This is a genomic window from Devosia sp. (assembly GCF_017744655.1).
Classification (GTDB): domain Bacteria; phylum Pseudomonadota; class Alphaproteobacteria; order Rhizobiales; family Devosiaceae; genus Devosia.
In genome coordinates this window covers 1-112,778 of sequence record NZ_JAGIAW010000002.1, presented here as the reverse complement: position 1 = coordinate 112,778, position 112,778 = coordinate 1, and the positions used below count along the sequence as shown (strand labels likewise).

At 62.4% G+C, this 112,778-nt stretch carries 111 protein-coding genes; 35 read left to right on the top strand and 76 right to left on the bottom strand.

Annotated features, from left to right (window positions below; translation table 11 throughout):
• The first annotated feature begins 37 nt into the window (after window positions 1-37).
• Window positions 38-463 carry a response regulator gene (locus J7557_RS06525; RefSeq protein WP_291418541.1) on the top strand — a complete coding sequence of 142 codons (426 nt, stop codon included), beginning with the start codon at window positions 38-40 and terminating at the stop codon, window positions 461-463.
• An 8-nt stretch (window positions 464-471) separates the two neighbouring features.
• On the opposite strand, the gene J7557_RS06520 is transcribed toward J7557_RS06525, so the two are convergent.
• From J7557_RS06520 to rpiA, 5 genes are all read right to left on the bottom strand, one after another.
• Window positions 472-2,325: a PAS domain-containing protein gene (locus J7557_RS06520; protein ID WP_291418539.1), complete on the bottom strand. Its 1,854-nt coding sequence runs from the start codon at window positions 2,323-2,325 to the stop codon at window positions 472-474.
• Window positions 2,326-2,511: 186 nt separating this feature from the next.
• Window positions 2,512-3,888: a class II 3-deoxy-7-phosphoheptulonate synthase gene (locus J7557_RS06515; RefSeq protein WP_291418537.1), complete on the bottom strand. Its 1,377-nt coding sequence runs from the start codon at window positions 3,886-3,888 to the stop codon at window positions 2,512-2,514.
• Window positions 3,889-3,970: 82 nt separating this feature from the next.
• On the bottom strand, window positions 3,971-5,347 hold the full coding sequence (gene gor, locus J7557_RS06510) for a glutathione-disulfide reductase (protein ID WP_291418535.1): 1,377 nt from the start codon (window positions 5,345-5,347) through the stop codon (window positions 3,971-3,973).
• Between the two features lie 109 nt (window positions 5,348-5,456).
• The gene (locus J7557_RS06505; RefSeq protein ID WP_291418533.1) at window positions 5,457-5,972 is read right to left on the bottom strand and encodes a DUF2059 domain-containing protein; all 516 of its coding nucleotides are present in this window, start codon (window positions 5,970-5,972) and stop codon (window positions 5,457-5,459) included.
• A 32-nt stretch (window positions 5,973-6,004) separates the two neighbouring features.
• Window positions 6,005-6,703: a ribose-5-phosphate isomerase RpiA gene (gene rpiA / locus J7557_RS06500; protein ID WP_291418531.1), complete on the bottom strand. Its 699-nt coding sequence runs from the start codon at window positions 6,701-6,703 to the stop codon at window positions 6,005-6,007.
• A gap of 260 nt (window positions 6,704-6,963) precedes the next feature.
• Here rpiA and J7557_RS06495 point away from each other — a divergent pair, with 260 nt between their 5' ends.
• The gene (locus J7557_RS06495) at window positions 6,964-7,548 is read left to right on the top strand and encodes a L,D-transpeptidase (RefSeq protein ID WP_291418954.1); all 585 of its coding nucleotides are present in this window, start codon (window positions 6,964-6,966) and stop codon (window positions 7,546-7,548) included.
• 124 nt (window positions 7,549-7,672) lie between these two features.
• Complete coding sequence (gene moaA, locus J7557_RS06490; protein ID WP_291418529.1) at window positions 7,673-8,689, top strand: GTP 3',8-cyclase MoaA; 1,017 nt, start codon at window positions 7,673-7,675, stop codon at window positions 8,687-8,689.
• Here the strand turns inward: moaA and J7557_RS06485 are convergent.
• Both J7557_RS06485 and J7557_RS06480 read right to left on the bottom strand, forming a co-directional pair.
• On the bottom strand, window positions 8,686-9,090 hold the full coding sequence (locus J7557_RS06485; RefSeq protein ID WP_291418527.1) for a VOC family protein: 405 nt from the start codon (window positions 9,088-9,090) through the stop codon (window positions 8,686-8,688). The genes moaA and J7557_RS06485 overlap by 4 nt on opposite strands.
• Window positions 9,091-9,094: 4 nt before the next feature.
• Window positions 9,095-9,574: an Lrp/AsnC family transcriptional regulator gene (locus J7557_RS06480; protein ID WP_035086672.1), complete on the bottom strand. Its 480-nt coding sequence runs from the start codon at window positions 9,572-9,574 to the stop codon at window positions 9,095-9,097.
• Between the two features lie 285 nt (window positions 9,575-9,859).
• Between J7557_RS06480 and J7557_RS06475 the strand changes: the two genes are divergently transcribed.
• Together J7557_RS06475 and J7557_RS06470 are read left to right on the top strand one after the other, a co-directional pair.
• Window positions 9,860-11,386: a HAMP domain-containing sensor histidine kinase gene (locus J7557_RS06475; protein WP_291418525.1), complete on the top strand. Its 1,527-nt coding sequence runs from the start codon at window positions 9,860-9,862 to the stop codon at window positions 11,384-11,386.
• Between the two features lie 91 nt (window positions 11,387-11,477).
• Window positions 11,478-12,095, top strand: a complete 618-nt coding sequence (locus J7557_RS06470; protein ID WP_291418523.1) for a DUF6683 family protein — start codon at window positions 11,478-11,480, stop codon at window positions 12,093-12,095.
• On the opposite strand, the gene cobT is transcribed toward J7557_RS06470, so the two are convergent.
• Entirely contained in the window at window positions 12,076-13,098 is a 1,023-nt protein-coding gene (cobT, locus tag J7557_RS06465; RefSeq protein WP_291418521.1) for a nicotinate-nucleotide--dimethylbenzimidazole phosphoribosyltransferase, read from the bottom strand. The genes J7557_RS06470 and cobT overlap by 20 nt on opposite strands.
• Before the next feature lie 169 nt (window positions 13,099-13,267).
• On the opposite strand from cobT, the gene J7557_RS06460 reads away from it, so the two are divergent.
• The gene (locus J7557_RS06460) at window positions 13,268-13,969 is read left to right on the top strand and encodes a TIGR02281 family clan AA aspartic protease (RefSeq protein WP_291418519.1); all 702 of its coding nucleotides are present in this window, start codon (window positions 13,268-13,270) and stop codon (window positions 13,967-13,969) included.
• On the opposite strand, the gene dusA is transcribed toward J7557_RS06460, so the two are convergent.
• The gene (dusA, locus tag J7557_RS06455) at window positions 13,966-14,988 is read right to left on the bottom strand and encodes a tRNA dihydrouridine(20/20a) synthase DusA (RefSeq protein WP_291418953.1); all 1,023 of its coding nucleotides are present in this window, start codon (window positions 14,986-14,988) and stop codon (window positions 13,966-13,968) included. The genes J7557_RS06460 and dusA overlap by 4 nt on opposite strands.
• A gap of 140 nt (window positions 14,989-15,128) precedes the next feature.
• Between dusA and J7557_RS06450 the strand changes: the two genes are divergently transcribed.
• The 3 genes from J7557_RS06450 to J7557_RS06440 all read left to right on the top strand — a co-directional run bounded on the left by J7557_RS06450 (window position 15,129) and on the right by J7557_RS06440 (window position 18,464).
• Window positions 15,129-15,578: a universal stress protein gene (locus J7557_RS06450; protein WP_035086580.1), complete on the top strand. Its 450-nt coding sequence runs from the start codon at window positions 15,129-15,131 to the stop codon at window positions 15,576-15,578.
• 130 nt (window positions 15,579-15,708) lie between these two features.
• Window positions 15,709-17,082, top strand: coding sequence for an FGGY-family carbohydrate kinase (locus J7557_RS06445; RefSeq protein WP_291418516.1), 1,374 nt, complete (start codon window positions 15,709-15,711; stop codon window positions 17,080-17,082).
• 71 nt (window positions 17,083-17,153) lie between these two features.
• Window positions 17,154-18,464 (top strand): NAD(P)/FAD-dependent oxidoreductase, encoded by a 1,311-nt coding sequence (locus tag J7557_RS06440; protein ID WP_291418514.1) that lies wholly within the window; start codon window positions 17,154-17,156, stop codon window positions 18,462-18,464.
• Here the strand turns inward: J7557_RS06440 and J7557_RS06435 are convergent.
• Together J7557_RS06435 and J7557_RS06430 are read right to left on the bottom strand one after the other, a co-directional pair.
• Window positions 18,448-19,365, bottom strand: coding sequence for a DMT family transporter (locus J7557_RS06435; protein WP_291418512.1), 918 nt, complete (start codon window positions 19,363-19,365; stop codon window positions 18,448-18,450). The genes J7557_RS06440 and J7557_RS06435 overlap by 17 nt on opposite strands.
• A gap of 149 nt (window positions 19,366-19,514) precedes the next feature.
• Window positions 19,515-21,989 carry a glycoside hydrolase family 2 protein gene (locus tag J7557_RS06430; RefSeq protein WP_291418511.1) on the bottom strand — a complete coding sequence of 825 codons (2,475 nt, stop codon included), beginning with the start codon at window positions 21,987-21,989 and terminating at the stop codon, window positions 19,515-19,517.
• A gap of 236 nt (window positions 21,990-22,225) precedes the next feature.
• Between J7557_RS06430 and J7557_RS06425 the strand changes: the two genes are divergently transcribed.
• Window positions 22,226-24,208: an EAL domain-containing protein gene (locus J7557_RS06425; protein ID WP_291418509.1), complete on the top strand. Its 1,983-nt coding sequence runs from the start codon at window positions 22,226-22,228 to the stop codon at window positions 24,206-24,208.
• A gap of 123 nt (window positions 24,209-24,331) precedes the next feature.
• On the top strand, window positions 24,332-24,682 hold the full coding sequence (locus J7557_RS06420) for a DoxX family protein (RefSeq protein ID WP_291418507.1): 351 nt from the start codon (window positions 24,332-24,334) through the stop codon (window positions 24,680-24,682).
• Between the two features lie 139 nt (window positions 24,683-24,821).
• Here J7557_RS06420 and J7557_RS06415 read toward each other — a convergent pair whose 3' ends face one another.
• Window positions 24,822-26,678 carry an ABC transporter ATP-binding protein gene (locus J7557_RS06415; protein ID WP_291418505.1) on the bottom strand — a complete coding sequence of 619 codons (1,857 nt, stop codon included), beginning with the start codon at window positions 26,676-26,678 and terminating at the stop codon, window positions 24,822-24,824.
• A gap of 299 nt (window positions 26,679-26,977) precedes the next feature.
• Window positions 26,978-28,840, bottom strand: a complete 1,863-nt coding sequence (locus J7557_RS06410) for an ABC transporter ATP-binding protein (RefSeq protein WP_291418503.1) — start codon at window positions 28,838-28,840, stop codon at window positions 26,978-26,980.
• Window positions 28,841-29,145: 305 nt separating this feature from the next.
• Here J7557_RS06410 and pepN point away from each other — a divergent pair, with 305 nt between their 5' ends.
• The 3 genes from pepN to J7557_RS06395 all read left to right on the top strand — a co-directional run bounded on the left by pepN (window position 29,146) and on the right by J7557_RS06395 (window position 33,884).
• Window positions 29,146-31,782: an aminopeptidase N gene (pepN, locus tag J7557_RS06405; RefSeq protein ID WP_291418501.1), complete on the top strand. Its 2,637-nt coding sequence runs from the start codon at window positions 29,146-29,148 to the stop codon at window positions 31,780-31,782.
• A 269-nt stretch (window positions 31,783-32,051) separates the two neighbouring features.
• The gene (locus J7557_RS06400) at window positions 32,052-33,707 is read left to right on the top strand and encodes a HAMP domain-containing sensor histidine kinase (protein WP_291418499.1); all 1,656 of its coding nucleotides are present in this window, start codon (window positions 32,052-32,054) and stop codon (window positions 33,705-33,707) included.
• Window positions 33,708-33,710: 3 nt separating this feature from the next.
• Window positions 33,711-33,884, top strand: a complete 174-nt coding sequence (locus tag J7557_RS06395) for a hypothetical protein (RefSeq protein WP_291418497.1) — start codon at window positions 33,711-33,713, stop codon at window positions 33,882-33,884.
• Here J7557_RS06395 and J7557_RS06390 read toward each other — a convergent pair.
• Genes J7557_RS06390 through ccmI form a run of 5 tightly spaced genes read right to left on the bottom strand, consistent with a single transcriptional unit; the run spans window position 33,881 to window position 40,834 of the window.
• The gene (locus tag J7557_RS06390) at window positions 33,881-36,760 is read right to left on the bottom strand and encodes a bifunctional [glutamine synthetase] adenylyltransferase/[glutamine synthetase]-adenylyl-L-tyrosine phosphorylase (RefSeq protein WP_291418495.1); all 2,880 of its coding nucleotides are present in this window, start codon (window positions 36,758-36,760) and stop codon (window positions 33,881-33,883) included. The genes J7557_RS06395 and J7557_RS06390 overlap by 4 nt on opposite strands.
• Window positions 36,761-36,802: 42 nt before the next feature.
• Window positions 36,803-37,282 (bottom strand): cytochrome c-type biogenesis protein, encoded by a 480-nt coding sequence (locus J7557_RS06385; protein ID WP_291418493.1) that lies wholly within the window; start codon window positions 37,280-37,282, stop codon window positions 36,803-36,805.
• Window positions 37,279-39,252 carry a heme lyase CcmF/NrfE family subunit gene (locus J7557_RS06380; RefSeq protein WP_291418491.1) on the bottom strand — a complete coding sequence of 658 codons (1,974 nt, stop codon included), beginning with the start codon at window positions 39,250-39,252 and terminating at the stop codon, window positions 37,279-37,281. Before J7557_RS06380 ends, J7557_RS06385 begins: the two co-directional genes overlap by 4 nt.
• Window positions 39,249-39,725 carry a cytochrome c maturation protein CcmE gene (ccmE, locus tag J7557_RS06375; RefSeq protein ID WP_291418489.1) on the bottom strand — a complete coding sequence of 159 codons (477 nt, stop codon included), beginning with the start codon at window positions 39,723-39,725 and terminating at the stop codon, window positions 39,249-39,251. The genes J7557_RS06380 and ccmE overlap by 4 nt, the downstream gene beginning before the upstream one ends.
• Window positions 39,722-40,834 (bottom strand): c-type cytochrome biogenesis protein CcmI, encoded by a 1,113-nt coding sequence (gene ccmI, locus J7557_RS06370; RefSeq protein WP_291418487.1) that lies wholly within the window; start codon window positions 40,832-40,834, stop codon window positions 39,722-39,724. Before ccmI ends, ccmE begins: the two co-directional genes overlap by 4 nt.
• Window positions 40,835-40,938: 104 nt before the next feature.
• Between ccmI and J7557_RS06365 the strand changes: the two genes are divergently transcribed.
• Both J7557_RS06365 and J7557_RS06360 read left to right on the top strand, forming a co-directional pair.
• Window positions 40,939-42,015, top strand: a complete 1,077-nt coding sequence (locus J7557_RS06365) for a hypothetical protein (protein ID WP_291418485.1) — start codon at window positions 40,939-40,941, stop codon at window positions 42,013-42,015.
• The gene (locus J7557_RS06360; RefSeq protein WP_291418483.1) at window positions 42,012-43,958 is read left to right on the top strand and encodes an FAD-dependent oxidoreductase; all 1,947 of its coding nucleotides are present in this window, start codon (window positions 42,012-42,014) and stop codon (window positions 43,956-43,958) included. The genes J7557_RS06365 and J7557_RS06360 overlap by 4 nt, the downstream gene beginning before the upstream one ends.
• Here J7557_RS06360 and J7557_RS06355 read toward each other — a convergent pair.
• From J7557_RS06355 to J7557_RS06215, 29 genes are all read right to left on the bottom strand, one after another.
• On the bottom strand, window positions 43,955-45,166 hold the full coding sequence (locus tag J7557_RS06355; RefSeq protein ID WP_291418481.1) for a hypothetical protein: 1,212 nt from the start codon (window positions 45,164-45,166) through the stop codon (window positions 43,955-43,957). The genes J7557_RS06360 and J7557_RS06355 overlap by 4 nt on opposite strands.
• A 121-nt stretch (window positions 45,167-45,287) precedes the next feature.
• Window positions 45,288-45,761 (bottom strand): hypothetical protein, encoded by a 474-nt coding sequence (locus J7557_RS06350; RefSeq protein ID WP_051961055.1) that lies wholly within the window; start codon window positions 45,759-45,761, stop codon window positions 45,288-45,290.
• 59 nt (window positions 45,762-45,820) lie between these two features.
• Window positions 45,821-47,251 (bottom strand): HAMP domain-containing sensor histidine kinase, encoded by a 1,431-nt coding sequence (locus tag J7557_RS06345; RefSeq protein WP_291418477.1) that lies wholly within the window; start codon window positions 47,249-47,251, stop codon window positions 45,821-45,823.
• Between the two features lie 8 nt (window positions 47,252-47,259).
• The gene (locus tag J7557_RS06340; protein ID WP_291418476.1) at window positions 47,260-47,916 is read right to left on the bottom strand and encodes a response regulator transcription factor; all 657 of its coding nucleotides are present in this window, start codon (window positions 47,914-47,916) and stop codon (window positions 47,260-47,262) included.
• A 22-nt stretch (window positions 47,917-47,938) separates the two neighbouring features.
• Window positions 47,939-48,238, bottom strand: coding sequence for a hypothetical protein (locus J7557_RS06335; protein ID WP_291418474.1), 300 nt, complete (start codon window positions 48,236-48,238; stop codon window positions 47,939-47,941).
• Between the two features lie 97 nt (window positions 48,239-48,335).
• A complete protein-coding gene (locus tag J7557_RS06330; RefSeq protein WP_291418472.1) occupies window positions 48,336-49,073 on the bottom strand; it encodes a glycoside hydrolase family 108 protein in 738 nt (245 codons plus the stop codon).
• Window positions 49,063-52,812, bottom strand: a complete 3,750-nt coding sequence (locus J7557_RS06325; protein ID WP_291418470.1) for a glycoside hydrolase/phage tail family protein — start codon at window positions 52,810-52,812, stop codon at window positions 49,063-49,065. Before J7557_RS06325 ends, J7557_RS06330 begins: the two co-directional genes overlap by 11 nt.
• A 231-nt stretch (window positions 52,813-53,043) precedes the next feature.
• Window positions 53,044-53,460, bottom strand: a complete 417-nt coding sequence (locus tag J7557_RS06320) for a hypothetical protein (protein WP_291418467.1) — start codon at window positions 53,458-53,460, stop codon at window positions 53,044-53,046.
• A complete protein-coding gene (locus tag J7557_RS06315; protein WP_291418466.1) occupies window positions 53,457-54,347 on the bottom strand; it encodes a DUF2163 domain-containing protein in 891 nt (296 codons plus the stop codon). Before J7557_RS06315 ends, J7557_RS06320 begins: the two co-directional genes overlap by 4 nt.
• Entirely contained in the window at window positions 54,344-54,964 is a 621-nt protein-coding gene (locus J7557_RS06310; protein WP_291418464.1) for a DUF2460 domain-containing protein, read from the bottom strand. The genes J7557_RS06315 and J7557_RS06310 overlap by 4 nt, the downstream gene beginning before the upstream one ends.
• Window positions 54,965-55,158: 194 nt before the next feature.
• On the bottom strand, window positions 55,159-55,698 hold the full coding sequence (locus J7557_RS06305) for a phage tail tape measure protein (RefSeq protein WP_291418462.1): 540 nt from the start codon (window positions 55,696-55,698) through the stop codon (window positions 55,159-55,161).
• Window positions 55,688-55,879, bottom strand: coding sequence for a rcc01693 family protein (locus tag J7557_RS06300; RefSeq protein WP_035086598.1), 192 nt, complete (start codon window positions 55,877-55,879; stop codon window positions 55,688-55,690). The genes J7557_RS06305 and J7557_RS06300 overlap by 11 nt, the downstream gene beginning before the upstream one ends.
• Window positions 55,876-56,190, bottom strand: coding sequence for a gene transfer agent family protein (locus tag J7557_RS06295; RefSeq protein WP_291418459.1), 315 nt, complete (start codon window positions 56,188-56,190; stop codon window positions 55,876-55,878). The genes J7557_RS06300 and J7557_RS06295 overlap by 4 nt, the downstream gene beginning before the upstream one ends.
• 7 nt (window positions 56,191-56,197) lie before the next feature.
• Window positions 56,198-56,611 carry a phage major tail protein, TP901-1 family gene (locus J7557_RS06290; RefSeq protein ID WP_291418456.1) on the bottom strand — a complete coding sequence of 138 codons (414 nt, stop codon included), beginning with the start codon at window positions 56,609-56,611 and terminating at the stop codon, window positions 56,198-56,200.
• A gap of 11 nt (window positions 56,612-56,622) precedes the next feature.
• A complete protein-coding gene (locus J7557_RS06285; protein WP_291418454.1) occupies window positions 56,623-57,018 on the bottom strand; it encodes a DUF3168 domain-containing protein in 396 nt (131 codons plus the stop codon).
• Complete coding sequence (locus tag J7557_RS06280; RefSeq protein ID WP_291418452.1) at window positions 57,015-57,356, bottom strand: phage head closure protein; 342 nt, start codon at window positions 57,354-57,356, stop codon at window positions 57,015-57,017. The genes J7557_RS06285 and J7557_RS06280 overlap by 4 nt, the downstream gene beginning before the upstream one ends.
• Window positions 57,353-57,919: a phage head-tail connector protein gene (locus J7557_RS06275; protein WP_291418451.1), complete on the bottom strand. Its 567-nt coding sequence runs from the start codon at window positions 57,917-57,919 to the stop codon at window positions 57,353-57,355. Before J7557_RS06275 ends, J7557_RS06280 begins: the two co-directional genes overlap by 4 nt.
• Window positions 57,920-58,132: 213 nt before the next feature.
• Entirely contained in the window at window positions 58,133-59,353 is a 1,221-nt protein-coding gene (locus tag J7557_RS06270; protein ID WP_291418449.1) for a phage major capsid protein, read from the bottom strand.
• Between the two features lie 12 nt (window positions 59,354-59,365).
• Entirely contained in the window at window positions 59,366-59,842 is a 477-nt protein-coding gene (locus tag J7557_RS06265; RefSeq protein WP_291418447.1) for an HK97 family phage prohead protease, read from the bottom strand.
• Window positions 59,843-59,973: 131 nt separating this feature from the next.
• Complete coding sequence (locus tag J7557_RS06260; RefSeq protein ID WP_291418445.1) at window positions 59,974-60,165, bottom strand: hypothetical protein; 192 nt, start codon at window positions 60,163-60,165, stop codon at window positions 59,974-59,976.
• A gap of 66 nt (window positions 60,166-60,231) precedes the next feature.
• Window positions 60,232-60,579: a hypothetical protein gene (locus J7557_RS06255; protein ID WP_291418443.1), complete on the bottom strand. Its 348-nt coding sequence runs from the start codon at window positions 60,577-60,579 to the stop codon at window positions 60,232-60,234.
• A gap of 34 nt (window positions 60,580-60,613) precedes the next feature.
• Window positions 60,614-61,021 carry a hypothetical protein gene (locus J7557_RS06250; protein ID WP_291418441.1) on the bottom strand — a complete coding sequence of 136 codons (408 nt, stop codon included), beginning with the start codon at window positions 61,019-61,021 and terminating at the stop codon, window positions 60,614-60,616.
• Complete coding sequence (locus J7557_RS06245; RefSeq protein ID WP_291418439.1) at window positions 60,996-61,397, bottom strand: hypothetical protein; 402 nt, start codon at window positions 61,395-61,397, stop codon at window positions 60,996-60,998. The genes J7557_RS06250 and J7557_RS06245 overlap by 26 nt, the downstream gene beginning before the upstream one ends.
• Window positions 61,398-62,558: a phage portal protein gene (locus J7557_RS06240; protein WP_291418437.1), complete on the bottom strand. Its 1,161-nt coding sequence runs from the start codon at window positions 62,556-62,558 to the stop codon at window positions 61,398-61,400.
• Window positions 62,559-62,790: 232 nt separating this feature from the next.
• The gene (locus J7557_RS06235; protein WP_291418435.1) at window positions 62,791-64,032 is read right to left on the bottom strand and encodes a terminase family protein; all 1,242 of its coding nucleotides are present in this window, start codon (window positions 64,030-64,032) and stop codon (window positions 62,791-62,793) included.
• A 105-nt stretch (window positions 64,033-64,137) separates the two neighbouring features.
• Window positions 64,138-64,542, bottom strand: a complete 405-nt coding sequence (locus tag J7557_RS06230) for a hypothetical protein (protein ID WP_035086610.1) — start codon at window positions 64,540-64,542, stop codon at window positions 64,138-64,140.
• Window positions 64,543-64,641: 99 nt separating this feature from the next.
• Window positions 64,642-65,901, bottom strand: coding sequence for an Hsp70 family protein (locus tag J7557_RS06225; RefSeq protein WP_291418432.1), 1,260 nt, complete (start codon window positions 65,899-65,901; stop codon window positions 64,642-64,644).
• A 268-nt stretch (window positions 65,902-66,169) separates the two neighbouring features.
• Entirely contained in the window at window positions 66,170-66,793 is a 624-nt protein-coding gene (locus J7557_RS06220; protein ID WP_291418430.1) for a diguanylate cyclase, read from the bottom strand.
• A gap of 169 nt (window positions 66,794-66,962) precedes the next feature.
• Window positions 66,963-67,418 carry a YcgN family cysteine cluster protein gene (locus J7557_RS06215; protein WP_291418428.1) on the bottom strand — a complete coding sequence of 152 codons (456 nt, stop codon included), beginning with the start codon at window positions 67,416-67,418 and terminating at the stop codon, window positions 66,963-66,965.
• A gap of 226 nt (window positions 67,419-67,644) precedes the next feature.
• On the opposite strand from J7557_RS06215, the gene J7557_RS06210 reads away from it, so the two are divergent.
• The 7 genes from J7557_RS06210 (at window position 67,645) to J7557_RS06180 (ending at window position 72,742) form a co-directional block, all read left to right on the top strand.
• Window positions 67,645-69,810, top strand: coding sequence for a transglycosylase domain-containing protein (locus tag J7557_RS06210; protein WP_291418426.1), 2,166 nt, complete (start codon window positions 67,645-67,647; stop codon window positions 69,808-69,810).
• A gap of 125 nt (window positions 69,811-69,935) precedes the next feature.
• Window positions 69,936-70,187 (top strand): hypothetical protein, encoded by a 252-nt coding sequence (locus J7557_RS06205; protein WP_291418424.1) that lies wholly within the window; start codon window positions 69,936-69,938, stop codon window positions 70,185-70,187.
• Between the two features lie 166 nt (window positions 70,188-70,353).
• Entirely contained in the window at window positions 70,354-70,929 is a 576-nt protein-coding gene (locus tag J7557_RS06200; RefSeq protein ID WP_291418422.1) for a DUF1214 domain-containing protein, read from the top strand.
• On the top strand, window positions 70,926-71,471 hold the full coding sequence (locus J7557_RS06195) for a hypothetical protein (RefSeq protein ID WP_291418420.1): 546 nt from the start codon (window positions 70,926-70,928) through the stop codon (window positions 71,469-71,471). The genes J7557_RS06200 and J7557_RS06195 overlap by 4 nt, the downstream gene beginning before the upstream one ends.
• Window positions 71,471-71,806 carry a YnfA family protein gene (locus J7557_RS06190; RefSeq protein ID WP_291418419.1) on the top strand — a complete coding sequence of 112 codons (336 nt, stop codon included), beginning with the start codon at window positions 71,471-71,473 and terminating at the stop codon, window positions 71,804-71,806. Before J7557_RS06195 ends, J7557_RS06190 begins: the two co-directional genes overlap by 1 nt.
• 4 nt (window positions 71,807-71,810) lie before the next feature.
• Window positions 71,811-72,167 carry a VOC family protein gene (locus J7557_RS06185; protein WP_291418416.1) on the top strand — a complete coding sequence of 119 codons (357 nt, stop codon included), beginning with the start codon at window positions 71,811-71,813 and terminating at the stop codon, window positions 72,165-72,167.
• 2 nt (window positions 72,168-72,169) lie between these two features.
• On the top strand, window positions 72,170-72,742 hold the full coding sequence (locus J7557_RS06180; RefSeq protein WP_291418414.1) for an NUDIX domain-containing protein: 573 nt from the start codon (window positions 72,170-72,172) through the stop codon (window positions 72,740-72,742).
• A 149-nt stretch (window positions 72,743-72,891) separates the two neighbouring features.
• Here the strand turns inward: J7557_RS06180 and chrA are convergent, their stop codons facing one another.
• Both chrA and J7557_RS06170 read right to left on the bottom strand, forming a co-directional pair.
• On the bottom strand, window positions 72,892-74,082 hold the full coding sequence (gene chrA / locus J7557_RS06175) for a chromate efflux transporter (RefSeq protein WP_291418412.1): 1,191 nt from the start codon (window positions 74,080-74,082) through the stop codon (window positions 72,892-72,894).
• Window positions 74,083-74,097: 15 nt separating this feature from the next.
• Window positions 74,098-74,982 carry a hypothetical protein gene (locus J7557_RS06170; protein ID WP_291418410.1) on the bottom strand — a complete coding sequence of 295 codons (885 nt, stop codon included), beginning with the start codon at window positions 74,980-74,982 and terminating at the stop codon, window positions 74,098-74,100.
• A 277-nt stretch (window positions 74,983-75,259) separates the two neighbouring features.
• Here J7557_RS06170 and J7557_RS06165 point away from each other — a divergent pair, with 277 nt between their 5' ends.
• The gene (locus J7557_RS06165; RefSeq protein WP_291418408.1) at window positions 75,260-76,426 is read left to right on the top strand and encodes a DUF2336 domain-containing protein; all 1,167 of its coding nucleotides are present in this window, start codon (window positions 75,260-75,262) and stop codon (window positions 76,424-76,426) included.
• A 39-nt stretch (window positions 76,427-76,465) separates the two neighbouring features.
• On the opposite strand, the gene J7557_RS06160 is transcribed toward J7557_RS06165, so the two are convergent.
• The 3 genes from J7557_RS06160 to J7557_RS06150 are packed head-to-tail and all read right to left on the bottom strand — an operon-like array spanning window position 76,466 to window position 79,844.
• Window positions 76,466-76,813, bottom strand: coding sequence for a DUF1491 family protein (locus tag J7557_RS06160; protein ID WP_291418407.1), 348 nt, complete (start codon window positions 76,811-76,813; stop codon window positions 76,466-76,468).
• Window positions 76,813-78,039, bottom strand: coding sequence for a peptidoglycan-binding domain-containing protein (locus J7557_RS06155; RefSeq protein WP_291418405.1), 1,227 nt, complete (start codon window positions 78,037-78,039; stop codon window positions 76,813-76,815). Before J7557_RS06155 ends, J7557_RS06160 begins: the two co-directional genes overlap by 1 nt.
• The gene (locus tag J7557_RS06150; RefSeq protein WP_291418403.1) at window positions 78,036-79,844 is read right to left on the bottom strand and encodes a PAS domain-containing sensor histidine kinase; all 1,809 of its coding nucleotides are present in this window, start codon (window positions 79,842-79,844) and stop codon (window positions 78,036-78,038) included. Before J7557_RS06150 ends, J7557_RS06155 begins: the two co-directional genes overlap by 4 nt.
• A gap of 312 nt (window positions 79,845-80,156) precedes the next feature.
• Between J7557_RS06150 and J7557_RS06145 the strand changes: the two genes are divergently transcribed.
• On the top strand, window positions 80,157-80,453 hold the full coding sequence (locus J7557_RS06145; RefSeq protein WP_291418401.1) for a hypothetical protein: 297 nt from the start codon (window positions 80,157-80,159) through the stop codon (window positions 80,451-80,453).
• A gap of 145 nt (window positions 80,454-80,598) precedes the next feature.
• Complete coding sequence (locus tag J7557_RS06140) at window positions 80,599-81,027, top strand: SufE family protein (RefSeq protein WP_291418399.1); 429 nt, start codon at window positions 80,599-80,601, stop codon at window positions 81,025-81,027.
• Here the strand turns inward: J7557_RS06140 and J7557_RS06135 are convergent.
• The 11 genes from J7557_RS06135 to mbhE all read right to left on the bottom strand — a co-directional run bounded on the left by J7557_RS06135 (window position 81,021) and on the right by mbhE (window position 89,685).
• Entirely contained in the window at window positions 81,021-82,058 is a 1,038-nt protein-coding gene (locus J7557_RS06135) for an acyltransferase (RefSeq protein WP_291418397.1), read from the bottom strand. The two genes, J7557_RS06140 and J7557_RS06135, sit on opposite strands and share 7 nt — an antisense overlap.
• 73 nt (window positions 82,059-82,131) lie before the next feature.
• Window positions 82,132-82,629: a DUF6456 domain-containing protein gene (locus tag J7557_RS06130; RefSeq protein ID WP_291418395.1), complete on the bottom strand. Its 498-nt coding sequence runs from the start codon at window positions 82,627-82,629 to the stop codon at window positions 82,132-82,134.
• Window positions 82,622-82,987, bottom strand: a complete 366-nt coding sequence (locus J7557_RS06125) for a helix-turn-helix domain-containing protein (RefSeq protein WP_291418393.1) — start codon at window positions 82,985-82,987, stop codon at window positions 82,622-82,624. The genes J7557_RS06130 and J7557_RS06125 overlap by 8 nt, the downstream gene beginning before the upstream one ends.
• A 260-nt stretch (window positions 82,988-83,247) precedes the next feature.
• The gene (locus tag J7557_RS06120) at window positions 83,248-83,670 is read right to left on the bottom strand and encodes a MucR family transcriptional regulator (protein WP_035086627.1); all 423 of its coding nucleotides are present in this window, start codon (window positions 83,668-83,670) and stop codon (window positions 83,248-83,250) included.
• A 129-nt stretch (window positions 83,671-83,799) separates the two neighbouring features.
• Window positions 83,800-84,153, bottom strand: a complete 354-nt coding sequence (mnhG, locus tag J7557_RS06115) for a monovalent cation/H(+) antiporter subunit G (RefSeq protein WP_035086629.1) — start codon at window positions 84,151-84,153, stop codon at window positions 83,800-83,802.
• Complete coding sequence (locus J7557_RS06110) at window positions 84,150-84,461, bottom strand: cation:proton antiporter (RefSeq protein WP_291418389.1); 312 nt, start codon at window positions 84,459-84,461, stop codon at window positions 84,150-84,152. The genes mnhG and J7557_RS06110 overlap by 4 nt, the downstream gene beginning before the upstream one ends.
• Window positions 84,458-84,937 carry a Na+/H+ antiporter subunit E gene (locus J7557_RS06105; protein ID WP_291418387.1) on the bottom strand — a complete coding sequence of 160 codons (480 nt, stop codon included), beginning with the start codon at window positions 84,935-84,937 and terminating at the stop codon, window positions 84,458-84,460. The genes J7557_RS06110 and J7557_RS06105 overlap by 4 nt, the downstream gene beginning before the upstream one ends.
• Window positions 84,934-86,511 (bottom strand): proton-conducting transporter membrane subunit, encoded by a 1,578-nt coding sequence (locus J7557_RS06100; protein ID WP_291418385.1) that lies wholly within the window; start codon window positions 86,509-86,511, stop codon window positions 84,934-84,936. Before J7557_RS06100 ends, J7557_RS06105 begins: the two co-directional genes overlap by 4 nt.
• Window positions 86,512-86,513: 2 nt before the next feature.
• Window positions 86,514-86,891 (bottom strand): Na+/H+ antiporter subunit C, encoded by a 378-nt coding sequence (locus tag J7557_RS06095; protein ID WP_291418383.1) that lies wholly within the window; start codon window positions 86,889-86,891, stop codon window positions 86,514-86,516.
• Window positions 86,891-87,316: an MnhB domain-containing protein gene (locus tag J7557_RS06090; protein ID WP_035086635.1), complete on the bottom strand. Its 426-nt coding sequence runs from the start codon at window positions 87,314-87,316 to the stop codon at window positions 86,891-86,893. The genes J7557_RS06095 and J7557_RS06090 overlap by 1 nt, the downstream gene beginning before the upstream one ends.
• The gene (mbhE, locus tag J7557_RS06085) at window positions 87,313-89,685 is read right to left on the bottom strand and encodes a hydrogen gas-evolving membrane-bound hydrogenase subunit E (protein ID WP_291418380.1); all 2,373 of its coding nucleotides are present in this window, start codon (window positions 89,683-89,685) and stop codon (window positions 87,313-87,315) included. Before mbhE ends, J7557_RS06090 begins: the two co-directional genes overlap by 4 nt.
• 208 nt (window positions 89,686-89,893) lie before the next feature.
• Between mbhE and J7557_RS06080 the strand changes: the two genes are divergently transcribed.
• The 3 genes from J7557_RS06080 to J7557_RS06070 all read left to right on the top strand — a co-directional run bounded on the left by J7557_RS06080 (window position 89,894) and on the right by J7557_RS06070 (window position 93,428).
• The gene (locus J7557_RS06080) at window positions 89,894-91,975 is read left to right on the top strand and encodes a S9 family peptidase (RefSeq protein WP_291418378.1); all 2,082 of its coding nucleotides are present in this window, start codon (window positions 89,894-89,896) and stop codon (window positions 91,973-91,975) included.
• Window positions 91,976-92,072: 97 nt separating this feature from the next.
• Entirely contained in the window at window positions 92,073-92,681 is a 609-nt protein-coding gene (locus J7557_RS06075) for a superoxide dismutase (protein WP_291418376.1), read from the top strand.
• A 192-nt stretch (window positions 92,682-92,873) separates the two neighbouring features.
• Window positions 92,874-93,428: a response regulator gene (locus J7557_RS06070; RefSeq protein WP_291418374.1), complete on the top strand. Its 555-nt coding sequence runs from the start codon at window positions 92,874-92,876 to the stop codon at window positions 93,426-93,428.
• Between the two features lie 187 nt (window positions 93,429-93,615).
• Here J7557_RS06070 and J7557_RS06065 read toward each other — a convergent pair whose 3' ends face one another.
• Together J7557_RS06065 and J7557_RS06060 are read right to left on the bottom strand one after the other, a co-directional pair.
• Complete coding sequence (locus tag J7557_RS06065) at window positions 93,616-94,158, bottom strand: hypothetical protein (protein WP_291418372.1); 543 nt, start codon at window positions 94,156-94,158, stop codon at window positions 93,616-93,618.
• Window positions 94,155-95,663, bottom strand: coding sequence for a helicase HerA-like domain-containing protein (locus J7557_RS06060; protein WP_291418370.1), 1,509 nt, complete (start codon window positions 95,661-95,663; stop codon window positions 94,155-94,157). The genes J7557_RS06065 and J7557_RS06060 overlap by 4 nt, the downstream gene beginning before the upstream one ends.
• Window positions 95,664-95,770: 107 nt before the next feature.
• Here J7557_RS06060 and J7557_RS06055 point away from each other — a divergent pair, with 107 nt between their 5' ends.
• Entirely contained in the window at window positions 95,771-97,054 is a 1,284-nt protein-coding gene (locus tag J7557_RS06055) for a TIGR03808 family TAT-translocated repetitive protein (RefSeq protein ID WP_291418368.1), read from the top strand.
• 137 nt (window positions 97,055-97,191) lie between these two features.
• On the opposite strand, the gene J7557_RS06050 is transcribed toward J7557_RS06055, so the two are convergent.
• The 3 genes from J7557_RS06050 to J7557_RS06040 form a co-directional block, all read right to left on the bottom strand.
• A complete protein-coding gene (locus tag J7557_RS06050) occupies window positions 97,192-98,190 on the bottom strand; it encodes an asparaginase (RefSeq protein WP_291418366.1) in 999 nt (332 codons plus the stop codon).
• 118 nt (window positions 98,191-98,308) lie between these two features.
• Window positions 98,309-98,647, bottom strand: a complete 339-nt coding sequence (locus tag J7557_RS06045) for an SH3 domain-containing protein (RefSeq protein WP_291418363.1) — start codon at window positions 98,645-98,647, stop codon at window positions 98,309-98,311.
• Between the two features lie 119 nt (window positions 98,648-98,766).
• A complete protein-coding gene (locus J7557_RS06040; protein ID WP_291418361.1) occupies window positions 98,767-99,195 on the bottom strand; it encodes a hypothetical protein in 429 nt (142 codons plus the stop codon).
• Between the two features lie 236 nt (window positions 99,196-99,431).
• Here J7557_RS06040 and J7557_RS06035 point away from each other — a divergent pair, with 236 nt between their 5' ends.
• The gene (locus J7557_RS06035; protein ID WP_291418359.1) at window positions 99,432-100,295 is read left to right on the top strand and encodes an NAD(P)-dependent oxidoreductase; all 864 of its coding nucleotides are present in this window, start codon (window positions 99,432-99,434) and stop codon (window positions 100,293-100,295) included.
• 14 nt (window positions 100,296-100,309) lie between these two features.
• Here J7557_RS06035 and rhaM read toward each other — a convergent pair whose 3' ends face one another.
• The 6 genes from rhaM to J7557_RS06005 all read right to left on the bottom strand — a co-directional run bounded on the left by rhaM (window position 100,310) and on the right by J7557_RS06005 (window position 106,121).
• A complete protein-coding gene (gene rhaM, locus J7557_RS06030) occupies window positions 100,310-100,642 on the bottom strand; it encodes an L-rhamnose mutarotase (protein WP_291418357.1) in 333 nt (110 codons plus the stop codon).
• Window positions 100,639-101,640 (bottom strand): ABC transporter permease, encoded by a 1,002-nt coding sequence (locus J7557_RS06025; RefSeq protein ID WP_291418355.1) that lies wholly within the window; start codon window positions 101,638-101,640, stop codon window positions 100,639-100,641. The genes rhaM and J7557_RS06025 overlap by 4 nt, the downstream gene beginning before the upstream one ends.
• Complete coding sequence (locus J7557_RS06020; RefSeq protein ID WP_291418353.1) at window positions 101,637-102,614, bottom strand: ABC transporter permease; 978 nt, start codon at window positions 102,612-102,614, stop codon at window positions 101,637-101,639. Before J7557_RS06020 ends, J7557_RS06025 begins: the two co-directional genes overlap by 4 nt.
• On the bottom strand, window positions 102,611-104,116 hold the full coding sequence (locus J7557_RS06015; protein WP_291418351.1) for a sugar ABC transporter ATP-binding protein: 1,506 nt from the start codon (window positions 104,114-104,116) through the stop codon (window positions 102,611-102,613). The genes J7557_RS06020 and J7557_RS06015 overlap by 4 nt, the downstream gene beginning before the upstream one ends.
• 178 nt (window positions 104,117-104,294) lie before the next feature.
• Window positions 104,295-105,281: a rhamnose ABC transporter substrate-binding protein gene (gene rhaS / locus J7557_RS06010; RefSeq protein WP_291418349.1), complete on the bottom strand. Its 987-nt coding sequence runs from the start codon at window positions 105,279-105,281 to the stop codon at window positions 104,295-104,297.
• A gap of 36 nt (window positions 105,282-105,317) precedes the next feature.
• Complete coding sequence (locus J7557_RS06005) at window positions 105,318-106,121, bottom strand: DeoR/GlpR family DNA-binding transcription regulator (protein WP_291418347.1); 804 nt, start codon at window positions 106,119-106,121, stop codon at window positions 105,318-105,320.
• Between the two features lie 338 nt (window positions 106,122-106,459).
• On the opposite strand from J7557_RS06005, the gene J7557_RS06000 reads away from it, so the two are divergent.
• Both J7557_RS06000 and rhaI read left to right on the top strand, forming a co-directional pair.
• Entirely contained in the window at window positions 106,460-108,556 is a 2,097-nt protein-coding gene (locus tag J7557_RS06000) for a bifunctional rhamnulose-1-phosphate aldolase/short-chain dehydrogenase (protein ID WP_291418345.1), read from the top strand.
• Window positions 108,557-108,686: 130 nt separating this feature from the next.
• Window positions 108,687-110,012 (top strand): L-rhamnose catabolism isomerase, encoded by a 1,326-nt coding sequence (gene rhaI / locus J7557_RS05995; RefSeq protein ID WP_291418344.1) that lies wholly within the window; start codon window positions 108,687-108,689, stop codon window positions 110,010-110,012.
• Between the two features lie 275 nt (window positions 110,013-110,287).
• Here rhaI and J7557_RS05990 read toward each other — a convergent pair whose 3' ends face one another.
• Window positions 110,288-110,749 carry a DUF5680 domain-containing protein gene (locus tag J7557_RS05990; protein WP_291418342.1) on the bottom strand — a complete coding sequence of 154 codons (462 nt, stop codon included), beginning with the start codon at window positions 110,747-110,749 and terminating at the stop codon, window positions 110,288-110,290.
• 151 nt (window positions 110,750-110,900) lie between these two features.
• The gene (locus tag J7557_RS05985) at window positions 110,901-111,803 is read right to left on the bottom strand and encodes a LysR substrate-binding domain-containing protein (protein WP_291418340.1); all 903 of its coding nucleotides are present in this window, start codon (window positions 111,801-111,803) and stop codon (window positions 110,901-110,903) included.
• Between the two features lie 122 nt (window positions 111,804-111,925).
• On the opposite strand from J7557_RS05985, the gene J7557_RS05980 reads away from it, so the two are divergent.
• Together J7557_RS05980 and ybaK are read left to right on the top strand one after the other, a co-directional pair.
• Window positions 111,926-112,129 (top strand): hypothetical protein, encoded by a 204-nt coding sequence (locus J7557_RS05980; protein ID WP_291418338.1) that lies wholly within the window; start codon window positions 111,926-111,928, stop codon window positions 112,127-112,129.
• A gap of 37 nt (window positions 112,130-112,166) precedes the next feature.
• A complete protein-coding gene (ybaK, locus tag J7557_RS05975; RefSeq protein WP_291418336.1) occupies window positions 112,167-112,640 on the top strand; it encodes a Cys-tRNA(Pro) deacylase in 474 nt (157 codons plus the stop codon).
• Window positions 112,641-112,778 lie beyond the last annotated feature (138 nt).

The following is a 112,778-nucleotide window of genomic DNA, read 5'->3' as shown; positions in this document are numbered from 1 at the left end:
CGGTTCGAATGAAGTTTTCTCAGAAGCCAGTTTTGTGATGTCGTGCCGTATTCTCATTGTTGAAGACGAAATTTTCGTCGCTTCCGAAATCGAACAGGTCGTAGCCGAAATGGGCCACGATCCAGTCGGCATTGCCGCCGACAAGAAGAGTGCCCTGCGTTTTGCCGGCGATACCGAAGTCGCCCTCGTCGACCTCAACCTGCGCGATGGGCCGACGGGTATCGAGATTGGCAAGATTTTGGCCCAGACACATGGCGCAAGTGTCATTTTCATTACCGCCAACCCCGCTCAGCTCGGCAGTGGCGTGCCCGGCACAATCGGCGTGGTTTCAAAGCCGATTGCCGAGAGAGACCTGCGCGACGTCGTCGACTATGCCGTGGCGCGGCGTGCGGCCGCGGAAGCCAATCCGCCGCGGCGCCTCAAGCTTTTTGACTGGTCGAACGACAATCCCATCGCGACCTGAACGCCTGCCTATGCGTCTTCGGCCTTTTCGGTCGAGCGCAGCCGGCTGGACCGCGTAAGCGCGGCGAGCGGCAGGGACAGTTCGACCCGCAGACCATCCTTTTCCCAGAAGCGTTCGATCTCGCCGCGAAGCTGACCGCTTACGGATAGCTCGATGAGCTTGGAGCCGAAGCCGGATAGCTGGCTCGGTTCGGCGATCTCGGGTCCGCCGTGCTCTTTCCAGGTCAGATGGAATCGTTCCCCATCGGTGCGGCCGGAAAGGCTCGTCCAGCCATCGGGCCGGCTCAAGGCACCATATTTGGCCGCGTTGGTCGCCAGTTCGTGGAAGAGCAGCGCCAGCGGGGTCGCAGCAGCATCGTCGATGATCGTATCTTCGCCCGAATAGCGGACGCGGTTTTCGCCATCTTCGCCTTCATAGGGGCGCATCAGGCGGGTGACGAGTGCCGAGAGCGTCCCCTGCCCCGTCTTGCTGGCGGAGAGGTAGTTTTGCGGGCGGACGAAGTCATGCGCCTCGCCGAGCGCGAAGATGCGCTGCCGCAACTGCTCGGCGAAAGGCTTTACCTCGGGCTGGCCGCGGGCGGAGAGCGAGACGATGCCGGTGAGGACGGCGAAAATATTCTTGATGCGATGGCTCAACTCCTGCGCCACCAATTCGCGCTCCTCGGCAGCGAGGCGCGAGTCATGGATATCGGTACAGGTGCCAATCCACCGAATAATCTGGTCCGTCGCATCGCGAACCGGTAGCGCCCGTCCCAAAGTCCAGCGATATTCGCCGCTGTGGTGGCGCAGGCGGTATTCGATCTGGTAGGGCTCGCCGGTTTCCAGCGAGTGACGCCAGAGGCGCCAGGCGCGCTCCTGATCGTCGGGATGGAACATGTCATTCCAACCCTCGCCATTGGTCGAACCGAAGGGCACGCCGGTGAAATCGTACCAGCGAGCGTTGTAGTAGTCGTGAAATCCATCGGGGCGGGTGGCCCAGACCATTTGCGGCATCGTGTCGGCCAGGGTGCGGAATTCGAGCTCGCTCTTGGCGAGGGCCTCGGCGGCGCGTCGCTGATCAGTGATGTCGATGGCCACGCCCGGAAAGCGATAGACCCGACCCTCGCCATCCTTGCGCGGACGGCCCGACACCATTAGCCAGCGACGAACGCCATCTCCGCCGACCACGCGATATTCGCTGCGGAACTCGCTGCCGTCGACAATCGCTTGCTGCAATTCAGCATTCACGCGCGGCAAGTCTTCGTGCTCGATGGCCAACAAATATTGCTCAAGCGGCGCGCCGAGGCCGGCTACCTGGGAGTCGATATTGAAGAGGCGAGCAAAACGGTCATCAGCTGTCACGACATTGTTGATGACGTCCCAATCCCAGGTACCGACCAATGCCGAACTCGACAGTGCCAGTGACAGGCGCTCCTCGCTTCGCATCAATGCCTTTTCTGTGAGGATCCGATCGGTGGTTTCATGGACGACGCAGAGGGTGCCCATGGACAGCCCGTCGTCGCCGGCTATGGGACTATAGTGGAGGTCCATCCAGGCAGATTCAGGTTGCCCGTGACGACTCAGCACCAGTTCCTGATCTCGAAGCATCCAGGATTCGCCGCTGAGACCACGCTCCATATTGACGCGATTGAACTCGGCGATCTCTGGCCAGGCTTCGAGCGCCGGCATGCCGAAAATGGCGGGGTGGCGTTGTCCAGCGAACACCGCATAGGCATTATTGTAGATCAGAATACCCTGATACCCCACCAGCATGACCATGGGGGTTGAGGCGACCATCATGAGCCTTACGGCGCCCTTGAGGCTGTCGGGCCAGTCCGGGATAGGCCCCAGGGGGTTCTGGGTCCAGTCATAATCATTCAACAACTTGACTGTCGGGTCTCGTTCAAGCGCGGCTCGAGTTTCGGGCGCGGCGTGGGGAAACAGAGATCTCGGCATTACCTACTCACCTTAGCGGACCACTATCCTGTGCCCGGATGCGGGCAAAGAAAAGGCCGCGCAGCCCATAATGAACGCGCGGCCCTTATTTGGGTTCACCAATGGAGCCGAGAACTATTCGCCGGCAGCGCGGCGCTGAACGGGAGGCTTTTGCGAGTGCACTTCCTCAGCGACGAGGAAGGCCAATTCCAGCGCCTGGCTCGCATTAAGGCGGGGGTCGCAATAGGTGTTGTAGCGATCGGCCAGGGTGGTTTCGGTGACGGCCGAGAGGCCGCCAACGCATTCGGTGACGTCGTCGCCGGTCATCTCGATATGCACGCCGCCGGCATAGGTGCCCATTTCGCGGTGCACGTCGAAGAAGTTGCGCACCTCGGTGAGGACGCGATCGAAGGGGCGAGTCTTGTAGCCGGTCGACGCCTTGATCGTATTGCCGTGCATCGGGTCGCAGCACCAGACGACGGTGCGGCCGGCCTTCTGGACGGTCTCGATGAGGCGCGGCAGATGCTCGTGCACCTTTTCGGCGCCGAAGCGCGAGATCAGGGTAATGCGGCCGGCTTCGTCGGTCGGGTTGAGCCGGTCGAGGAGGCGCAGCAGATCGTCGCTGGCAAGGCTCGGGCCACACTTGATGCCGATGGGATTGTGAATGCCGGCAAAATATTCGACATGCGCTGCATCGGGCTGGCGGGTGCGATCGCCGATCCAGAGCATGTGGCCCGAGGTCGCGTACCAATTGTTGGTGAGGGAATCGCGGCGGGTCAGGGCTTCTTCATAGCCAAGCAGCAGGGCTTCGTGGCTGGTGTAGAAACTGGTCTGCTTCAGCGCCGGGGTGTTTTCCGGGTTGAGGCCGAGGGCCGCCATGAAGGTGATGGCGTCGTCGATTTTCTTGGCGACTTCCTCGAAGCGGACGTTCCAGTTGGACCCCTTCATGAAGCCCATGGTCCATTCGTGGATGCGCGTCAGTTCGGCATATCCGCCCATGGAGAAGGCGCGCAGCAGATTGAGCGTCGCGGCGGACTGGCGATAGGCCTGCAGCATGCGATCGGGATCAGGGACGCGTGCGGCCTCGTTGAACTCGATGGCATTGATGATGTCGCCGCGATAGCTCGGCAGCTCGACGCCGTCAATGATTTCGGTATCGGCCGAGCGGGGTTTTGCGAACTGACCGGCGACGCGGCCGACTTTTACCACGGGCTTGGAGGCGCCGTGGGTCAGGACAACAGCCATCTGCAGGAAGACGCGGAAGAAGTCGCGGATGTGATCCGCGCCATGCTCGGCAAAGCTTTCGGCGCAATCGCCGCCCTGCAGCAGGAAGGCTTCACCACGGGCAACGGCGGCGAGACGAGACTTCAGCTCACGGGCTTCGCCGGCAAAGACCAGCGGGGGAAAGGTCGAGAGCTGGCGTTCGGCTTCGGCGAGAGCCGCCGGATCGGGATAGGCAGGAACCTGCTTGATCGGCTTTTCGCGCCAGCTATTGGGGGTCCACGTGGTCATGGTCATCTCGCTCACCCGGGGGCATTCCTAGGGTGCGGGCGGTCTACCAAGCCACGCGGGCCCTGCCAAGGCCTAAGCAGGCCTAAGACGTCTTCTTGCCGTTCCGATAGGTGTAGCTCGGGGCCTTGAAGGTCACGAGTTCTTCGGCAGCGGAGGGGTGAAGCGCGATGGTGCGGTCGAAATCGGCCTTGGTGGCGCCCATGCCGACGGCAATGCCAACGAGCTGGATCATCTCGGCGGCGCTGGGCCCGAGGATGTGGACGCCGAGGACCTTACCCTCGTCCTTTTCGGTGATGAGTTTTAGGACCATGCGCTCAGTCTTGGTGGACAGCGTATTCTGCATGGGCCGGAAACGGGCGACATAGACGTCGATGTCACCATGGGTCGCTGCTTCTTCTTCGTTGAGGCCGACGACGCCGATTTCGGGCTCGCTGAAAACGGCGGTCGGGATGATCGAGTGGTCAACCGCCAGGGGCTTGTTGTTGTAGACCGTCTCGGCGAAGTACCAGCCTTCGCGGATGGCGACCGGGGTGAGCTGGGCGCGACCGGTGACATCGCCGACGGCATAGACCGAGGGTGCAGAGCTTTGCGAATAGGCGTCCACGGCGACGCTGCCATCGTCGTTGAGTTTTACGTTGGCGGTTTCGAGACCGAGGCCATTGGTGTTGGCGCGACGGCCGGTGGCGAACATGACCGCGTCAAAGGGGGCGGTGACGCCATCGCTAAAGGTGGCGTGGACGGCGTCACCCATCTTGGCGAGGGAGGCGACGGTGGTCTGATAGATCAGTCTGACGCCGCGGGTGGTGAGGCCTGCTTCAAGACCGATCCGCATATCTTCATCGAAGCCGCGCAATACGCGGTCACCGCGATAGATCAGCGTCGTATCGACGCCGAGGCCCGCGAAGATGGTGGCAAACTCCACCGCGATATAACCACCGCCCTCGATAAGAATGGTTTTAGGCAGGGTCGGCAGATCGAAGGCTTCGTTGGAGGTGATGCCGAATTCGGCGCCGGGAACATCGGGAATATGGGGATGCGAGCCGGTGGCGATCAGCAGGCGCTCCGCTGTCAGCTCGCGACCCGAACCCAGAAGCTTGATGCTATTGGGGCCGGTGACAACGGCACGCTCCTTGATGATTTCGACGCCGGGCTTTTCGAGATTGGCGGTATAGGCCGCTTCGAGCCGGGTGATTTCCTTTTCCTTGGCAGCGACCAGGGCCGGCCAATCGAATGATGCATCGACCTGCCAGCCGAAGCTGGGGGCAAGATCGAACTGATCGGCAAAGCGCGAGGCATAGACATAGAGCTTTTTGGGGACGCAGCCGCGGATGACGCAGGTGCCGCCGACACGGAACTCCTCGATGATGGCCACCTTGGCACCATAGGTTGCCGACATACGCGCCGCGCGCACGCCGCCGGAGCCGGCACCGATCACCAGAAGATCGTAGTCGTAAGCCATGGAAGTCCCCACATCATTCATCGTCAATTGACGATATATCTAGGCGTCTGTTGCGCACAAAAAAAGACCCCGCACATTGGCGGGGTCAATGGTCGGCAGAGGTGATCGATCAGATTTCGATGTTCTGGGCGCGCAGCTCGGCGCGGACCTTGGCGAAGAATTCGCGCTTGAGGTTGTTCGAGAAGACCTGCATGACGCGCTGGAGATCGGTGTTGATCTCGGAATTGGCCTGAGCCAGCTTCTGGCCGGTCGGGGTCTCGTAGAAGGCCACGATGGACTGCAATTCTTCGGAGGTGAAGCGCAGGGCATAGACGCGGGCGAACTGATCGAGAAGCTCACCCTTGCGACCGCGATATTCCTCGATGACCTTGGTGATCGCAGCATTGGTCTGATCGATGATCTCAGGGTTCTGGGTGACGATCTGCTGCATCGCCTCGACGCCGGTCTCGACGATGGTGACTTCATAGACACCGCCGCGATCGGTCAGGTCGATATACTTGCGCGCCAGCGCCAACTGTTCGGGCGGCACTTCCTGCGCGAAGGCGGGGGCTGCGAGGCCAATCATGCTGGCAGTCACCACGGCCGCGAAGATCGCCTTGGCGCCGCGCATAAAATCCCTGTTCATCCGGTTCCCCATCTGTCTGTTGCGGGCTGACGTCATTTGCCCTTGAAAAGTGTTTTTACGCCATCGGGCGCTGCCACATAAGCCTTGCTGCACATATTGAGAAAAAGTCCGTGCTGGACCACTCCCGGAATGTCGAGCAGATCGCGTGAAAGCGCTTCTGGCTGCGAAATGCGGCCAAAAAAAGCATCGAGGATCAGGTGTCCGCCATCGGTAAGGAAGACTTCGCCCTTGTCTTCACCGCGCAGCTTCAGCCCGCCTTCGGCCCCATGCGCCTTGATGACAGCATTGACGGCGTGGCGGGTGGCGCCGAGGCCGAAACGATTGACTTCGATGGGCAGCGGAAAGCGGCCGAGAGCCTCAACCACCTTAGTGCTGTCGGCAATCACGATCATGATATCGGAAGCCGCCGCGACGATCTTTTCGCGCAGCAGCGCACCGCCACCGCCCTTGATCAGGTTGAGATCGGCGTCGAGTTCGTCGGCGCCATCGACCGTCAGGTCGAGCCGACCCAGCCGATCGAGGTCTGACAGCGGGATGCCGAGGCCCTCGGCCTGGCGGGCTGTGACTTCGGAGGTCGGTACGCAGATCACGTCCAGACCCTGGGCAACCTTGCCGCCGAGGAGGTCGACGAAATGACGAGCGGTAGAGCCGGTGCCAAGCCCCAGACGCATGCCGGGGCGAACGTCTTCGATGGCTCGCGCCGCTGCTTCGCGCTTGAGATCTTCAGACATTGGCACCTCGCTAATATGCAAGCGTGATGCAGGGTCTGGGACCATGCTGTCAAGCCTTGCAAACCCGGGCGTTCACGCATTGGTGAATAGCGACTGTAGCGGCTCCGCAACACAATAAGGCACGGGTGCCACGGATGTGGCGAAAAGGTGACTGTTAACCCTTCTCGACTAAATTGCGGAAATGTAAATAGCGGCATTACTTGCGGTCACCCGAATCATTGAGCCGCATTCATTCAGAGGCCTGGAAGAGCATGAAGTTTATGAAAGCGGCTATGGCCGTGGTGCTGTCGATCCTGTTGGCGGTGGGCATGGCCGTGCCAAGCCAGGCCGCCCGCGTCTACAATCCCGATACCAATACCTGGGAAGAACCCTCCGTTGTGGCTACGCGTAGCCGCGGCGGCAGCCCGGTCAAGAAGCAGATCGTCGACTACGATACCAATTATGCGGTCGGCACGATTGTGGTCGAGACCGGCGAACGCCGTCTCTATCTCGTACTCGAAGGTGGCAAGGCCATGCGTTACGGCATCGGCGTCGGCCGCGATGGTTTCACCTGGTCCGGTACCCACCGCATCACCCGCAAGGCCGAGTGGCCCGGCTGGACCCCGCCCCCGCAGATGCGCAAGCGCGTTCCCGACCTTCCGGCCTATATGCCCGGCGGCCCGGACAATCCGCTTGGTGCCCGCGCCCTCTATATCGGTTCGACCCTCTATCGCGTGCACGGCACTTCTGAACCGTGGTCCATCGGCCAGGCCGTCTCTTCGGGCTGCATCCGTCTGACCAATGACGACGTGACCGACCTTTACGAGCGCGTGAAGGTTGGCGCCCGGATCGTCGTCAATCACTGAGATTATCTCGGCATAGAATTTTGAAAGAGGTCGCTTCGGCGGCCTTTTTTGTTTTGGAGGCCTAGAGCCTCGACACACCGAGATGGGAATTCCAATTGGCCGCGTCTGCACTTACAATAGTCTCATGAACGCGCCTTTCCTTCCGTCCCGACCGCTCATCGACCGCTATGGCCGGACGATAAGCTATTTGCGCATTTCGGTGACGGACCGCTGCGATTTCCGTTGCGTCTACTGTATGGCGGAAGACATGGTCTTTCTGCCCAAGAAAGACGTGCTGAGTTTTGAGGAAGTCGAGACGATTGCCTCGGCTTTCGTCGCGCGGGGGACGACCAAGATCCGGCTGACCGGCGGCGAGCCGCTGGTGCGGCGCGACATCATGGATCTGGTGAAGAGCCTTGGGGCCAAGATCGGCTCGGGTCTCGAAGAGCTGACCGTCACCACCAATGGCAGCCAACTGGCCAAGCATGCCGAGGGGCTTTTTGCGGCCGGGGTGCGGCGGATCAATGTTTCGCTCGATACGCTCGACGCAGAGCGGTTTACTGCCATTACCCGAAGAGGACGCCTGCCCGACGTCATGGCGGGGATCGAGGCCGCGCAGGCAGCGGGCCTCGCGATCAAGATTAACATGGTGGCGATGCGGGGCGTCAATGACGACGAGATCGAGCCGATGATGGCCTGGGCCCATGGCCGGGGCATGGGGTTGACGCTCATAGAGGGCATGCCGCTGGGTGAGGTTGGAATCGACCGCGTCGACAGCTATCTGCCGCTGCGGGAACTGCATGATCGGCTGGCGCGGCGCTATACGCTGACGCGGCTCGACAAGCGCACGGGCGGCCCGGCGCGCTATGTGCACGTTGCCGAAACCGGCGGCGTGCTCGGCTTCATCACGCCGATGAGCCACAATTTCTGCGAGAGCTGCAATCGGGTGCGGTTGACGGCGACGGGGCAACTTTTCCTGTGCCTGGGGCAGGAAGACCAGGTGAACCTGCGCGATGCGCTGCGTGACGGCGGGCCGGCGGCGCTCGACGCGGCGCTCGATCAAGCCATGCTGATCAAGCCGAAGGGCCATGATTTCGTGCTCGATCGCGGCAGTTCGGGCGCGCCGGCCGTGGCGCGCCATATGAGCGTGACAGGCGGCTAGCGCCCCTCGCCGCGCTCCACCAGTTCCACCAGAATGCCATCGGGATCGCGGACGAAGGCGAGTTGCTTGAGAAGCGTGGAATTGCGCGCCGGCCGCGGCCCTTCGACCGTCGGAAAGCCGGCCGCGCCCAGCCGCGTGACGATCTCGTCCATGTCAGAAAAGGCGAAGGTGAGGTGCCGCAAGCCTGCTTCATGCAGCGGCACATCACGAAAGCGGTCGACCAACGCCGCCGACGGCGCAAACACTTCGAGCATGCCCGAGCCGGTATCGAGGAAGGCCAGTTCGCCGCGATCGGCGCTTTTGCGCAGCACGAGGCGCAACCCCAGGAGATCGCAGTAAAAGGCGATCGCCCGGTCCATGTCCGAGACGGTCATGCCGACATGTTCGAACCCGAGCAGCATGGTTTTACTTGTCGTCGTCCACGACGATGGCAAAATCGAGCGGCAGGGCCGTGGTATATTTGATTTGGCCCATGGCGAAGGCCGAGCTGACATCGGTCAGGTTGATCTTGCTGATGAGCCGCTTGTAGAAGGCATCATAGGCCTGGATATCGGGCACAACGACGCGCATCAGATAATCGACATCGCCGCTCATGCGATAGAACTCAACGACCTCGGGGAATTCGTCGATGACGCCGGAGAATTTGCGCATCCAGGCTTCGTTGTGCTCATTGGTCTTGACCGAGACAAAGACCGTCACGCCGACATTGACCTTGTTGGGGTCGAGCACGGCCACGCGCCGCTGGATGACGCCGTCTTCTTCCATCTTCTGGATACGCCGCCAGCAGGGCGTCGTGGAGAGGCCAACCTTGCGGCCGATCTCGGCGACCGGCATGGTTGCGTCTTTTTGCAGGAGCGTCAGTATCTTGCGGTCGATCTTGTCCAGTGCCATCAGGCCCTCTCTTTGAAATCAGATTTTTCTTATTGACGATTTTTGGGGCACGTACGCAGCGGAAACTGCCATATCGGCGTTCATGGCGCAATAAAATTGCGTCACGCACTCGTATTATCACTGGTAAGGGAGGATTAACCAGGCACTGGCCCGTTTCGCATCGATCAAGCCGCGATCAAAGCTCGAATTTCACGGGGTGTTAACCACGCCTCGCCTAACTTCAGCACCGAGCGTTGCGATGGCCGTTGCCATTGCGTGAGTTAGTAATGAGTACCGTTCATGCCGTCTCAGCCGGCCAATACCGCGGACGTCCGCGCCCTCATGGGCCATGACGGTAAGCGCGCAGCCCAAAAGACCGTGCTCGAAGCACGCCAGAAGCTGACATCCAGCTCCGGCACGCGTGCCGAATTCGACTTCGAACTCATGCATGACTATGCCGAATCCCGACGCGGGGCGGCCCTGCCCATGGCGGCGATCGTCGTCATTCTGGCGATCGTTTCCAGCTTCTGGGTGCCGGTCATCTTTTCGGCTTTTTGGGCCGGTCTCGTTATTGCGAGCCTTCTCGTCGTGGTGCTGGTGGCGAGCCGGTTTAGCGCCCAGGACCCGTCCAAGTTCAACGCGTCGCGCTGGACCACGAGTTTTGTCGCGGCCGAGATACTTTATGGCTTGGCGCTGTCGCTGCTCGCCCTTTCCACCATCGTTGCCAATCCACACGATGTGGCGCCGGTGATGTTTGCCATGGTGCTGGTGAGCATTGCGGCCAATGCCATCGCGACCCACACCCTGCCCCCGGCCACGCTGATGAGCACGTTGCCGGTGACCATCACCGTTACGGCCAGCCTGTTGGCGCTGGGCGGTACGCTCAATTATACGCTGGCAGCAGTGACGGCCTGCGGCGAGATATTCTTCGTTTACCTGGCACGCCAGCTTTATGCATCGGACCTCGAGACCCTGTCGCACCAGTCGGAAAAGGACTCGTTGATCGCCGAGCTGGAAGAGGCGCGGCACATGTCGGACGAGGCCCGCCGCCATGCCGAGCAGGCCAATATCGCCAAGAGCCAGTTTCTCGCGACGATGAGCCACGAGCTGCGCACGCCGCTCAACGCCATTATCGGCTTCTCCGAAGTGTTGAAATCGGAACTGCTCGGTACCCATCAGGTGCCGCAATACAAGGAATATGCCGGCGACATTCATGCCAGCGGGCAGCACCTGCTGAACCTGATCAACGAGTTGCTCGATCTCAGCCGTATCGAGGCAGGCAAGTACGAGCTGCACGAAGAGGCCGTTTCGATTGTCGATATTGCCGACGATTGCCAGCGCATGATGCAGTTGCGCGCCAAGTCCAAGAGCATCGAGCTGCAATTCAGCTATGGCGACAACCTGCCGAAAATCTGGGGCGACGAACGGGCCATCCGCCAGGTGGTGCTCAACCTTTTGAGCAATGCCATCAAGTTCACGCCGCAGCAGGGCAAGGTCTCGCTGGTTGTGACGCGCAGCGCCGATGGCGGGCAGCTCATTTCCGTCAAGGACAATGGCCCGGGTATTCCCGAGAATGAAATCGAGACCGTGCTGTCGTCCTTCGGGCAGGGTTCGCTGGCTCATAAGACGGCCGAACAGGGGGCTGGGCTTGGCCTGCCGATCGTGCAGCGCATCATGGACCTGCATCAGGGCCGGTTCGATCTCTTTTCGAAGCTGCGTTTCGGCACGGAAGTGATCGCCACTTTCCCGCGCGCCCGCGTCATGGATGCGCTGGCACCGGTAACCGAGCGTCGCAACAAGCTCGAAATCTATTCTCAGGCTGGTTGATCGGGCCGCGGTCACGTCCCAAATTTGCCCTCATCGCCAGCTTCTTTGCGGCGATTGGGGGTATTTGCCTGTGAAACGACTTTTGGGCCTGTTGGCCGCTCTTATCTTTTTGCCGGGCCTGGCTTTGGCGCAGGACAATTCAGCTTCTGCCGCTCCCTATGATACGAGCTATCCGGCTTCGGCGATAATTTCAGCGCGTATTCAGCGCCAGTTTCTCGACAATATCCGCTGGAGCGTCAGCGCCGAGGCCCGGAACAATCTCGCAGCCGCCTTTGCCGAGCGCCCCGCCCTCGACATCTGGCAGGACCTTGTGGCCGCAGACGGGCTCAAGACTGGCAACGTGGTCGATGCCCTCACCGCCTATTGGGTGCTGAATTGGGTGACGGCCAATGCGCGCTACAATTTCAAGGTGGACAATGCGCCCATCCGGGCGCAGCTCCAGGCATCCATGGCGGCGGATGCGAACTTTCGCGCGCTCAACAATCTGCAGAAGCAAGAGATGGCCGAGGGCTATATCCTGCGCTTCCTTGTGGAGCATGCCGCGCTCAATGATGCGGTGATGCGAAAAGACGTCACAGCGCTGGGCAGGCTGGCACTGGCATCGGTGACGCGCTTCCGCCAGGAAATGGGCGTCGATCTTTTGGCATTGCAACCTGGCCCCGAGGGCTTTGCGCCCAAGGCGCGACTGGCTAATCCAGCCGGCGACTGACTGAGGCGCTGTCGAAGGTCGCCATATTGGTGTGAAGATGCAGCGCGGTCTTGACCAGCACCACGCCAAGCGCGGCGCCTGTGCCCTCCCCGAGACGCATGCCGAGATCGAGCAGCGGCGCCTTTCCCATATGCTCCAGCACGCGGGCATGCGCGCCTTCCCTGGTGATGTGGGCGAAGAGGCAATGGTCGATGGCCTCGGGATTGACCGCATGGGCGATTGCCGCGGCGGCGGTTGCCACATAGCCGTCGATGACCACCGGCACCTTCTGGTGGCGTGCGGCGATCAGCGCCCCGAGCATGGCGGCGATTTCGCGGCCTCCAAGGCGGGCGAGGATCGCGAGGGGATGGTCGAGGCCATCTTGGTGCAGGGCAAGGGCTTGGTCGATCGCGTCGACCTTGCGCGCATAGCCGGCATCGTCGACGCCAGTGCCACGGCCGGCCCAATCGGCGCCGGTGCCGCCATAGAGGGCGGCGAAGATGGCGGCAGCAATGGTGGTGTTGCCGATGCCCATTTCGCCGAGGCCGATGATATCGGGCTTTCCGGCCACCGCCTCCATGCCATAGGCGATGGTGGCGGCGCACATCTGGTCGTCGAGCGCTGCTTCCTGGGTGATGTCGCCGGTGGGCAGTTCGAGCGCGAGTTCGAAGACGCGCAAGTTGATTTCATGCAGGCCACAGATCTGCGAAATAGCTGCGCCGCCATTGGTGAAATTGGCGACCATCTGGGCGGTCACATCCGGCGGGAAGGCGGAAACGCCCTGGTCAGCCACGCCGTGATTACCGGCAAAAATGGTGACCATCGGGTTTTCGAGGCGCGGGGTCTGGCGATGCTGCCAGCGGGCGAGGAATTCCACGAGTTCTTCGAGGCGCCCGAGCGAACCGGCGGGCTTGGTCAATTCAGCATCGCGGCGACGAACGGCGGCGACAGCGGCCTCGTCGCCATCGGGCACGGCGGTCAGCAGTTCCACGATATCGGCAAAGGCGGGATTGAGCGCAGGCATGGGGCGAGTCCGAAATGGGCGAAGGAGTGCGGACTTGTTGCCCAGAATGGTTCCAATTGCAATTGAGGCAGTCCGCGGCAAAGCTGCGGCACTGTGACTGCGCCATATCGGCGGCGCAAAGTCTTGAAATCGTAGCGGTCCGTCCCTTAATCGAAGGGATCAAAGGTTGATGGAAAGCAGAGACATGATCTTTATCGGCATTGCCCTGCTTGTAGCGGCCGGAATCGCCCTGATGATCTCGGCCGATGCCGGGAGCATGATCGGCCTCACCCAGACGCAGACAGCGCAACTGGTGCCGCTCGTCGTCATCCTCATCATCTTTGCCGGTGGCGCCTTTGCGCGACGCCGGCAAGCGGCCGAATTGGTTGGGGCGCTGGTGCTCTGGGTCGGCATCTTTGCCGTGGTCGGGGTTGGCTATGCCTATCGCGACGAATTGATGGGCGTGGTCGGCCGGGTCACCGGCGAATTGCGGCCCGGTGTTGCCGTGGTCGACAGCGAGCGCGGCACGGCGGTGTTCCGGCGCGGTTTTGGCGGGCATTTCGAGATTGCCGCCACCGTCAATGGCCATACGACGCCGATGATTTTTGATACGGGCGCCAGTGCCGTGGTGCTGACGCGGGCGGATGCGGAGGCGGCGGGCATCGATCTATCGGAACTGCGCTATGCGATCCCGGTTTCGACGGCCAATGGCACCGGTATGGCGGCGCGGACGCGGCTCAAGACCATCGAGGTTGGCGGCATTTCACGGCGCAATATTCCCGCTTTCGTGGCTGAGGACGGGGCGCTGGAAACGAGCCTTTTAGGCATGACGTTTCTGGAAACGCTGGGCCGCTATAGCGTGACGCAGAACTCGCTGGAATTGCAGGACTAGCTCGCGACGGCTTCGGCGCGTTCTTCGACGACGGAGAGGGCGTGCATGAATACTTCCGGGCCGGCCTTGGGTTTGCAGGCGTCCACGCTGAGGATCTGGCGGAACTGGCGGGCGCCGGGGCGGCCGTTGGCGAGGCCGAGCATGTGGCGGGCGATGTTGTTGAGGCGCGTGCCGGTCTGCAATTGGGCTTCGGCATAGTCGGCCATAGCTCGCATGATGTCGGCGAGGGTCAGCGTGGATGGTTCGTCGCCGAAAAGGCGGTGGTCGACGTCGGCCAGCATCATCGGATTGTGATAGGCGGCGCGACCGAGCATAACGCCATCCATGTGCTGAAGATGCTCGTCGATCTGTTCGAACGTCTCGATGCCGCCATTGATCATTATCGGCAGGGGCGCGAGCCGCTGGCGCAGGCGATAGGCGCGCGGATAGTTGAGCGGCGGGATGGTGCGGTTTTCCTTGGGACTTAGTCCCTGGAGCCAGGCTTTGCGGGCGTGGACATAGAGCGCGGCGACGCCGGCTTCGGCCATCTTGTCGGCGAAACGATCAAGGCTTTCTTCGATGTCTTGGTCATCGATGCCGATGCGGCACTTTACGGTCACCGGCTTGTCGGTGGCCGAGCGCATGGCGCGGACGCAATCGGCAACGAGATCGGGCTCGGCCATCAGGCAGGCGCCGAACTTGCCGGACTGCACGCGGTCCGAAGGGCAGCCGACATTGAGATTGATCTCGTCGTAGCCGTAAAGGTCGCCTTGGCGGGTGGCGGCGGCAAGGTCAATCGGGTCGGAACCGCCCAATTGCAGGGCGACGGGCTGCTCGGCGGGGTCGAAGCGCAGATGGCGCTCGGTATCGCCATGAATGACGGCGCCGGTGGTGATCATTTCCGTGAACAGCAGGCCGCGCCTGGTCAGCAGGCGATGCAGATATCTGCAATGCCTATCAGTCCAGTCGATCATCGGTGCGACGGAAAAGCGGCGGGCGGTCTCAAGCGAGACGTCCTGGCCGCGCCCCAGTTCGGTCATTAGCGCAATTTCATCTATCATTCGAAGGTGGCTCCAATAGCCCCTTCTCGCCCGGCGGGCAATGCCGGCGTGATCTGGATCAAAGTTCTGGCTGCCACGTTGTTCTACTGTGCGTCATCTTCAACGGGGGAATTTTCGCCATGTACTCGAACATCGTTTGCGCCATCGACGGCTCGGATCTCAGCACCAAGGCCTTTACCCATGCCATTGCCCTCGCGGGCAAGCTTGGCGCCAAGCTGACAGCCGTCACCGTGACCGAGCCTTCCATCATCATCGCGCCGGGCGCCGAAATGATGATGGTGGATACGTCGAGCATTCTTGAAGAGCTCGACAAGGCCAAGGCCGAATCCGCCAAGGGCGTGCTGGAGGACGCGACCAAGCTCGCGAGTGCCGCGGGCATTACTCTTGCGACCCAACACCTGCCGGACCTGCCGGCAGCGGAAGGCATTATCAAGCAAGCCAAGACCATCGGTGCCGACCTGATCGTCATGGGCTCGCATGGCCGTCGCGGGCTCGGTCGGCTGTTGCTTGGTTCTCAGGCGGCGGAAGTTCTGGCGCATGCCGAAATTCCGGTGCTGATCATCAAATAGCGTATCTCCGGCGCTTCGTTCCTTTCGGAAAACCGGTGCCCGCTTTTCCGCGCGCAGCGCTAACATGTCAGCTATGGCGCGGTGCCGGATTTTCCGCTATGGGCCGGTATCCCAAGAAGAGCGTCGCGCCATGACCCAGTCCCTGCCCCGCCATATCGCCGTGATCGATATCGGCAAGACCAATGCCAAGGTCGTGCTGATCGATGCGGCAAGCGAAGCGCTGCTGGGCTCGCTCAGCCAGCCCAATAGCGTGCAGCGCGATGCGCCCTACCCGCATGCCGATGTCGAAGGGCTTTGGGATTTTATCCTCTCGAGCCTGGGTGAACTGCATCGCGAGCACGGGATCGATGGCATTTCCATCACCACGCATGGCGCCACCGCTGCGCTGATGGCGGGCGATCGGCTGGCGATGCCGGTGCTCGACTATGAATATGACGGCCCGGACTCGTCCGACGAAGCCTATGACCGCGCGCGGCCTCTCTTTGCCGAGACGCTATCGGCGCGCCTGCCCAATGGGCTCAATCTCGGCGCACAGATTTTCTGGCAATCGCGGGCTTTTCCGGAAGACTTCGCCAAGGTCACGGCGATCCTGACCTATCCGCAATATTGGGCCTGGCGCCTGACCGGCATTCTGGCCAGCGAAGTAACCTCGCTCGGTTGCCATACCGATCTCTGGGCGCCGGACAAGGGCGACTTTTCGTCCATGGTCGACGAGCAGGGCTGGCGGGCTTTCTTTCCGCAGATCAGGCCGGCAGCCTCGGTGCTCGGACCGATCCTTAACAATCTTGCCGGCTATACGGGCGTGCCGGCCGGCACGCCGGTGACCTGCGGCATTCACGATTCCAATGCATCGCTGGTGCCACATCTGGGCCGCCGAGAAGCGCCCTTCACCATCCTGTCGACGGGCACCTGGGCCATTGCCATGACGGTCGGTGGCGACACGGCAAAGCTCGATCAGGCACGCGACAGCCTTGCCAATGTCGATGCCTTTGGCCGGCCCGTGCCGACGGCGCGCTTCATGGGCGGGCGAGAATTCGACACCATCGTGCGCGAGATCGTGACCCCGAGCGAAGCGGACATTGTGGCCGTGATCGAGCGAGATGTGCAGGCACTGCCGACCTTTGCGCCCGGCGTTGGTCCCTTTGCCAATGGGCGGGGCCGTTGGACGGTGGCGCCGGAAGACCTAACGCACGGGGAGCGTACGGCCGCGGCGTCGCTTTATCTGGCGCTGGTGGCGCGCGAATGCCTCGATCTCTGTGGGCTGGGCAAGAGCATCACCATCGAGGGGCCGCTGGCGCGCAATGCGCTGTTTGGTGCGGCACTGGCGACGCTCGCCGGGCGGCCAGTGCATGCCTCCGGAGATGGGACGGGCACCAGCCTTGGGGCAAGCCTGTTGTTTGGCGGAAAGGCTGCGCATGAGCAGCACGATAGCCCGATCGTGCCGCTGGCCCATCCGGGTTTTACCGAATATGCGCGGCGCTGGCGGGAACGCGCGAAGGCCTAGACCTTCGGCTGAGATGCATTGACGGCAGGCCATTGGTATCCCATGTCTGGGGCACAGATATGGAGGCCGACATGGCAACGCCCAAGCACCGCATCGTCATCATTGGCGGAGGCTTTGGCGGTATAGCGGCGGCGCAGGTGCTGGCGCGTGCCGATGTCGAAGTGCTGGTGATCGACCGGCGCAACCATCACCTCTTCCAGCCCCTGCTCTATCAGGTTGCGACGGCATCGCTGAGCCCCTCGGAAATCGCCTGGCCGATCCGCCATATCCTGCGCAAGCAGCGCAATACGCGGGTGATCATGGCGACGGTGACCGGGATCGATACCGCCAACAGGCAAGTGCTGATCGAGGATGGTGCGCCGGAGCATTACGATAGCCTGATCATCGCGACGGGCGCGCAGCACGCCTATTTCGGCAATGACCAATGGGAAGAGTTTGCGCCGGGGCTGAAGACGCTCGAGGACGCCACCGCCATCAGGCGAAAGCTGCTGCTGGCCTTCGAGGCGGCGGAGCGGGAATTCGATCCGCGCAAGCGCCGGGCGCTGCTGACCTTTGCCATTATCGGTGCGGGTCCGACGGGCGTCGAAATGGCCGGGGCGATCAGCGAACTGGGACGGGCGAGCTTGGCAGGGCAATTCCGGACGATTGCGCCGGAGGATTTGCGGGTCGTGCTGATCGAAGGGGCGGACCGAGTGCTGCTCAATTTCAAGCCGGAACTATCGGCCTATGCGCTGAAGTCGCTGGAGCATCTCGGTGTCGAGGTCGAGTTGGGGCAGATGGTCAAGGCGGTCGATGAGGACGGGGTGACTTTCGGCGAGAAGCGGCTGGCGACCAAGACTGTCATCTGGGCGGCGGGTGTGGCGGCATCGCCTGCGGCCAAGTGGCTGGGTGTCGAAGCGGATCGGTCGGGGCGGGTGAAGGTGGAACCGGACTTGTCTGTGCCGGGTCATCCCGAGATTTTCGTGGTCGGCGATACGGCTAGCATCATCAAGCCCGATGGTAAGCCGGTGCCGGGCGTGGCTCCGGCGGCCAAGCAGGCTGGGGCGCATGCGGCTCGCGCTGTGCTGAAGCGGCTCGCGGGGGGTGGAGCGAGACAGCCCTTTGCCTACAATCATGCAGGCGATCTCGCGACCATCGGCAAGCAGGCGGCGGTGATCGATTTCGGCTGGCTCACGCTCAAGGGCTGGTTTGCCTGGTGGGTATGGGGCATTGCCCATATCTACTTCCTGGTCGATGCGAAGAACCGCATCTTCGTGGCCATGAGTTGGCTCTGGATCTACCTCACCGGCCAGCGCAGTGCGCGGCTGATCACCCATGGACTGGCGCCGACGGCGGAGCCGCTCAAGGAAATCGAGCAGGAAGTGCCTAAGCCGGCTCGTTGACCAGCGTGACCTCGGCCTTGGAGAGTTGGCGCTCGCGCAGCCAGATGTAGAGGCCGCTGAGGATGATGATGGCGGCGCCGAGTATGAACCATTGATCGGGCGGCTGATTGAAGATCAGCCAGCTCGCTATCGAGAGATAGAGCAGGCTGAGATAGCTAAACGGAGCAAGGATGGCCGGGGTGGCGAAACGATGCGCCACCGAATTGAGAAAGTGTCCGCCGAGCCCTGCCGCGCCCATGATGAGGAAAGCGATCCAGGAAATCGGCTGGGTCGGCCAGACCCAATCGGTGAAGGCTATGGGCGCCAAGAGGATGACCGGCGTGGCGCCGGCAAAGAACTGCTGGGTCGAGGCGCTGTCGACGCCCGCCAGTTTGCGGGTGAGGATGGAGAACAGCGCCAGGAACAGAGCAGCGCCCACGCTCAATAGAGCGGTTGGCTGAAAGGCCTCGGAGCCGGGGCGAACGATGATCAGGATGCCGATGAAGCCGACGCCAATTGCGAGCCAGCGGCGCCAGCCGACCGTGTCGCCCAAAAGCGGACCGGACAGGGCGCAGATCAGCAGGGGCGAGGTGAAGAGGATGGCGCTGGTGACCGTGAGCGGCAGATAGCGCATGGAGAGGAAGTTGAGCCCGGTCGTCCCGAGGAGACAGAAGCCGCGCAGGACTTCGAGCTTCCAGTTATTGCTCTTCACAAGGTTGATACCGCTAACCGGCAGGAAGAGCAGCAACAGGAGCGCCAGATGCATGCCATAGCGCATGAAGACGATCTGCGTCGTCGCCATGCCTTCGATCGACAGCCACTTGGCCGAAATGTCGAGGACCAGCAGCACAAGCTGGGACGCCAGAACGAGCGCAATGCCGAGATTGGCGCGGCTTTCAATGGGGGAGACCGGGGAAGCCATCAGACGCGCCCGTATCCGGCAGGGAACAAAGACGTGCCGAGAATACGGGGGCGAGACATGGCTGGTCCGGGCAGGAAGAAAAAGGCGGTCCCGCACCGATGCGCGATGGGGACCGCCAAGTCAATGCTCTGGTATGGAAGCAAAGCCGTTCAGAACGTCTCTGCCAGATTGCGCACGGAGAGCGAGGCGGAGAGATCGGCCGCGGTGACCGCTGCGCCGTGGCGCGGAATGAAGGTCAGTTCCACGGGGCGGCCGGGCAGAAGGGTGACCGCATTGTCGGAGAAATAGCCGGGGACATTGACCGAGGCCGTGGCGAAGAAGGCAGGCTTGTCGCTTGAGAGCGTCAAGACGGCCTGGCCATCCCGATCCGACCAGGAGGAGGAGATGGTGGGCTGCACCAGCTCGTAGGCCTTGTAGGGTTTGGGGAAATAGTCGTTTTCACCGAGGATTTTGCCGGATGCGTCTTTCCAGGTGAAGTAGAGGAACTCGTCAGCGACGAGGTCAGCGGCTGCGATGGTCGTGACGCTGATGGCGGCATCGGCGCTGATGGCGCTGTTGCCGGAGAAGACAACACGGCTTTCGCCGGTGACTTTTGCGGCAGTGACTTCGAGCGCGATCGAGATCGGGCGGCCGGTGTCGTTGATGGCGCGGAGGGTGATTTCGGAGCCGTCGGCATTGGGCACGGCCACGACGTTGACGAGGCGGAAGAAGCGCTTGGCCATGTGGTGCATCAGCTTCCACTGCCCGCCATAGTCGAGGCTCGACCAGCTCGCCACCGGCCAGATGTCGTTGATCTGCCAATAGAGCGTGCCCATGCAGCGCGGCTTGGTGGAGCGCCAGTATTCGATGGCAGTCTTGATGGCGAGGCCCTGCTGGATCTGGGAGAGGAACACCATCTGGTCGAAGTCGCGCGGGAAGCGGAAATAGCGCGTCATCGTCTCGATGATGCGGGCATTGCCGCCATTGTTGCGCTGGTGGTTTTCCATGACCGGCGAGGACGGATTGCGGTCCTTTTCTTCCGAGAAGGTCTCGATGACGTTCATAGAGGTAAAGGACTGGAAGCCGAATTCGGAGGCGAAGCGCGGATTGACGGTGCGGTAGGCATCAAAGCTCTTGGCCGAGTGCCAGACGTCCCAATAGTGGAGGTCGCCGCGTGTATCCGAATGCCAGCCATCGGAGAAGTCCATGTAGCCGAGGGAGGGCGAAGACGGCCAGAAGCGGCGGGATGGGTCTTCGTCCTCGACGATCCGGTGCAGCATGGAGTTGAGGCGGTCGTAATTGGCGATATAGCGCTCTTTTTCGGCGCGAGTTTCCGGATACCAGTTGAGCGAGCCGATGACTTCATTGTCGCCACACCAGAGGGCAATGGAGGCGTGGTGCGACAGACGGCGGACCTGCTGGGTGATTTCGGTTTCGACCGAGGCGAGGAAGTCGCGGTCGGACGGATAGCTCATGCAGGAGAACATGAAATCGTGCCAGAGCAGGATGCCGAGCTCGTCGCAGAGCTCGTAGAAATAGTCCGGCTCATACTGACCGCCACCCCAGATGCGGAGCATGTTCATATTGGCGGCTTTTGCGCTTTCGAGCAGGTCGCGGATGACCGCCGGAGTAATGCGCGAGGGAATGGCGTCAGCCGGGATCCAGTTGGCACCCATCATGGTGATGTCGCGGCCATTGATGCGGCACTTGAAGGTGTGGTCGATCTCGTCCTTCTCGATGATCCACTCCAGCTTGCGGAGACCGATCTTGCGGGTCGTGACTTCGCCTTCGAGGTTCGTCGTCAGCTCGTAGAGCGGCTGGGCGCCCTGCCCGGCTGGCCACCAGATTTTCGGGCTCTGGATCGTCACATTGTGGGTGAAGACGTTTTCGCCCTTCTGGACCACGACCTTGTCGGTGATGATCTGGCCGTCGATCCTGTGTTCAAGTTCAACCTCGCCATGGGCGAAGGCAAAGACACGGGTCTTGATGGAAAGTTCGACCGAGTTTGTGCCGTGGGTCTGCTCGACTTCGACGCTGTCCTGGCGGGCGAGATGCGCTTTGCGCAGGCTCATCGTGCCATAGACGCCGACAGGCATGGTGCAGATGCCCCAGTCCCAACCTGCATGGCAGGCCGCCTTGCGGATGAAGTTCATGTGGATGCCCTTCAACCCGTTGGTTTGGTAATTGTAGGTGAAGGGAATCGGGAACGGGTGAGCGTCGGAGCGCGCCTTGGCGACGTCGGGCGCCACGCCGAACTCGATGCGTAGCGTGTTCTCGCCCTGGTGCACCTTGCCGGTGACGTCGATGTCGTGGCGCACAAAACTGTTGTCGGTGCGGGCGACGACTTCGCCATTGAGGAGGATGGTGGCGATGCAGTCGACTTCGGACAGAGTCAGCGTCAGGTAGCCGTCGATATCGGCGGCCGAGGCGTCAAAGCGGCGCTCGACATGCCACTCGGTCTCGCCCACCCACATAACGACTTTTTCGTTCTCGCCGAAATAGGGATCGGGAATGAGATCGGCGGCGAGGAGCGCGCCGTGGACGTCGCCCGGGAGGGTGATTGCCGTCGTGATGTTTCGCGATGGCGCGGTCAGGCCATAGGCGCCGCTGAGATCAAGCGCGGTGTTGAAGCTCGGAATAGTCAAGTCGTCCTCCTGCCGGCCGCGGCCGGCACCTCTGGCAGTCGCAAATCAACTACCGAAATCGATTTCGGAGGCGTTTGTAGCGGGAAGCGCGACGCCTTCCAATGGGCCAAAAGGGGTTTTTACGGCCTGTTGCATCGTTGCGAATGCCAAATTTGCTGCTTAGGGCCCCCACCGACGTAGATTTACTGATCTATTAGGAAATCTAGGCTTAGGCTTGTCATACAAAGGGCAGTGCCATGTCAGTATTCCGGCGCCTGGGCCGTGTCATTTTTGAATCTCCGGGGTCGGCAGAACTGTCGCTGGCCCAATGGCACGCACTTAGGCGCCAGGTGCCGCTGATGTACGCCATGTTGCTGGCCAATATGGTCATCCTGGCGGCGACGCACCTTTCGAGCGCACCGAAATTTCTGACGATCCTTGTTCCGTGCGTGATGATCGCGCTTTGCGCAACGCGGGTTCTGCGCTGGGTGGGTAGCGACAGCGCGACAATCACGCCGGAGCAAGCCAACCGCGACATCAGGGCCATGGTGATCCTTGGTCCGCTCATCGCCATCGGCTTTGCCGGCTGGGCATTGAGCCTTTACCCCTTTGGCAGCCCGCCGCAGCAGGCGCATATTGCCTTCTTCATGGCGATCACCACCATCGGCTGCATGTTCTGCCTGCTCAATGTGCGCAAGGCGGCCGTGGCGATCAGCGCCTGCGTCCTCATTCCTTTCACGGGCTTCTTCGTTCTGACAGGACAGCCCGTCTTCATTGCCATTGCGCTCAACATGGTCGTGGTGACCGCGGTGCTCACCACTATTCTTCTCGACAATTATCGCGACTTTGCCGGGCTCGTCGCCTCGCGTCAGGAAATGGCTCGTCGGCAAGAGCAGACACAGCAGTTGCTCGACGAAAACCACCGCCTCGCCTGGCTCGACAGCCTGACGGGCGTGCCCAATCGCCGCTCGTTCCATAAGGAACTGGCGCGTGCGCTGGAGGAAGCAAAGGCGGGCGGCAGGACAATCGCCGTAGCGCGGCTCAACCTCGATCGCTTCAAAGCAGTGAACGAGGTGTTCGGGCAGATTGCCGGCGACCGGGTTTTGATCGAGGTGGCACAGCGGATCGATGTCCATCGGCCGTTTTCTTCCTTTCTCGCCCGCCTCGACAGCGACAATTTCGCGCTGATCCTGACGGAGAATTCCTCGGGACCAAGCCTTGAAAAGCTCGGCCAGCGGCTTTGCGAGGCCATTGCGCGGCCGATCAAGCTGCCGCTGGGCACTACGCATGTGACCGCCTCCATCGGCTTTGCAGCATCGGGCCCCGAGGACACGCTGGAAACGCTGTTCGACCATGCCGACTATGCCGGCCTGCTCGCCAAGCGCGATGCGCGCGGCGGCACCATGGTGTTTTCCGCCATCGATGCGCATGACCTCAGGCAGATCCGGCGCATGGAGCATCTGCTACATACGGCCGATCTCGACGAAGAGATCTATATCCTGCTGCAGCCGCAATTCGACATCGCCATCGGCGAGACGACGGGTTTTGAGGTCCTGGCGCGCTGGCGCAGCCCGGTCCTCGGGGAAATATCGCCTGCCGAGTTCATTCCCATGGCCGAACGCATGGGCCTGATCGGGCGGATCACCCAGGTCGTGTTGCGCAAGGCGCTGGCGGTCAGCGAGAAACTGCCCCGGCGCATGCGTCTTTCGGTCAATCTCTCTGCCAATGACATCGGCTCGCCTGCCGCTATCGACGCCGTCATCGCCCAGGTGGAGGCCGCGCCACGCCCGAGCCGGGTCGATTTCGAAATCACCGAGACCGCCATCATGCGCGATCTCGACCACGCCAAGGAGGCCTTATCCCGCCTCCTCGGGCTTGGCGCGCGGATTGCGCTTGACGATTTCGGCACGGGGCATTCGAGCCTTACCCACGTGCAGCGCCTGCCGCTGCATCGTATCAAGATCGATCGCAGTTTTGTGGCCGAAGTGACGAGCGATCCGACGAGCCGCGCCATCGTCAAGACCATGGTCGATCTCTGTCGGAACCTGGGCATGTCCTGCGTCTTTGAAGGGATCGAAACCGAGGCGCAGCTTGAAGCGCTTGCCGGGCTCGGCGGCACGGTCATGCAGGGTTATCTCTTCGGGCGGCCGATGCCGCCGGACCAGGCGCTGGCTCATGCCGAGCAAAGCGAAGCGGGCTGGCGCCCGGAGCACAGCCAGCGCTTTGGCGCGGTAAGCTGAGATCGGCAGTGATTCTTCGCCCGCAGCTGTCGAAGTCCGGCCCATTGCTTCGTCGTCAAAGCGAACGGACACTATCGGGTCCAGGGAACAAGGCAGGGCAAAATGATCAGGACAGGTTGGGTAATGAGCGCGCTGGTGACGCTCTTTCTTCTGGGCGCTTCGGCGGCGCCGAAACTCATCAATTCACCGCTGGCGCTGGAGCCATTGGAAGTAGTGGGGTGGCCGGCGAAGTATCTGTTGCTGATCGGTATCATCGAGGTTGTGGTCGCCGTGCTCTACATCATTCCGCGCACGGCCCTGCTGGGCGCCGTGTTGATGACGGCATTGCTCGGCGCGGCGCTGGCGGCGAACCTGCGGGTCGACAACCCGCTCTTCAGCCATACGCTGTTCAGCATTTATTTCGGGACGTTTGCCTGGGTGGCGCTGTGGTTGCGGGAGCCGAGGATCAGGAACCTGTTTCCGATCGTGCGGTAGCTCACAAATCGTCGTCACCACCGGGCTTGTCCCGGTGGTCCCCAGCGGAGGTGAGATGGATTGCCGGGACAAGCCCGGCAATGACGATGGTGGGGGTATCGTAGACAAAAAAGGCCCGGTCGATTGACCGGGCCTTTCTTTACTGCGCTGCTTCGAGGTCCAGGAACCCGCCGGACTGGCGTTCCCAGAGCATGGCGTAGTGGCCGCCCGAGGCGAGGAGTTGGGCGTGGGTGCCCTCTTCCACGATCTTGCCCCTTTCGAGCACCACGAGCCGGTCCATGGCCGCAATGGTCGAGAGGCGGTGCGCGATAGCGATCACCGTCTTGCCCTGCATGAGCATGGTGAGCTGCTCCTGGATCGCCGCTTCCACTTCGGAATCGAGCGCGGAAGTGGCTTCGTCGAGTACCAGAATCGGCGCGTTCTTGAGGAGAACGCGGGCGATGGCGACGCGCTGACGCTGGCCGCCGGAGAGCTTTACGCCGCGTTCGCCCACATGCGCATCATAAGCCTTGCGGCCCTGCGGGTCGGAAAGACCCATGATGACATCGTGGACATTGGCCTGTTCGGCCGCCCGCATCATTTCCTCGTCGGTCGCGTTCTGGCGACCATATTTGAGGTTTTCGCGGACGGAGCGATGCAGCAGGGACGTATCCTGGCTGACAAGGCCGATGGCGGCGCGGAGGCTTTCCTGGGTCACCGAGCGGACGTCGTGCCCGTCGATCTTGATCGAACCGTCCTGCACATCGAACATGCGCAAAGCGAGATTGACCAGGGTCGACTTGCCCGAGCCGGAGCGGCCGACAAGGCCAATCTTTTCGCCCGGCTTCACCGCAAGGCTGAACTCGTCGATGACCGAGCCTTCCTTGCCGCGCCAGTAGTTGAAGCTGACATTGTCATAGTTCAGCTCGCCCCTGGTGACGGCAAGAGGCTTGGCTTCCGGCGCGTCGAGCATGGTCAGGGGCTGGGCGATGGTGTCCATCGAGTCCCGCGTCGTACCGATCTGACGGAAGATGTTGGAACCGATTTCGAGGATCCAACCGCTCATGTTCATGATCTGCAGGGCGAAGGGGATCGCCGTCGCCACCGCGGCAGCCGTCAGCACGCCATTGTTCCAGCCGGCGAGAGCCAGCCAGGTGACCGAGACCACGAGGCCCGCATTGAGCATGAACAGGATCGACCACATGTAGGTGAACACCCGCATCAATTTGCGGAAGCTCACGGCGTGGTCGAGCACGCTGTCGGCGACATATTTGTCTTCATGCGCGCCGGAGGCGAAGGTCTTGAGCGTCTGGATATTGGTGTAGCTGTCGACGATGCGGCCGGTCATCACCGATTTGCTCTCCGAAAGCTCTTCGGAATAGCGGGCAATGAGCGGCATGGTGATCGAGAAGAGCACCGCATAGAGAAGCAGCCAGACACCAATCGGCACCAGCAGCACCGGATCGAGCTGGGCCAGGACGACGACGGCGACCACGACGAAGACCAGGGCATACCAGGCCGCGTCGATGGTGAGGTTGACGCCGATTTCGATGGCTTCACCGGCCTGGATGACCTTGTTGGCGATGCGGCCGGCAAAGTCGTTCTGGAAGAAGGTCCAGCTTTGCCGGATGACATGCCAATGGCTTTGCCATCGGACGATATCGACGAGGTTAGGGACGATGCCGTGGTTGCGCACGAGCGTGTCGAGCACGAAGGTCAGCGGCCGGACGATGACGACGACAAAGACCATCCAGAGGAAAGTCTGGGTGTGCAGGTCGAAGATTTCGCCGGGATTGGTTGTCGCCAACATGCCCACCACCATGCCGACAAAGACCGGCATGAGCGCGTCGGCGATCGAACCGATGGCAACTAGGCCAATGCGGATCGCGAAAGCGCCTTTGAACTGGGCAACGAAGTAGCGAACGAAGGGCGTGAGACCCATGGGCGGCTGGCGATTCTTGGCCAGGGCGATGGGCGAATAGAGATTGTCGAAGAAGTCGATGACGCGGTTGAACATTTTCTGCTCATTTTATTGAGCCGCGCCTGAAAGAACCTTTCAGTCGGTTCGTATCAGGTTCGGTGCCTATCGGTGGGTTTGGGTTGGCTGGGGGCAAATGCACCGGGCTGATTGCCTTCATGTCGCGTCATAATGATATCTCCCATTTGGGATCTCCTCTGGTTGAGCCTCCCCTCAGGGAAGCGGATAAAAACTCTGCGTCATTCCCGCGAAAGCGGGAATCTCTGGCTACCCGCCACCGCATGGGATTCCCGCTTTCGCGGGAATGACGCCGTGGGTGGCGAGGAAAAGAGCGGCGCTTACTGCGCCGCGTCCTCGACCTGGTCCATCTCCAGGAACCCGCCCGATTGGCGTGCCCAGAGCTGGGAATAGATGCCGCCCGTATCCACGAGCTCGGCATGGGTGCCCTGTTCGACGATCTCACCCTTATCGAGCACCACCAGGCGGTCCATCATGGCGATGGTCGAGAGGCGGTGCGCGATGGCGATGACGGTCTTGCCGCGCATCAAAAGCTCGAACTGGCTCTGGATGGCAGCTTCCACTTCGGAGTCGAGAGCGGACGTTGCCTCATCGAGCACCAGAATCGGTGCATTTTTCAAGAGCACGCGTGCGATGGCGATGCGCTGGCGCTGACCACCCGAGAGTTTCACCCCGCGCTCGCCCACATGGGCATCGTAACCCTTGCGGCCCTTGTAGTCCGAAAGGTCGGCGATGAAGTCGTGGGCTTCGGCGAGCTTGGCGGCCTCGATCATCTCTTCTTCGGTCGCGTCGGGGCGGCCGTAGACGATGTTGTCGCGCACCGAGCGATGCAGCAGGGAGGTGTCCTGGGTGACGACGCCGATATTGGCGCGGAGGCTATCCTGCTGGATGGTCGCGATGTCGTTGCTATCGACCAGAATGCGTCCGCCCTGCCGGTCGTAGAAACGCAGCAAGAGGTTGACGATGGTCGACTTGCCCGCGCCGGAGCGACCGACAAGGCCGATCTTCTCGCCCGGGCGGATATTGAGGTTGAGGCCCTCGATGACGCCGGACGACTTTCCATAGTGGAACGAGACATTGTCGAACTTGATGTCGCCTTCGACGCGGCCGATCGGCTTGGCATCTGGCTTGTCCGACACGACGCGCGGCAGCGAGATGGAATTGATGCCATCCTTGACCGTGCCGATGTTCTCGAACAGGGAAGACATTTCCCACATGACCCACTGGCTCATGCCCTGGAAGCGCATGACGAGGCCGAGGGACACCGCGAGTGCGCCCGGGCTCATGACGCCCTGCATCCAGAGCCAGATACCCGTAGCGCCGACCGAGAAGAGCAGCAGGGCATTGGACCAGAGGACCAGCATATTGAGCCAGGTGAAGAGCCGCATCTGGCGATAGACGGTGCCCAGAAACTCATCCATGGCCTCGCGGGCATAGGACTCTTCGCGGTTGGAATGGCTGAAGAGTTTTACGGTCGCGATATTGGTGTAGCTGTCGACGATACGGCCGGTCATCATCGAGCGCGCATCGGCTTGGGCCTGTGAAATCTTGCCCATGCGCGGGATGAAATAGACCATCAGGGCGATATAGGCGGCGAGCCAGACGAGGAACGGAATGGCGAGGCGCCAATCCGCCGAGGCGGCCAGGAACACAGCGCCGGTGAAGTAGACGACGACATAAACCAGCATGTCGAGGAGCTTCATCACCACTTCGCGCACGGCGAGCGAGGTCTGCATCAGCTTGGCGCCGATGCGGCCGGCAAACTCGTCCTGAAAATAGCTCATCGACTGGCGGATGAGGTAGCGGTGCGCCATCCAGCGAATGCGCTGCGGGAAATTCCCGAGCAGCGTCTGGTGCATGGTCAGGGTCGAGAGCAGCGCGAAGCCGGGGAGGATGATGACGATCATCGCGCCCATGAAGGCCAGCTTCCATCCGTCGGTCTGGAGGAAGGTCTCGGGATTGGCACCGGCAAGCCAGTTCACCACGTCGCCAATGAAGCTGAAGACGAGGATTTCGCCGATGGCGACAGCCGCGGCGGCAAAGGCCATCAGGGCCAGCCACTTCTTGGCGCCATGGCTATAGTGCAGACAGAAGGCCAGAAGGCCCTTTGGTGGCTCGGTTGGCTCTCCCGAGGGATAAGCGTCCAACTGCTTTTCAAACCATTTCAGCACTTGCGTCACCATGTATATCGTCCGGAAGGACACCATGGCCGAACGCTAAGTGACGGCGATGACAAGGGCCGTCAGCAGAGGCTGGCGATGGTCGATCCATCCAGGGAAATTTAAAGACCGCGCTCGATACGTTCCAATGAACGCAGAGGAGCCGCGTGGCGTTTAGCCCAGGCCTCCTCCCCAATGCCGTCCCAATTGGCATTGAAGAATTGGGCTATGCAGCCAAGAGCGGCGTAGCATACACAAAAGGCTAGAGTCGGCTGTTGCCTGTTGGCCACATTCGGACGCCAGAAAATAACGTTGCACTGGACCATTTCATGCGCACCGAAAACGAGCACACGATCTTCCTGAAAGACTATGCACCGACGCCGTACCGGATCGTTGCCGTGGACATGGATTTCAAGATCAGCGAGGCTGGCACGCGCGTTCGGACGCAGATGACCGTGGAGCCGAGGCCGGAGACGGAACCGGGTACGTCGCTGGTGCTCGACGGCGACGGTTTGACGCTGCAATCGATCGCTATCGACGGCCTGCCGCTGATGCTCTCGGGTTATGCGACAGACGACAACGGCCTGACCGTCGTCGAGCCGCCCTTCCGGCGCTTCGTGCTCGAAACCGAAGTCAACCTCACGCCCGAGACCAATACCAAGCTCATGGGACTTTATCGCTCGAGCGGCACCTGGTGCACCCAGTGCGAGCCCGAGGGTTTCAGGCGCATCACCTATTATCTCGACCGCCCGGATATTCTGGCGCCCTTCAAGGTGCGGATATCAGCGCCGCGCAACATCGCGCCGGTCCTGCTTTCCAACGGCAACCTTATCGACAAGGGCGATGCTGGCGACGGTACGCATTTTGCCCTCTGGGAAGACCCCTTCCCCAAGCCCGCCTATCTCTTCGCGCTCGTGGCCGGCGATCTCGGTTCGATCACCGACACTTTTACCACCGCCAGCGGGCGCAAGGTCGACCTTGCCATCTACTGTACTCATGGCAAAGAGGCTGAGTGCCTTTATGCGATGGACAGCCTGAAGCGCTCCATGGCCTGGGACGAAAAGCGCTTTGGCCGCGAATATGATCTCGATGTGTTCAACATCGTCGCCGTCTCCGATTTCAACTTCGGCGCGATGGAGAACAAGGGCCTCAACATTTTTAACGACAAGCTCGTCTTCGCCCTGCCCGAGACGGCGAGCGATGCCAACTATGCCAATATCGAGCGCGTCATTGCGCACGAATACTTTCACAATTGGACTGGCAATCGCATCACCTGCCGCGACTGGTTCCAGCTCTGCCTCAAGGAAGGCCTGACGGTTTATCGCGATCAGGAATTTTCTTCGGACGAGCGCAGCCGCCCGGTGCAGCGCATCCATGACGTGGAAAATCTGCGCATCACGCAATTCCCCGAGGATGGCGGGCCGCTGGCCCATCCGCCGCGGCCGGATCGCTATCGCGAGATCAACAATTTTTATACGACGACGGTCTACCAAAAGGGCTCGGAAGTCGTGCGCATGCTGGCAACGCTCCTGGGCGAAGCCGGTTTCCGCAAAGGCATGGACCTTTATTTCGAGCGCCACGATGGCGAGGCGACAACGATCGAGGCCTTCCTGAAGGTCTTTGAGGATGCGACCGGCACCGATCTCAGCCAGTTTTCGCGCTGGTATCTCAATGCCGGTACGCCTGCTGTCACCGCCAACGACAGCTACGACGCGGGAAGCCAGACCTATACGCTGACCCTGTCACAAAAGACCGCGCCGACGCCGAACCAGCCGGACAAGCCGCCTTTCGTCATTCCGGTGAAATTCGGTCTGATCGGCCCCAATGGTAGCCCGATGGGCTGGTCCAGCGTCAGCGGCGGCACGGTCAAGGACGACCTCATCGTGCTTGATGGCGATAGCGTCACGCTGACCTTTACCGGGGTTGCCAATCGCCCGGTGCCGTCGCTGCTGCGCGGCTTCTCGGCTCCGGTAAAGCTCTCGACCAATCTGACCCAGCAGGACCTGCTGTTCCTCGCGCGACACGATAGCGATCCGTTCAATCGCTGGGACGCACTGCAGACGGTGGCGACGCAATTGCTGGCCGCCGCCGCTACCGGCAAGGCGCCGGCATCAAGCGATGTCGACGCGCTGCGCCAGGCTATCGTCGACACGCTCAGCGATCCCTCTCTTGACCATGCGTTTAAGGCCCAGGTCATCGCCATGCCGGACGAAACGGTCATTGCCCGCCAGATCGGCAGGGATGTCGATCCGAACGCCGTCGCCGAAGCGCGCCGGGCGCTGATCCGCGCTATCGTCGGCCCGGTGGCCGAGCACCTCGAGGCGCTCCATGCCGAATTGGAGGTCATCGAACCCTATAGTCCCGGTGCGGCCCAGGCCGGCCGCCGCTCGTTGCGTAATGGCCTCCTCTCGCTGCTGACTGCCGGGTCGGACCGGGGTGCAGCTCTTGCCGAGGCGCAGTATCATTCGGCCAGCAACATGACCGATCGCTATGCGGCGCTCGCGATTTCCGCTCACAATTGGACCCAAGCAGCCCCAGCCCTTCTGGGCGATTTCCGCACCCGCTTCGGTGGTGATCCGCTGGTTTTCGACAAGTGGCTCGTTGCTTCCTCGCAGGCGCCGGACGAGGGCGCCATCGAGCGCCTGCGGGCTATCCTCGCTGCACCGGACTTCCCGCGTACCAATCCCAATCGGCTGCGAGCCCTGCTCGGCAGCTTCGTCATGAGCAATCCGGCGCAGTTCGCTCGGGGCGATGGACTGGGCTTCCGGTTCGTGACGGAAGCGGCGGCCGAGATCGACAAGGTCAATCCGCAGGTTGCCGCGCGCGTACTCACCGGCTTCCGCATTCTGCCGCTGCTCGAACCGGGTCGCCGCGAGGCCGGCCGGGCCGCTCTCGAAGCGCTCAAAAACCAGCACACGCTCAGCCGCAATACCGGCGATATCGTCGACCGAATCTTGGCAGGCTAAACGCCTGATATCGAGCAAAAATGAGATGCTTCCCCACCTCAAAAGGGGGAGGCATTGCCGTTTTCGGCCCCACGTCGCCTTGAGCCGTGTTTTTCACAGGGCTGTGGAAGGATTTTTCTTTTCACCTAAGTGATTCAATCGACTCACGTTTTGGCGCCGCGCCCGCAAAGGCGCAAACACCCCTATGGACAAGCCCCCTCGGGGTGATTCATTACTTGTTAACGAGCAAATCGCTTCGGGGCTAACCCTTTAAATTTATGGAGAATTTCATGCGGTCGTCGGAGGTATCCGGCGCCGATGCTGATGGATTCGGCATGGGCAATGGGGATAAATTTCGGCGCCTCCGCCGCCAGGGCACGGCTGCACCCCGAGGGTTCAGACACCGTGTCCTGACGCCGATGACGCTGGCTGTCGCCGCCACCGCCTTTGCCGCAGCGACCCTTTTCATCGTTTACGACGTCGTCACGACGCTGGGCGAAGTGAAGCGCGAACTCTCACTTATCGGGGTCGCCGTCGCCGCGCGCGTTGCCAATGAGCCCGTCACCGCCGCCGAAACGACACTTGCGAGCACGCCAAGCGATTTTCCGGGTATTACCCGCGCGCGCTTTGTCGAAGCGGAGGCCGATTTCGGCGATTTCTTCTCTCACGCCGTGCCGGCCGGGTCGCATGGCCTGCTCAGCGTTCAGGCAGAGCAATCGGGCGCAGTTGGCGCCCTTGCCGGGCGCGGCGCAGCAGCCCTGGCGCTTGCCAGCCTGGTGACCGCGCTGACGTTGCGCCGTCGCCGCGGCGAGGACATGCCCGATCCGATGGAGCGCCACACCTATCGCTCCCTCACTTCGGCGATCCCCATGGGCATTGCCTGCTGGACTACCGACGGTCGAATGATCGTTTGCAATGGCGATTATCGCGAACGCCTCAAGCTCGAAAGCGACAGCATCAGCTACCCCGAGGCTCTGGGGCGCCTGATTGCTGGCGGCTATATGAAGCTGCTGCGCGAAGAGAGCGGCAACCGGCTCCTGGAACTGCATCAGCAAGACGGCTCCTGCCTGCTGATCGACGAACGCCCCCTTCCCGATGGCGGGTTCATGACGATCTTGTCGGATGAAACCGAGCGCCGTCGCACTGACGTTCTGCTCTCGACCATCCGCGAAGAACAGCGCCTGCTGGCCCGCCGCTACCACGAAGAAAAGATCAAGGCGGAAGCCGCGAGCCGCGCCAAGACCAATTTCCTCGCCCATCTCAGCCACGACATTCGCACCCCGCTCAACCACATCATCGGCTTTGCCGAACTGATGGAATGCGAGACCTATGGCAAGATGGGCGATCCGCGTTACGCGGAATATGTGCAGTCGATCAAAACCTCGGGCGAACACCTGCTCAATTCCTTCGCCGCCATTCTCGATCTCGCCGAACTCGAAAATGGACAAAAGGTGTTGCGCGCCGACGCCGTCCCGCTCGACGAAGTCATCACCGCGACCTGCCGCCGCTTCCGCGGTCAGATTGCCCGGGCCGGTCTTTCCCTCTCCGTCAATTCCGAAACCGGGGCGATGCTCTGCGGCGATCGACTGGCCTTTGTGCGCATGGTTGGCAATATCGTCGAGAATGCGATTCGCTTTACCCCGGCCGGTGGTAAACTAACCCTCGCGACCTTTGCCGCAGACGATGGCGTCGTCATCGAGGTCACCGATACCGGCATCGGCATGACCGAGGAGCGGCTTTCGAGCCTCAGCCAGCCCTTCGCTCTGGGCGATGCCACATTCACCCGCGAGGGTGTCGGGCCGGGTCTCGGGATTTCCATTTCCCGCGCCATAGCCGAATTGAGCGGAGGCCGCATGGTCATCGACTCGGCGCCATCCGTCGGCACGACGGTCGCCATTTCGCTGCCGCTCGACGTGCGGCACAGCAAAGTGACCGTGGCGGCCTAGATCATGATCAACCGCGAGTGGCACGAAGCGCATCGTCTGGGTCCGAAAGCCAAGCTAGACGAACGCGTTGCATGGCATATCGAGCATGCCCAAGTCTGCGGCTGCCGGAACATGCCCGAGAGCATCAAGGCAGAATTGGCAAAGCGCGGTATTCCGCAGCCTGAACGGCGGCGCTAGAGCGTTCGCGCCGTCTCGTACCAGGCCGCGGCCGCCGCAGCGACTTCTCCCTGCATCTCCGACACATCAAGCGCCAACCGCCCGAAATCGGGATAGTGGCAAAGCTGGGCGAGGAGGTCCTGGAAGGCTGGCGACCAGGCTTCGTCCTTGAACGGACTGACCAGCGCCGAACTCATCACCTGCAGCACGGTCGCGTAAACCGTGTGGATTTCGGCGAGGCGCTGGCCCCTGGGGACGAGACCGATTTCGCCGAGACGCGCCAGAACCTCGGCCGGTGGCGCTTGCGGCAGAGCGATTTGCGGGCCCGCGACCAGTTGTGCCGACTGGGCAATGAATTCGAGATCGACGAGACCGCCATCGGCGAGTTTCAGGTCGAAAGCGTGACGCGGTTTGCGCTCCTTGGCCATCAGCGCCCGCATACTGACGACATCGTCAATGATCTTGCCCCTGTCGCGCGGCATTGCCATGACCTCGGCGATCTCACGCTCGACCACATGGGGCAGATCACCCGTCCCGGCGACGACGCGGGCGCGGCTGAGGGCCAGGTGCTCCCAGGTCCAGGCCTCGCCGCGCTGATAGGAGCGGAAGGAGGCGAGACTGGTGGCGAGTGGCCCGGCATTGCCCGAAGGACGCAGACGCATATCGGTTTCGTAGAGCACGCCCTCGCTCGTCGGGGCCGCAAGCGCAGCGACTAGGCGCTGGGTCAGACGTGCGAAATAGTGCGACGGGGCCAGCGGACGCTCGCCGTCTGACTCGGTGTCCGGCGCGTCATAGAGCAGGATGAAATCGAGGTCGGAGGTAAAAGTCATCTCCCGGCTCGCCATCTTGCCGAAGGCGAGAAGCGCCGTGGAGGCGCCGGTAATGCGGCCATGGCGGCGGGCAAATTCCTCCTGCACACTGGCAAAGAGGCGGTTGAGCAGAGTTTCGGCGAGAGCCGTAAACTGCTCCCCGGCCACCGCGGCACTGACAGTACCCGAGAGCAGGCCCGCGGCGACGAGGAACTTTTGCTCCTGCCCGATGATGCGGGCGCGATCGATCAGCTCTTCATAGGTGCGGGCATCGGCAAGGAATGAATCCACCTTGGCCACCAGCACATCGCGATGGGTGACGTCATTGGCAAAGGCTGGATCGATGAGGCCGTCCACCACATGGGCGCGATGGATAACCGCCTCGGCCATGCGCGGCGCCGAGGCCATGAACTGCACCAGCAGCGAACGCAACTGCGCATGGTTGCGCAGCAGCGCAAAAAGCTGGACGCCGCCCGGCAGACGGGAGAGGAAATCGTCCATGCGCGCCAAGCCAAGATCGGCGCTGCCGGCATTGGCGAGGGTCGTCAGCAGGGAAGGCAGCAGTTCGGTCAGGTGCGCACGCGCGGCGGCGCTGCGCGTGGCGGCATAGCTGCCATAATGCCATTTTCGCACCGTCTCGATGGCCTTGTGGGCATCGGCAAAACCCATATTAGTCAGCGTTTCGAGCGTGTTCGGATCGTCATCGCTGCCGGTGAAAACGAGATTGCCTTCCACCGTGCCGAGGGACTCTCCTTCGGTGAAAAGCTCGGCATAGTAGCGCGCGACGCGCTCCAGCGCAGCGCGATAATCGGTCTCGAAAGTTTGTAGGTCGGGCTGGTTCATCAGCCGGCCGATGACAGCTACAGCCACGGGCGTGCCGGGCATGATGTGGGTCTGCTCGTCGCGCAGCATCTGCAGGCGGTTTTCGACGGCGCGGAGATACCAATAGGTTTCGGTCAACTCGCTCGCCGTGGTCGGACTGATCCAGTTGGCCGCCGCCAAAGCCGCCAGGGCCTTCGAGGTCGGGCGCACGCGCAGGGCCTTGTCGCGGCCACCGGCGATTAGCTGTTGGGTCTGGGCAAAAAACTCGATCTCGCGGATGCCGCCGCGGCCGAGTTTGACATTGTGGCCCTCGACGCGGATGTCGCCGACATTTTTGGACACGTTGATCTGGCGTTTCATCGCCTGGATATCGGCAATGGTCGCGAAATCGAGATGCTTGCGCCAGACATAGGGCGCGAGCTCCTTCACGAACGCCTCGCCCACCTGCTTGTCGCCGGCACAGGGTCGCGCCTTGATCCAGGCGGCGCGCTCCCAGTTCTGGCCGCGCACTTCGTAGTAGGCCAGCGCTGCATCGACGGAGAGCGCTACCGGCGTCGAGCCCGGATCGGGGCGGAGGCGCAGGTCGGTGCGGAAGACATAGCCGTGGGCTTGATGGTCCTCCATCAGGCCAACCAGCTTCTGCACCATGCGCGAATAGATTTTCGTGCCTTCGCTCGGATCGACCAGCACAGGCTTCTGCGGATCGAAGAAGGCGACGATGTCGATATCGGAGGAATAGTTGAGCTCGCGACCGCCATGCTTGCCCAGGGCGAACAGCGCCAGGCCGGAATTTTTGGCGCGTGCGTCTTCGCGCGAGAGCGTCAACTGGCCCTTGTCAAAGGCCTGTCCCATGAGGAAATCGAGCGCGGCCTCAAGGGCGGCATCGGCTAGGTCGGACAGTGCTTCGGTTGCTCGCGCCGTGGTCCAGACGCCACCGGTTTCAGCCACGGCCGCCAGAAGCGCAGTGCGTCCCTTGGCGATGCGCAGCGTCTGGCCAAGGCCGGCTTCGTCCGCCGTGATACCCGCTTCGGCGACCGACAGCAAAAGCTCGGCAAAGACTGTATCCGGCCCGCGCTCGAGCGCATCTGCCAGCCAATCGGCATGGGTCCGGGCCAATTCGAGCAGGTAGGGCGCCGATTGCAGCAAGGTGCCGAGGGTGGGTGTCGCCGCCTTGAAGGCAGAAACAGCCGTGGCCGGCAATTCGGCCAGCAGAGCGTCAAAAGCGGGATGTGAAATGGCGGGCAAAGGCGAGAGATGGATGCTCATGAGAGAGGCATATCCCGCCACCAAGGCGCCAGCAAGCCGCCCTCAACCCTTTGTCGCGTCACTTTCCTCAGTGTCGGAAAGTTCCGCCAGAATGCGTTTTTCGTCTTCGGAAAGAGGCGCGACTTTGGGCCCCGACGGCGCCCGCCGCATCGCCCAGAAGAGGCCAAAGAGCCCCAGCGCCAACAAGACAGGCGCCGCGATCCAGAGGATCAGCGTGTGGTTGTTGAGGCGCGGATTGAGCAGCACATATTCGCCGTAGCGGTCGACGAGATATTGTTCCACCTGCGCATTGCTATCGCCCGCCACCAGCCGCTCGCGCACCAGAACGCGGAGGTCGCGCGCAAGGTCGGCGTCGCTATCGTCGATGGACTGGTTTTGGCACACGAGGCACCGCAACCCCGCCGAAATATCGCGGGCGCGCTGCTCCAGCACCGGGTCGTCCAGCATTTCATCGGGCGAGACGGCAAAGACAGGCGCGACGAGGCAGAGGACCAGGGCGAGGAGCGACAAGAGACGCTTCATTCGGCTGGCTCCATGGCAGGCTTGGCCGTCCGCTGCGGCGCGCCGACGCGCAGGCGCCTATCCGTCAGCGACAGCACGCCGGCACCGGCCATGACGAGGGCGCCGAGCCAGATCAACAGGATGTATGGCTTGTACCAGATGCGCACGACATGGGTGTTGTCGAGCGGCTCGCCCAGTTGCAGGTAGAATTGCGAGAGCCCATAGGTTTCGATCGCCGCTTCCGTCGTCGGCATGCCGCTCGCCACATAGGTGCGGCGCTCGGCCTCCAGCGTCTTGGTACCGCCGCCGGGTGCAGTGACGGTGAAATGCCCAGTATCGGCCATATAGTTCGGCCCTGGGACTTGCTCGAAACTGTCGAAAGCAAGCGTATAGCCGCTCAGCTCCGCCGTCTCGCCGGGATTGAGCGTCGTCACCAGCTCAGTTTCCCAGGCGCTAACCGAGACAATGCCGAGCACAGTCAGGCCCAGCCCCATATGCCCGAGTGCCGTTGACCAGATGGTGCGCGGCAGGCCGACAAGGCGGCGAACGCTTTCGCCGACCGGAATGCGACCAATGCGGCCGCGCTCGATCAGCTCTGCAAAGGCGCCGAAGGTCACCCAGAAGCCGAGCAAGAGGCCGAGCGGCGCCAGCGAAATGGAAATGCCGCCAAGCGCCGAAACCAGAATGGTGAGGAACACGGCAAGGACCGCAGCGCCAGCCAGCCTTTGGCCCGCCGCGACGAGATCGGCCCGCTTCCACGGCAGCAGCGGCCCAAAGGGCAGCACCAGCAATAGCGGCGCCATTAGCGCGCCGAAGGTGAGATTGAAGAAGGGCGCGCCGACCGAGATCGTCGTGCCCGCCAGCGCATCGAGCAACAGCGGATAGAGCGTGCCCACAAGCACCGCGCCCACCGCCGTGGCGAGGAACAGGTTGTTGAGAATGAGCGCACCTTCGCGAGAGATCGGCGCAAAAAGCCCGCCCTGACGCAGGCTGCTTGCCCGCAGCGCGAACAGCAGGAAGGCGCCACCGATGAGGACCGCCAGAATGGTCAGGATGACGAGGCCGCGCGTGGGGTCGCTGGCAAAGGTATGGACCGATGTCAGAATACCCGAGCGCACGAGGAAGGTGCCGAGCAGCGACAGCGAGAAGGTGATGATGGACAAAAAGATCGTCCAGATTTTCAGCGCATTGCGCTTTTCCATCACCAGTGCGGAATGCAACAGCGCAGTGCCGGCGAGCCAGGGCATGAAGCTGGCATTTTCGACCGGATCCCAGAACCACCAGCCGCCCCAGCCGAGTTCGTAATAGGCCCAGTAGGACCCCATGGCGATGCCGAGGGTGAGGAAGATCCAGCTCAGCATGGTCCAGGGGCGCACCCAGCGGGCCCAGGCCTGATCGATGCGCCCCGAAATCAGCGCCGCCATGGCAAAGGAGAAGCAGATCGAAAAGCCAACATAGCCCGCATAGAGCAGCGGGGGATGAATGGCGAGGCCGATATCCTGCAGGATCGGGTTGAGGTCCGAGCCTTCCAGCGGCGGCGGAGAAATGCGCTCAAATGGGTTCGAGGTGAAAAGCGTAAAGCCACCGAAGGCTGCGACGAGTAGGCTCTGCGCGCCAAGCACCAAGTTTAGGAGGTCTGCCGGCAGGCGTCGGCCAAAGGCGGCAACCAGCGCGCCGAAGAGCACGAGGATGAGGATCCACAGGAGGAGCGAGCCCTCATGATTGCCCCAGACGCCGGAGATCTTGAAGATCAGCGGTTTCAGCGAATGCGAATTGTCGACCGCCAGCTTGAGCGAAAAATCGGAAGTGACAAAGGCCTGCACCACCGCGAGGAAGGCCACGGCCACCAGCACGAATTGCAGGATGGACGCCTGCGCCAATACCTGAGCCAGACGCTGACCGCTACGCCAGAGCAGCAGGCCGGCGAGCGCCGAAACCGTGGCGATGGCACAAGCCAGGATCAGGGCAAAATGACCAAGTTCGATGCTCACGGCGTCGCAGTCTCCGGCCGCCACTCGCCCTGGGCCTTCAGTGCATCGACGACTTCGCGCGGCAGGTAGTTTTCGTCGTGCTTGGCAAGCACATTGGTGGCGGTGAAGCTGCCGTCGGGCCCGATTGCACCCTCGGCGACGACGCCCTGCCCTTCACGGAAAAGGTCGGGCAGGATGCCGACATAGTGCGCGACGATTTCGGTCGCGCCATCGGTCACGACAAAGGTGTTCGACTGGCCTTCGCGCACCCAACTACCGTCCTTGACGAGACCGCCTAGGCGAATCGGGTGGCCCGCTTCTACGCCCCGCGTCTGCACGTCGGTTGGGGAATAGAAGAACACGATCTGGTCGCGCAGCGCGGTCAGCACGAGCGCTGCAGCGACCACCAACACGAGGCCGAGCCCCATGATGACGGCCAGGCGCTTCTGCTTGCGCGACCAGCCCTTGCGGCGAACGGCAGATGGCATGGTCATTGCTGGTCTCCATTGAGTTTGAGGCCGGCGGCCAGCGCCATGCTGTCGAGTTCCCCGCGGTCGAAGGCTGCCGGATAGGCCACTACCGAGGCATCATAGGCAATCTGCGCATTGGGCAGGTCGCCAAGCACGATGTATGAGCGCACCAGTTGCGACCATTCCTCGACGGTTCCTCCATCGGCAAAGAGGCGCGCGGAAAGGCTTCCCACCATGCCGCGGATCATCTCCGCCTGATCCTGCGCCGTCGTATCGACACCATCATTCTCGGCAACGGCAAGCCCCTGGCGGGCCGCTTGCAGCCAGGGTTCGTCGCCTTGCGCGAGATCGATCGCGGCCTGCCAGAAGCGGGCAGCCTCTTCATATTGGCCCGTGCGGGTCAGCTCGGCACCGAGATAAAGTCGCGATTGCGCGTGAGCGGGGTCCATGTCGGCGGCGTTGCGCAACAGGCCCATGGCCTCTTCCGATCCCACACCATCTGCCGCCAGCAACAGGGCCTCAGCCCGATCGGTCAGCAATTGGGCGGTCGGTTCGGAGAGATCAATGATGCGGCCATAAGCATCTGCCGCATCGGCAAAGCGGCCGACTTCCAGCAGTGCCGGCGCCAGCACAGTCCAGCCGCGCAGATCATCGGGATTGGCCGCAAGCTGCGCTTCGATGCGCGCAATGGCCGTATCAAGACTGATATTCTGCGCCGCAACATCGGCCCGCCCGGCAAGCGGCTGGGCCGGGAGGTTGGGGCTACCGAGAAAGGCATAAAGCCCAAGCGCCAGAGCGGCGACGAGACCGATGCCAGCAAACAGAGTACCCCGCCCCAGTTCATACGCGGTTTGTGGCTCAGCCTCGCCCTTGGCGCGCAGCATTTCGCGCGCCAATTCGCCCTTGGCGCCCACGGCTTCCTCGGCCCCGATCTTGCCGGCTGCGAGATCGGCGTCGATCCCGGCCAGCACGAGGCGGAAATGGCTGTTGGCATCAGCGCTTTCAGGCGTGCTCACGTTGACCATGCGACCGCGCCCCGCGTACAACAACGCGGCGCAGGCAATGGCGGTAACTGCAATGGCGATCGACCAGAAAATCATGGGCCCCAAACGCTTGCTTTCCTCAACGAGCAAGCTTGGGTCCTCTATAAGCCCATTGCGGCGAAAAACCATCAAAACCCGCGTGTTCGCTGTGGACGCATTGCCACAGCGGCAGCCGGTCGCAGGGATTTGAGTGCATGAGCGAGGCCGAGCTGGATTTTGCCGTCTTCGGTTCGAGCCCCCTGGCCGGGCTCGTCGCTGGGCTTCTGGCGAGCCGTCACAAGCGCAGCGTGGTTATCATCGGCGACGCCCAGGCGCGCTATCGCCTGCCACGGACGCTCGACATGTCGGTCGCCCCGATCACGCGGCCCGAAACCTGGGCGCTGCTCAAGGCCTGCCTGCCTGATATTTCCAAGCTCGTCACCAGGATCGGCGGGCGACACGCGCTGCGCCGCGTCGACCCGATCTTCTTTGCCGATGGCCCGGCCGCCCGCGAGGCCCTCGGGCATTTTTCCCATATGGCCCGCGCCCATGGCATGATCCTCGAAACCGTGCCGCCGGCAAAGATCGGTGCCGAACGCGCCGCCCTACGCATCAACGACGCGGTGACCATTCATCGTCCGGGTTTCGAACCCGCGCTCGAAGCCTGGCTGAGCGAAAGCGGTGTTCGCCGCCTTGCTCCGGAAACGGCAACCATGGCGCCCGGCGGCGCCACCGCCATCAAGGCCGGCGATGAAACGCTCGTCGCCCGCCGTGCCATCCTGGTCGACGACTGGGCCATTTCGCGCGCCTTGGCGGGCTGGCAATGGCCGGCCCAACTATTGCGCCAGCCGCACGCAACCATCCTGACCGCATCGAGCCGTCATCTCGCCGGTCCGATCATGGCGCAGCTCGATAGTGGCACCATTCTCGTGCAGCACGAGGAAGGCGGCATGGCCGCCATGGGCCCAGGCGGTCTCAGCGCCTTTTCCGGCCGCCTCTCGACGCTTCTGGCCGAGACCGGACAATTGCAACAGGTCGGCCAGGTCGGATACGAAATGCTGGTGCCGAGCGATGGCGCCCCACTCCTCGGGCCGGTCGCCATCGATGGACCGCTTCTCCTCACTGGTCTTGGCCCGACCGGCGCCTTTCTAGCGCCCGCCCTGGCGCGCTGGCTCGCGGGAGAGGCCAACGCCGATGAGACCGAATGGTGCGAGGCGCGCCGCCCCGACAAGCGCGGTCTCGGTCGTTCTGTGGCCGAGTTCAATTCCCGGATCGAAGAGCAGGCGGCATGAGGCCACAGACCAATCGCCTGCCCGCCACCACCGGCAAGGGCCTTGCCGGCGCGCATATCGACCGGACCCGCCCGATCCGGTTCACCATCAATGGCCGCGTCACGCCTGGCTTTCAGGGTGATACGGTCCTCAGCGCGCTCCTCGGCGCTGGCGTCGATACGATCGGCACCCATGCCGGCCTGCCGCTCGGCCTCCGCGCCGGGGCAGCTCCGGCCATTGCCTATGCTGCCAAAGCCAGTCTGCCCGAACACGCCCTGCCGATGGAGCGCACGCCCGCCCGTGATGGTGCCGAATATCGCATCGTCGCCGAAGGCCCGACGGCCGGCCTCTTCGCGCGGCTCTTCCAGCCGGGACGCACGCTCGGCCTCGCGCTCGACACACCCAATAGTCTCGTGCGGCCCTGGCGCTCCATTCGGGGCGAGAAGGCAGAACCCACCGACCTGATCGTTGTCGGTGGGGGTGTAGCCGGCATGGCCGCGGCCCTTGCCGGCGCCCATGCGGGGCTAAAGGTCACGCTCATCGAGGCAAGCCCACATCTCGGCGGTCATTCCGGCCTTTTCGGCACCCAGGATGGCGAAAGCACGCCCGAGGAAAATGTCGCGACGCTGACGGCCGAAATTGCCGTGAACCCGACAATCACGGTTCTCACCCATGCCGAAGTTTTTGCCATTGGCGAAGGCGTCGTACGCGTGCACCAGCTCGACATAACCGGCGAGCGCGTCGAAAGCCGGGTCGTTGACCTGCCCGCACGGCATACCGTCCTCGCAACCGGCGCATTCGAACGTCTGCCCGTGCTGCCGGGCAATCGTCTGCCCGGCATAGCGGGCGCCCAGGAAGCGTTCGAACTCGCCTATCGCTACGGCATCTGGCCGGGCCAATCCTGGCTCCTTGCCACCTCCGCCAATCCCGCCTATCGCCTCGCCACCCTGCTCGCCGAAAGCAATATAGGCCTTGATCGTATCCTCGATGGCCGCGACCAGGCCAGCTCCCGTTATATAGAATTCTGCAAGGCCTATGGCTTCAGGCAGTTTCCCGGCACTATTCCGCTCGCCGTCACCCCCGGCGCCAGTGGCCGCCTTTTGATCGGGCTGCCGCATGGCGAGCCGGTTGCTGTCGACCGCCTGGTGCTCTGCGGCGGCTGGCAGCCCGACCTGACGCTTTGGCATCTGGCGGGCGGCGGAAGCCGCTGGAATATCCGGAGAGAGCGCCTCGAGCCCATCGGCGAAGTGCCGGGTCTCGTATTGGCCGGTTCCGCCGCGGGACATTTCACCCGGCGTGGCTGCGTCACCAGCGGCATCCATGCCGTTGATCGCCTCCTCGGCCGACCGGGCCAGGGCGTCGACGATCCCGTCATCGACGCCTTTTATGAAACGCCAGACCGGCAGATGCATGTGGCCGATAGCGGGGAAGCGCCCGCGCCCACCTATCTCGACGCCGACAATACCTTGATGCTGCGCCCAGCCCCGCCACCGCGTCGCCGATGGACACATATTTTTCGTGGCTCCCAAAACGGACCGGTGCGAGTCCTGTCGGAAGCACCACAACCGCTCTCCATCGGTGCCATTTGTGCTGGGGTCAGCATCGGCCTCATCCCACCGGACTCTGCCGGCGTGGTCGCGCAGGAGCGCGTTGCGCTTGTGCCTCTCACTGGCGCCCCCCCGCCGCAACAACCCGCCGCTGAAGAAGCCAGCGGGATACCGTCCTATCTCGCTGACCGTTTTGGCCATGATGCCATCGTGGCGATGCTGCGCCACGACCCGTCGCGCCAGCTTGGCAGCGGCGCCCTGATTTTCGAAGGGGAAGATACGCTTGATCCACGCCGCGCCGTCGGCGTCGTGCTGCGCACGCGCAACGGCAAAACCGAAGCGCTTGTCGCCGCTTCGGTCCGCAATGTCGTGGTACGCGATCTCGGCCAGGCAATCCCAGCCGAGGTGGAGCCCTAGTTCCGCCGCTCCGCCGCCTGCCGCGCACGCTTCAGCGTATCGGCATATTCTGGCGAGAAGCGCACCTGCGCCATCTGGATGACAGCATCAAGGCGGGCGATGGTATTGGCGTCGTCAGGATTTTCCTTGAAGAGATCCATATTGCGCTGGATGTGAATTTCGAGCGCCTGTCCCGACTGGTGCCAGGCCTGTTCATAGACGGTATTCAGCGCCAGGGAATCGCGGCAATCGCGAACGGTCGCCAGCAGATAGATACCGCCCACCGCCGCCAGCAGCTTGTCGGTATCGAGCCGATCGGTATTTTCGCGCCGGCGCATGGCCTGGTTGAGGTCGGTCACGACCTCCTTGAGCCGCGGCTCGATGCGGTCCGAGACATGCTTGGTTATGGCCGACAAGACGGCCGTCGCCTGGCTGCCGCGGGAGAATTCGAGATAGCCGGTCAGGGCGCGCACCAGCCTGTGGAAGCGCTCGAGCGCCCGGCAGATCAGATCGACATCGGCGAACGGCCCAATGGCCTGGAAGAACCGCAACTGGTTCTGTGCATGCGAAACGCAGGCATCGATCAGCGGCCCAAGGCCGGCGCGCCGCACCGACACTTCCGTCGCAGCGCCAGAAACCTTGATCGCGGCGAGAATGAGTTTGGTGGGCTGCGCCACCTGCCCCAGGGCCGCCTGAAAAACCAGCGCAGCGAGCGCGGGGTCCTGCAGCGGCATGGCCTGCATGGCGGTGCCGAGCGCGGTTTCATCAGAGATTGTATTGGTCGCTTTGCCGAACGCCTGGGCTTTGCCCAGAAGGGCCCGGTTACGCAGGGCCAGCATCACGGTCGGCAGGTGATGCCGCGCATCCTCGCGACCGAGTTGCGCGGAAAGACGCCGCGCGCCTTCGGCATCGGCCTGGCCCTGGGCGAGCCCGGCCTTCATGCGGCCGAGAATTTCGGGCATGGCCGCTTCGACATCGGCGGCAATCAGCGTGCCGTTGCTCAGCTTTTCCGGGGCGAAAATGTCGTTGCAGAGGTCACGCGTCACCCAGACCCATATGGCCTGCGCCGCTTCGGCATTCACCGATCCGGGAAAATTCTCGATCACCGGTTCCTGCACGAGAACGGCATCGATGAGGCCGCAGAACGGCCCCGAAGCTCTGGTGGCTGCGGCCCCCGAGTTTGTCGGGGCCGACGCACTCACGTCCGCGCGGTTGGCAAGCTGTGTCATCAATACTATCGGTCAGAGGGGTGTTTGCCTGCGAGCCTAACGCCCGCAGGTAAACAATCCTTAACTGCCGAGTGCGGACTTATCGGTAAGACCGGCCAGCATCACCAGTTTGCGATAGGTTTTAGGCCGCGCCCTGGACCACGTTCCAGTTGCCGGTCTGCTCGCGGCAGGCGGTGCCCTTCTTCACATAGTCCTGGCCATTGACCTTGACGGTGTGGGTGAAGTCGCGGCAGTCGAGATTGTTGACGCGGACATAGGGGCCAACGGAGACCGAACCGGTCGTGCCCTTGTCGCCGGCCCACTGGCGCGGCGCGCCCGGGCGGCCAAACTGCAGTGCATAGAACTGAGCGCTGTTGGCTTCGTTCGAATCCTTGGCGGTCATCACGGCGAGAGCTGCCGGATCAACGAAACCGTTCGAGATATTGGTCGTCAGGCGCGCCTGCTGCACGTTCTGGGCCGAGCTCGGCACCAGCGGCTGGGCGATGACGGGGGCAGTGACAACCGGCGCCTGGGCCACCTGGCTCGTCCCGGTGCTGGAGCAACCGGCGAGAACCAGAGCAAGAACTGGCGTGGCAAACAAGGCGAAGCGATTCATTGATATGGACCTTTTCAGCATATGGTCGGTACTTGTTGAGCCAATGCGGCGAAAGTGCGTCAGGCCGCCGGGGATCGAACCAAACCGCCCAGCCGCGCCGTGGGCAGGCGGAGTTCGACCAGAAGCCCGCCAAGCGCAGAGCGCTTGAGCTCCAGACTTCCGCCGTACACATCAACCAGTTCCTTGACGATATCCAGCCCCAGTCCGGATCCCGGCGTTTTCTCGTCCAGCCTGACACCGCGGCGCAACACTTTGCGCGCGTCGTCCTCGGAAAGTCCGGGGCCGTTGTCGTCAATACGAATCAACAATTGCGTGCCCTTGGCATTGCGCTCGCTCGATAGACGCACGCCGACCTGACCCTTGGACCACTTGCAGGCATTGTCGAGCAGGTTCCCCGCCATTTCCTCGAGGTCGGCCTCGTCGCCCCGGAACCAGGGCAGCGAAGCATCCGGCCGCTGGAAGGCCACTGTCACATCGGGATGGATTTTGCGCATCACGCGCGTCAGGCGCAGCATGATCATGGTCGAGTCGGCCTTCTTGCCGACAATGGACGTGCGAGCCGCGAGCCGCGCCCGTTCGAGATAGGTCGAGACCATATTGCTCATCTTCTCGGTCTCGGCCTGCACGACGTCAGCCAGCGCGCCCTTCTTGGCGCCTGCCTCGTTGCGAAGCACGGCAATCGGCGTCTTCAGCCCATGGGCAAGATTGCCCACCTGATTACGCGCCCGCTCGATGATCTGCGCATTCGAGCGCAGCAATTCGTTGACCTCCTCGGCCAGCGGCGCGATTTCGGTTGGATACTGGCCGGTAATTTCGGTGCTTTCACCCTCGCGCACGCTTTCGATGGCGGCGCTGAGCCTGTCGATGGGCCGCAGCGCAAAGCGCGCCACGATCACGCTCATGATCGCCAGCATCGCCCCCACGGCACCAAGCACGATGAACGTCTGACCGCGGAAATCTTCGACGAGGCCGAGAATTTCGGTGAGATTGCCCGCCACCTCGATACGATAGGTCTCCCCGCCCAGTGTCACGCTGCGTTCAACCACGCGAAGCTGAGTGCCAAATGCATCCGCCACCACGCCAGTCCGCCGCCCCAGCTCGTCGAGCGAGCCCGAAAGCTGCGGCAGGTCGATGCCCACCACCGACGTGGACAGATTGACCAGCACACCATCGCCATCGCGGATGATCCAGTACCAACCAGAGCGTGGCCGATCGAAACGCGGATCGGCCAGCGCAATATCGGGATCGCGCGGATCGCCCACTTCCAGCAAAATGCCCGCAAGGCTTTCGACGTGAAAATCGAGGGTCTGCGACAGCGTCGTATCGAGCGCCCGCGAATAAAGATCGGTCAACAAAAAGCCGGTCGCCAGCAGCGCCACGACCAGCCAGCCCACGGTCAGCCAGAACAGAGAGGCCGCAATGGAGCCCTTTCGCAACCAGTTCTTGGCCGCGCTGGGTTGCGGCGCCGGTTTCTCGGCCTCGCTAGACAAGGCCGAACCTACTCGATGATCTGGTAGCCGAGGCCACGCACGGTCTGGATGCAGTCTTCCGGCAGCTTCTTGCGCAGGCGCCCGACGAACACTTCGATCGTGTTGCTGTCGCGATCAAAATCCTGATCGTAGAGGTGCTCCGTCAGCTCCGTGCGCGAAACCACCTTGCCCTTGTGGTGCATGAGGTAGCTCAGGAGCCGCAATTCGTGGCTCGTCAGCTTGATCGCCTGTCCGTCCACGGTCACACGGCCCGAACGCGCATCGAGCCGCACCGGCCCTGCGGTAATTTCGTTGCTGGCATGGCCCGCGGCGCGGCGCACCAGCGCACGGAGGCGCGCCAGCACTTCTTCCATGTGGAACGGCTTTGCGACGTAATCGTCGGCGCCGGCATCGATGCCCTGCACCTTGTCGCTCCAGCGATCGCGCGCCGTCAGCAGCAGCACGGGCAGAGTCTTGCCCGCCCGCCGCCATTCTTCGAGCACGGAAAGGCCATCCATCTGCGGCAGGCCGATATCGAGCACCACCGCATCATAAGGTTCGGTATCGCCGAGGAAATGTCCCTCTTCCCCGTCGAAGGCTACGTCGACGACATAGCCTGCTTCGGTCAGAGCTTCTTTGAGCTGCCTGTTGAGATTGGTATCGTCTTCGACAATTAGAATACGCATGACTGCCCCCGCCGCTCAGCTGCTATTGCGCGTTCAGAACCAAATTCTGCGCCTGACCGTCAGCCGTCAAGACACCAATGATATAAACCAGTTGCCCGCCCTGGTCGCAAACCTGAACGCTCAGGATTTCAGCACTGGGATCGACCCCGGCCGAAGCCAGCACAGCATCGAGCGACATGATCTGGCCGGAGGTGACCGCCTCCTGAATTTCCTGGCGGCCAAGGCAGGCCTGGGCCTGGCTCGTTCCGGTGCCTGCAAGGGCAAGGGCGAGCGCCAGGGCGATGGCAGCAGCGGCGGAAGGTTTTGGGGCTTTGGTTTTCATGAGGCCAAACTAGCGGGGTCTTACTGAATGGGACATGAATAAGGCAATTCATCTTGGCGTCCACAGTTCCCATTATGCGCGGGGCCCCGCGCGTATCTCACGCCGCGCCGCTTTTGAGCCCCTTGCGAAGGAAGATGATGGCCAGGGCTTCCAGAATGAGGCTCCCCGCCGAACCGCCATCAAGCGCGGGCAGTTCCACCCCCAGCACCTGCGCCAAACCGGCCACCAGCATGAAGGCCGCGACAATATAGGTCCGATAACCCGACAACATGGTCATGATCTCTCTCTGTTGCATGGATGAAGGAAGTTTCACATCAGTCAGCGCTGCCGCCCTGATTTCGGCCACGCGGCGCGTCCAGCCCCGGCCAAAGACCGCAAAACTGGTCAGCCGCTGGAGAAAGCTCAGGCGCCGGTCGCAGAGCGCATTGATCAGTCGCCTTGGATCGGCCGCCTCGACCGCCACCAGTGTCACCGGCCCGATCTCGCCATCGGCGGCCACGCCAAGCGCCGCCTGCAGCACACGCACCGCCCGGTCCGGCCCCGAATTGACCGCAAAGTCGAACAGCGCCAAATCGACTCCGCTCGGCATGGAGCCGGCCTTGGCCGTGTTCCAATAATTTGCCCGATAGATCAGCGCCGCTTCATTTCGCGTCAGCGCCGCGACCGCCGCCTTGGACACCCCCGTCCAGGGCGTCACCTTTCGCCAGCGCGCCAGCGTCTTGCGGGTAATCCCCATATTGGTTGCCCCGCCGGGATCGCTGGGATGGTCGACATAGCCGCCCTCGTGCCGCAGAATTTCAGTCAGACAGCGCTCGAACCGCTCGTCATTCGCCATAGATCCCCTCCGCCACATGGCCCGTGCCCAGTGCCGCGCTCACCTGCGCCACCGAAAATCCAAAACTGGTGGCAAGGCCGCCAAAATCCGCTGCCTGCTCGGCAGCGCCGTAGCTCGCCAAAGGCGTCGAAGCCTCGATGCTGCGCTTGAGCGTCGTTCCGTCGAAAATGGAGACCCGATAGAGTTCGGGCGTCACGTCCAGAGCTGGCTCTGCCGCGCCCCAGGCATCGTCCTCGGCCCGGCTGCGCCGCATCCAGGAGAAGACGATCGCGTCCGTCCCATTCCTTTTCGCGCGCAAATGTACCGGCGCCAGTGGCAATCCCGGATCGGTCGTCGTCGAAACTGTGAGCACCTGACCTACGAGATCGGCCGTACCGGCATAGGCGTGAACATCCCGCGCCTCGCCCAGCCTCCCGGCCTCGACCGGTACCACGCCCACCTTTCCGTCGAGCACGATCACCCGCCGCCCCGGTGAAACCGGCCCCATTGCCCAGTCCGTGCCCTCCAGCCCGCGCAGCAGTTTGGTCAGCCGATAAAGCCCCGGCTCCGCCAGTGTCGCCTCGGCAAAACCGATGATCTCCCAAAACCCGACATCGGTTTCCACCGCCAGCCGATTGCTCCCGGCCAACACCCCCGCCTCCGTCCCATCGGCAATATGCCCGCCATAGAGCCTGATGCTGAGATCGTTCCCCCGATCCCAAACCGCGACCGGCCCCGGTTCGATCCCCTCGACCACTTCGCCCAGGGCCGCCGCCCGCGTCAGATCGAGCAGCCCGGCGCCCGTGGCTGTATCGACGAGCCGCACCGTGCCCGGCCAGGGCTTTGCATAGGCGCCAAACACCAGCCGGCTCCGACTGGGATCGCTTGCCAGCGGCGGCAAATGCGCGGCAAAAACCACCGGTGCCACGGCCAAGCCGACGACCGGCGCAACTGCCGGCGCACGATCGATCCCGGTCGCTGAAGCCGTGCCCGCCGAAACCGCCCGCGCCGTTATCCGCCGCACCGCGCCATCGCGAATCTCGGTAACCTCGTACGGCCCCTCCCCGTCGACCACCACGCGGTCGCCCGGCTCGATCGCTACAAGATTGGGCGGCAGCGAAAACTCCACCGTGTCCGCCGAAGCCGCGCGATCATCCAGCAGCCGCTCCGCCGCGAGGCGCGCCGATGCCCCATCGAGCACCATATTGACGCTTTCGCTGACGAGCTGCCCCGCCCCCGGCCGTACCGCCGTCGCAGAGGCGGTCAGATAGTCCCGCCCCTTATCGAAATGGTTGAGCGCTAGCCGCCCCGGGCGTTCCATGGCCGCCGCCCGACGCTGCGAGAGCACGGCACCCTCGTCCTGCGCCAGTTCCTCCCGGTCAAACCCGACAACCGTGCCGCCGCGCGCCGAAATGGCCGCGAGCACGCCCCCGCGCGCCACCAGTCTTTGCCCTGTAATCTCGAGCAGTGGTTCCAGCGCATCGCGCGCCGTGCCAGGCCCCGACAGAATGACGCCGGCAACCATCGGATCGGACGCCCCGGCATGCACCACCGCGCCATGCTCGGCCGCCATGGCCGAGGCCATTTCGTCATTGCTCATCGCCCCGAGTCGCCCCGTCAGCCAGTGCCCCGTGGCATGATTGACGCCGTCGGCCCAGACATCGGTCCGCGCCGGAAAGGCCGGAAACGGCCGTGCATCCCAGGTCCAACAATAGATCCGCTCGGGATCGACCATGCCCGCCGGGTTCTTCGCCGGACTCCCCCAATGCCGGTAATGCGCGCGCAAAAACTGCCGCTGGATCAGCGGGTCCGAGAGCCCGTTGGAAAAATAGGGCCGCCCCCCTTCAGAACTCTTCGCGTCGCCGAAAATATTGGGCTGATTCGCTCCCTTGTCGACTGCGGCGCAGCCAAGCTCTGTTAGCCAAATTGGCTTCGAGCCCGGCACCCATGCCGTCGGCGAACCCGCCCTTACGCCACCCGGCCGATCATAATGATACTGGCTCCAGAAGGCCGAAATATCCTTGAAACGCCAGATCCAGTGCTCACCATGCGCCCCATCGGCAATCGGCGTGCGCACCTGCGCCGCACGGTCCGCATCGCTAGCATAGTACCAGTCGAACCCCTCGCCCCCGGCAATATTGCCGCCGAGATAGTCGAGGTCATGCGTGCTTCCCGCCACCGCATCGAGATGCCCCTGGCCATCCCGCCAGTCGGCGGCCGGCATATAGCAATCGATCCCCACCGCATTGATATTGGCCGAGGCCCAGAGCGGATCGAGATGAAAAAACTTCTCGCCGCCGCCCGGCTGATGGCCCGAATATTCACTCCAGTCCGCCGCATAGCTCAGTTTCATCGACGGCCCGACAATGGCCCGCACATCGGCCGCCAGTGTCACCAGCGCCGAAACGAAAGGAAACGAATTCCCCGCTCCACGGACCGTCGTCATGCCGCGCATTTCCGAGCCGATCAGAAACGCCTCGACCCCGGTCTGCGCCGCCAGATTTGCATAGTGAAGGATCATCGCCCGATAACCCGACACAAACGCCGCCACCTGACTCGCCGCCGCCGCCGTGCCATCCGGCGAGCCCGCAACGCCGGCCGCCGGATGACAGGTAATCCGCCCCCGCCAGGGATAGCTCGCCTGATGGCTTCCGCCATAAGGATCGGCCAAGCCATTCCCCACCGGCACATCCATCATGATCAGCGGATAGAGCGTCACCGAAAGCCCGCGTGCCCGGAGATCAGCAATCGCCGCGCGCACCGCCCCGTCCGATGGCGTCCCGCCATAGGCCGGCCCGCCGCCATGGCTCGACACCACCGGCACCGCCCCGCGCGAATATCCCGCCACGCTCCAGGAAACGCCCTGCACGTCCCGGCTCGCCGCCTCGACCCGTGGCCCGATCTGGCAAGACCCGCAGCGCAGATCATTGCCGAACCAGCTCACCACCAGCGAAACATGTTTCAGGTTCGGGCAAAGCTCCTGCAGCTCATTGATGGACACGGTCCAGTCGCTGACACCGGGTTGCACATGCGCATTCTCGGCCGCGCCGGTCCCCATGCCCAGCACGCGCAGTCGCGGCACTGGGTCATAGCCAAATTCCGTCGCCCCGGGGATCACCGTCACCGCGCGAATGGACGTTTCAAGGTCCCCCACCGGTCGGCAAAGCTCCGCCGAGATCTGCGGAATACGATTACCGAAGCGCGACAGCGGCAGGTTTTCAAACACCATATAGCAAAGTCCGCGATAGGCCGGCGCATTGCCCGCCCCCTGCGTCGCCTCGATCAGCCCATCCGGCATCTGCCCGGCGCTGCCATCATAAAAGCGATAGTTGATCCCCCTGAGATCGAGCAACTGCCCATCCGCCCAGACCCGCCCCAGCCGCGTCACCCGCCCCTCGCAAAAACCGATGGCAAAGCTCGCGCCGATCTCGTCTTCCTTTTCCTGCTGCTGGGGTTGCTGCCCCCAGCCCTTGGCGCCCGCTGTCTCGCCGCCCAGCACTTCGAGCTCGCGCGCCCAGATGATGTTCCCCGATAGCCGCCCCCAGCCATAAAGCCGCGGAATGGCCGCCCCCTCGACCGAGCCGCCGATCCTGACATCGAAAGTCGCCTGTTCGCGCTGCTTCGGCGTCTCACCAAACAGCCAGCTATCGACGACGCTCCCCGCCAGCGCCCCCAGCGCCCGCCCCACCGTCGCGCCAATCGGCCCACCCACCAGCCCCCCGGCAAACTGCCCCGCCAGGGATAAAGCCAAAGTCGCCATGTTTTTGGTCCTTTGTTGACAAGCTTCGATCCACCCCTCGCCCCTTGCGGGAGAGGGACAGATTTTCTGCGTTCAGCAGAAAATCAGGGTGAGGGGTATCTCTCCTCCGCAGAGGAGCTTACGGGGGCATCGCCTGCCCCTCATCCCAGCCGATTTCGCAACGCGAATTCGGCGATCCTTCGGGGCACCTACTCCCGCAAGGGGAGAAGGAAGACCGACGCCTGCGAAATGCTAAGGAAACCAGAACCGCCCACTCACCCGCTTCGCCCAGCCGTCAGTCAAATACGCTTCCACGACGCCGAGCTTTTCCTGCGCATGAATGAAGCGGTCTTCGGAAACCATGATCCCGCAATGCTTCGGCTCATCGAGCCCCGCCAGCCGAAACAGCACCACCTGTCCCGCTCCAAGGCCCCCCTCCGCCGGCAGCAAAAACCGCTCCGACGCCACCCGCAGCGCTCCGGCATTTTCGGGGTCGCGAACACTCGCCCGATAAGGCGGCGGCGCCATGGGCTCATCATCATAAAGCGCCCGCCACACCCCACGCAGCAGCCCCAGGCAATCGCACCCCGCCCCCAGCGTCGAAGCCCGGTGCCGATAGGGCGTGCCCAGCCATTCCCGCGCCGCCGCGACCACCAGCTCCGCCCTCATGGCACCACCGCCCGCCCATCGAGCGCATCGCCTTCACGCGGATAGCGCAGCACATAGTCGCTGCCCGGCACATGCGGAAAACCGCGAAAATTAACCCCATTGCCGAACTTGGCCTTGCAGGTCGAAAACCGCCGATCGCACCCCGCCGTCACAGCAAACACATCGCCCGCCACAACCCAGTCGCCCACCCGCTGCCCAAAGCCCAGGAGGTCGCCCCCCGACCCCTTGCGATGCGTCAGCACCGCATCCTTCAAGCCCACCCGCTTGCCGCCCGACCACTGCCCCATGCCAAAGGCAAACCAATCTTCAACAAAGCCCGAAAGCCCGCTGACCAGCACCCGAAACGGATCGACCACCGACACAACCGTCGCGGTCCCCGAACGCCCGGGCGCCGCCAGGTTCACGCCACAGCGCGCATCTCCCACCACGGCATCACACAGCCCCTGATAGAGCCGCCCGCGCACCGAGTTGAGCGCCTCCTGCGCCGAGCGCAGTTCCGCGCGAAACGTGCCGTCCTCGCGCACGATCTCGCCGATCGTATCGACCCGCAGCAACAGGTTCTGCGCAGGGTCCGCCCAGTTCACCAGCCAAGTCTCCACCCGCGCCCCATCAAATCGCCCGAGCGCAATATCCTCGTCGTCGATGGCGTCATGGTGCAAAATCCCGAGCACTTCCCCGGTCTCCACCTGCGCCCCCAACCGCGCCGGCACCTCGCCGCCCTCAAGCCCATGCATGGGCCTACAAGCCGTCCCCGAGACCACCAACTCGACATCATGGTCGGTAAACCCGAGCACCACACCATCGCTGCGCAACACCCGCCAGCAATGCGCCAGCGTCGTCTCGCTCCCCGCCAGATGCGCCGCCAACCCCGCCCCCACCGTCTTCATGGCAAGATCTCCACCAGCGGAATATTCGGCGCTTCAGCCCCGTCGAAACTCGACCACTCGATATCGAGCCGATCCGTATCGAACCGCACCGGCACATCGAACAGAAACCCCGCGCTCACCGCCGCCCCGGCAGCCGGCGCAGTAGCAAAGCTCACCACGCCCGTCGTGACATCCACCGTCCAACCAGTCGTCCGCTCGACCCCGGCCACCGCCACGCGCACCGATCCCGCAACCGGCTTCTTGATCGGCCGAAAATAGGGATCGAACGCCGCCCCATAACGCTTCAAAAGCTGAAACTGGGTTCGTGCGCCATCACCGGTCCCAATGGCCTGATCCCCTGGCAGCGGCGCTGCGCCATCCGAAGAGTGATCGATCCCGTCGCGCCACAAAAACCCATGCAGCCGCCCGCGCCTTTCCTCGAAAAACGCCAGCACCGCCTGCATATCCGCCCGCGATTTCACCCCATAGCCGGCATTGTAGCGCCGCCGCGAATGCGCCCAGCGCCCATTGCGCTGCTCGCTCCCGCCCGCCAGCGTTACGACATCGGTCTTGCGCTCCGGCCCACCCCGCGCCCCCAGCGCAATGTCGAGCGGAAACCGCACATGATGAAAGGCCATTTTCTTGTTCCCCCACTCTCGGTCCCTCCCTCGCCCCTTGCGGGAGAGGGACAGATTTTCTGCGTTCAGCAGAAAATCAGGGTGAGGGGTGCTCTATCCTCCGCAGAGGACCGTTTTGCTCGTACGGAAAGAATACCCCTCATCCGCCCCTTCGGGGCACCTTCTCCCACAAGGGGAGAAGGGAAGACGGGGGGTTAACTCCCCCGTGTCCCGCGCCGCACTGCCCTAAGCAGCATCGCGCTCATCTCCGCCTCGCTCGCCGCAAAGCTGCGCGCATCTGTCGCCGTCACGTTGAACGTCACGTGGACCCCGCCGCCACCGCCGGCGACGCCGAGCCGTCCATCCGGCCCCCGCGCCAGCGGCATGATCGCCTCCGGCCCCGCCTCGCCAGCCAGCCCCAGCGCGCCGCCCAGCGGAAAATAGGTGGGCGTCGCAATCACCCCGCCCTTGGCATGCGGAATGATCGCTGGATTGAGGCCGGCAAAGAGCCCCTCCAGCGCATTGCCGGCCAGCGTCTCCAGCGGCTTGAACGCCGCCTTCAGCGCCATATCGGCAAATGCCCGCCCCACACCAACGATCACCGACTCCAGCGATTTCCCATCCGTCAGCGCACTGCGAAAGCCCGAAGAAATCGACCGCGCCACCCCATCCGCCAACGAATGGATACGCTTGATCTCGACCGACACGTCGCTCAGTTCGTCCTTGAAATCCTCGTCAAAGAGATCACCTGCCATCTGGAAACCTCTCCATCAAAGCCTCGAGCCCCGGCCGATCCAGCGGCCCGGCCCTGTCGCCCACCACTGCGCCCCAGGCCGCCGCCAGTTCGCGCGGGCTCATCTTCCAGAAAGCTTCGGGCGGCAGTTTCAGCACGCCCAGCCCGAATTGCATCGCGTCGCGCCAGGGAAAGGGTTTCATGCCGCCTCCCCAAACGTCGCCTGCAACAGCCGCACGGCAATATCCGCCACCCCGCGCAATCCGCCTTCGACGCTCATCTGCGCCAGCTCGTCGTCAGAAATGGCATTGCCACCCCCGCGCAACCCCGCCCCGATGATCACAGTCAGATCCCGCGCCGAAACCTTGCCGCCGGCAAAGCGCTCGGCCAATCCCGCCAGATCGCCAGCGCCAAGCCGCGCCTCCAACTCCGCCAGCGCCCCCAGCGTCAGGCAAAGCACCCGCGTCTCGCCCCCGATCTCGGCGGCGATCTCTCCACGATGAATATTTGCCATTGGTCCCTCAGATCGCCGTGAAACTGACTTCCCCGGCGCTTTCCAGCGCCAAGTCAAACGTCACTTCGCCCGCATGGTCTGCCGAAAACTCCAGCGCCACGATCTGGAACGCCCCCTCCACCGTGCCGAAATGCGGCAGGATGAGCTGCCAGTTGCGGATGGTCCCGGCAAAGAAAAGGCTCCGGATGAGCCCATCCGAAGCCTGGTCCTTGAACACGCCCGAGCCCGAAACCGAAGCCCGCTTCACCCCGCCGCCGGTAAGCAGTTCGCGCCAGCGCCCGGCGCTTTCCTGGTCCGTCGTATCGACGCTCGCCGCATTGAACGCCAGGCTGCGCGTACGCAGACCCGCCACCGTCAGAAAACTACCCGACCCCGTCTGGTCGAGTTTTAAGAGCATATCCTTGCCACTCTGGGCTGCCATTTTGTCCCTCGCTATTCGGTAAGAAATCGCAGCAAAACCGCCGCCCGCGCCTGCCCCGTCGCCGCATCGATGACCGTCTCGGTCCGCACATGCTCTGCCAGCGTCACCGCCAGCCCCGCCGGCGTCAGGCCCGTCCGCACCGCCATCACCCGCTCGGCAATCGCCAGCGCCGCCTTGCGGCTCGGCCGATCCGCCCAGCAGTTTACGAGCACCCGATGCTCCTGCCCCGGCGTGCCATCGCCATCCACCTGCCGGATGTCGTGCCGATCGATCACCACATAGGGCGCTGGCCTGTTCTGCGGCGGCGCGTCGAATACCCCCGACGCCCCCACCAGCGCGGTAAGCGCCGCATCTCCTTCCTGCGCCGCAACCAGCGCCGCCTGCAAATTGACGATCGGATGGGTCATCCCGTCACCTGCGTTTCGCTGCAGGTGCAGGAGAGGTACGCCCGCCGCCCATTCAAATCAGCCGCGCTCACCACATCGAGATTGCGCCCGCGATAGACCACGCGATCCCCCGGCCCCAGATCAGGCCGAAACCGCAGCACTACTGCATGCGAGATGGCCACGGCCCGCCCATCGGCATTGGTCCCCTGCCGCCCGGTCAGGCTCCGCACCCGCGCCCAGGCATTGCCCAGCGGCACATAGAGCCGCCCATGCCCGCCCTCCGCCTCGGCCACGCTTTCGCGCCGCCGAAGCTGCACCCGATCGGTCAGCGTGCCGATGGGCGGAAGTTTCTCGCTCACAGCCGCACCCGCTTGTGCGCCGCCACCAGCCGATCAAATCCCGAAGGCACAACCGAACCCGCCCCGGCAACGATCACCGCATCGCGATGCTCATGCCAATGCGCCACCAGCCCCAAGAGCGCCTGCCGCAAATCCGCGGGCACCTCCTCGGGCTCGGTACCAAACCCGGCGACATAGTCGATCTCGATGCCCTGCCGTTCCTGCAGCGCCGGCATGCCAACCACCACGCGCGGCACGATCAGCCGGTCCGGCTCCGAGCCAAACTGATCGAGCGCAATGTCATGGCTCGCCCCATTGCCATCCGTCGCCGAAATTTCCGTCACCGCAATCAGCGGCGAAACCGGCAGTTTCACCACCCGGCTTTCCGGCCAATCGTCGAGCACCACCCGCCAGCTCTGCGCCAGCAGCGCCTTGCCGGTAATACCCTCAATATGTAGCCGCGCCGCCCCGATCAGCGTCGTGATCAGCCCGTCTTCCGCCGCATCGTCGACCTTGAGGAAAGCCTTGGCCTCGACAAGCGAAACCGGCTCCTCGGCGGGCCCCGCCAGGAGATAGGAGGTCATTGTTTTGGTCCTTGGATTTGTTCACCGGCAAGCACCGGCCTTCCCCTCGCCCCTTGAGGGAGAGGGACAGACCAACTTTGCGTTCAGCAAATTGGTCAGGGTGAGGGGTATCCATCCTCCGCAGAGGAGCGCATTGGGGCGCTGAAAGAATACCCCTCATCCGCCCTTCGGGCACCTTCTCCCTCAAGGGGAGAAGGCAAAGGAGTCGAAGCCTCAGCTCACACCAAACTTCAGCAGCTTGATCGCATCATAATCCGCAACGCCGCCGCCCACGCGCTTCGTCGTGTAGAACAGAACATACGGCTTGCTCGAATAGGGATCACGCAACACGTTCACCCCCTGGCGATCGACAATCAGATAGCCCCTGCGAAAATCGCCAAACGCCACCGAAAGCGAATTGGCGCCAATGTTGGGCATGTCCTCTGCCTCAACCAGCGGAAAGCCCATGAAGCTGGCACGACCATCCGCCGTCGCCGAAGGCTGCCACAGATAATTGCCGTCGGAGTCCTTCAGCTTACGCAGCGCCCCCTGCGTCTTGCGGTTCATCACCCAATTGGCATTCTGGCGATAGCCAGCCTTGAGCGCATAGACGAGATCAATCAGCACATCGCTGCCATTGCTCGCCGGCAGCGCGCCCGAAGTCCCCGTCGCCACATAGCCCAGGTTCCCCCAACTCCAGCTACTCTCGGCCACCGGCGTCGAGGCCAGAAAACCCTTGGGCTTATTGGTGCCATCGCCATTGACGAAAGCCGTGGTCTCCTGCGCCGCAAAGGCCGCATTCACCTCGTCGGCAATCCACTGGCCGACATCCACAGCCGCATCGTCGAGAAAAGCCGTGGTCGCCGCCGGCATGGCATAGAGTTCGGTCGTCGGATAGCTCAGTTCCGCCAGCGTCTGGCTCGTGGTCGTCGGACGGCTCGCCGCCTCACCCACCCAGCCCGTCTGCGGCCCGCTCACCGTAATCGGGCGCTTGTAGACCGAGGCCGAAACCTGGCGCACACCGGCAATGGCGCGGATCGGCGAAATCCCCGTCATCAAACGGGTAATTTCCGTCTCGACCTCGGCCGGCACCACATAGCCGCCATCGGCGCCGACACCCACCTGCAGCGCCTTTTCCTCGCCGCGCTTCACATAGGCGGAAAAGGCCTCCTTATATTCGCCATTGGGCACCGCGCCCTTGCCCTCGAGCGCCGGACGCGCCCGCTCGGCACTGACGCGATCGAGCGCCGCCTTGTGCCCATCGAGCACGGCATTGAGCCTCTCAAGCTTGCCTTCCAGCAGGCCATCGGCCGAACCGCGCTTTTCGATATCCTTCAGGCGCTGGTCATTGGTGCGCTTGAATTCCTCGAACGCGGAGGAAAATTCGTTGAACAGCGCGGCAACGTCAGTCCCCGCGCCGGCCTTGGTTTCAAGGCCGTCGTCAATCCGATCCATGTCGGCATCCTTCTATCGGTTACGGATAGTTCTCGTAGCGGCCGCAATGGCGGCGCCGGCCGAAACGGGGGCGGCAATCCGCGCCGCCTCCATCATCGGAAAGGTCACGATCGAAATTTCATAGAGATCGATCTCGTGCAGCAGCCGGTTCCCCGCCTGCCGGCTGGCTTTCACCGTGCGAAAGCCGATGGAAAGCCCATCGAGCGCCTCGGCCTCGATCAGGCGTTTGAGCGCATCCGCACGCGGCACACCGGGCACCAGCCGCCCACGCGCAAACAGCCCATGAGTGTCCTCGCGCAGCTCCTCCCAAAAACCCACCGGTTCCTTAGGATCGTGCTGAAACAACAGCCGAATGCGCCCCGCGCGGCTCTTCAGGCTCTTCGCAAACGCCCCCGGCAAGACAATATCGCCGCCGCTATCGAGCCGGTTGAACACACTGGCATAGCCGGCAAAGCGCCCATCGGCATCGACGGGAATTGGCCCCGCCATCAGCGTTTGCTCCCCGCCCTGCCCTGGGGCTTCGCCACGGGCCTCCCCTTGTCGGCCAGTGTCCCCGCCAGGTTCCAGGCAAATTGCCGAAATGTCTGCTGCGCCGTTTCCCGGCTTTGCTTGTCCGCCATTCAGTCGTCCCCCTTGCGAAACAGCCTGTTCAAAGAGGCAATTTCGGTCACGAAATCATTGAAGCGCCTATTGGCCGAAGCCATTTCCTTGAGGCTCCAGACCAGCAGCGCACTCGCCCCGCTCGCCCACAAAAACAGCGCCAGATGCGCGAGATCCCCGCGCTCGATAATGGTCTTGGTGAGGTCGTCCATCGCGGTCCTCCTGGGCAATAAAAAGCCCGCCGGAGGCGGGCCGAAAGGTGTGGGCAAAGCTGCTGGTCAGTTCTGACCGGCAGGCCCAATAGACAAAAGCTCATAACGTTCGCTGGCTATGTCGATGATGTAGTGCGCATTTGGGGCCCAGATAAATTTCGGCATGAACAGAAATTCTGGCCCATTTGTTGGAACGGCTCGGGCCCATACATCGCTCAGCCCATCTGGATTGACAGAATGGCGGGAATATCCGGGCCGAAAATCCAAAGGCGTCGTTCCATCAGCCTTGGTGAGGCTCGATGTATAGGCCATCCCAAACACCTCGTCGGGGTGCCGCGGCCTGAAGCGCGCCCACTCGCTAAGGAGCAGCGGCCTCGCACGCTCGGCAACCGAGATCTTCGTGATGAGCAGCATTTGCTACTTACAACCCAGCATTGCCTTTCGCGAGCTATTGATCAGGGAGCAAGTGCGACTCAAAAAATGCCCTGTAGGTCTGGAGAAACCGAATTTCTGCCTCGTTCAGTTTGGTGTCCGGATATTCCAGATTAGAGCCCATTTTGCGATCCAGCTCTATCCCCACGCGACGTTTGTCCGCGGGCAGCGCTGCTGTGGAAACGATTTTGACGTAACCGCCGTCAGAATAAATCTGCGTCATCCCGTTGCGGTCGAACCTAAATTTCATTTGGGTAGTCACGTGACGTGCCGAAAAGCCGCTCGGGTCGGCGCGGTAGACGAGAAGAAGCTTTTCCTGACCGCCCGCTCCGAGGCCAAAAACAAGATCACCAACCTGAATGGCCCTCAGAGCTTCTATTCTTGATGACATAACTGCCTCATCGAGTTTTTGGATCGAAGCCACTCAGCGTTTTTTGCTGCTCATCTTGCGGTAGACTTTCAATGCCAAGGATTTTCAAAGCACACGCCCTGCAGAGATTTTTCCCGAAGATTTGAAACATGCCAGTAGTGCCAAATGTGCCACCAAGCTGGCAACCGCTGGAAAAGCCGTCACAACGCGGGCCGGCAATAAGAGTACGCTCAGTTTCGCGCGTAGTACTAACGATGCTCAGATCGTCAATCCACTGACCACCTTCAGAAGTTCCACTCGGAGCCCGAGGCTGGTCCGAACGATAGCGCCTTTCAAGCTCACTTAGAGCTACGTCAATCTTAAGAGATAACGTTGCGATCCAGATTTCAAGACCGAGAGTTTTGAGCTGCGATGAACAGGTCTGGTGCATTTATGTCCCCACCCCAACCATCTCCCGCTTCTCCGCATCACTGAGAAAATCCGCGCCCGCCACCCGCGCCCAGAGCGCCGCGCGGTCCTCGGCCAGCGCTTCGACCTCATCGAAGTCCGGCACCACTTCCGCGCCTTCGAACGCCGGCCCCAGCCACAGGCTCAATTCCTGGCTCACCCGCACCACCAGCGGCACCAGCGTTTGCCGCCAGAGCGCCCGGTTAGCCTCGGCCAAATTCGCATAGGTATTGTCGCCGGGAATGCCGAGCAGCATGGGCGGCACTCCGAAGGCCAGCGCGATATCGCGCGCCGCCGCGTGTCGCGCTTCGATGAAATCCATCTCGCGAGGGCTCATGGCGATGGCCTTCCAGTCGATCCCGCCGTCGAGCACCATCGGCCGCCCGGCATTGGCGGCGCCGGAAAAGTTCTCCTCCAGCTCCTCTTTCAGCCGCCGAAACTGCTCTTCCGTCAGCGTGCCGCCGCCGGCCGAATAGACCAGCGCCCCGCTCGGCCGCGCCGCATTGTCGAGCAGCGCCTTGTTCCACTGGGCCGAGGCATTGTGAATATCGAGGCTCGTCTGCGCCGCCTCCAGCGGCCCCATCCCATAGTGGTCGTCCATGGGGTGAAACAGCGCCATGTGCAAAATGCCCGGCAGCGGCGCGCTTTCCTGCGAAATCCGCACCGTCTTCCCGCCCGCCGTATAGTCATAGGCCACCGGCCAGCCATCGCCCCCGGCCACCACCCGCATGCGATCGGGCCGCAAGACGAACAGCGCCTTCACGCCCCCGTCGACGATGCCCGCCTGTAGATAGGCATTCCCCGCAGTCTGCAAATAGGCATAAACCGCCTCCAGCATTTCCGCGCCCGATTGCCGCCCATTGGGCCTCTGCAACAGTGCTTTCAGCGGATGCTCTGAAACCACCTTGCCGTCGACCCGGACCGTAAGCGGCACCCGGTTCGCCGTCTCGGCAATCAACCGCACACAGCGATAAACCACCGGATTGCGCATAAATCCCTGGCTGACAAGGCTCGCATAGCCCCGCCCGCTCCACTGCGCCGGCCCCAGCGCACTCAGCGTCATCAACGTGTGCCCGGAAAAATTCTTGGTTTCGCTGGCCGTGTTCGTCCGTCCGCCGAAAAGGCGGTTCATCCAGTTCGGCATTTTTTGTTCCTCTATCTCGCCCCAGCCACCGACTTCCCCTCGCCCCTTGAGGGAGAGGGACAGACCAACTTTGCGTTCAGCAAATTGGTCAGGGTGAGGGGTATCCCTCCTCCGCCAGAGGAGCGCGTTGCACGCGCTGAAAAAATACCCCTCATCCCAACCGAATTCGCATTTGCGAATTCGGCGCCCCTTCGGGGCACCTTCTCCCTCAAGGGGAGAAGGAAGATCAGCGCTAAACCCAGCGCACCCGCGGCCCCACGCCCTTCAGCAGCAGTTCCGTCAGCGCCCAGACCAGCGCATCCACCCGGTCCGGCGAATGCCCATCGGCCTTGCCGTCCGGCCCAAAGGCACAAAGTTCATCCTCGAGCGCCGCCAACCCCGGCACGTGCCCCACCAGCCCGCGCCCATAAAGCGCCGCCACCGGCTCCGCCCGCAGCCATTTACCGCGATTTGCCCGCACCTCGATCACCGGCACCGAGGTATCCACTTGCCCAATCAGGTTCTTCACCAGGTCCCCGCCCTGATTGACCTCAACGACAATCGCATCGGCCGCATGCGCCTCGAACGCCGCCACCGCCCGTCGCGCCCAGATCAGCGGCGCCACGCCTTTGAGCGTCGCGTCCTCCAGCACCACGGCGCCGTCCCCGCTCCGCCCAGCCACCACGATCCCGCAGGCATCCGAACGCGCCGTTCCCGTCACCGGCGGATCGACCGCCACGACGATACGCCCATCGACCGGCCCGCCCTCGCAAAACATCCCGCGCTGCCAGAGCGCATCGGGCCGATCCTCAATGAGCTCGCCATCCAGCTCCTGCCGCCCAAGCACCGTACCGCGATAGCGTGCTACCACGGCATCGAGAAATTGCGGCGCCAGCTGCGCCTGGTTCTCCACCGTCGTCATCCGCACTGTCACCGTATGCGGATCGGCCAGCAATCGCTTGATCAGCCGCGTCGGTCGCGGCGTCGTCGTCACCAATTGGCGGGGCCGGTCCCCCAGCCGCAGCCCGAACTGCAACTGGTCGAACGCCTCTTCCGCATGGGGCCATTTGCCGGCCTCATCGCACCACGCGGCGGCAAATTGCGGCCCGCGAAACCGCTCCGGGTCCGAAGCCGTCATGATCCAGGCTTCCACCCCATTGGGCCAAACAAGCCGATTGCCACCGCGCAGGATCGGCCTATCGTCGTCCGGATGCACGGCAATGATGCCGCTCTCGCCGCGCACCATGATGCTCAGCGCCTCGGTCATCGTCTCGCCCACCAAGGCAATGGGCGTCACCCTGGCCCGCGCCAGTTCGCGCACCCATTCCGCCCCGGCCCGCGTCTTGCCCGAGCCGCGCCCGCCCATCAGCAACCAGGTGGTCCAGTCCCCCGGCGGCGGCAATTGTTTTGGCAGGGCCCATTTGTGCCAGTCGAAAAAGCGCTTTTCGGCCTCTTCATCGGAGAGCGCCGCGACCTCTTCCGCCAAGGTTGCCATTCCGATCGAGCCTCCCCAGCCACCACGTCATTCCCGCGAAAGCGGGAATCTCCTCTTGTGTGCCGGGATTCCCGCTTTCGCGGGAATGACGCCGGGGTACGGCGATTACCGCGCCTTGAACTGCTCCATGCGTTTCACCAGTTTGGCCCGTAGGTCCGTCATGTCCTTGCGGCTCGCCGGCTCGACATTGGGCTTGGCCGCCCCGAGCTCGATCAGCTTGTCGAGCGTCTTCACCTGCGTTGCCAAAACATTGGCCTGTTTGTCGATCGGCTCGTTCACCGCCGCCTCCAGCTTTCTGATCTGCTTGTCGAGCACCTTGAGCATGCGCGCCACAAGGTCCGCCTGTTTGGGCACCCTGGCCCGCGCGCTCAGCCAGCCTTCCATTTCGCGGCGATAGCGCAATTGCGCCACGCTGATCCCATGCCGCCGACAGATCACTGTCGGCAGAAACTGGCGACCCTCATACTCTTCGCGAATGGAGGCCCAATCCGGCATTGCCGTTTCGCTCATGGCTGCTGCCTCCGCTCTATCGAAACCCAATTGTTCGACTATGCCTGAAGACTAGCAGATCACCGTGACGCGGGGATTAGTTGGATAAGTTGGATAAGTTCAGGCGCCGAAAACGCGCTTGGCTTCCATGGCAAGCCCCAGCCCGACTGAGCCGAGCACATCGGTACGCACCACTTCCGCCTCGGGAAACAGCGCCTGCAACCGCCCGGCCACAGCCGGCACCAGCGTCGAACCGCCGGTCAGGATCAAGCTGTCAACCGCTTCGGCTTCCACGCCTGCCCGGCGCAGCGTTTCGCGAATGGTAGCTTCCAGCCGCCGGATCGAATCCGCCAGCGCCTGTCCCAGTTCCGCCGCCGTAATCTCCGTCGAAATCGCGCGCTCGCGCACCGGAAACACGAATTGCGTCATCTCCGCATCGGAGAGCGCAATCTTGGCCTCTTCCACCCGACCGATCAGCCGGTGGCCCAGCCGGTCCTCAACCAGCATCACCATGGTTTCCACCATGTCCGGTTCGGCCGCTTCCCGCACCGTCGAGCGCAGGTCGCGCATCGCCTTGGCGTCATAAAGCCGGTTGATCCGGTGCCAGGTCGAGAGATCGACATAGGGAGCGACAGGCAGATAGCGCTTCCCGTCGCGCGTTTCCGTGCCCAGCCCCAATTCCGGCATCACCTTGGCCATGGCCAGCAGCCGGTCGAAATCCGTGCCGCCGATATGCACACCGGCCGTCGATAGAATGTCGCCGCTGCGATCCGCCAGCCCGCTGCGTTCTGGGGAAACCCGCACCACCGAAAAGTCCGAGGTACCGCCGCCAAGGTCGACGATCAGCGCCAGCTTTTCCCCGCTCACCTGCCGCTCATAGTCGAGCGCCGCGGCAATCGGTTCGAACTGAAAGGCAATGTCCTTAAAACCCTGCGCCCGTACCGCAGCTTCAAGCTGCCCCTGCGCCTCGGCATCAGCCACCGGGTCGTCATCGACGAAATGCACCGGACGCCCCATCACCACCTGGGTCAGCTCCCCGCCCAGTTCCGCCTCGGCTCGCCGCTTCAATTCGCCGACAAAACTGCCGATGATTTCCCCAAAGCCTAGCCGCCGCGCTTTTACGCGCGTCGTATCGCCAAAGAGTGCGGTGCCCAACACGCTCTTGAGCGAGCGCATCAAGCGCCCATCGGCACCTGAAACATATTCGGCCACCGCGGCGCGCCCAAAATAGAGCGTGTCGTCTTCAAAGTTGAAAAAGAGCACGCTGGGAATCGTCCGGCTCCCGCCCTCGAGCGCCAGAAGATCGGGATGCCCATCGGCGCCGACGCGTCCGAGGGTCGAATTCGAAGTGCCGAAATCGAGGCCACAGCCAAGCGCCATCTGAGCCATCCATATCCAGGGAAAGGCGCGCCAAGCGCGCGGGGACGGCCCCTATAGGGGGTTAGGGACGGATTGGCAACTTCGAACCATGCCGCAGGCCGCCCTACACAGAGGGGAGCCAATACTAGCCTACCCCGTCCGTCGTCATTGCCGGGCTTGTCCCGGCAATCCATCTCGCCTCCGCATGGACTATCGGGACAAGCCCGGTGGTGACGATCACTCATAAGTCTTGGTTGAGGTGTAGCGAGCGAAGCCTTCAGAGAGCCCCTTACGCCGCCACTTCCCGCTTCTCGCTCACGCGCATATCGGCGATCTCAAGCCGCCCGAGCCCGCGACGTTGCGCCTTGCGCAGAGCCATCTTGGCCGTCTCGAGCACGTCCTTGTCGAATGGCGGCTCGGGATTGACCACGGCAAGCCCCGCACCCAGCGTCACTGCACCGGCATGGCTTTCCTTGTTGACCAGGCCCTCGCGGCGCACCGCCTGGTTGATCTTGTTGGCGAGATCACGCCCCATCAGCATGGGCATGTCGGGCAGGACCAGGAGAAAACCGCTCTGTCCCAGGCGCAGGCAACAGTCTTCCTCGCGCTTCAGCAGCGAGACAACAATCCGTTCCAACGTTTCAAGGCAGTCTTCGGCGGCGTCGCGGCCATAGGCGGCGAGATATTCGCCAAAGCAGTCGATTTCGAGCGCCACGACACAGAGCGAAACATTGCGTTCCGCTGCCAGCATCCAGGCCCTCTGCAGCTCTTCCTCGATCGGCCGCGCCGCCGAATGTCGTTTGGAACTGCCCTCCGGCGACATCGGCCGCCGCGCATCCCGCCTCTCCGCGTGACGTCCGAGCAGGGATCTAACCATCTGCCACAGCCCGTCTTTTTGGAAAGCTTCGGTCATGCTCATTATGCCCGCCCCCGGCGCAGTCTTCTTGCTGCCCGATCTGGTCACACTATAGTTAATGAGAAGTTACTATCATTAATGATTTGGCAAGATGTCGTTTTGCTTGGATGTAAAGCAATTGTCACACGGCATCTCTTGTGTGGCATTTTCGACTCAATAAACCTCTCTAGAGATGCTCCGGCGGCTCCCATTCCGGCCATTCAACGGCGTGCTCTTCCCATTCTTCGGGATCGACTTCGGTCTCGAGAAACGTCCGGCCCGAAACCGACACACCGACATCGATCACCGTCTGCGGATCGCCCGAGACTAGCGGGTGCCACCAGGCGAGCCCCTTGCCCTCGGCCAGCCGACGATAGGCGCAGGTCGTCGGGATCCATTTGATCTCGGTGACATTCTGCGGCGTCAGCTTGATGCAATCGGGCACGATCTTCTGTCGGTTGGGATAGTCCGTGCATCCACAGGTCTCGCCATCGAGCAATTGGCAACGCACGTCTGAGGTGATCAGCGTGCCGGTATCCTCGTCCTCGAGCTTGATCAGGCAGCAGCGCCCGCAGCCGTCGCAGAGCGCTTCCCACTCTGTCGCGGTCATTTGATCGAGCGTTTTTTCTTCCCAGAAGGACATTGGCAAGGTGGTCTCGTTTATCCTGTTGCCGGTTTGCGCTTGTCTTGGCCCCAGCGCAATCATATTCCAGCGATGCAATTGCATTGCCCGGGGGCGCAAGACACATTCGAGCCGCTTTGAACGTTTTCAGAAAAAGTGGGTACAACTTTTTCGGTTCGAAAGGCGAAGAACAAAAAGTCAGACTATTTCTCTGTCTAGAGAAATAGTCGGGGTGCAGGGGTTTTCGGTGCAGGATCCGTTCTATAGCAAGCAAAAGCGGCAAAAGCGCGCCGGCGGCATGCTGGCGGCCGACGCCTGGCTTGACTCCTCGCTTTACGAATTCTGGCAGGCGCTCGGCCGCTGGTACACGCGCTACCAGGATTTCATGAGCCGGTTCCACGTCACCGGCATCAAGCGCTTCTTCGTCGAAATCCTGTCCGACGCCTTCACCTTCGGCGCCATCGGCGCTGTCATCGTCACCGCCTTCGCCCTCCCCGCCTTCAACATCATCGACCGCGGCGCCTTCAACAAGGCCGAGGATTACTCCGTCGTCTTCCTCGATCGCTTCGGCAATGAAATCGGCCGCCGCGGCATTCGCTCCGACGATAGCGTGGCGCTCGACCAGATGCCGGACTTCCTGATCAAGGCGACGCTCGCCACCGAAGACCGGCGTTTTTACGAGCATTTCGGCATCGACATCGTCGGCACGCTGCGCGCCCTTGCCTCCAATGCCCAGGGCGACAATTCCACCCAGGGCGGCTCCTCGCTCACCCAGCAGTTGGCGAAAAACCTCTTTCTCTCCTCCGAACGCACCTTTGAGCGCAAGATCATCGAGGCCTTCCTCGCCGTCTGGCTCGAATGGCACTATTCCAAGGACGAAATCCTCAAACTCTACTTTGACCGCGCCTATATGGGCGGCGGCAATTTTGGCGTTACCGCCGCCGCCGAATTCTATTTCGGCAAGCGCGTGCAGGACATTAACCTGGCTGAAGCCGCCATGCTCGCCGGCATGTTCAAGGCCCCGACCCGCTACGCACCGCATGTCGACCTCGCCGCGGCCCGCGGCCGCGCCAATCTCGTCCTTACCAATCTCGTTGCCGCCGGTTTCCTCACCGAGGGCCAGGTGACCGCCGCCCGCCGCCATCCCGCCGCCCCCATCGACCGCACCGCCGACGTCAATTCCCCGAACTATTTCCTCGATTGGGCTTTTGAGGAAGCCAAGCTCAAGATCGAGGAAACCAATGCGCCGGGGAACAATTTCCTCGTCCGCACCACCATCGATACGACGCTGCAAAAGTACGCCGAGGAAGCCGTCACCTCGGTCGTGCGCGAACAGGGCGAGCAATACAAGGTCAGCCAGGCCGCAATGGTCGTCACCGATACTCAGGGCGCCATCCGCGCCATGGTTGGCGGCATGGACTATGGCAAGAGCCAGTTCAATCGCGCCATCGTCTCGACCCGGCAGCCCGGCTCGGCCTACAAGATCTTCGTCTATTCCGAAGCCTTTGAGCAATTGGGCCTCAAACCCTCCGACCCGATCACCGACCGCCCCGTCTGCATCGGCGACTGGTGCCCACAAAACTATGGCCGCAGCTACAAGGGTTCGGTGAGTCTCCAAAGCGCCTTCGCCCAGTCGCTCAATACGGTCCCCGTCACCCTCTCGATCAAGACCGGCCGCGAACCCATTGCTGCCCTCAGCCATCGCATGGGGCTGCGCGCCGATTACCCGGTTACCCGCTCGCTGGCCCTCGGCGTCGCCTCGGTCTCGGTCATCGACATGACCTCGTCCTATGCCGTCTTTGCCAATGATGGCTACAAGACCCCGGCCTTCGGCATTACCCGCATGACGACCTTGGGCGGCGATCTCGTCTGGGAAGCCGATCCCGATGCCGCGCGCGAGCGCGTGCTGTCCGAGCAGACCGTCGCCTATATGAATCAGATGATGTATGCCGTGACCCAGAACGGCACCGGCACCCGCGCCCGCATCGAAGGCGTGCCGACGTTGGGCAAGAGCGGCACGACCTCTTCCTATCGCGACGCCTGGTTCTGCGGCTTTACCGGCAACTATGTCGCCGCCGTCTGGTTCGGCAATGACGACTACAGGCCCACCAACAACTTGACGGGCGGCAGCCTGCCGGCCATCGCCTGGCAGAAATTCATGGCCTATGCCCATACCAATATCGAGATCAAGCCGGTCTTCGGCGTCGATTTCGTGCCCCAGCAGACCGTCGTCGCCGATGCCAGCGCCGAAGTACCGGCCGAGGACGTGGTCGAGCGCCCGCCCAGCCTGACCCCGGCCGCGGCGCGAAAACTGCTCGATCTCGCCGGTCGCCTCGATACGGCCATTCGTGATCTCGAACCGATATCGGACCAGGCCCGCGCCGCCCTCAGCGGCAGTTCGGCAGGCCTCTAGGCGCCCGCTTCGCTAAAAATGCAGCAATTAAACCTCTGAGGCGTCCACATTTTCGCCTCATGCACTGGCCATTGCCTTGATGTCCTCACGGCCTCGTGAGTATTCTTTCAATCAAAGGACAAGTCATGAAGACGTCAATTCTCGCACTTGGTTTCATCCTCGCCGCCTCCAGCGCAGCCTTTGCCTGCACGGCCGAAGAACTGCAGGCCAAGGCCATGGAAGTGTCCACCAAGGTGCAGACCGTGATTGCCGCCCACCCGGAAAAGGCGTCCGAAATCACCGAGAAATTCACCGCGCTGCAGACCAATCCGCCCGCCGATGTCGAATCCGCCTGCAAGGTCTATGACGACCTGCTGGTCGAGATCGAAGCGCTCTAAGCTTTTGCGGAAGGCGGGCGCGGCGCGCCTGCCTTCCCACCGCCAAATTTATCCCCTCCCCCTCTCAGACGCTTCCTCCTCCACCGTTCCGTTGCTATAGCCTAAACTGTTCGCAGCGCTGCCGGTCCAGCACCCCATGCCCAACCATAGAGGTTGCTGAACCAATATGCGGTTTGTCCTTCTGCTCCTCGTGTCCATCGCCATTGCCCTCGCGACGGGTTTCGGCCTCAGCTATTATGCGCTGACCGATGGCCGCCTTTTCGGCGCCGCACAGCTTGGCCCCTGGATTTCCTGGCCCGATCTCGGCTCGGCCTCACCCAATCCCTATTCACGCGGCCATCTCACCCGCGAAGCCGAATTGCAGCTCGGCCGCGCCGAAGGCCTGAAATTCACCGCCACCACCGACAGCGCAGGCGAAGCGCTCGACCTCTCCTGCGCCTATACGCTCGAAGGCCACGTCCCCGTTTCGAGCTTCTGGACCCTCGCAGCGGTTGATAGCCAGGGCATCAATCTCGCCGCGCCGGGCACCGACCTTGCCCTGCGTTCAAGCGAAATCGCCCGCACCAATTCAGGCAGCATGGTCATCCATGTGGGCAAAACCCTGGCACCGGGCAATTGGCTCGAACTCAGCGGCAGCGGCCCCTTCGCCCTCGAACTGACCCTTTACGACACCACTGCCTTTTCCGGCTTCAGCTCGGACAATGACACCATGCCCACCATCACCCGGGGAGACTGCGCATGACCCGGGTCATTCTCTGGCTGCTCGGCGGCGTGCTTCTCGGCGGCATCATCCACATTCTCGTCATCCTCACCCTGCCCCTCCTGGCCGAGGAAACCACCTGGTCGCGCGTCTCCGCCCTCGAGGCGAAGAACCGCATGCTGATCCTGCCGCAGGTCGAGGCCGGCAAGCCTAATCCGCTAGGCCTCGATCCCGAACTCGTCTATGGCCTCTGTCAGGTCGATCTCGATGAAGGCCCCGCCTATCTCCGCGGCATGCTGCCCGACGCTTTCTGGTCCCTGGCCCTTTTCAACGAAGCCGGCGCCGTCATCTATTCGACCACCAATCGCGATGGCATCGGCCAGACCGTCGATCTCGGCATTTTCAATGCCGCTCAGACCCGCCTCCTCGCCCAGCAGCAGCTCGATATCGAAGAAGGCCTGCTGGTCGTCGAAGCTCCCGCCGATCATCTCTTCGTCCTTGTCCGCCTCTCCCCGCCCCACGAAGTCATGCGCACGCGCTTTGCCGAGCGTCTCTCCGCGGTCCAATGCGGGCCGCGCCGCTGATGGCCATGCCATTCTCGGCCGTCGTCCTATACGTTCTGGCCGCGCTGGCTGAAATTGCCGGCTGCTTTGCCTTCTGGGCCTGGTGGCGTCTCGACAAGTCCCCGCTCTGGCTTGCGCCGGGCCTGCTTGCCCTCATCGCCTTCGCCTGGCTCCTTGCCCTCGCGCCGGCCGATCATGCCGGCCGCGCCTATGCCGCCTATGGCGGGGTCTATATTGTCGCCTCGCTGATCTGGCTCTTTGCCGTCGAGGGCCGCCAACCCGACCATTGGGATATCGCCGGCGGCCTCCTCGCCCTTGCCGGCGCGGCCGCCATCCTCTTCGGCCCGCGGAGCTAACAGAATGATCCTGCACGTCGAAATCGCCGCCACCGACCTCGATCGTGCCATGGGCTTTTATCGCGAAGTATTCGGCGTGGCGTTCGCCGCTCCCATCGATCTGCATGAAAGCCGCATGGCCTATGTCGAAGGCCCCTTCGAAGGCGCAAGCTGGGCCCTCTGCCAGGGTGAGGTCTATGTCCCGACCCAAAACGGCGCCATCCTCTATTTCGCCGTCGACGACATCGACGCCGTCCTCAGCCGCGCCGAAAATCTCGGCAGCAACGTGCTCTTCCCCAAGACCACGCTCGCCGATGGCAGCCACGTCGCCGAAATCGGCGATAGCGAGGGCAATCGTATCGCCGTGCAAACCCGCGGCTGACCATGACCCCCGACGTTTTTCTGTCTGCCCTCGCCACAGCGGTTTCTCGCTACCGCACTGAAGTCGCGACACGCGCCGAACACCTTTCGCTGCTGCTCTGGCAGATGAATGAGGGCCACCGCCTCGATCTGCGCGAGACCATGCCCGGGCATCTCACCACCAGCGCCATCGTGCTCTCGCCCGATCACGGGAAAATCCTCGTCATCGACCACGTCACCATCGGCCGCTGGCTGCAGCCGGGTGGTCACTACGAGCCAAGCGCCTTCTTCCATCTCTCTGCCCAGCGCGAAGCCGAAGAAGAAACCGGCGTTACAGGCCTAAAACTCCATCCCTGGCATAGGGACCAAGACCTGCCCTTCGTCATCGACAGCCACGACGTCCCCGGCAAACGCTCCCGCAACGAGCCGCCGCATGTCCACCACGATCTGCAATACCTGTTCATTGCCGACCCCAGCCTGCCACTCGTGGCGCAGCTCGACGAGGTTCATGCCGCGCAATGGCGGGAAGTTGGCATGTTGGGTGAGTTCGCGCCCAAGGCGGCCGAGCGGCTGAAATCGGTGAAGGCGCCGGGCTAAAGGCCCGCAGGGCCACCTCTCCCTTTGGGGGAGAGGTCGACGCGAAGCGGCGGGTGAGGGGGCCTTCCGGCAAACGCGGAGCGCGAGAAAGGCCCCCTCACCCGGATTGCTGCGCAATCCGACCTCTCCCCCAAGGGAGAGGTGAAGAGTCACAAGACCCCAATCACCCCACCAACCGCCGCCAGCGCCACCACCACCCATAGCGGCGGCAATTTCCAGCTCACCAGCGCCACGAACCCCGCCAGCGCCAGCGCAAAATCGAGCGGCGAAAGCACCGCACTCGTAAACACCGGATCATAGAGCGCCAGCGCCAGAACGCCGACCACGGCCGCATTGGCGCCGCGCATCCCCGCCTGCGCCAGCACATTCCCCCGCAGCCCATGCCAGAACGGCAGCGCGGCGACGAGAATCAACAGCCCCGGCAGAAAGATCGCCACGAGCGCAATTCCCGCGCCCAAAACGCCATTGGGCGGCCCGGAGCTCGCAGCCCCGAGATAGGCGGCAAAGGTAAAGAGCGGACCGGGCACGGCCTGCGCCGCGCCATAGCCGGCAAGGAAGGTGCTCTCGCTCAGCCAGCCTTTTCCAACCGTGCCCGCCTCAAGCAGCGGCAACACCACATGGCCGCCGCCAAACACCAGCGCTCCAGCCCGATAAAAGGCATCGAACAGCGCCAGAGCCGGGTTCACCCCCGCAAGAAAGGGCAACACGACCAGCAGGCCGACAAACAGCAACAGCGCAAGAACACCAAAACCGCGCGACACCGGCGCTTTAGCCTCTGCCACAGCGCCATTGCCCTTTTCCTGGCACAGCGCCAGCCCGAGTGCCGTGCCCACCACGATCGCGGCGACCTGCCCAAGCACCCCGCCAAAAACCACCATGGCAAGCACAGCCAGGACGGCAATGCCCGCCCGCACCCGATCCGGCGTCAGGCTTTTCGCCATGCCCAGCACCGCCTGCGCCACCACGGCGACGGCCACCAGTTTCAAGCCATGAAGAACGCCCTGCGCCAGATCGCCATCAAGCGCCGCCGCACCCAGTGCAACCGCGACCATCAGAATCGCCGATGGCAGCGTGAACCCGATCCACGCCGCCGCCGCACCCAACGGCCCGGCGCGCATCAACCCGATGGCAAAGCCAACCTGGCTCGATGCGGGCCCCGGCAGAAACTGGCAGAGCGCCACGAGATCGCCATAGGCCTTGTCGTCGAACCAGCCGCGTCTCGTGACGAACTCGTCGCGAAAATATCCCAGATGCGCGATCGGCCCACCGAAGCTCGTGAGACCAAGTTTGAGAAAGGCTCCAAAAACCTCTCCGGCAGACCCGGTCTTTTCGATACTCACGCTTGGCTCCAGCGACTACTTGATTTGAATGACTTCCGTATCCGGGACCATCGTCTGGAAGCGTGACGGTATGGTGACACCGCCCTGCCCCGGCCGCGTGCTGCTCCCCGAGCAGAAATCATGCCGGCTTGCCCGGTCGGCCCAGGCGCGCAATTGGCTCAGGGAATTATCCACCGCGATCGACTGCTCATGCGGGGTTTCGACCAGGAGATTGTCGAGCGCGTAGGAATAGCTCTCGTAGCGGTAATTCACCGCCCGCACGAACCACTCGATGTAATGGGTGTTCTCATAGCGCCGCGCCGCGACATCGGCCGCCGCCGTCGGCGCCACATTGGTCAGCGAAGCCAAGGCGATCTCGCGATTGCGATCAACCTCGATCACCGCACAGACGCTGGCAAAGGTCGAGGGCAAGGTATCGAGATCAGCCAGGATATGCCGGCCCAGCGTCGCATAGCGCACCCGTGAAGACTGGTAATGCTCGCGCTTGAGCCAATTGTAATAGCGGTCGGTCGTGAACTTCCAGTCCTTGGCCCGCGTGATTCGCGTGCGCTGCATTTCCGCTTCCGTGTCGAACATCCAGTCCCGCGAATGCGCGGCCACGAGAAAGCGCCAGGTGCGATCATGCATTTCGCGTTCCTGGTCGGTCTGGTTGAAGTTCGAGACCGGTTCGCGCTGCTTGGCCATGAAGGTGCCGACAGCGGGCAGCACATCATCGTGCAGGACGCTCGGCTTGGCCCTGCCGAAATCGCCAACGGGCCGCGACGCGCAAGCGACCAGCAGCCCGGCCAAAAGTGCCGTCCCGAGAAAACCAAGAATGCGCGGCATACAATCAGCCGCGTTTACGACGACGCCGTGAGGGGTCGAGACGGTCAGTGGGTGGCGGCGTCGGACCGCGTTCATAACGTACCCCGGTGAAGAGAAATATCTGTGCGTCGCCGGACAGTGATTGTCCTGGTTTTGCGGGTCGATCCCGCCTTTCGAATTTTAACAGCTTGCCCAAGCTGACCTCCAATGCGGCTCCCCCGTCCCTAGTGGAGGCAGCCAGTTCAGTGTGATTCTCCCGGCACGATGACGCACCTCGTGCTGGCCCTATTAAGAGATCGTCAAGGTTAACAGTCTGCTAACGAATTACAGGCAAATTGATCATCAGAACGCGCCGGGGGCGCGCAATTAGTCGATGGTCCTGCCCAACATGCTCGGTTTTCAGCCTTACGAAACCTTCCAGCTTCTCATTGAAACCGGCGGTGTGGACCGCACCAACACCCTGCTCATAGCGGCATGCGACGCCTATGCCCGCCGCGGTCGTCCAACTGTTCCCGAAATGGAACAGTTCGAGACTTTGGCCACGCGCCTCTTCCAATCGGCCAGCCCCCAGGCCCGCGCCAAGGCCGCCGCGATCCTCGGCCGCAGCGAACTTCTCTCCCAAGCGCTCGAGCAGCTCGTCGTTGAAAACATTGGCGAAGATCTCGTTTCCTTCCTCGCCAGCGCCGAAGAACTCTCCGATCGGACCCTCCTCGACGTGCTTAGCCGCTACGACGTTGCCGCTGCCGCAACCATTGCCGGCCGCAAGAACCTCACCAATGTGGTCCTCGCCAAGCTTTTCCAGATGAACTCGCGCAAGGTGTATCGCGCCCTCGCCACCAACATGGACATCACCCCGCGCGGCGCCTATCTCAGCGCCCTCGCGCGCTCGGCACAGATGGACCATCTCGTCGCCGAAGCCCTTGGCGAACGTAAGGATTTCGACGCAGCCCTCCTCGCGCCGGCCTTCTTCGATCTTTCCGACGCACAGCGAATCAAGGTCATCCAGGCCTTCGCCAATCGCGAAACCCCGGCCGCCCCGATTTCGCGCACCATCGAGCAGCTTTCGGTCGCGACCCCGGAACTGACTAAGGCGCTGATGAAGCTCTTTTCGGAAAACCGTCGTCCGGAAGTCACAAAACTTCTTGCCCAGATTACCGGCCTCGACGAAGTCCGCTGCGGCCAGATCGCCCATGACGTCACCGGCGCGTCGACCTTCGTCGTCCTGCGCGGTTTCGGCGTCTCGGCCTATGACGGTCTGAAAGTTCTGATCCACGCCACCAGTCATGACAGCGAACGCTCGCGCGCCCTGGCCGATTTCGCCTCGCTCTTCGCCACCGTCTCTGCCGATGCCATGGCCTATCTGATGAGCGCCTGGCGTGGCGAAGTGAACCTCCTCGATCTTTCGAAGCCCCAGTACCGTCCGGTCAACATGCCGAGCCGCCGCACGCCGCAGCCGGCAGCGGCCAGCGGCTCGGGCAATGCCGTGGTCGAGCAGGCCATGGTCGCCCTCTCCCGCATCGGCGCCCGCCGCGCCGGCTAATCCGCAATTTTTCGGAAGTACCTAGACCCGGGCTGTTCCTCAGCCCGGGTTTTTCACGACCTCAATCCCGAGGTCGTCCCCTCGCAAGTCGACGCTCAGCACCCACAGATCGGGATCAAAGTCCACTTCCCGAGCAATGCGCTGGCGGACCGTATCGGGCTCGACATGCGAGAAGCGGGTCTGGAACACCAGCCCCGCCCCATCTCCCCGACTGATCACAGGCGCCGGCGTGTAGAGCGAGCGCGTGCCATCAAGATGGTCGACCTCAATAAAGACCTGCCCGGCAATGGGATCGCCCTTGCGGGCGACCACGCACATATGGCCAAGATCATTGTGGCGCCGCACAAAGGCCATGCACCACAGATCGCTGCGGATCGCGCCGGCCACTAGATGGTCGCGCCAGCCTTGCGCAGCAGGTCGATAAGGTCGGGCTGCACCTGGCCGGTGATCTTGTAGCGATGGAAGTTTTCGAATTCCCGGATGGCGCGGGCCGTTTCGGGTCCCGGATTGCCATCAATCTGGCCACGGAAGAACCCCAGGCTCGCAAGACCCCGTTGAATATCGGCAACAAGCTCGCCATCCGTGGCCGGGCGCGCAGCCCGTGGCTGGGAGGGCGGCGTCGTATTGGCGACGGTCTGGACAACCGGCTGCGGTTGCGGCGCGGCCTGGACCGGAGCGGGCATGGCTTGGCTCGGTAGGCTGGCGCTCGGCATGGGCGGGTTGGCAACCGGCGTACCGGTACCGCGCGTGCCATCGACAGCCGCGACAATCGAATCAATGGTATTGGCAGCGGCGACACCCACCGTATCGACAGCCTGTTCGACAGGCGAAAGCGCGGGCAGACGCGCCACGACGCGATCCTGCTCGACAGGGGCCGCCTGCTGAACCGGAGCCGGAGCCGGAGCCGGCGCAGCAGCAACCGCTACCGGCTGGGCTACGACGGGAGCCGGTGCTGGCGCGACGACGGCCTGAGGCTGCGGGGCCGCCTGAACGACAGGCTGTGGCACCGGAGCGGGCGTTGTCACCATTCCGGAAGCATTGGAACCAAGAATGGCATTGACCACATTGGCCGAGAGCGCACCCTGCGGAGCAAAACCGTTACGCTCTTCGAAGGCGCGGATGGCGCGGGCCGTCATCGGACCATAATAGCCATCGACCTTGCCTTCAAAAAGCTGCAGCTCGGCGAGCTTCTTCTGCACGGCGAAAACTTCCGAATTGCCCACCGGCTGGTCCGGAATGGTCTGCGGCACAGCGGCGACGCTGCCCGTGGTTTGCGGCGACACGACAGGCGCCGCAACCACGGCCGTCTGCTGCGCGTCTTCCACGGCCTGTTCGCGCATTTCGACCGGCGCGGGCATGGGGGCGGCTTGCGGCGTGACGGCATAGGGCACGCTGCGGTCAGCGGCAAAGAAGGGCGAGGGATGCATCCCGGTCTGGAAATAAAGCGCATTGCTGCTCGCCAGAGCGCTCATGGTCACGAGCGCAAAAACGGCTGTCGAGGCGAGCGGAGCCTGCATATAGCGGTTGAATGCCCAATGCGCCCCACGACCAACTTGGTTCATGAGGACGCTACCGGCCATAAGCGGCAGCTGGGACAGGGTCGATGCTGTCATTGCGCTTTTCTTTTTTCGTTTTGCCATGAATTGATAGGCGCCGCCGCAGGCTCCCGATGGAGGGGTAGAACTGCGACAGTCTCTTCCAACTTTGTTGCCGGACCGTTTATCGGCAGAAGAACGGTCATGGTTGTCCCCGCTCCAATTTCAGACATGGCCCGGAGCGCCCCGCCATGCAGTTCGGCCAAGCCCTTGACGATCGAAAGGCCGAGGCCTGTGCCTTCATATTGCCGGTTGAGCCCATCCTGCGCCTGGAAGAAGGGCTCGCCGATGCGTTCGAGCGCCATGGGCGCCATGCCAATGCCCTGGTCGCGCACGGCGAAACTCAACGACTGGCCCTGACGCTTGACCACGAGCGTCACCGTGTCACCGACATGGCTAAATTTTATGGCATTGGAGAGCAGGTTGATCAGAATCTGCCGGCAGGCGCGTTCGTCGGCCAGAATCGTCGGCAGACCCGATTCGATCTGCGCTTCAAGCGTGATCGAGCGCGCCTTGGCCATGGCATCGACCATGGCAAAGCAGGCCGGCACGATTTCGTCGGGCTGGAAACGCGCGGTGCTGATTTCAAACTTGCCGGCCTCGATGCGCGACATGTCGAGCAGCATGCCGACGACGTCGAGCAGATGCTTGCCGCTCTGGTGGATGAGGCCCGCATATTCGCGATGGGTCGGCGACAGCTCGCCGCCAATACCGGTCGTCATCATTTCGGAAAAGCCGACCACTGCATTGAGCGGCGTGCGCAGTTCGTGCCCGATGGTGGCGAGGAAGCGCGACTTGGCTTGTGAAGTTTCTTCCGCCGCCCGCCGGGCCTCGGTCATGGCAGCTTCGGCATCCTTGCGCTCGGTGACGTCGCGCAGCAGCGCCGTCACTTCATAGCGCGTGCCCACCATCTGATCCTTGATCGGCGAGAAATGTGCTTCTACCCAGATGAACTGCGGTAGGCCGCCCGTGGCGTGCGGATCGTCGCGGCGCATGCGCACTTCGATCGACCGGCTCCGCCCCCCCTGGTTGGCATCGGCAAAGGCGGTGAGATAGGCCGGCCGGTCCATGACATGGAGGCGTTCGGCGAGCGAACCGGTGGTCAATTGATAGCGCGGGCAGCCGAACAGCGTCTCGGCCGAGCGCGAGGCCGAAAGCAGTTCGCCTTCGGTCGAAAAGCACAGCACCGTGTCCTGCACGGTCTCGACCAGGTGCCGATAAGCATTGAGCTGGGCCTTGTCGTGCACAACATAGCCGGCATTGATGTGGTGAGTCGTATGCGCAACGAGCAGCGCGGCAAGGCAGAATGCTGCCGTTCCGGCGACCATTGCCTCGTTGGCAAGGCCCAAATCCGCGGGCAGGCCCATAAGAGCCCCGATCGACCCAAGCACCAGCGCCAGCACGACCACCAGCCAGCTCCAGAGCCGCACAATCGGTCCCATCAGCAGCGCCGCCAGAACCGGACCCATAACGGTCACGATCAACCCCACATCGGCAAGGCGCATATCGAGCAGCGTCAAGACGAGACCCGAACCCATAACAGCGACGATCTGGGCAAGGGCGGCGTCATCATAGCGGGCGCGGTGATAAAGCGAGAGACTCAGCATGCCGCCGCCGAGGCCCACGCAGGCAATCGCAAAGCCGAGCGCGGCCTGGCTTGCCAGCGCCCACATGGCGAAAGGCATGAAGATAACGGAGACGGCAATCATCAGGCGAGCATTGTTGGCGATGGTCTTGCGGCGCAGCACATCGGGGCGCTGGCAGGACGCCGCAGGCGCGCCATCATCCCTTCCGCCGATGCCGAAAATACCAAGGCTACGCATCACTTTACTCATACTCGAGACGCCACTCTTGCCGGCCCCCAAAGCCGTTGGGCGGGTCCGAAACCGGACCGGCCCGTCTGATTGTGCATCAGATCTTGTGGGTCACACTCGCGCGGCAGGCCCTAAGACAGGCTTAAGTGCGCGCCCACACGGGAGGGCTTTCGCCCGATAGCGTAAACAAGGCGTTGCCCAATTCCGAAACTGCGACAACCATTTGTTTCAAATTTTAAGAACTGGCCCCAGTTGGCCTTAAGAAGCGGCACATAGTCTTTAATGCGAAGAGCGGGAGAGGCCCGTTCGGAAGCTAGTGTTATGATGTTTCTCCTGCGTTCGGCATTCTGGCTCACCCTCGCCTTCGTGGTCATCCGGCCCGAAGTCGATGTGCGCGCCTCTGCCGGGTCGGTGGCCAACGAGGCCCTCGCCCGCGGCAGTCAGTTCGTCGCCGACCAGATCGAGGCGATCGAATGCGATAGCCTGCAATGTATTGGGGGCAAGGCCATTGTCGCCGCGGCCCTCCCACCTATCCCGCCCTCCGGCACACCCATGCATGTCGCGCCGCAGGACAATCCGGTTCCCTATCCCCGACCTCGACCGGATTGGGCGGGCTGACGGACGCCTGCCCCGGCGTCCGATTGATCTATCCAGTGGCACGCGTCTCTTGCCCAAGCGACGCAACTCCAGCGTCCACTGGCCCCTGCCGCAAGCACCTTGCCCCGTGCTTGCGGCTTTTTCTTTCTTTACCTAGATAGAGGGCATGACCCAGCCCCAGCCTTTCCAGGACATTGCCGACAATCTTTCCTTCCTCGACGATTGGGAAGACCGGTATCGCTACCTCATCGAACTCGGCCAGGCCCTGCCGCGCCTCGAAGCAAATGAGCGCGTCGACAGCAACAAGGTGAATGGCTGCGTCTCGCAGGTCTGGCTCGTCTCCGAACCGGTCGAAACGGATGGCTCGGTGTCGCTTCACATCCGTGGTGAAAGCGATGCGATGATCGTGCAAGGGCTCGTGGCAATCTTGCTGGCTCTCTACTCGGACCGTCCCGCGCGGGAAATTGCCGAAACCGACGCCATTGCCATCTTTGACGAACTGGGCCTCCGAGAACACCTCACCGCCCAGCGCTCCAATGGCCTCGTCGCCATGGTCAACCGCATCCGCTCCGAAGCGCGGGCCAAAGTTTACTGATCGGCTTTTTGTCGCTGCAATTTTCTGAGGAGCGGCTGCTCGACGAAGCGATAGAGCAGCAGCCCCATCCATACCCCTGTTGCGATGGCCAGCACGGTCACGACCGGCACGATGCCCGGCAGGTTTGGCCCGATCAGTTTCAGGCCAACCCCCGCCATCAGGGCCACGGCGAAGATATGCACGAGATAGATCGAGTAGGATGCATTGCCCATCCGCTCGAGCCAGGCGAGACGCGGCAACCGCCCCTCGCTGCGCAGCGCCAATATCACGGCCACACCTGAAAAGCTGAGGAAGCCGGCAAAGGCGGTGACGTCCTCGACAAAACCGTGATTCCACAAAAAGCCTTCGGCAAGGCCGGCCATGCCGATCACTGCCAGGGCAATCACGACCGACCTCGGAAGCCTCTTGATCCAGCCTTCCATCTGGCCAAGGCCGATCCAGCAGCCAACGACAAAGGCCAGCGGCAGAAAGCTTGTATAGAATTGCGGGATGGCTGACTGCGGAGCGAGCAAAAAACCGACGACAGCGAGAACCGCATAGGCCAAGGTCAGCCCGACCACCCTGCTCCGCGCCGTGAACATCGCGAGCAGCGCAAAGCAGGCGTAGAAGAACATTTCGTAGTTGAGGGTCCAGCCGAGCTTATAGAGCGGATGCAACCCGTGGCTCGCCCCGTTGTAGAACGGGATAAAGGCCAGCGAGAGCGCCAACTGGTTGCCGTCAAAACTCGTGGTCTTGAACAATTGCGGCGCAAACAGCGCCAGCCCGGCGGCAACGAGAGTAAAAGCCCAATAGAGCGGCACGACGCGCAGGATGCGCCGGCGCATGAACTGGCGCCCATCGAAGCGACCGATATCGGTCACGCTGACCATGATGAAGCCGGAAATCACGAAGAACAGAATGACGCCGAGCCAGCCCAGCCGCCCATAGACAATGTTCTCCCCCACCAAAGGGTAGAGCAAGGCATGCGACGCCAGCACCAGCAGAGCGGCGATGGCGCGCAGATATTGGACGGAGACGATCTTCCCGGGCATGGTTCGGTCACGATTGCGGCGAGCATTCTTACCACACGTGCCGTTTTTCAGAACATTGCAGACGCTTACATCGTTAAGAAGCCTCTGTCGGCGGAAACATCGGTGCTCGCTCTGGCAGCCAGTGGCGCTGCCTTTGCGCCTCGCGCCCCCGCGCTTCCGCATCGAGCCCGTAGTGGGCGGCGAGATGGGAGAGCGCGATGCGCAGCACCAGCTTGCCGCCGCGTCGCGGCCAATCGCGCTCCAGTTCGACATCCTGCAAACCCCGATCGAGCCCGCAAATGTCGAACAGCACGGCCCAACATTCGGCCGGCATCGCGACCGCCAGATCCGCCAAGTGTTTTCGTGCATCCGCGGCGCTGGCCGAAAGCGTGCCCTGAACCGGGCTGCCGCTGCCCCGACCACCGGTTCGGGTGGGATCATAGGACATGGTCACGCGCTGGCGCAGGCGGGCGCGCTCGAAAACCTGCATCAGGCGCCGCGCCGCCTCGACGTGATGGGGCAACAGAAAAGGCGCGCTATCCCGCCGCGCGGCAGCGAGGCGTCCCACGGCTTCAGGTAGTCCCTCACTCATTCTCGCCTCCTGCCATAAGATGTGCTTCAAGCCGGTCCAGCTCGGCGTCAAACCTGGCATCGTCGCGCAGGTCTTCGATCAGGCTGCAGGCATAGGAGACAGTTGTCCTATCTCGTCCAAAGGCCGCACCAATGGCAGTCAGGCTGATGCCCTTCGACACATGGGCCAGATACATGGCCAGTTGTCTCGCCCGCGCCGTATCGGCCTGACAGCGAGAAACGTGCACCAACAAGCGGATAGGAATTTTTCGCTCGCGCGAAATCAAAGCAAGGACTTGGGCTAGCCCCGCATCGTCGTGGACCGAAGGCAGGCGCTCGCGCGGCGCATGGCTATGGTGAGTTTCGATTCGCACGGTCATCCTCCGCCGGATATAGGATAATATTCCTACATCCTGACGGAGGTTGTCCACCCCGGGGATAAGTTTTGAAATTTTCCGCACAAGGGCCCATGGGACGGGCCAAAAACACTGCGGCCGCCCGAAGGCGGCCGCAAAGCAGGGGGACCAGCTTTTTGATACATCGCAAGGCCGGCACGCAAGTGCCTTGGTCAATTGCGAGGCAGTATGAGGGGGTTAGGGCGCTCGCTTCGGTCCCTCCGAAGCGTCCGCTCTAGGCGAAATCAGCCAGCCTTGCGGCCGAGGCCATTGTCCTTGGCGAGCTTGGAGCGCGTCGCCGAGTAGTTCGGGGCAACCATGGGATAATCTGCAGGCAGACCCCACTTCTCACGATATTCCTCGGGCGAGAGATTGTAGTGCGTGCGCAGGTGGCGCTTGAGCGACTTGAACTTCTTCCCGTCTTCGAGACAGATGATGTAGTCGGCAGCGACGGACTTGCGGACCGGCACGGCCGGCTTGAGATCCTCGACCACGGCGGGCACTTCATTGCTCCGCAGCGCGCGCAGGGCACCGTGAACATCGGCGATCAGCCGTGTCAGGTCCGAGGGGCTCACGGCATTGTGGCTTACATATGCTGAGACGATATCGGCACTGAGTTCGACGAGATCAAACTCACCCACATCCGCCGGAGCGGTATTGTCGTTCATGATCTAACCTTCCGTAATTTTTTTATTGGGCAGCAACAGGGGCAGTCACAGCCGTGCTGCATTCCTAAGTCTGTTTACTGCCGCAGGCAACTGCCGCTAATCCAATTAATTGGATGCATTACAGATTATTCATGATCCAGAATTTTGTTCCAATCGTGTCTTGATATCGTCACGCACCGTACTTTCGCCGGCATGATAACCCGCAATATAACTAGCGCGGGCAAGGAGATGCGCAGCCACGGGCGTAGTCAAAAGCACGAAAATCACACCGATGATTGCACGCAAAGCCACGGCAGCATCCATGCTGATCACGGCAACGGCGATGAGAACTAGTCCACCACCAACTGCGCCTGCCTTGGAGGCGGCGTGCATCCGCGTGTACAAATCAGGCAAGCGGACCACACCGACGGCGGCGAGAAGCGTGAAAATTGCCCCCAGAATCAGCAGACCGCCCCCAAGGCAGAGTGCGATATCGCCGATCATGATTGCGCCTCCATTGCGGCGGCATCAGTCTTGAGGCCGCGTCGCAAAATATAGCGCGCCAATGCCACGGTCGCGAGGAAGCCGAGCAGGGCCAGGGCAATGGCAATGTCGAGATAAAGCATCCGCCCGGTGCGCACGGCCACGGCACCGATAAAACCCATGGCAACCACGGTCATCAGGTCGAGCGCCAGCACACGGTCGGGCAGCGTCGGACCGATGACGATGCGGACGATGGAAACGAGCAAGGCGAGCCCCAGGAGAATCAGGGCAATCAGGCTCGAAAGATCGACAAAAGCCGCGGCGGTCATTGGAACACCTCCTTGATCCGCGCTTCAAAGCCATTGGCGATCCCGGCAATCAGCGCCGTATCGCTCTCCATGGTCAGCACATGGACATAGAGAACCGAACGATCCTCGGCGACATCCACACTCAGGGTGCCGGGCGTCAGCGTGATCATATTGGCGAGGAGCGTGATTTCCGCGTCCGACTTGACCGTCAGCGGCACCGCCACGATGGCCGGCTTGAGCGCCGATTTGAGATCGGGACGCAGGACGATCAGCGCCACATTGATGGCGCTGACCATCAGTTCGTAGAGAAAAAGCGCAATCAGCGAGAGCACCTTGCCCGCACGGCCCAAGGCCCCCTGCTGCCGGATCGAATAGCGCAGGATTAACAGCGCGCCGCCCCCGACGAGACCGCCAAAGAGCAGGTTCAGGCCCGAAAAGTTACCGGTTATGCCAGCCCAACCAAGGGCCAGGATGACCACAAGAAAAGCCCCGCTCATGGCTCAACTCCCGCAAGGCCAACCGCCTGGACATAGCGGCCGGGATCGACGATATCGGCCGCCGCCCGTTGCCCCACTTCAATGAGCGGATTGGGCCAGAGACCCATCAGCACCACGCCCAGCACCAGCGCGCTCACTGCCCCAAAGGCCAGCCGCACGCGCGGCGTCGGCGCGACGAGCGGCATGGGCTCGCCAGAAGCCGGCTGGCCTTCCGGTCCGTTGCGCCAGAACACATGCGACCAGAGCCGCGTGCCGGCAATCAAGGTCAGGATGGCATTGATCACCAGCGCCACGACCAAGGCACTACCGACCCAGCCCAATTCGGCGTCGGCCACCCCCGCTTCGAGCAGCAGCAATTTGGGCCAGAAGCCGAGGAAGGGCGGCACGCCGGCAACAGCGAGGACAAGCACGAAGAACAGGATCGAAAGCGGCGCGCTGGCGGCATAAAGTCCACCCATTTGCCGCGTATCGCTGGCCCCGGTGCGCACTTCAACAAGCCCCACCACCATATAGAGCGCCGTCATGGCGAGGATGGCGTGGAAGATATAGATACCCGCCCCGGCAATGCCGATAACGCTGGGCAGCGACAGACCGGCTAGGATCGCCCCGATGCCACCGATGACGAAAAAGCCCACCGCACGACGCAGATGCGTTTCGGCAATGGCGCCAAGCGGCGCAATCACCAGTGTCGCAATGGCCAGCACGGCCAATACCGGCTCCAGCATTTCGCGGCTATCGGGCAGGATGGCGACCAGCGACCGCAACAGCGCATAGGCGCCCACCTTGGTGAGCAGGCCCGCGAACAGCGCCGAAACCGCCGGGGTCGGCGTGTGATAGGAAGCCGGCAGCCAGGCATTGACCGGAAAAGCCGCCGCCTTCATGCCGAAGGCGAGCAGCAACAGCGCCGCAATACCGGTCATCGCCGCGCGATTGGCCACCGGCGCCACCCGCATGATGTCAGCCATGTTGAGGGTCCCCAGCAGGCCATAGGTCAGCCCGAGCGCGAGCAGGAACAGTGTCGTCGCGAGGAAATTGAGGAAGCCATATTTCACCGCGCCATCGAGCTGCAGCGGACTGCCGCCCGAAACGATGAGCCCGAGCGAGGCGATCAGCATCACCTCGAACCAGACATAGAGATTGAAGAGATCGCCGGTCAGGAACGATCCGGTCACCCCCGCCAGCAGTAGCAGGACCATGGAATGGAATCCGTCCCTGCCGTCATTCCCCTCCCGGTCGATTTCGGCATAGAGCACGACGACCAGCGTAGCAACCGCCGCCGCCAGCGCAAAGCCGGCACCAAAGAGATCGGCCGCCAGGCTGATGCCAAAGGGCGGCAGCCATTTGCCCATGGTCATGCTGAGCGGCCCTTCGCTCACAATACGGAGCAGCAGGCTGATTTCGCAGGCAATGACGGCGACTATGACCAACACCGCGCCTAGCAGCGGCAGCCTATTGCTGCGCCGCACCACCAGCAGCGCGGCTGAGCCCATCAGCGCCAGCACGATGGGCAGCACCAGCACCCAATCGGCGGCTGATGTCGCAGTCTCGATCATGGCCTGAGGCAATTGGATCATGGTCAGTAGCTCAATGGCGGCTGGGGCGCGTTTTCCGGCTCAGCCAGACGCATGGTGTCGGTATTGTCCGCATCGAGGCTTTTATAGGCGCGGAAGGCGAGCACCAGCAGGAAGCTAAACATGGAAAAGCCGATGACGATGGCGGTCAGGATCAGCGCCTGCGGCAGCGGATTGGCAATCGGCCCCGCGGGCACATCGAGCCCGCCCGGCACGATGGGCGCCACTTCGCGCGTCACCCGCCCGGCGGTGAAGATCAGCAGATTGACGCCATTGCCCAGAATGGTCATGCCGATCAGCATGCGGATTACCGAACGCGACAGCAGCAGGTAAATGCCGAGCGAAACGAAGACACCGACGAGGGCAGCGAGGACATAATCCATCAAAGGTCCTCCTCTCGGTCGCTTTCAAGCGCCAGGGCAATGGCCGAGAGCGTGCCGAAAACGACGAAATAGACCCCGATATCGAAAAACATCGGCGTCGAGAACGGCACCACGGTTTCCCCGAGATCGAGATAGAGCCAGATCGAGGTCATGAACGGCGCTTCGATGAAGAGGCTCAAGAGCCCCGAAAAGCCGGCCAACAGCACCCCGAAACCGGCAATGGCCAGCGGATCAACCTTCAGCGCCCGCCGCACCGCCGGCACGCCCGAGGCCATGCCGAAAACCGCGATGGATGCAGCGGCAATCAACCCGCCGATGAAACCGCCGCCCGGCTCATTGTGACCGCGCAAGCAAACATAGACGGAAAAAACCAGCATAGTCGCAACGATCAGCGGCGCCGCCGTGCGGAAAATGACCGTGTTCATGGCCCTGCCCCCTCCGTCTTCTTGCGCCGGCGTAGCAGGGCCAGAATGGCGATGCCCGCGCCCATGACCACCGAGATTTCGCCCAGGGTATCAAAGCCGCGATAGTCGACGAGGATGACGTTGACGATATTGGCGCCATGGGCAATCGGCACGCTGGTGGCGGTAAAGAAATCCGAGAGCCGCGTATCGAGCGTGCCCGTCAGCACCAGCATGAGCAGCAGGCTCACCCCGGCGCCGCAAACGACGGCCAGCGTCCCATCGCGAGCCCAATCCTCGAATGGCCGGTGATCTCGCGCATCGAGCCGGAGATTGGTCATGACGATGGTGAGGATAACGACCGAGAGCACTTCCACCATAAGCTGGGTAAAGGCCAGGTCCGGCGCGCCGAAAAGCAAAAAGATCAGCGCCAGGGCCGTGCCCTGAATGCCCAGCGAAAGAATGGCAATGAGTCGGCTCTGCGCAATCAGCACCGCCAAAAGTCCCAGCACCGCCAGCAATATGACACCCCATTCATAGGGACGCAGTTCCGGTAGAACCAGACGCTTGGACCAATCGCCCAGCTCCGCCGTCGGCACGATCCAGTCGAGCCCACCCAGCGCCAGCATGGGCCAGAACAGCGCCAGTGCCAGCGCAGCAAAGACCACCAGCAGATAGAATTCGAGCTTTCCGTGATGCAGCGCCCGCGTCACCGTCGCGGCAAGGCGGATGAGGCCGAACATGACCAGATCGAAAACCGTATCGGCGTTCCAGCCGATCCCAGCGCTTAGTCGCCGCAACACCGTACGGATCGCCTGACCCTGCCGGAAGACCACAATACCGAGCAGCCAGGTCAGCGCCGAAAGCCAGATTAGCGGGCTCGCTAGATCGAGCGCGAGTTTCAGGTGCGGCTCCACCGCATGCCCCAGAATGGCCGTCGCGCCCGGCGCCAGCACATGCGCGCTCAACCAGTCCGGCAAAAGGCCCGCGACCACACCGACGCCGCCGAGCAGGATCGGTCCCGCCAACATGGACACCGGCGCCTCATGCGCATTCTTGGGTGTCGGCAAAGCATCGCCGAGAAACGGCCGGATCATCACGATCAGTGCTACACCCGCAAGCAGCGCATTGCCGACAACCAGCACAGCCAGCACAAGCAGCATCAACCAGTCGCCGCCAACCAGCGCCAGATACATCTCTTCCTTGGCAAAATAGCCCACAGTCAGCGGCAGTCCGACCATGGAGAGCGCCGCCAGCGCCGCGCCGATGAAGGTCACCGGCATCCTGTCGGCGAGGCCACCAAGCGCGGTGATGTCGCGCGTTCCCGCCTCATGGTCGACCGCGCCAGCTACCATGAAAAGCCCCGCCTTGTAGCAAGCATGCGCTACAAAATAGACCAGCACGGCCGCGATCGCCGCCTCGCTGCCGAGCCCGATCAGCAGCACCAACAGCCCCAGCGAAGCAATCGTCGTCTGCGCCAGGATTTGCTTGAGATCAGTTTCCCGAAGCGCGCCCAGCGCACCCCAAATCAGCGTTACCCCGCCAAAAGCCACGAGCACGCCGGTCCAGACCGGTGTGCCGCCCAAAACCGGCGTCATGCGCGCGAGCAAATAGACGCCTGCCTGCACCATGGTCGCCGAATGCAAAAATGCCGAAACCGGCGTCGGCGCCTCCATGGCATTGGGCAGCCAGAAATGCAGCGGGAACTGTGCCGACTTGGTGAAGGCCGCGCCGATGAACAGCGACAGCACCAGCCCATAAAGCGCATGATCTTTCAGCACGCCATCGAGCCCGCGCAATTCGCTGAGGAGCCAGGTGCCCGATAGATGCTGGGCCAGAATCACCCCCACCAACAGGCACATGCCGCCGATATTGGTGATCACCAGCGCCTGAATGGCGCCGCGTCGCGCCGCCTGCCGATTGTGGTCAAAGCCGATCAGCAGGAAGGAGGTGACCGATGTCGCCTCCCAGAACATGAAGAGCGCCAGCATATTGTCGGCCAGCACCAGCCCCAGCATCGACCCCATGAAGGCCAGCATATAGGCGAGGAATCGCCCCTTGTGCCTGTGCCCCTTCAGATAGGCGCCGGAGTAGAGAATGATCAGCGTGCCCACGCCCGCAATGGTCAGGGCAAAGATCAGGCTCAGGCCATCGGCGAAAAAGCTCAGCGTCAGCCCATAGGACGACACCCAGCCAAATGACGCCGCAATCGTGCCGCCGGCAATGACAGGATCGCTGACGCCCAGCAGCAGGAGAAAAATCCCGGCGGGAACGGTCGCGAGAACCCAGCCCGAATAGCGGCCGGCGAGACTATGAACGAAGGGCGTCAGCAGCGCCGCCAGAAAAGGCGCCAAAGCGGCAAGGGCGATGCTGGCTTCAAGGGACAGCCCCACTCGGCCCCTCCTCCATGCGTTGGTCGTTCGGGTTGAAGTGACCTTAACCATGACACCCCCGAGAACAAGCCAAATCGGACCTGGGGCTACGATAGTTGCGGATATCTTCAATGGCTTAGGGTCTGGCAATCCCGCGCCGTGCGGCCTATGTCCTTGTCACCTGTTCTGCGGCCTAAAATCCGCTTCTCTCGATCCCCTCGGAAAGACGATGAGCCCAATCACTCCTCCCCAAGCCAAACGCGTGCCCCATAGCCACACCCATCACGGCGTGACCCGTGAAGACCCCTGGGCGTGGCTGCGCGCCGAAAACTGGCAGGAGGTCATGCAGAGCCCGGAAACGCTCGACCCGGAAATCCGGGCCTATCTCGACGCCGAAAATTCTTACTACGAAGACCAGTTCGGCAAGCCGACCGCGGCCCTACAGGAAAAAATCTACAAGGAAATCCGGGGCCGTATCAAAGAGGACGACTCTGGCGTCCCCTCGCCCGATGGCCCCTGGGCCTATAATTCGCGCATGCTCGAGGGCAAGCAATACCCGCAGGTCGTGCGCACCCCGCGCAACGGCGGCGCTGAAACCGTGCTGCTCGACTGCAATGTGGAAGCAGGCGAAGACTATTTCGGCTTTGCCGGTGCCGACCACGACATGAGCCACCGCTATCTCGCCTGGGCCGCCGACCGCGCCGGCTCGGAATATTACGACATCGTCGTGCGCGATCTCGAAACCGGTATGGACAGTCCGGAAGTCATCAAGGACACGGCCGGTTCATACGTCTGGTCCAATGACTCCAAGGCCATCTACTACACCGAATATGACGACAACCACCGCCCCTATCGCGTGCGCCGCCACGATATCGGCACCGAGCAATCCGCCGATCCGATCATCTACGAAGAGAGCGATCCCGGCTTTTTCGTCGGCGTCGGCAAGACGCAGAACGACAAGTTCATCATCATCGATGCTCACGACCACCAGACTTCGGAAGTCTATCTGATCGACGCCGAAAAGGGCGGCGAACCCCGCGTGGTCTCTCCCCGCCTCGTCGATCGCGAATACGACGTCGAGGAGCGCGACGGCCTTCTTTATATCCGCACTAATGCCGAGGGCGCCGAAGACTACAAGGTCGTCACCGCCCCGCTCGACAATCCCGGCGCCGAGAACTGGACCGACCTCATCGCCCACCGCCCCGGCGTGCTGGTGCTCGACACGATCGTCATCAAGAACCATCTCCTGCGCCTCGAACGCCAGGACGGCCTGCCGCGCATCGTCGTCCGCGACCTGACCACCGGCAAGGAAGATGTGGTTCGCTTCGAGGAAGAGGCTTATGCGCTGGGGATGTCGGTCGGCTACGAATTCGACACCACCGTCTTCCGCCTTTCCTATTCCTCGCCGACGACGCCCAATCAGGTTTTCGACGTCGATCTCGCAACCGGCGCCCGTACCCTCCTCAAGACGCAGGAGGTTCCTTCCGGCCACGATCCCTCTAAATACGAAACCCACCGCATCTTTGCCAAGGCGGCAGATGGCGCCGATGTGCCAGTCACTCTTCTTTACAAGAAGGGTACCAAGCTCGACGGCTCCAACCCGGCTTTGCTCTACGGCTACGGCGCCTATGGCATGTCCATGCCCGCAAGCTTCTCGGTCTCGGTCCTGTCGCTGGTCGACCGCGGCTTTGTCTACGCCATCGCCCATATCCGCGGCGGCATGGACAAGGGCTATGCCTGGTACAAGAACGGCCGCCGCGAATTCAAAACCAACACTTTTTCCGACTTCATCGCCGCCGGTGAGGCGCTGATCGCGGGTGGCTATACCCAAAAGGGCAAAATCGTCGCGCAGGGCGGTTCGGCCGGCGGCATGCTGATGGGCGCCATCGCCAATCTCCGCCCCGATCTCTGGGCCGGCATCATCGCCCAGGTGCCTTTCGTCGATGTGCTTAACACCATGCTCGACGACACCCTGCCGCTCACCCCGCCCGAATGGCCAGAATGGGGCAATCCCATCACCTCGTCTGAGGACTACACCCGCATCGCCGCCTATGCCCCCTATGAGGCGGTCTCCGCGCAAAACTATCCGCCGATCTTCGCCCTAGCCGGTCTCACCGATCCGCGCGTCACCTATTGGGAACCGGCAAAATGGGTCGCAAAGCTCCGGGCAACCGCGACGGGGGATGCTCCATTATATCTCAAGACCAATATGGGGGCCGGCCACGCCGGTGCCTCTGGTCGCTTCGACCGCCTCAAGGAGACGGCACAGTGCTACGCCTTTGCGATAAAGTCGGTTGGTTTGGACGGTTAGTTCTCCCGCCGTCATTGTTGCGCCAAGGCAAAGTGCTTATACATCGTCACAATTCCGATTTCGCTTGAGCGTCATCTTTCCAGAAACGGAGGCTACCATGTCCACCAAGTTTACCCTGCCGCCCCTGCCCTATGCCTACGACGCGCTGGGCCCCTACATGTCGGCCGAGACGCTTGAGTTCCACCACGACAAGCACCACCAGGCTTACGTCACCAATGGTGAAAAGCTGCTCGAAGGTTCGGGTCTCGAAATCCTGCCGCTCGAAGACATCGTCAAGGAAAGCTTCGGCAAGAACCAGGGCCTCTTCAATAATGCCGGCCAGCACTACAACCACGTTCACTTCTGGAACTGGATGAAGCCCAATGGCGGCGGCAACAAGCTGCCGGGCAAGCTGCAGGCAGCCGTTGATTCCGATCTCGGCGGCTTCGACAAGCTGCGCGCCGATTTCATCGCCGCCGGCACGACCCAGTTCGGCTCGGGCTGGGCCTGGATCTCGGTCAAGAACGGCAAGCTCGAAATTTCCAAGACCGCCAATGGCGAATCTCCGCTGGTTTATGGCGGCAAGCCGATCCTCGGCGTCGACGTGTGGGAACACTCCTATTACATCGACTACCGCAATGCCCGTCCCAAGTACCTCGAAGCCTGGTTCGACAACCTGGTGAACTGGGAACACGTCGAGCTGCTCTTCGAAGAAGCCACGGCTTAATTCGATTTCTCGATAATCGTCACCACCGTCTTGTCCCGGTGGTCTATGCAGACCCGCCAGCGTCCACGCCGGCGGGTTTTATTTTGCCCGCCGATTAACTTTTCCCAAGATTATCCGCGACTTGGTGGAATCCCCAGCTTCAAACACCCGCGAACCCGTGTTAACGCTCTATTTACCACAAGGGGGGATGCGTTGACGTTACGGCCGAAAACGGTCGCCATTCTGGCGGCCAATCCTGCGCTTACGTCTGTGCTGACCATGGTTCTGGCCGGCGATACGCGCCTGCGCGTGCGCCCCTTCGAGAGCGAAACAGAGCTTTTCGCCTATATGCGAATCGCCCCGCTCGATATGCTCGTCGTCGATTTCGACCGCGAAGGCCGCCCGGCCTATGAAATGGTCGAAGCCATACGCCTCGATCCGCGCTTCGTCAGCCGCGAACTGCCCGTCATCGCCCTCACCCGCAGCATCACCCCGCCCATGCGCCATCAGGCGATCAGCGCCGGCATCGATGAGGTTCTGGTAAAGCCCATGTCGCCGCGCCATCTGCTGCAGCGCGTCCAGGCTCGCCTGATCAATCGCAGCGTCGTTGGCCTGCTCGGCTCAGGCTATCGTGGCCCCGAACGCCGCGACCGCGTGCCCATGCCCAAGCCGCAGCCCAATCATGCCCGCCGCTCGACCGACAACGTCGTGCCGCTCTTCCCCGACCGCCGCAAGCCGATGCATCCAGGTTTGGAGCCGCTGGCCTAAGCGTACCGGTTGTAGCGCCGTTCTGCGACGCGACGGCAAGCAATAGCCATTCCATCGTCATTGCCGGGCTTGTCCCGGCAATCCATCTCGCCTCCGCATGGACCACCGGGACAAGCCCGGTGGTGACGACGATCGATGATCTCGGTCGAAATCGAATTCTGCCGGACCTCATCCGGAGCGCAGACCTCTACCGCTTCTGCTCGAGCACCCAGCTGACCTTGTTCCAAAGGTCTTCCACTGAATCCGCAAACTGCACATACCGGTCATAGCCCGCGACCGAATGCGACAGCACATCGCCGGCAAAGCCCTTCACCACCTCGAAGGCGCGGTGGCGATTGAGCATCACCACGGGTTTCGCTCGCCCCTGCCGCGACGCCCAGCTCCCGAACAGGGCCGATGTCGAAGCCAGCGATCCCGGCAGCGCCACCAGTACCTGTGTCTCTTCGGCAAACAATGCATGGCGCGCTTCGCGCTCCTCGACGACCCGCACCGAAACGTCCGAAAGCGTCGGGGGCAAGGCCACGTCAGCATCGGCCAGAACCGACACCGCGCCGCCCGCCGTCTTGGCCGCCGTCATCAGCGGTAGCGGTCCCACGCCATTTTCCCAGAGACACAGTAGTTGCGCGCCACGCCGGGCAAAGAGCGTTCCCGTTTGACTCATCAGGCTCGCGCGTTCCGGATCGCCCGGTCCCTTGTCCGAGGCGAAAATGCCGATAACCGCCATGCTCATCGCCCCTTCATGCTGCCCAGAATGCCGCGCACGATGGCATTGCCCAGCCTGTTGGCCACGGTCCGGGCAAAGGAATTCATCGCGGCCTCTGCAGGCGTCTGCCGGCTCGACGTGCGACGTGGCTCGGAGGCGCGTTCTTCTCGCGCCCGTTCCTTCGCTACACGTTCCGCAGCGACGCGGTCTGCCTCGTCATACTTGGCCCGCTCTTCTGCCAATTGCCGATCGCGCGTCCGGCGCTCCAGAATTTCAAAGGCTGATTCACGATCCACGACGCTGTCATAGAGCCCGCCTACCGGCGAATTGGCCATCGTCGCGTCGCGCTCGGCCGGATTGAGTGGCCCCACCTGCGCCGAAGGCGGCCGGATCAGCGTGCGGCCAACCATGGAGGGAATACCCTTGTCCTCCAATACCGAGACCAGCGCCTCGCCGATCCCCAGTTGGGTGATAACCTCTTCGGTGGAAAAATCGGGGTTAGGCCGGAAGGTTTCCGCCGCCACCTTCACGGCCTTCTGCTCGCGCGGCGTATAGGCGCGCAGCGCGTGCTGCACGCGGTTGGAAAGCTGCGCCAGCACAGCTTCCGGAATATCGATGGGGTTCTGCGTCACGAAATAGACACCGACACCCTTTGAACGGATCAGCTTGACCACCTGCTCCACCTTGTCGATCAGCGCCTTGGGCGCATCGTCGAACAGCAGATGCGCCTCGTCGAAGAAGAACACCATTTTCGGCTTATCCGGATCACCGACTTCCGGCAGTTGCTCAAAGAGTTCCGAAAGCAGCCAGAGCAAAAAGGTGGAATAGAGCCGCGGCGACTTCATCAACTGATCGGCCGCGAGTATCGAGATGAACCCGCGCCCATCCGTGTCGACCCGCATCAGGTCGGCAATTTCCAGTGCTCGTTCACCGAAGAAATTGTCGGCTCCCTGCTGTTCCAGCACCAGCAGCGCCCGCTGGATGGCACCGACCGAGGCCGTGGTCACATTGCCATAACGCGCCGAGATTTCCTTCGAGCGCTCCTGAATGCTGACCAGCATCGCGCGCAGGTCCTTCAAATCCAGCAGCAGCAGCCCTTCTTCATCGGCCACGCGGAAGGCGATATTGAGCACACCTTCCTGCGTATCGTTGAGATCGAGGATGCGGCTCAAAAGCACCGGCCCCATCTCGGAAATGGTGGCGCGAACCGGATGGCCCTGCTTGCCGAACAGATCCCAGAAGACCACCGGGAAGGAGTCATTGGTGTAGTCGGTAAAGCCGATATCCTCGGCGCGCTTGGTCTGCCATTCCTGAATTGGCTGGCCCTTGGCGACGCCGGATAGGTCGCCCTTGATGTCGGCGGCAAAGACCGGCACACCCGCCGCCGAAAAACCCTCGGCCAGCGCCTGCAGCGTAACAGTCTTGCCGGTGCCCGTTGCCCCGGTCACGAGCCCATGGCGGTTGCCATATTTGAGGCTCAGATATTCCGGCCGCGTGCTCGTGCCGAGATAGATCTTGCCGTCCACGAGCATGTAGTCACCTCTTTGGTCTTCTAAAGTCTTGCCCGTTATAGCCAAAGCCGTTCACCACGTCTTTGGGTTTTGCTCGCCCCAGGCGCCAAAGCTGGCACAATGGCACCATGCGCCAGAAAATCGAGATCACCCGTCGCCATGCTCTTGCCGGTCTCGCCGGCCTCGCCGTCGGCTTGCCCATGGCAGCAAAGGCGCAAACCGTGGATCTCGTGCCCGACAGCGACGCCGACCAGAGCGCAGCGCTGCAGGCGGCGCTCGATAGCGCCACCGGGCGCCTGACCCTGCCGGCCGGCCGCTTTCGCGTCAGCAATATCAATTTCCCGGCCAATATGGTGGTAGAGGGCGTACCCGGCGCCACTGTTCTCGTTGCCTCCGGCACGGCCATTGGCGGCTTCCTGCACCAGTCTGGCCTCGTCCTCCGCGATATCGGCTTTACCGGCGATAGCGGTAGCGATCCGCTCTTCGGCATCCAGGCGGCCGATAATGTCACCATCGAACGCTGCCATTTCTCCGAAAGCCCCGGCATCGCCCTGTCGCTTTTCGAAAGCACCGCGACCATCCGCGATTGCACCTTCGAAAACCACGGCGACGCCGCAATCCATTCCCTCGACAGCACCGGCCTTCTTGCCAGTGGCAACACCATTTCCGGCTGCGGCAATGCCGGCATCCGCATCTGGCGCAACGAGGCCGGGGCCGACGGCTCCATCCTTGTCAACAACCGCATCAGTAAGATCGACTGGCGCCAGGGCGGCAATGGTCAGAACGGCAATGGCATCAATGTCTATCTCGCCGATGAAGTCGTCGTTGCCGACAATCACATTTCCGATTGCGCCTTCACCGCCGTGCGCCTCAACACGACGAAAAATTGCCAGGTGACCGGAAACATTTGCCGTACCTGCGGCGAGGTCGCGATCTTCTCCGAATTCGGCTTTTCCGGCTCGATCATCGCCGACAATGTGGTCGATGGCGCCGCTACCGGCATTTCCATCACCAATCTCGACAGCAATGGCCACCTAGCCGTCTGCTCGGGCAATATCGTGCGCAACATCTCGCCGAAATCAGCAGTGAACCCCGACACCGTCCCAGTCGGCATCTATGTCGAGGCCGAGGTCGCGGTCACAGGCAATGTGGTCGAAAACGTCCCCGGCGTCGCCATCGCCGCCGGCTTCGGCAGTTTCATGCGCTCCGTGGTCATCACCAGCAATGTCGTCTATGCCAGCAATATCGGCATCGGCGTCTCAGTCGCCGAAGGCGCCGGCAAGGTGCTCATCGCCGACAACATGGTGCATGAGCCGAGCGTCGGCGAAATCGTCGGCCTCAAATGGACCGAGGTCGCCGAAACTGACCTCCGCGCCGTCGCCGATCGCTATCCGCACGTCACCATTCGCTAGAGCCAAAAGGCGCTAGACCATTCAAAAACACAGTGTCATTCCCGCGAAAGCGGGAATCTCTGTTTCTGTTCAAGGAGATTCCCGCTTTCGCGGGAATGACGCGGAGTAAAGAAGGCCGCAAAATCGGCCTTCCTCCCTTACAAGACCGCGCGGACCTCCCCCACAACAGTCTTCCGCACATTCAGCGTCGGCTGCCGGGCGAATTGTTCCAGCACCTTGCGCTGGCTGTCATCCGGCTCGGCAAATTTCAGCAGCAGCGCCGCGACCATCGCCTGGCTCGCCGCCATATTGCCGTCGTCGCATTTGAGCGCGTAGCCCCAACCCTTGTTGCGAATGGCGCCGCATTGCACGCCTTCCGCCCCGCCCTTCTGCATGACGCGGCCGCCAAAGGCCTCCATCACCAGCGTATCAAGATGGCCCGTACCTGCGACGAGATGCGGATGTTTCGTCGCTGCATCGAACAGCGCCCGCGCGCCGGCCGCATGCCCGGCATCAAGCCCCTGCCCCGTCGCCATGCGCGCAAACCCCTGCGCCCAGGCGCGGATCGGTGCCGCCCAGGTGGGAATGGAACAGCCATCCGTCCCGCAACGATCTTCCGTCAGTCTTTCGCCAATCACCAACTCCACCGCCGCCCGTACCGCGCGCTGCACTTCGTGCTCGCGCTTCACATATTCCCGCGTCGGCACGCCCATGGCCAAAGCCACGCTCAGCATGCCGGCATGTTTTCCGGAGCAATTGTTGTGAAGGGCACTTGGCTCTTCGTGACGCTCCCGCAGTTCTTCGCGCGCCACGCCATTGGTCGGCTGATGCGCACCACATTCGAGATCGGCCACCGACAGGCCCATGCGCCCCAGGAAGTTGGCGACATTGGTCACATGGTCGTCCTCGCCATGGTGCGAGGCGCAGGCCAGCGCCAGCTCTTCGGTCGAATGATGAAAACGATCCACGGCGTGCCGATCGAAAATCGCCAGGGCCTGCATGGATTTGATCGCCGAACGCGGAAAGACCGGCCGCTCGATATCGCCGGCCGAGGCAATCACCTTGCCATCCGCATCCATGACGACAAAGGCGCCGCGATGGCGGTTTTCCACCCAGTTGCCGCGCACGGCCTCGGCGAGAATGGGATTGGCATCCATGAATAAAACTCCGGCCCTGACTGTCCCTGAGGAACAGTGCAGAGCCGGAAAAGTCAACATGCATGGGTAGGAGGTACGCGGTTACTAAAGAGGCGCGCCGGGCAAACGGCGCTGAAATTCAGATGTCCCAGTTTTCCATCGGCGTCAGGAAGCGCGAATTGACCCAACCGCGCGTATTCTGACGTTCGACGAGGCACCAATCGGCGCTCTTGGGAACAGTGATGCAGCGTTCAACCCACACCGGGGTATCCGGCCGGAGGGCACCAATCTTCTGCGAATAGCTGGCCGGCCACTTGCGCACGTTCAACTGGTCCCAGTGGGCGACATTGCTGACGCGCGCCAATTGCTCGACCTGGTAGCCTGCCGCCATGGCAGGCTGCACGGCAAAACCGGCTGCGGCGGTCACCACAAGGCCACAGAGCGCTGCGACCAGAACCTTTTCCTGTGACTTGTTCATTTCACTATCCCCCGGGGATGGATTTCATCTTGGCCTCACCCTGCCCGAACCGGCTTGAACTCACCCTGATGGGCTCGTTCAGGCTCGGTTCATCTTGCGGGCACCTTCGGCCGGCTGGCTCAGTTCATGTCGCGCTGGTGGACATAGAGGATGATGCTGTCATTGGCGCCGTGGCGCAGCGAGACGACATCGTTCTGGTCGTAGCCCTTGGCGGTCAGTGCAGCCATCAGCGTGGCATTGCGGGCAATCGGCACGCGCAGGTGGTTGACATTGCCGTTCACGAAAAGCGCGCCGTAGGCGTTCTTGCCGGGCACGGTCAGGTCTTCACAGACCGGCAGCAGGGCGACGCGATTGCCGTTGATGGCGAAAATGTCGGCCTGTTTGACGCTGCGCATGTGGCCCATGGAGGCGGCGCAGTCATATTGCTGGCCAGAGCCCTGCGGATAGCGCTGATTGCCGCCCGGCACGGCGAACTGGGCAAAGCTCGGAGCGACGGAAGTGGCGGTGACGAGGCCGGCGAGAATGGCGAGCGTGGTGATCTTGAGCATTTTGTTTCTCCAATTTGGGTTCGGCATCCGCCCCTCGCGGACCGCCTTCGGGTTCGATGTCCTTGCATCGAGCGTGGCGGTGTTATGAGCCCCGACCCTTGAACCCTCACTGAGAACCACATTCATCTTGCGTTAACCGGCAAAACCCCAGCCACGCAGCGCCAATCGATTGGCACAAGGGCAAATTCCGCATAGGCTCGGCCGACAAAATCAGCGTGCAAATTGAGGAGGTTCGGATGAAAAAGGTGCTGGTGACCGGGGGCAGTGGCAAGCTTGGCCGTGCCGTCTTGCGCGATCTCGTGACCCATGGCTATGATGTCTTGAACATCGACCAGCAGGCGCTGTCCGAACCCATCTGCCCCACGGTCAAAGTGGACCTGACCAATTTCGGTGAGGTCGCTTCCGCCATTCTCGGTGGCATCGACGAGCGCGGCGGCCCCTTCGATGCCGTGGTGCATCTTGCCGCCATTCCCGCGCCGGGCCTTGCCGCCAATGCCAAGACCTTTGCCAACAATGTGGCGACGACCTACAACGTCTTCGAGGCCACCCGCCTTGCCAAGATCAAGAACGTCGTCTTCGCTTCGAGCGAAACCGTCCTGGGCCTGCCCTTCGATACGCCGCCGCCCTATGCCCCGGTCGATGAAGAGTACTTCCCGCGCCCCGAAAGCGCCTATTCACTGGGAAAACTGCTCGACGAAACCATGGCCGCCCAATTCTGCCGCTGGGACCCGGAGCTGCGCATGGTGGCACTGCGCTTCTCCAATGTGATGTATCCCGAGGACTACGCTGCCTTCCCCAAATTCGACAGCGATCCGCGCAGCCGCAAATGGAACCTCTGGGCCTATATCGACGCCCGCGACGGTGCCCAGGCCGTGCGCCGCTCCATCCAGGCCGATTTCAAGGGATTTGAAGCGTTCATCATCGCCAATGCCGACTCGGTGATGACCCGGTCCAACATTTCGCTCCTCGCGGAGGTGTTCCCGGATGTCCCGCACAAGGGCAATATTTCGACCAATAGCACGCTGCTCTCGATCGAAAAAGCCAAGCGCCTGCTAGGATATTCGCCGCAATACTCTTGGCGAAACGAGGTGGGCAAGTAGGGGGCCGCGCCCTCTCATTTCATCCAGAACACCGGCAACAAATCCACCGAGATCGGCTCGTTCTTATCATTGGTGGCCATGATGTCGGCCATATGCGCCCACCAGCGCTGCATCACTGCGGTATTGGGCAGATCGCCCATCGTGTGATCCACTCGGCGCCAGAGCACGCCGAAAAGCGTGTTGGTCTCCTCATCGAGGTAAATGGAATAGTCCTTCACCCCCGCCTCGTGTAGCAGATCGACCAGCTCGGGGAAAATCTCGTCATGACGTTTCTTATATTCGGCCGTCATGCCGGGATTGAGGTGCATCTTGAACGCGTGCTTCTCGTAGCCGTCGTCGGTGATCATGCTTTTCTTTGCCTCCACATGCGGAACAGGATCGGCAGCGCGATCACGACGATCAGCAGCGAGCCGATGAAGATCGACATCACGATCCCCGGCACGTTGAGCAGGCCCAGTCCGAAGGTCACGAGACCCATGATCAGCGCCGCGAGCACGACGCCGATAATGGTGCCGGAGCCGCCGAGGATCGACACTCCACCCAGAACCACCATGGTGACGGCTTCAAGTTCAAAGCCCTGGGCAATCGAGGGACGGGTCGAGCCCAGCCGCGCCGTCAGCAGCACGGCCGCAATACCGCTCATCAGCCCCGTCAGACAGAACAGCACGAACTTGATGCGGTCGACGCGCACGCCCGAAAAGCGCGCGGCAGTCGCATTATTGCCGATGGCAAAGACGCGGCGGCCAAAATTGGTGTGGTGCAGCACGACGTAGAAGATCAGCGCACAGACAAGGAACAACACCAGTTCGAACGAGATCACCCAGAACACATAGCCCTGGCCGAACCAGGAGAAATCAACCGGATAACCCTTAAAGCTCTGGTCGCCGAGGACGATATAGGCGATGCCGCGGAAAAGGCTCATCGTGCCGATGGTGACGACGATGGACGGCAGTTTCAGGCCGGTAATCAGGAAGCCATTGAAGGCCCCGCACAAAATGCCGACGCCGACGCCCACAGCGACAAGCATCGGCGTATCCGCCCCCGCCTGCAGCGCCAGACCCATCATGGTGGAAGCCAACGCAATGATCGACGCCACCGACAGGTCGATTTCACCTGTGATGATAACGAGCGCCATCGCCAGCGCAATCAGCGCCTTTTCGGTGAAGTTGAACGTCATGTCGCTCAAGCTCCACTCATTGAGGAAGTAGGGCGAGGCGAAAGAATTGGCGATGAAGATGGCCAGGGCCACGAGAACCAGGAGGCTCTCCCAACTCAAGACAGCGGATTTGACCGGATTGTCGAGCCGGTCAGGAAGCTGGCGGCCGGTTGTGGTCGTATCGGTCATGCGGCTTCTGCCTTCTTGAGAATGATTCGGCCCTTAGTCTTTTCGCTGCGGCCATTGAGGACCACGGCGACGAGAATGGCGGTGCCCGAAATGGCCATCTGCCAGAAGGGCGAGACGCCGATCACCGGCAGGGCGTTGTTGACGACGCCAAGGAAGAGCGCGCCAAGCAGCGCCCCAGCCACCGTGCCAATGCCCCCTGCAATCGACACGCCGCCGATGACGCAGGCAGCAACAATGGTCAGTTCATAGCCGCCGGCCACTTCTACCGAGGCGATGACATAGCGCGAAATCCAGAGATAGCCGCAGAGCCCGGCAATGGCGCCCGCCAGAACGAAGGCCAGGAACTTGGTCCGGCCCACATTGATGCCGGTATAGACGGCGGCCGTCGGATTGACGCCGATGGCGTAGAAAGCGCGGCCGGCAGCAGTGCGCGTCATCAGGAGATAGACGAGCGTTGCGACAACAATGGCGAACCAGCTCAGGATCGGCAGGCCAATGAAGGTGCCGCGCTGGAGCTGGATGAACTCCTGGCTCATCTGCGCTGCATTCACCCAGGCACCGCCCGAAATGACGAAGACGAGGCCACGGAAAATGGTCAGCGTGCCGAGGGTGACAACGATCGGCGGAATATCGAGCTTCCAGACAAGGATACCGTTGAAGGCGCCCAGTGCCGAGCCGATCACCACCGAGCCAGCAATCAACAACGGGATCGGCACGCCGGGCGCCGCCGCATTGATCATGGCGACGATCATGCCCGTCAGCGCCAGGTTGGACGCCATCGAAAGGTCGATGGAGCGCGTCAGGATGACGGCCATCTGCCCAAGCGCCAGCATCATCAGAATGGACGTGTCGTTGAAAATGGTCAGCAGGTTGCCCGGCTGCGAGAAGCGCGGAAAGCGCAGCGTCACCAGCACGATGACGGCGAGAATACCCAGCGCCAGCCAGAGTTCACGGGTTTTCAGAAGCCGGTTCATGCCGCCTTCTCCTTGGCAATACCAGCCGCCAGACGCACCAGCGTCTCGGGCTGCAGATTCTTGTTTTCGAGGGTCTCGATGATGTGCCCTTCGCGCATGACGACCACACGGTCGCTCATGCCCAAAATTTCCGGCAGTTCGGACGAGACCATGATCACGCTCAGGCCCTGGGAGACGAGCTCGCCCATGAATTCGTGCACCGCCGCTTTCGAACCGATGTCGATGCCCTTGGTCGGCTCATCGAGAATGATGACCTTGGGCAGCGTCGCCAGCCACTTGGCGATGACGACCTTCTGCTGATTGCCGCCCGACAGGGTGGAGACGTTCTGGCTCAACGACGAAGCGCGGAGATCAAGCCGCTCGGTATAGGTCCGCGCCAGCGCGAACTCCTCCGCCATGCGGATAAAGCCCCTGGCGCTGGTCTTGTCGATGCTGGGGAGCGACACGTTCTTGAAGATCGGCTCGCCGGTGATGACACCCTGCTTGCCGCGCTCTTCCGGCACATAGACAATGCCCGCCTCGACGGCGTCTGCCGCCGATTTCGGCGCGATCGTCTTGCCGTCGAGCACCATGGTGCCCGACGCAATCTGCGTCATGCCGAACACCGCCTGCATGACCTCGGAACGTCCGGCGCCCACAAGGCCGTAAAAGCCCAGGATCTCGCCCTTGCGGACCTCGAAGGAAATATCCTCGAATTCGGTCGGGTGGCTCAGCCCCTTCACCTCAAGCACGGTCTCGCCAATCGTGGCGGCGCGTGCGGGGAAGATGTGGTCCACCGAACGGCCGACCATGAGCTTGACGATCTCGTTCTCCGGGGTCTCCTTGATGAAACCCTTGCCCACCATTTCGCCGTCGCGGAACACGGTGAAGCGGTCGCAGATGCGATAGATTTCGTCGAACTTGTGCGAGATGAAGAGGATGGCTTTGCCATCCTCCTTGAGCAGTTCGACGAGCACGTAAAGCTCCTCGATTTCCTTCTGGCTCAAGGCAGCGGTCGGCTCGTCCATGATGACGACCTGCGCATCGACGCTCAGTGCCCGCGCCACGGCCACGAGATGCTTTTTGGCAATGCCCAGTTCTTTCAGCGGAATGCCGGCATCAATGCCCGCCGCCATGGCATCGAGCGTCTTCTGCGCCTCGGTCCGCATGGTCTTCCAGTCGATCATGCCGAAGCGATTGCGTGGCGCATGCCCGAGATAGATGTTTTCGGCGACGCTCAGTTCATCGAACAGCACCGTTTCCTGATAAATGGCGGTGATCCCCGACGCCGTCGCTGAAATGGCCGTCGGCAGGCTGACTACCTGGCCGTTAACCCGGATTTCGCCCTCGTCCGGCTGGTAAATCCCGGTCAGGGTCTTCACCAGCGTCGACTTGCCCGCGCCGTTTTCGCCGATCAGTGCCGTCACCTGTCCGGGAAACAGTTCGAGCGACACATTGTGCAGCGCCCTTACGCCCGGAAAGCTCTTGGATATGCCCGTCAGGGTCAGGATGGGTTCTGTCATTGGTAGCAATGCTCGCGATGTAGCGCAGTACCATCCACAATCGTCATTGCCCGGCTCGTCCGGGCAATCCATGCGATGGCTCCGCGCCACTGGACCACCGGGACAAGCCCGGTGGTGACGAAGGAACGGAAAATAGTCAGCCCGGCGCTTTTGGCGCCGGGCTCTTGAATTCCAGACCTCAGTAGATCTTGGAGAATTCTTCGATATTGGACTTGTCGAACTGGAACGGGGCGGCCATGGCAGCCGAGTTCGTGTCGTCGAGGGTCACTTCGCCCACCTTGCCGATCGAGAAGGTTGCGCCGGGCGCAGCTTCCTGACCATCAACGAGAGCCTTGGCGAGATAGACGGCCGAATAGCCGAGGTCGATCGGGTTCCACAGCGCCACCGCCTGGCTTGCGCCATTGTCGATGAACTGCTTGAACTCGGACGGCAGAGCCAGACCCGTGACATTGATCTTGCCGATCAGGTTCTGGTCGGTCACGACCTGAGCCGCAGCAACAACGCCGACAGTGGTCGGAGCGATGATGGCCTTGAGATCAGGATAGGCAGCGATCAGGCCGCGAGCTTCTTCGGTCGATTTCACCGAATCGTCGTCACCATAGACGGTGGCCACGAGGTTGATGTTGGGGAACTTTTCCGGAATGACGGCCTTGGCTGCTTCGATCCAGGCATTCTGGTTGGTCGCGGTGGAAGCGGCCGAGAGAATGGCAACGTCGCCACCTTCGGGCAGGTAGTCGGCAGCCAGCTTGATGATGGTTTCACCGATCAGTCCGATGTCAGACGGGTTGAGGTGGATCGAACGGCCTTCGGGCGCCACGCCCGAGTCCCACGAAATCACCTTGATACCGCGCTGCTGGGCGCGCTGCAGCACCGGAACCAGCGCGTCCGGGTCATTGGCCGAGATGGCGATGGCGTCGACCTGCTGAGCGATCAGCGAGTTGACGACTTCGATCTGGGCTTCAGCGGTTGCCGCGGTCGGCCCGGTATAGATCAGCTCGATATCGCCGATTTCCTTGGCCGCTTCTTCAGCGCCCTTGGCGGCGGCATCGAAAAAGCCATTGCCGAGCGATTTCACGACCAGCGCGATGCGCGTCTGGGCATAGGCCGGCACGGCCAGCAGTATTGCCGCAGCGGCAGTTGCCGCCATCAGTTTGAACAGTTTCATAAGAGTCCCTCCCTGGGATGATCTGTCGTTCATGTCTCAAGCCACCGATTGACGGTCGGCCTGAGCAGTCGTGTCCGCGACGATGAGTTTGACGCCTGCCGTTTCCAGCATCTGGCGATCTTCGTCGCGAATGCCGCTATCGGTAATGACAGCGGCAATTCTATCGAGCCCGCAGAGGATAAGGCTGCTGCGGCCCATGAATTTGGAGGAGTCGGCGAGAACGATCAGCTCGTCCGCCTGCCCGATCAGGCCAAGCTCGGACTGCACGACCATGGGATCGGCCTCCATCAGCCCATGGGCGCCGATACCCTGGCAGCCGATGAACATGCGCTTGGCATAAAAGTGGCTCGCCACCACGCCACCAAAGGGCGAAAGGATGACGTTCTGCTCGCGATAGACCGTGCCACCGGGAATGACGACGGGATTGCGCGAGTTGTGAATGAGGTATTCGGCGATGGCGAAGGAGTTGGTGAAGACGCTGACGCGCTTGGAGGTCAGGTAATGCACCATCTGATAGGTGGTCGTGCCGCCATTGATGATGATCGGCTCGCCCTCGCTGCACAAATCTGCAGCAACACGCGCAATTGCTCGTTTTTGAGCAATATTGATCGTTTCATTGACGGAGAAGGGCCGTCCCACCAGGCCCCCCTGTTCAGGCGGGTTGATTGCCTCGGCGCCGCCGCGCACCCGGCGAAGCTTGCCCTGCTCGTCGAGCGAGGCAATGTCGCGGCGGATCGTGGCTTCCGAAGATCCTGTCACCTCACACAATTCAGCAACCGTCACCACGGGGTGCGATTGTGCAGCGGCTAAAATAACGCGGTGGCGTTCCGTTTCGTGCAAGGCTGATACTCCCTGAACGCAGTGCTTTCACTCTTTCCGCGCAGAGTCAATCAACAATCGACATTTTTCAGTCATAATCGCGCACGACTGACGCCTCATGATCGTTTCTGATTGACAGCGTGTATCGTTCTATGGCCATGTCCGGGCCAAATGTTCCACGTGCCTGACACGCAGAACCCACTACACCCTCGGTTGTCACCCCGGCGAAGGCCGGGGCCTATCCTGAGATCTCAAGATGGATCCCGGCTTTCGCCGGGATGACAGCCGGTGCAGAGCCGATAACCAACCCGGCGCCTCCGGCCTGATCTGGAGCGCTTCTACTAATGGGAGGAACGTCCATGTCCACCGCGCCCAAGCGCCTCGCTAACCTTTGGGACGACGCCAAGGCCGCGTCCATGACCGAGCCGGAGCGTCTGGTCTATCGGTCGAACCTCCTGGGGTCGGACAAGCGCGTCACCAATTACGGCGGCGGCAACACCTCCTCCAAGATCATGCAGAAGGACCCGCTAACCGGCGAGATGGTCGAAGTCCTCTGGGTCAAGGGTTCGGGCGGCGATAGCGCCTCGATCAAGCTCGATGGCTTCTCGACGCTCTATATGGACAAGCTGCGCGCTCTGAAGGGTCTTTATCGCGGCGTCGAATTCGAAGACGAGATGGTGGGCTACCTGCCCCACGCGACGTTCAACCTGAACCCGCGCGCCGCTTCGATCGACACCCCGCTCCATGCCTATGTGAACCACAACTTCGTGGACCATATGCACCCCGACGCGATCATCGCCATCGCCGCCTCGAAGAACTCCAAGGAGCTGACCAAGCAGATCTTTGGCGACACCATCGGCTGGCTTCCGTGGAAGAAGCCCGGCTTCGAACTGGGTCTGTGGCTCGGCAAGTACTGCGAAGAAAACCCGAACTCCAAGGGCCTGATCCTTGAATCGCACGGCCTCTTCACCTGGGGCGATACCCCCAAGGAATGCTACGAAACCACCATCGGCATCATCAATCAGGCCATCGAATGGTTTGAGAAGGAAACCGAAGGCAAGGTGATCTTCGGTGGCGCCGCGACCCAGTCGCTCGATGCCGACGCCCGTCGCGCCGTCGCTGCCAAGCTGATGCCGAAGATCCGCGGCTTCATCTCCGAAGACAGTTTTAAGCTTGGTCACTTCGATGACTCGGCAGCCGTTCTCGAATTCGTCAATTCCAAGAACCTGCGTCCGCTGGCGGCTCTCGGCACCTCCTGCCCCGACCACTTCCTGCGCACCAAGATCCGCCCGCTGGTTATCGACTTCGACCCGGCCAACCCGGACGTCGATGCCGTGATCGCCGGCCTCGACCAGCAGGTCGCCGATTACCGTGCCGACTACGCCGCCTATTACGAGCGCTGCAAGCACGACAATTCGCCGGCCATCCGCGACCCCAATGCCGTCGTTTACCTGATCCCGGGCGTCGGCATGCTGACCTTCGCCAAGGACAAGGCCACTGCCCGTATCTCCAGCGAGTTCTATGTCAACGCCATCAACGTGATGCGCGGCGCCTCGACCGTTTCGGAATATCGGGGTCTGCCCGAGCAGGAAGCTTTCGACATCGAATACTGGCTGCTTGAAGAAGCCAAGCTGGCCCGTATGCCGAAACCGAAGTCGCTCGCTGGCAAGATCGCCCTCGTCACCGGCGGCGCCGGCGGCATCGGCAAGGCCACGGCCGCCCGTCTCCTCCGCGAAGGCGCCTGCGTCGTCATCGCCGATATCGACCAGAACGCTCTCGACAGCGCCACGGCCGAACTCTCCGGCGTTTTCGGCAATGACTTCGTCCGCCCGGTGAACATCAACGTCACCAAGGAAGAGCAAGTCCTCGCCGGCTTCGCCCATGCCGTGGTCGAATTTGGTGGCCTCGACATTCTCGTGTCGAATGCCGGCCTCGCCTCCTCGGCCCCGATCGAAGACACTTCGCTCGATCTCTGGAACAAGAACATGGACATCCTGTCCACGGGCTATTTCCTCGTGTCGCGCGAAGCCTTCCGTCTGTTCCGCCAGCAGAAGATCGGCGGCAACGTCGTCTTCGTCGCGTCCAAGAACGGTCTTGCGGCCTCGCCCAACGCTGCCGCCTATTGCACCGCCAAGGCCGCCGAAATTCACCTCGCCCGCTGCCTCGCCCTCGAAGGCGCGGAAGCACAGATCCGCGTCAACGTCGTCAACCCCGACGCCGTGCTGCGCGGCTCAAAAATCTGGGCCGGCGAATGGCTCGAGCAGCGCGCATCGACCTACAAGACCGACAAGGACGGTCTTGAAGAGATGTATCGCCAGCGCTCGATGCTGAAGCGCTCGGTGTTCCCCGAAGACATCGCCGAAGCCATCTACTTCTTCGCTTCAGAGGCCTCGGCCAAGTCCACCGGCAACATCATCAACGTCGACGCCGGCAACGCCCAGTCGTTCCCGCGCTAAGCAATAGCAAGGCCCCCTCACCCGTCTCGCCCTGCGGGCGATCCACCCTCTCCCCAAGTGGGAGAGGAACAGAAGGCAAGCACCGGCTCATTCTTCTCCCTCTCGGGGAGAAGGTGGCGCGCAGCGCTGGATGAGGGGGCCTTTCTTCCCTAGGAGGAGCAAGAAAATTACCGAACACATCATCGACGCATCCATCGTCACCGCCGAAAACGCCAAGCGCGAAGCCGATCTCCGCCGCGACTACGAAACCCTGGGCGAACGCCTCGACCGTCGCGGCATCGCCATCGACGCCGTCAAGGCCAAGGTCGCAAAGTTTTCCGTGGCCGTCCCCTCCTGGGGCGTCGGCACCGGCGGCACCCGCTTTGCCAAATTCCCGGGCGCCGGCGAACCGCGCGACATCTTCGACAAGATCGAAGACTGCGCCGTCATCGCCCAGCTGACCCAGGCGACCCGCACGATCTCGCTCCACATCCCATGGGACAAGGCCGATCCGAACCGGTTGAAGCAGGCCGCCAGCCGCTTCAACCTCGGCTTCGACGCCATGAACTCGAACACGTTCTCGGACGCCAAGGGCCAGCTTCAGAGCTACAAGTTCGGCTCGCTCTCGTCCTATGACAAGGGCACCCGCAACCAGGCCATCGAGCACAATCTCGAATGCATCGAGATCGGCAAGACCGTGGGCTCGAAGGCCCTGACCATCTGGATCGGCGACGGTTCCAACTTCCCCGGCCAGGTCAATTTCGCCGACCAGTTCGCGAACTACCTCGACTCGGCCAAGGCGATCTATGCCGCCCTGCCGGACGACTGGAATGTCTATACCGAACACAAGATGTACGAGCCTGCCTTCTATTCGACCGTCGTGCAGGATTGGGGCACCAATTACATCATCGCCAAGGAACTCGGCGACAAGGCCCTGTGCTTGGTCGATCTCGGCCACCATGCGCCCAACGTGAACATTGAAATGATCGTCTCCCGCCTTGCCCAGTTCGGCAAGCTCGGCGGCTTCCACTTCAACGATTCCAAATATGGCGACGACGATCTCGACGCCGGCTCGGTCGATCCCTACCGTCTGTTCCTCGTCTTCAACGAACTCGTCGATATCGAGAACCGCGATTCCGATTTCCACCCGGCCCATATGCTCGACCAGAGCCACAACGTCACCGACCCGATCGAGTCGCTGATGCTCTCGGCCTCCGACGTGCAGCGCTCCTACGCCCAGGCCCTCTTGGTCGATCGCAAGACCCTGAAGGCCGCGCAGAACGACAATGATGCACTGACGGCCACCCAGCAGTTGCGCCACGCCTTCCGCACCGATGTCGAGCCGATCCTGGCCCTTGCCCGCCTCGAACAGGGCGGCGCCATCGACCCGCTCGCCACCTACCGCGCTGCCGGCTACCGCGCCAAGGTCGCGGCAGTCCGTCCCGCCGTCGAAGGCGGCTCGGGCGGCATCGTCTAAGAAACCACAGGTTCCAACGCTCCTCCCAAGTTGCGACGGAAGAGAGGGCCCGGTGCGCGATCACCGGGTCTTTTTGTTGCTGGAAGACGCCACCCTCGGGCGTGACCCAAGGGCTCGGCACTTGTCGCTCCCTCACCCGTCTCGGGCTTCGCCCGATCCACCCTCTCCCCGACGGGCAGAGGAACAAGAGGTGTGCACCGGATATTCTTCTCCCGCTCGGGGAGAAGGTGGCGCGAAGCGCCGGATGAGGGGGATGCCCGTGCAGGCGAGATTCCCTAAGGCTTCACCAGCCCGCCAAAATAATCCAGCGCATAGGCCTCCACCCCACCCACCAAAATCACTTCCCTCCCCCGAAACTGCGCCGCGCTACCCTCGCTCCTGTCGCGATAGTGCCCATGCGGCCCGGTCCAGTCAAAACCACCCAGAAACCGCCCCTCGCCATACATGACCGTCAGCGCGCCCTTGATCGTCTCTCCCGCCTTGGCCCCGTCGATCAGGTCCGGCCGCAGCACATAGCCATAGTAGTTCATGGCCCAGACCGGCTCGGCGCCGCACAGCAGCACTTCCTGGCCCAGAAAATCCGTGCCGCCAAAATAGCTGTCGAGATAACGCCACTCGCCCTCGGACCAGCCAAGATCATGCGATCCCGGACGGGACGCCGGCGCCTTCACGCCACCTCCGACATAGGTCGCGGCCTTGGCCCGCACGATCACGGCATTGAGTTCGTCTGCAGTCATGCCGCTCCTCCATTTTGAGATGAAGGAGAGCTAACGGCGCACGACGACAGGACGTGTCAGGATTTCACCGCAGCAGCGCGACGCGCCTCTCGATGCTAGCAGTCTGCTAACGCGAGGCACGCGCAGACGAAACCGCGTGCATAAGGCCGTTTTATGCGCCAGCACCCTCGCGCATAAACGCCGTCGCCTCCAGCATCCAGTCGCGGAACATTCTGATCTTGGGCGAATTGCGTCGGCTTTCGGGATAGACGAGATAGTAAGCGCGCCCGGCTGGCGCCAAGAGCGGAAAGGGCTGGATCAACCGCCCCGAGGCAATCTCCTCGCGAAAGAGGGCCGGCGTCAGCATGGTCACGCCCCGCCCCGCCATGGCCGCCGTACCAAGCAGGCTCTGCCAATTCATCAGGCTCATCGGCCGCCCCTCGGTCGAAAACCCCGGCACCCCCGCGGCAGCAAACCACATGGTCCACCATTCGTCCTGCGGATCGAGCATTGGCAGTTTCAGGAGATCGGCCGGGGCGCGGACCCCACCAATGCTCTCGGCTAAGGCCGGGCTCAGGAGCGGCGTAAAGTCAGCCTTTACAACGAGATGCGAAACCAACCCCTTCTCCGGCGGCGCCGCCAGCGTACGGATACCGATATCGAATTCATCATTGAGCAGGTCGACCATGTCACTGGTGCTGTCGAGCCGCACCGCGATCTCGGGATGATCGATCTGGAAGAGCCCCAAGTTCTGCGCCATCCATTGGCTCGCAAAAGTCGGCACGGTAGTGATCGAGAGCAGGCCGTCCACCTCGCCCCGCGTATCGGCAAAAGCCTCGCGCATGATTTCAAAAGCCTGCTGCACCTGCGGCGCGAGGCTAGAACCCACTTCGCTGAGCGCAATCTGCCGCGGTTTCCTGAGAAACAACGGCGCCCCGACGCGCTCTTCGAGCAGCTTGATCTGATAGCTCACCGCCGCCTGCGTCATGCCCAATTCCTCGCCCGCGCGGGTAAAACTGAGATGCCGCGTCACGGCTTCAAAAACCCGGATAGCGCTGAGCGGCGGCAGTGACATGGATAAAGACCCCTTATGCATGCTTGCGGACGTTTAGTTGGAAATCAACTGCAATCAGGCGCAATTTCCTCGCCATGTCAACCAGACTAGGACGCCGGCCATAAGGCCAGCGAATGCATCAAATGCTCGCTTTGCCCAGCTTTCTCGGCTTTCTCCTGCCCCTTCCCGCTGCCCTCCTGCATCAGCAGGATGCCGCAGCACCAAAGCGCCGCGCCATCCGGGCGCTGCACCTCTCCCATCACATCTTGCGCGATGTCGGACTCGACGATCTCGAAAACCCCGCAGACGATCCTCGCTGGGTGCAGCGCCCCGATCTCGAGCGCTGAGGCTTGAGCTTTGCCGTGGCGGCGCTAAAACAGGCATATGTCCAAGACCACGCCCGCCACGCAGGCCCTTATCAAGGCCGGCATCAGCTTCACCCTCGCCCATTACGACTATGACCCGAACGCCGAGCGCGTCGGGTTGCAGGCCGCCGAGGCCATGGGCGTATCGCCGGGCGAAGTGTTCAAGACGCTGATGGCCGAACTCGACGGCAAGCCCATTTGCGCCATCGTCCCTTCCGACGAGGAGGTCAATATGAAGAAGTTGGCCGCTGCGCTCGGCGGAAAATCCGCCCATATGATGAAGCCTGTCGATGCCGAGCGCCTGACAGGCTACAAGGTCGGCGGCATCAGCCCCCTCGGCCAACGCAAGCCGGTTCCCACCGCGCTCGACGAAATGGCCCAACTCTACGACGAGATCTTTCTCAACGGCGGCCAGCGCGGCTTGCAGATCCGCATCAGGCCGGACGATCTCGTTAAGGCGCTGGATTGTGTCGTTGCGGATTTGACGCGGTAGCTATCGCGACCCTCGCAGTCACCCCCTCCCATCCTCCCCCATCAAGGGGGAGGTGTCGCATCGAGTGTGTTACTGGATCGAGCCAAATTCACTGGCCTGCACCTCCCCCTTGATGGGGGAGGATGGGAGGGGGTGACT

Excerpts from the sequence above, each read along its gene's own strand:
- J7557_RS06525 (WP_291418541.1), top strand. The coding sequence starts at position 38 with ATGTCGTGCCGTATTCTCATTGTTGAAGACGAAATTTTCGTCGCTTCC.
- J7557_RS06515 (WP_291418537.1), bottom strand. The coding sequence starts at position 3,888 with ATGACCACGTGGACCCCCAATAGCTGGCGCGAAAAGCCGATCAAGCAG.
- gor (WP_291418535.1), bottom strand. The coding sequence starts at position 5,347 with ATGGCTTACGACTACGATCTTCTGGTGATCGGTGCCGGCTCCGGCGGC.
- J7557_RS06505 (WP_291418533.1), bottom strand. The coding sequence starts at position 5,972 with ATGAACAGGGATTTTATGCGCGGCGCCAAGGCGATCTTCGCGGCCGTG.
- rpiA (WP_291418531.1), bottom strand. The coding sequence starts at position 6,703 with ATGTCTGAAGATCTCAAGCGCGAAGCAGCGGCGCGAGCCATCGAAGAC.
- J7557_RS06495 (WP_291418954.1), top strand. The coding sequence starts at position 6,964 with ATGAAAGCGGCTATGGCCGTGGTGCTGTCGATCCTGTTGGCGGTGGGC.
- moaA (WP_291418529.1), top strand. The coding sequence starts at position 7,673 with ATGAACGCGCCTTTCCTTCCGTCCCGACCGCTCATCGACCGCTATGGC.
- J7557_RS06485 (WP_291418527.1), bottom strand. The coding sequence starts at position 9,090 with ATGCTGCTCGGGTTCGAACATGTCGGCATGACCGTCTCGGACATGGAC.
- J7557_RS06475 (WP_291418525.1), top strand. The coding sequence starts at position 9,860 with ATGCCGTCTCAGCCGGCCAATACCGCGGACGTCCGCGCCCTCATGGGC.
- cobT (WP_291418521.1), bottom strand. The coding sequence starts at position 13,098 with ATGCCTGCGCTCAATCCCGCCTTTGCCGATATCGTGGAACTGCTGACC.
- J7557_RS06460 (WP_291418519.1), top strand. The coding sequence starts at position 13,268 with ATGGAAAGCAGAGACATGATCTTTATCGGCATTGCCCTGCTTGTAGCG.
- dusA (WP_291418953.1), bottom strand. The coding sequence starts at position 14,988 with ATGACCGAACTGGGGCGCGGCCAGGACGTCTCGCTTGAGACCGCCCGC.
- J7557_RS06450 (WP_035086580.1), top strand. The coding sequence starts at position 15,129 with ATGTACTCGAACATCGTTTGCGCCATCGACGGCTCGGATCTCAGCACC.
- J7557_RS06445 (WP_291418516.1), top strand. The coding sequence starts at position 15,709 with ATGACCCAGTCCCTGCCCCGCCATATCGCCGTGATCGATATCGGCAAG.
- J7557_RS06440 (WP_291418514.1), top strand. The coding sequence starts at position 17,154 with ATGGCAACGCCCAAGCACCGCATCGTCATCATTGGCGGAGGCTTTGGC.
- J7557_RS06435 (WP_291418512.1), bottom strand. The coding sequence starts at position 19,365 with ATGGCTTCCCCGGTCTCCCCCATTGAAAGCCGCGCCAATCTCGGCATT.
- J7557_RS06425 (WP_291418509.1), top strand. The coding sequence starts at position 22,226 with ATGTCAGTATTCCGGCGCCTGGGCCGTGTCATTTTTGAATCTCCGGGG.
- J7557_RS06420 (WP_291418507.1), top strand. The coding sequence starts at position 24,332 with ATGAGCGCGCTGGTGACGCTCTTTCTTCTGGGCGCTTCGGCGGCGCCG.
- J7557_RS06415 (WP_291418505.1), bottom strand. The coding sequence starts at position 26,678 with ATGTTCAACCGCGTCATCGACTTCTTCGACAATCTCTATTCGCCCATC.
- J7557_RS06410 (WP_291418503.1), bottom strand. The coding sequence starts at position 28,840 with ATGGTGACGCAAGTGCTGAAATGGTTTGAAAAGCAGTTGGACGCTTAT.
- pepN (WP_291418501.1), top strand. The coding sequence starts at position 29,146 with ATGCGCACCGAAAACGAGCACACGATCTTCCTGAAAGACTATGCACCG.
- J7557_RS06400 (WP_291418499.1), top strand. The coding sequence starts at position 32,052 with ATGCGGTCGTCGGAGGTATCCGGCGCCGATGCTGATGGATTCGGCATG.
- J7557_RS06395 (WP_291418497.1), top strand. The coding sequence starts at position 33,711 with ATGATCAACCGCGAGTGGCACGAAGCGCATCGTCTGGGTCCGAAAGCC.
- J7557_RS06390 (WP_291418495.1), bottom strand. The coding sequence starts at position 36,760 with ATGAGCATCCATCTCTCGCCTTTGCCCGCCATTTCACATCCCGCTTTT.
- J7557_RS06385 (WP_291418493.1), bottom strand. The coding sequence starts at position 37,282 with ATGAAGCGTCTCTTGTCGCTCCTCGCCCTGGTCCTCTGCCTCGTCGCG.
- ccmE (WP_291418489.1), bottom strand. The coding sequence starts at position 39,725 with ATGACCATGCCATCTGCCGTTCGCCGCAAGGGCTGGTCGCGCAAGCAG.
- J7557_RS06365 (WP_291418485.1), top strand. The coding sequence starts at position 40,939 with ATGAGCGAGGCCGAGCTGGATTTTGCCGTCTTCGGTTCGAGCCCCCTG.
- J7557_RS06360 (WP_291418483.1), top strand. The coding sequence starts at position 42,012 with ATGAGGCCACAGACCAATCGCCTGCCCGCCACCACCGGCAAGGGCCTT.
- J7557_RS06355 (WP_291418481.1), bottom strand. The coding sequence starts at position 45,166 with ATGACACAGCTTGCCAACCGCGCGGACGTGAGTGCGTCGGCCCCGACA.
- J7557_RS06350 (WP_051961055.1), bottom strand. The coding sequence starts at position 45,761 with ATGAATCGCTTCGCCTTGTTTGCCACGCCAGTTCTTGCTCTGGTTCTC.
- J7557_RS06340 (WP_291418476.1), bottom strand. The coding sequence starts at position 47,916 with ATGCGTATTCTAATTGTCGAAGACGATACCAATCTCAACAGGCAGCTC.
- J7557_RS06335 (WP_291418474.1), bottom strand. The coding sequence starts at position 48,238 with ATGAAAACCAAAGCCCCAAAACCTTCCGCCGCTGCTGCCATCGCCCTG.
- J7557_RS06330 (WP_291418472.1), bottom strand. The coding sequence starts at position 49,073 with ATGGCGAATGACGAGCGGTTCGAGCGCTGTCTGACTGAAATTCTGCGG.
- J7557_RS06325 (WP_291418470.1), bottom strand. The coding sequence starts at position 52,812 with ATGGCGACTTTGGCTTTATCCCTGGCGGGGCAGTTTGCCGGGGGGCTG.
- J7557_RS06320 (WP_291418467.1), bottom strand. The coding sequence starts at position 53,460 with ATGAGGGCGGAGCTGGTGGTCGCGGCGGCGCGGGAATGGCTGGGCACG.
- J7557_RS06315 (WP_291418466.1), bottom strand. The coding sequence starts at position 54,347 with ATGAAGACGGTGGGGGCGGGGTTGGCGGCGCATCTGGCGGGGAGCGAG.
- J7557_RS06310 (WP_291418464.1), bottom strand. The coding sequence starts at position 54,964 with ATGGCCTTTCATCATGTGCGGTTTCCGCTCGACATTGCGCTGGGGGCG.
- J7557_RS06305 (WP_291418462.1), bottom strand. The coding sequence starts at position 55,698 with ATGGCAGGTGATCTCTTTGACGAGGATTTCAAGGACGAACTGAGCGAC.
- J7557_RS06300 (WP_035086598.1), bottom strand. The coding sequence starts at position 55,879 with ATGAAACCCTTTCCCTGGCGCGACGCGATGCAATTCGGGCTGGGCGTG.
- J7557_RS06295 (WP_291418459.1), bottom strand. The coding sequence starts at position 56,190 with ATGGCAAATATTCATCGTGGAGAGATCGCCGCCGAGATCGGGGGCGAG.
- J7557_RS06290 (WP_291418456.1), bottom strand. The coding sequence starts at position 56,611 with ATGGCAGCCCAGAGTGGCAAGGATATGCTCTTAAAACTCGACCAGACG.
- J7557_RS06285 (WP_291418454.1), bottom strand. The coding sequence starts at position 57,018 with ATGACCCATCCGATCGTCAATTTGCAGGCGGCGCTGGTTGCGGCGCAG.
- J7557_RS06275 (WP_291418451.1), bottom strand. The coding sequence starts at position 57,919 with ATGACCTCCTATCTCCTGGCGGGGCCCGCCGAGGAGCCGGTTTCGCTT.
- J7557_RS06270 (WP_291418449.1), bottom strand. The coding sequence starts at position 59,353 with ATGGATCGGATTGACGACGGCCTTGAAACCAAGGCCGGCGCGGGGACT.
- J7557_RS06265 (WP_291418447.1), bottom strand. The coding sequence starts at position 59,842 with ATGGCGGGGCCAATTCCCGTCGATGCCGATGGGCGCTTTGCCGGCTAT.
- J7557_RS06260 (WP_291418445.1), bottom strand. The coding sequence starts at position 60,165 with ATGGACGACCTCACCAAGACCATTATCGAGCGCGGGGATCTCGCGCAT.
- J7557_RS06255 (WP_291418443.1), bottom strand. The coding sequence starts at position 60,579 with ATGCTGCTCATCACGAAGATCTCGGTTGCCGAGCGTGCGAGGCCGCTG.
- J7557_RS06245 (WP_291418439.1), bottom strand. The coding sequence starts at position 61,397 with ATGCACCAGACCTGTTCATCGCAGCTCAAAACTCTCGGTCTTGAAATC.
- J7557_RS06240 (WP_291418437.1), bottom strand. The coding sequence starts at position 62,558 with ATGCCGAACTGGATGAACCGCCTTTTCGGCGGACGGACGAACACGGCC.
- J7557_RS06235 (WP_291418435.1), bottom strand. The coding sequence starts at position 64,032 with ATGGCAACCTTGGCGGAAGAGGTCGCGGCGCTCTCCGATGAAGAGGCC.
- J7557_RS06230 (WP_035086610.1), bottom strand. The coding sequence starts at position 64,542 with ATGAGCGAAACGGCAATGCCGGATTGGGCCTCCATTCGCGAAGAGTAT.
- J7557_RS06225 (WP_291418432.1), bottom strand. The coding sequence starts at position 65,901 with ATGGCGCTTGGCTGTGGCCTCGATTTCGGCACTTCGAATTCGACCCTC.
- J7557_RS06220 (WP_291418430.1), bottom strand. The coding sequence starts at position 66,793 with ATGACCGAAGCTTTCCAAAAAGACGGGCTGTGGCAGATGGTTAGATCC.
- J7557_RS06215 (WP_291418428.1), bottom strand. The coding sequence starts at position 67,418 with ATGTCCTTCTGGGAAGAAAAAACGCTCGATCAAATGACCGCGACAGAG.
- J7557_RS06205 (WP_291418424.1), top strand. The coding sequence starts at position 69,936 with ATGAAGACGTCAATTCTCGCACTTGGTTTCATCCTCGCCGCCTCCAGC.
- J7557_RS06200 (WP_291418422.1), top strand. The coding sequence starts at position 70,354 with ATGCGGTTTGTCCTTCTGCTCCTCGTGTCCATCGCCATTGCCCTCGCG.
- J7557_RS06195 (WP_291418420.1), top strand. The coding sequence starts at position 70,926 with ATGACCCGGGTCATTCTCTGGCTGCTCGGCGGCGTGCTTCTCGGCGGC.
- J7557_RS06190 (WP_291418419.1), top strand. The coding sequence starts at position 71,471 with ATGGCCATGCCATTCTCGGCCGTCGTCCTATACGTTCTGGCCGCGCTG.
- J7557_RS06185 (WP_291418416.1), top strand. The coding sequence starts at position 71,811 with ATGATCCTGCACGTCGAAATCGCCGCCACCGACCTCGATCGTGCCATG.
- J7557_RS06180 (WP_291418414.1), top strand. The coding sequence starts at position 72,170 with ATGACCCCCGACGTTTTTCTGTCTGCCCTCGCCACAGCGGTTTCTCGC.
- J7557_RS06170 (WP_291418410.1), bottom strand. The coding sequence starts at position 74,982 with ATGAACGCGGTCCGACGCCGCCACCCACTGACCGTCTCGACCCCTCAC.
- J7557_RS06165 (WP_291418408.1), top strand. The coding sequence starts at position 75,260 with ATGGTCCTGCCCAACATGCTCGGTTTTCAGCCTTACGAAACCTTCCAG.
- J7557_RS06155 (WP_291418405.1), bottom strand. The coding sequence starts at position 78,039 with ATGACAGCATCGACCCTGTCCCAGCTGCCGCTTATGGCCGGTAGCGTC.
- J7557_RS06150 (WP_291418403.1), bottom strand. The coding sequence starts at position 79,844 with ATGCGTAGCCTTGGTATTTTCGGCATCGGCGGAAGGGATGATGGCGCG.
- J7557_RS06145 (WP_291418401.1), top strand. The coding sequence starts at position 80,157 with ATGATGTTTCTCCTGCGTTCGGCATTCTGGCTCACCCTCGCCTTCGTG.
- J7557_RS06140 (WP_291418399.1), top strand. The coding sequence starts at position 80,599 with ATGACCCAGCCCCAGCCTTTCCAGGACATTGCCGACAATCTTTCCTTC.
- J7557_RS06135 (WP_291418397.1), bottom strand. The coding sequence starts at position 82,058 with ATGCCCGGGAAGATCGTCTCCGTCCAATATCTGCGCGCCATCGCCGCT.
- J7557_RS06130 (WP_291418395.1), bottom strand. The coding sequence starts at position 82,629 with ATGAGTGAGGGACTACCTGAAGCCGTGGGACGCCTCGCTGCCGCGCGG.
- J7557_RS06125 (WP_291418393.1), bottom strand. The coding sequence starts at position 82,987 with ATGACCGTGCGAATCGAAACTCACCATAGCCATGCGCCGCGCGAGCGC.
- J7557_RS06120 (WP_035086627.1), bottom strand. The coding sequence starts at position 83,670 with ATGAACGACAATACCGCTCCGGCGGATGTGGGTGAGTTTGATCTCGTC.
- mnhG (WP_035086629.1), bottom strand. The coding sequence starts at position 84,153 with ATGATCGGCGATATCGCACTCTGCCTTGGGGGCGGTCTGCTGATTCTG.
- J7557_RS06110 (WP_291418389.1), bottom strand. The coding sequence starts at position 84,461 with ATGACCGCCGCGGCTTTTGTCGATCTTTCGAGCCTGATTGCCCTGATT.
- J7557_RS06105 (WP_291418387.1), bottom strand. The coding sequence starts at position 84,937 with ATGAGCGGGGCTTTTCTTGTGGTCATCCTGGCCCTTGGTTGGGCTGGC.
- J7557_RS06100 (WP_291418385.1), bottom strand. The coding sequence starts at position 86,511 with ATGATCCAATTGCCTCAGGCCATGATCGAGACTGCGACATCAGCCGCC.
- J7557_RS06095 (WP_291418383.1), bottom strand. The coding sequence starts at position 86,891 with ATGGATTATGTCCTCGCTGCCCTCGTCGGTGTCTTCGTTTCGCTCGGC.
- J7557_RS06090 (WP_035086635.1), bottom strand. The coding sequence starts at position 87,316 with ATGAACACGGTCATTTTCCGCACGGCGGCGCCGCTGATCGTTGCGACT.
- J7557_RS06080 (WP_291418378.1), top strand. The coding sequence starts at position 89,894 with ATGAGCCCAATCACTCCTCCCCAAGCCAAACGCGTGCCCCATAGCCAC.
- J7557_RS06075 (WP_291418376.1), top strand. The coding sequence starts at position 92,073 with ATGTCCACCAAGTTTACCCTGCCGCCCCTGCCCTATGCCTACGACGCG.
- J7557_RS06065 (WP_291418372.1), bottom strand. The coding sequence starts at position 94,158 with ATGAGCATGGCGGTTATCGGCATTTTCGCCTCGGACAAGGGACCGGGC.
- J7557_RS06060 (WP_291418370.1), bottom strand. The coding sequence starts at position 95,663 with ATGCTCGTGGACGGCAAGATCTATCTCGGCACGAGCACGCGGCCGGAA.
- J7557_RS06055 (WP_291418368.1), top strand. The coding sequence starts at position 95,771 with ATGCGCCAGAAAATCGAGATCACCCGTCGCCATGCTCTTGCCGGTCTC.
- J7557_RS06050 (WP_291418366.1), bottom strand. The coding sequence starts at position 98,190 with ATGGATGCCAATCCCATTCTCGCCGAGGCCGTGCGCGGCAACTGGGTG.
- J7557_RS06045 (WP_291418363.1), bottom strand. The coding sequence starts at position 98,647 with ATGAACAAGTCACAGGAAAAGGTTCTGGTCGCAGCGCTCTGTGGCCTT.
- J7557_RS06040 (WP_291418361.1), bottom strand. The coding sequence starts at position 99,195 with ATGCTCAAGATCACCACGCTCGCCATTCTCGCCGGCCTCGTCACCGCC.
- J7557_RS06035 (WP_291418359.1), top strand. The coding sequence starts at position 99,432 with ATGAAAAAGGTGCTGGTGACCGGGGGCAGTGGCAAGCTTGGCCGTGCC.
- rhaM (WP_291418357.1), bottom strand. The coding sequence starts at position 100,642 with ATGATCACCGACGACGGCTACGAGAAGCACGCGTTCAAGATGCACCTC.
- J7557_RS06025 (WP_291418355.1), bottom strand. The coding sequence starts at position 101,640 with ATGACCGATACGACCACAACCGGCCGCCAGCTTCCTGACCGGCTCGAC.
- J7557_RS06020 (WP_291418353.1), bottom strand. The coding sequence starts at position 102,614 with ATGAACCGGCTTCTGAAAACCCGTGAACTCTGGCTGGCGCTGGGTATT.
- J7557_RS06015 (WP_291418351.1), bottom strand. The coding sequence starts at position 104,116 with ATGACAGAACCCATCCTGACCCTGACGGGCATATCCAAGAGCTTTCCG.
- rhaS (WP_291418349.1), bottom strand. The coding sequence starts at position 105,281 with ATGAAACTGTTCAAACTGATGGCGGCAACTGCCGCTGCGGCAATACTG.
- J7557_RS06000 (WP_291418345.1), top strand. The coding sequence starts at position 106,460 with ATGTCCACCGCGCCCAAGCGCCTCGCTAACCTTTGGGACGACGCCAAG.
- rhaI (WP_291418344.1), top strand. The coding sequence starts at position 108,687 with ATGAGGGGGCCTTTCTTCCCTAGGAGGAGCAAGAAAATTACCGAACAC.
- J7557_RS05990 (WP_291418342.1), bottom strand. The coding sequence starts at position 110,749 with ATGACTGCAGACGAACTCAATGCCGTGATCGTGCGGGCCAAGGCCGCG.
- J7557_RS05985 (WP_291418340.1), bottom strand. The coding sequence starts at position 111,803 with ATGTCACTGCCGCCGCTCAGCGCTATCCGGGTTTTTGAAGCCGTGACG.
- J7557_RS05980 (WP_291418338.1), top strand. The coding sequence starts at position 111,926 with ATGCTCGCTTTGCCCAGCTTTCTCGGCTTTCTCCTGCCCCTTCCCGCT.
- ybaK (WP_291418336.1), top strand. The coding sequence starts at position 112,167 with ATGTCCAAGACCACGCCCGCCACGCAGGCCCTTATCAAGGCCGGCATC.